Raw genomic sequence first — 115,343 nt, forward strand, 5'->3', positions numbered from 1 at the left:
ACATTCACCACGGCACGGTCGAGCCAACTGTCCCGTCGCAGCGCTGCGACCGTGCCCAGCCACAACGCGAGCGGCACCGACACAGCCAACACGACAAGCAGCAGCGCGAGCGTGTTCGACAACCACCCGCCGACGGTCGTCGTCACCGGCACGGACGTGTCGAGCGACTTGCCGAAGTCGAACCGCACCGCGTCGGCAAGCCAACGCCCGTAACGCACAAGCAGCCCGTCATCGAGACCGAGTCGGTGGTGCAGTTTCGCGATTTCCTCAGGGCGCGCGTCGGGACCGAGGATCGTGCGTGCGGGATCCGACGGCAGCGCCACCGTCGCGGCGAACACGATCAGCGAAACCACCCAAATCGCGACAACGCCAGCGAGCGCGCGACGCAGCAACCACGCGGTCACTGGCGCAACCACAACTTGTCGAACCGCCACGTCGGGAACATCGACTTCTCTTCGACAACCCCACCGACGCGCGAGGCGACCGCGTCAACGGAATCGATATAGCCCCAAATGATTTCGCCACCCTTGTCGTGGAAAATCTGTTCCATTTCCGCGACAAGCGGCTTGCGCTTTTCCGTGTCGGGCTGACGAACGACCTGCTCATAGAGTTCGGTGAAGCGCGGATTGTCGAAGTGCGTGGGGTTCACCGGGGCGTTCGGGGTGTAGTAGCGGGCGCGGCTCGCGAACGGGTTCTCCGGTGCTGAGGTGGGGATCGACGCAACCCACTGGTCGCGTTGCGGACCGTTGAACGTGGCCGAATCCACTTGATTGATAGTCACTTTCACGCCCGCCTTGCGTGCCTGCTCGGCGACGATCGCGGCCGTGGCCGACGCGTTGGCGACCGGGCCGACGGTCAGTTCGAACGACAGGTTTTGCGCACCCGCTTCGGCGAGCAGGGCTTTCGCACGCGTGATGTCTTGTTTGCGCTGGGCGATGCCGGTGGGGAACGTCGGATCATTCGGCGAGAACACGTCATTGGCGACGCGACCTCGTCCGCCGAGCGCGCGGGCGACGAGTTCGTCGCGGTCGAGGATAAGCCGAACGGCTTCAACAACTTTGGGATTATTGAACGGTTCTTTCGCGAGGTTGAGGTTGATGCTCGCGGCGTTACCGGTCTGGTTGGCGACAATGCTGACGCGCTTATCACCTTCGAGCACCCGCAACTGCTCGGAGCTGATGCGGTCGGCGGTGTCGATCTGGCCCGCTTGCAGCGCGGCGACCCGGCCCGCGTCGTCTTTGAAGTCGATGATCTCCAGCTCGTCCGGGTAGGGCGTGCCGGGGCGGAAGTAGTTGTTGAACCGGGTGAAGAGCGACCGCTGTCCGGGCGTGTAGTCGACGAGCTTGTACGGGCCCGCGCCAACCGGATTGGTGACCGGGTCGAAATCGGTGGGGATCACGCCGCCGAAGTTGACGAAGACAGCGGGGAAGGGCAGGTAACCACGGCCCCCGACGAAGCGGACTTCGACGGTGCGGTCATCGACTTTGCGTAGCGCGTCGGCGTCGACGAACGGATCACGCACGGCCGAACCGGTTTTCGGGTCTTGGATGCGGCGGATGGTGTGGATGAGGTCGTCGGCGGTGACGGTTTTGCCGTGATGGAATTCCAGGCCCTGGCGCAGGCGGATGGTCCACACCGAGGCGTCGGCGTTCGGTTCGGCGAATTCGGCTAAGGCGAGCTGCGGCTGCATCGTCGGGCCCCACTCCCACGGCTTGGCATACAGCGCGAAACCGCGCACAATGCTGCCGAATCCGATGGCGATGTGGGGGTCGAGGTTGCCCTTTTGGTTGCCGTCGAGCACGCCCATCCGCAGTCGACCGCCACGCACCGGGGTATCACCGCCAACGGTTGCGGTGTCGCCGCCGGGGGCGCACGCGGTGAGGGCGCCGCCTACGGCAAGTCCGGAGGCGAGCGCGGCCGATCCCCAGAGGAATCGGCGACGAGAAACGGTGGGGCTCACAGCAATCACGATTCGCAGCGTAAGTCGACGCTGCCCACGAAACCATGACCACTTTTTCGCAGATCGGAAAGATTGACAGCGAATCTCCGGTGCGATATCGCCCGAGGTTCGGTGCGTTTACCGCATAGTGGAATAGGTGCGAGTGAGCGGGCGCGGGGAGGCGGGTAATTGCGATCACGCGCGTCAGTAATTCGCTAGCAGCGAAGAAATGCCCGGCTGCCGGGGCGTGCCGTCCCGACCGTGACCCGACGGTGGTAGGAAAGGGGGCGTGTCGGCAACTGGCGAACAAACGCAGTCAAAGAAGCGCTCACGTGCGGAAGAAGAAGTTGTTGAGCTGGTCAGCAAGCTGATCCAGTTCGACACGTCCAACACCGGCGAACTCGCGACGACCAAGGGCGAAAAAGCCTGTGCGGAGTGGGTCGCGGAAAAACTGCACGAGGTTGGGTACGAAACCGAATACGTCGAATCGGGTGCGCCCGGACGCGGCAACGTGTTCGCGCGGCTGCGCGGTGCCGATCCCGAACGTGGCGCGCTGATGATTCACGGCCACCTCGACGTGGTACCCGCCGAAGCGGCCGACTGGAGTGTCCACCCGTTCTCAGGCGCCATTCAAGACGGATACGTGTGGGGCCGCGGCGCGATCGACATGAAAGACATGGTCGGCATGGCGTTGGCGTTGGCCCGCCAGTTCAAAGCCGAAGGGACCGTTCCGCCAAGGGATTTGGTTTTCGCGTTCCTCGCCGATGAGGAGAACGGCGGCAAGTGGGGGTCGCAGTGGCTTGTCGAGCATCGTCCCGACCTGTTCGACGGGATCACCGAAGCCGTTGGTGAGGTCGGCGGGTTCTCACTCACCGTCCCGCGCCCTGACGGCACCGAAAAGCGTCTCTACCTGGTCGAAACCGCCGAAAAGGGGCTCGGGTGGATGCGGTTGCGCGCCAAAGCGCGTGCCGGGCACGGGTCGTTCCTGCATGACGACAACGCCGTGACGATCCTCGCCGAAGCGGTCGCGCGGCTGGGTCGCCACACCTTCCCGGTTGTGCTTTCGGATTCGGTTGCCGAATTCCTCGCCGCCGTCACCGAGGAAACGGGGTTGCAGTTCGATCCGGAAAGCCCCGATATCGAAGGTCAACTCGCGAAACTGGGCACCATTTCGCGGATCATCGGCGCGACCCTGCGCGACACCGCCAACCCGACGATGCTGCAAGCGGGCTACAAAGCCAACGTGATCCCGCAAACCGCCGAAGCCGTCGTCGACTGCCGGGTTGTCCCCGGTCGCCAGGCCGCGTTCGAACGGGAAGTCGACGAGCTCATTGGCCCGGACGTGGAACGCGAGTGGATCACCAAACTCGACTCGTATGAAACAACATTCGACGGTCACCTCGTCGACGCGATGAACGACGCGGTACTCGCCAACGACCCCAACGGTCGCACCGTGCCCTATATGCTTTCCGGTGGCACCGACGCGAAAGCGTTCGCCCGCTTAGGGATTCGCTGCTTCGGGTTCGCGCCACTGCAACTGCCGCCCGACCTCGACTTCACCGCGCTCTTCCACGGTGTTGATGAACGCGTTCCGGTCGCGTCGCTGGAATTCGGCACGCGAGTGTTGGAACATTTCCTGCTGAACAGCTGAGCCCAGTCAACCGAATCGGAGTGATATGAGCCGTCACGATCCGTACGCACCGTTGCCGTCGGTGCCCACCTTCACCGTCACCTCAACCGACATCGTCGCTAACGCCCCGCTCAACAACGCCCAGGTTTCGGGCGTGCTCGGTGCTGGCGGCGAAGATGTGTCGCCGGAACTGAGCTGGTCGGGCTACCCGGTCGAGACCAAAAGTTTCGCGGTGACCTGTTTCGACCCAGACGCACCGACCGCATCGGGGTTCTGGCACTGGGCGGTTGGCAATATCCCGCCGTCGGTCACGTCGCTGCCCGCGGGCGCGGGGTCCAAGGGTGGAAAGCTGCCCGACGGTGCGGTGAGCTTGCGCAACGACGCGGGCTTCCCCGGGTTCGTCGGTGCCGCACCACCGAAAGGTCATGGGGCGCACCGGTATTACGTTGTTGTCCACGCCGTTGACGTCGCCGAACTCGACATTAACGCCGAGACAACCCCGGCAGTGCTCGGGTTCAACCTGTTCTTCCACACCCTCGCTCGCGCGACCCTGATCGGGACCTACGAAGTGGAGTGAAAAGGCAATGGCCCCAGACAATCTGGGGCCGTTCGCTGTCTATTTGGCTTCCACCACGTGGGCCGGGGGAGTGCTCGCGTACAGGTCGCCGATCACGCTGGCGTACTTCGTTGCGATCGGCACCCGCTTGAGCGACATCTTCGGCGTCAGCTCGTCACCGCCTGGCTCCCACAGGGTTTCGACGATGGTGAAGCGTTTGATCTGTTCGACGCGCGACAGTTTGCGGTTGCCCGCGACGATCGCGGCCTTGACCTCGTCGATGATTTCCTGCCGTCGAGTGAGTTCGGCGTGGGTGAGTTCGGTCGCGTCAAAGTCTTTGGCGCGCAACGCGACTACGTCGGGGTCGAGCATAATCAGCGCGGTGATGTACGGGCGCGCCTCACCAATGGCGACAGCTTGACCGATGATCGACGACGCCGCCTTGGCTGCGTTTTCGATATTCGACGGGGCGATGTTTTTGCCTGCCTCGCTGATGATGAGTTCTTTTTTGCGGTCGATGATGCTCAGGTAACCGTCGGCGTCGATGGTGCCGACGTCGCCGGTGTGCAGCCACCCGTCCGCGTCGATCGCCTCGGCGGTCTTGTCGGGCATGTTGCGGTAGCCGCCGGTCACAATGGGGCCGCGAATGAGGACTTCGCCGTCGGCGTCAAGGCGCAGTTCGCAGCCGTCGATGACGCGCCCGACTGTGCCGGGGCGCGGTTTGTCGAGCTCGGTGTAGGTGCCGACGCCGGAGGTTTCCGACATGCCCCACACCTCGCTGACCGCGAAACCGAGGCCGAGGAAGTACTCCAGAGTTTCCGGCGGGATCGGCGCCGCGCCTGACGAGGCGACACGCAACTGCGAAAGACCAAGCGCCGCACGCAACTTCGACAGGACAAGCGCGTCAGCGATCTTGTGCTGCACGGCAAGGACTGGCGAGATGGACTTGCCTGCGAGGTTCGCGCGTGCGCGGGCGACACCGGTGTCGATGGCCCAGTTCGCGAGCGCTTTCTTCACCGGACTCGGCTCAGCGGCGAGTTTGTTCTCAATGCCCGCCTTGATTTTCTGCCACACGCGCGGCACACCGAAGAACACCGTTGGTTGCGCGTCGGGCAGCGCGGCGGCGATCTCGCGCGGATCGGGCACAGTGGTGATTTGGATGCCGGTGAGCAGGCTCATCGCGTGCGCGGAAATGCGATCGGCGACGTGCGCGGCGGGCAAGTAGGACACCGCGCGGTCGGAACCGTCGACCGGCAGCGGCCCGCTGACCAGGCCCGACACCTGCGCGAGGACATTGGCGTGGGTGAGTTCGACACCCTTGGACGGGCCAGTGGTGCCCGAGGTGTAGATCAGCGTGGCCAGGTCGGTCGGTTTGACCGAACGCCACGCGGCGTCGAAATCGAAGCCTTCGGCCGGGTCGTTCTCAAGCTGGTCGAGGGTGATCGCGCCTTCGGCGGTGCCGTCGACGACAACGAGGTGCGGGATTTTCGCGCCGGATTCGGCGATCACGCCAAGGAACGCCTGTTCGGTGATGACTACCTGGTTGCCGGCGTTGGCGAAAACGTGGGCGATCTGCTCGGGGGAGCTGGTGTTGTACACCGAGAACGGGGTGGCACCCAGGTGCAGGGCCGCGGTGTCGACGAGGTTGAACTCGGGCCGGTTGGTGAGCATGATCCCCACCGAATCACCGTGGGCGACACCGAGTTTCGCTAGTCCGGCGGCGAGGGCACGCACGCGGGTTGCGTATTCGTCCCAGGTGATTTGTTGTGTGCCGCCGACCGTGCGGAGCGCGACCTCGTTAGGCCGCTGAGCTGCGGTCTGCTGGAAAGCGGCGGGCACGGTGTGGACCGTGACCCCGGAGGCGTGCGCGAACTCGATGTCTGTCATGTAACCCTGTCCTGAAAGTGTGGCGCGGCTCACTTCAGCTTAACCGGACAAACAGGATTTGTGGCACAGGTTACACATTACTGACGGTGTTCGGCCCCTACCGCTTCGCTCAGCGACTTGTAGCCGTTCTCGCGCAGCTTCTTCGCCAAATGGCGGTGAATGCGCGTGGTCCAGAACGCGCCACCGTAAATGAAGCCGGTGTAGCCCTGCAGCAGCGTCGCGCCCGCGAGCACCCGCTCCCACGCCTGTTCGGGGGTTTCGATGCCACCGACCGAGATCAGGACCAGCTTGTCGCCGACGCGCGCGTACAGGCGACGCAGCACTTCTAGGGACCGGTCAGCCACCGGCGCACCCGACAGGCCGCCCGCGCCGATCGCGTCGACCTCCGCGGTGGGGGTATTCAGGCCAGCGCGGCTGATCGTGGTGTTGGTCGCGACAATGCCCGCCAAGCCCAGTTCGACGGCCAAGTCGGCGACGGCGTCGATGTCGTTGTCGGCGAGATCGGGGGCGATCTTGACCAACACCGGCACCGAAACGCTGTCTTGCACCGCGCGCAAGATCGGGCGCAGCGACTCAACGGCTTGCAAATCGCGCAGGCCGGGAGTGTTCGGCGACGACACGTTCACGACGACGAAGTCGGCGAGCGGACCAAGCAGCCGCGCGCTCGTCGCGTAATCGGCGGCGGCAGCGTCGGGTTCAACGATCTTGGTCTTGCCGATGTTCGCGCCGATCGGGACCGTCGGGGTCGCGGCGTGTAGTCGTGACGCGGCTGCGGCGGCACCGTGGTTGTTGAAACCCATGCGGTTGATGAGCGCGTGGTCGGCGGGCAGCCGGAACAGGCGCGGTGCCGGGTTGCCTGGCTGGGCCTGTGCGGTGACGGTGCCGATCTCGGCGAACCCGAAACCCAGTGGGCCCCATACGTTTACGCCGTCGGCGTTCTTGTCGAAACCGGCGGCAAGCCCGACCGGGGCGGGGAAGTCGACCCCGAACGCCGTCGTCGCCAAGATCGGGTCGTTGACGTTGGTGAGCTTGCGCGCGAGCCACCGCGTCGGGGGGAACAAGGTCGCCGCGCGCAACGCCGAGAACACCACGTGGTGGGCGCGCTCAGGCGGCAGCAGAAACATCAGACGTAGCAGAAGGGCATACATACGCGGCTCACAATCGGGGTTCGGGCGCGGGCAGAAGGGGATTTTTGCGGCGACGCAGCAACACTCGGCGACTGCCGTCGGTGTAGGCACGCACCCGCGACAACTCCCACCCACCGAACTCCGCTTGAATCGCCAACCGCATCGACGCGGACACCCGGGTCACTTCCCGAGGCAACCGCAGTCGCACATAGTCGTACTCGTGATCGCTGTCGCTGGTATCCCAGCTCGCAGGTGCTGATCGCGTCATCGGGGGCCCCTTCCCGTGCTGATCCGCTGCACCCCGTCACCGACGGCCGAAACGACCACCAGCTCACCGGTGCGGCTGTCAACGGTGATGGCGTCGGGCTGACGCACCGTCGGGAACCGGGCCACTTCGACGCCGATTCCCGTCGACAGATCGAATCCGACAACCTCATTGCTCTCGGTGGCGCTCACCCAGACCGTGTCCGAACGCGGGTCGTAGGCGAGGCCGTAAGGCGATGATGCTACCGGGAAACGTTGACGTAGGACGAGTGGACCGGCCGTGTAAACGAGCAGTTCGCCGCCCACGGGGTCGGAAACGATGATCCGGCCGAAGGGGTCGGTGATGGCGTTGGCGGCGCCGTCGCCCGCGCGGAGCATGAGGCCGAGGTGGTCGTCGGAGATGGCGACGATGGCGGTTTGGCGACGATCAAGCACGCTGATGTTGGTGCCGGTGAGGGCGATGACGTCGGCGGAAACCAGGCCGCTGACGGTGCGTGCGACGGTGCCGTCGGGGTTGACTTCGATGACCTTGCCGACGGCGGTGCCGACAATCAGGGAGCCGTCGGGGCGGATCGCGGCGCTGCGGGCGTCGCCGTCGATCGGGGTTTCTTTGGTGCTGCCGGTCGTCGCGTCGACGGTGATGACCTTGCCGGGCGCTGGAACGAGGATTGTTCCCGGTGCGCCTTGAGCGAGGGAGGCGCCGGGGCTGGGCAGTTTCAGCTCTTTTTTGCCGAGCAGTGTCAGCGTGGTGCCCACGGTGTCGAGAACGGCGACGGTCCCGGTTGCTGCTTCGGCCAAGACGGCTTTGCTCGCGCTGATCGGGGTGACCTGGCCAGCGGGCGCTGTCGTTGTCGGGGGAGAGACGGCGGCCGTCGCGGCGGGGCGGGTGGGGACGTCGGGGGAACCGTCGCGGTCACCGCATCCGACGATGAGCAGCGCGACTGAACTCAACAGCGCGCCAACGACTAAGCCGCGAGAGCGCATGTACCGGACTCCTTGTCCTCAAGACGACACCATTTCCACCATCTGACCATGCTGACCCACCAGTAGCTTCGACCGGGTCGGCCCAGGTTTGCCAGGTAGTGACGCGGGTTACTGTTGACATGACAGCAACTGATGTCAACAAACTCGACGAGGAGAACGCCGATGACCGAGGCCACCCCAAGGCGGTTCGGCATCGACGACGTGACCGTCGGGCCCTTCGCACACGGTTTCGGCACCACCGACGACGGCCGCGCGTTCGCTTTCCGCACCCGTCGCTCCACGCTGACCGTCCAGATTTACCGCGCTGACCTGGGCGAAACCGTGCCAACCACCGCCGACGTTGTCGCTGAGGCCACCGGCAGCATCGTCGATATCGACACCAGCGACGAACGCAGCATCAGCGCCTACGTCGCCGACCTCGTCGCACGCGCGACCCCGGTCGCACCCTCTACTCCCCGTGATCTGACCTCGGTGAAAGGACTCCTGGTCCGAATCAGTGCCGTCATTGATGGTATGTAGATGGTGATGTCTTCCACATTTGCCGCCCGCGCCCTACTGGTCGCCGCGAGCCTCTCAGCTGTCCTGCTCGCTTCGTCGTGCGCGAACTCTTCCGACGAGGCGAGCGTTGACGCCGCCCGTTCGTCGGCGAACGCGTCACTGTCGACGTCGGTCTCCATCTCCTCAAGCAAGGCGCACGCCCCGCTGCCGAACGCCACCGAACTCGACGCCCAGATCAAAAAGGCGCTCGACCCGAACCTGCCCGACAGCGAACGCACCAACCTCATCGAAGACGGCGCCGCGTTCTCCGACGCCATCCCCGACATGTACAAGGCGCTGCGCGACAACCCGCACGCTGTCTATGGCGTTGTCGACCCGGTTTTCGACAACCGCGACGGCACCCTGACCGCGACCATGCGCCTCGACAAGGATGGTTCGGGCACCAATATCCGCACCACGATCGTGCATTTCGTGCTGCTCGACGGCAGGTGGAAGATTTCGCGCACCGACCTGTGCGGCATCCTGCGCTCGGCTGATTACCGAACTGCTGCCTGCGGCTGACATGGCTGAACCGCGCTCGATGCGGTGGGGCCGGTTCGTTTACCGCCACCGCTTCCTAGTTCTTGCTGTCTGTGTTTTCGCTGTCGCCCTTTCGGGGTGGTTTGGGCGCGACCTCGCTGGTCGCTACACCCAAGAAGGCTGGTTCGACGAGTCGAGCGAGTCGGTTGCCGCCTCACAAATTGCCGACGACATTTTCGGTCGCGACACCGACGGCGACCTCATCGTCATTTACACCGCGCCGCCGGGCAAAACCGTGGACGACCCGGAAGTGCGCGGTCCGGTCACCGCCGCTCTCGCCGATTTGAATCGGCAGTACGGGCAGCACATTCACAAGATCGACAGTTATTGGGACAGCCCGTTTTCCGCCGAGGCCGCCGATAAGACAAAGAGGCACGCCTTCGCGAGTATCGGTCTCGCCGGTGGCGGTGGCACCGCGACGGTGAACAACTATCTCGCGTTGAAGCCGCACCTCGACGCCGGCGTCGACGGTGGTGGTCCAGGCGGGACGACGGTGCAGCTCGCCGGGCTGCAACCTGTTGTCGAAGGCATCAATATCGGGATGCAGCACGACATTCGGCGCGCGGAATTGATCGCGTTGCCGATCGTGGCGATTCTGCTGTACTTCGTTTTCGGTGGGGTGATCGGCGCGCTGTTGCCGGTTCTCATTGGCGCGATGACGGTGCTTGGCACGTCGGGAATTCTGCGCGGGCTGATTACCCACATCGACATCAACGTGTTCGCTAGTGCGGTGATGACATTGGTGAGTCTCGGACTCGCGATCGACTATGGGCTTTTCACGGTGACGCGGTTCCGGGAGGAATTAGCCGCCGGCCACGATGTGGAAACCGCGACCGCGCGCACGGTCGCGACGGCGGGGCGCACGGTGATTTTCTCGGCGGCGATTATCGCGCTGAGCTTGGCCGCCCTGTTCATTTTCCCGAATGGGGTGCTGCGGTCGGTGCCTTACGGTGGTATTTCGGCGGTGATGTTGGCCGCGGTGTTGTCGGTGACGGCGTTGCCTGCCGCACTCAGCATCGTCGGGCGACAGATCGACTGGCTTGGCTGGAAACGGTTCTCCCGCACCAAGACTGAGGAACAGATCGACGCGGCGTTCTTCTCCCGACTGGCGCAATGGGCGATGAAACGGCCGTGGGCGGTGGTGATTCCGATCGTCGCTGGGCTGTTGTTGCTGAGCATCCCGTTGCGGGCGATCGAATTTGGTGGGATTAGCGAGAAATATCTCGCCACTGATAATCCTGCGCGCGTGGCGCAACAGGATTTCGATCGACTTTTCCCGGGCTTCCGCACCGAGCCGCTGAAACTTGTTGTGGTCGGCGCGAATTCGAGTCAGCTGTCCGATATTCGGTATGAGGCGAACCAAATACCGGGGCTCACTGGACGATTCGAGCCCGCTTCGGTGACCAAGGACAATGTGAACGTTCTTGCCGCCGGGTTGACCGATAAACGCGACGCTGACCAGGTGATTAACGCGTTGCGCAGTTTGCCGGAACCGCCGGGCGTGCAGATCATGGTCGCCGGTATTCCCGCGTTGGAACGTGACTCGATTAACGGGCTGATCAACGGGTTGCCGCTGCTGTTGGCGATTTTGGTTATCGCGGCGTTGGCGATGATGATCCTGGCGTTCCGGTCAGTGATTTTGGCGGTGAAAGCTGTTGCGATGAGCGCGCTGAGCCTCGTCTCAACGCTGGGCGTGCTCACGTGGATCTTCGTCCAAGGTCACGGCAGTGAGGTGTTCGCGTTTACGCCGGGGCCGTTGATGTTCGCCGTCGTCGCGTTGATCGTGACGGTGATCTTCGGGTTGTCGACTGACTACGAGGTGTTTTTGCTGTCGCGCATCGCCGAAAAGCGGGCGTCGGGTGCGGATGCGACCGAGTCGATCCGCTACGGCGTAGCCCACACCGGCAGCGTGATCACCTCAGCGGCGGCGATCCTCATCGTCGTCACTGGCGCGTTCGGTTTCTCGGATTTGGTGCTGATGAAATACATCGCCTACGGGATGATCGTCGCGCTACTCATCGACGCGACGGTCATCCGCATGGTTTTGACCCCTGCACTGCTGAAGATCATTTGGCGTTAGCGTTTGTCGCGACCGGGCAGCACTAGTTGTAGGCCGGTTTCGGGGTGGTCGAAGACGTCGACCGGGTGGCGGTAGACGCGGGTCAGGAGGGCGGGCTCGAGGACGTCGCGTGGCGGGCCGTCCGCGACTACGCGGCCGCTGTCCAGCACTGTCACCCGGTCGGCGTACGCGGCCGCGACCCCGAGGTCGTGGACTACGACGACTACCGCGATTCCGGCGGCAGCCCGGTCGACGGCCAATTTCAGCACCTGTTCCTGGTGGCCGAGGTCGAGGGCTGCGGTGGGCTCGTCCAGCAGTAGGGTCGCGGTGTGTTGGGCCAGTACCCGTGCGAGGGCGACGCGGGCGCGTTCGCCGCCGGACAGCGCGGGGAACGGGCGGGCGGCTAGATGGGTGACGTCGGTCGCGGTCATCGCGGTGGTGATGAGCTCGTCGTCTTGGTCGGCGGCGGGGGTGTTTGCCCACGGTGCGCGGCCCATCGCGACTACCTCGCGTGCGGTGAAGGGGAAGCCGACGGAATGGGTTTGGGGGAGCACCGCGCGACGCAAGGCCATGTCGGCGGCCGACCAGCGGGCTAGTGCGCGGTCGTTGAGGGTGACTTCGCCTGCGGTGACGGCTAATTCGCCAGCTAACGCGGCGAGCAGGCTCGACTTGCCCGCGCCGTTCGGACCGACCAGCGCCACCACTTCGCCTGCTGCGACAGTGAAATCGACTTCGCGCAGCACTGTGGATGTGCCGCGTTGCGCGGTGACGCTGGTCGCGCGCAACGTGACGTCGCCGGGCGATGGGGTCGGCGGGATGTCGCGTCGTCGCGACCACAGGCCGGTGAAGGTGCTCATCGCAGTCTCCCGTCCACGGCGTGCGAGGTTCGTCGCGCCGCCGACACCGCGTTCGAGAACGCCGGAGCGCGATGTGGCGTTCTGTGCTGGCCGGACGGTGCGTTCATCCCCATCCTCCCGCCCGCGCGCGCGTTTTGCGGAGCAGCACGAAGAAGATGGGGGCGCCGATCAGCGACGTCAGCATGCCTAGTGGCAGGTCGGCGTTCGGGACCAAGGTGCGGGCGACCACGTCGGCGCCCAACAGCACGACCGCGCCGATGATCGCGCTCAACGGGACGAGCACACGGTGACCTGGGCCGACGAGCATGCGCACCAAATGCGGCACGATCAGCCCGACGAACAGGATGATGCCGCTGAACGCGACGCCGGCGGCGGTGAGGATCGCGACGATGACAATCACGTTGCGGCGCAAGCGTTCCACGTCGACACCGACGTGTCGCGCGGCGGAATCGCCGAGGGCGAGCAGGTCAAGGCGCGGGGCAATCAGGACCGCCGCCGTAATGCCGATCGCCGCGAGTATCGCGACAACGCCAACGGCCTGCCAGGTCGCACCGTTCAAACTGCCTAATTGCCAGAAAACGATTTGATCGCGTGCGGCCGGGGTCGCAACGAAGAGCAGCAGCGCGATGAGTCCGCCCGCGAACGCGTTGATCGCGACGCCAGTCAAAATCAGGGTGACGACCTCGGTGCGGCCCGCCGCCCTGGACAGGAAGTACACGAGCGCGGTGGTGAACAGCCCAGCGAGGAACGCGGCACCAGCGACCGACCAGGCCGCGACAAACACGCCGCCGATGACGATCGCGGTCCCCGCCCCAACCGCCGCGCCCGCTGACACGCCGATAATCCCCGGCTCAGCGAGTGGATTGGCGAAGACGCCCTGCAACAACGCGCCCGCAGTTGCTAGCGCGGCACCGACGAGCATCGCCAGCACGACGCGCGGAAACCGCACCTCCCACAATGTCACCTGACCGGCGGGGTGCGCGGGCAGCGGCCCAACATCGAGCCCGATGCGATGCGCGACGCTGCCAAGGACTTCCACCGCGGTTGTCGGGACCTGACCGAGTACGGCGGAAAGCAACGCCAACGCGATGAGCGCGGCGATCGACACCGCGAACACGAGCGTGACCCTGCGTGTTCGATGGTCGACGGCCGGTTGAGCGACGTCGGGCGCGGTCATGCGCACACCACCGTGAGCGCGTTCGATGAAACAGGCGTCACCCTGCGCGCCCGACGGTCGACCGCAGCCTCAGTGGCGACCGAATAGCGATCAACGCGCGGGACGCGGCGCATCAGTGAAGCGACCTCCAGTGCGGCATCCACTCTCATGCGTTCGGGCCGTACACAGTCGTCGACAGCGCGCTGATCACTCGCCCCGTGTTAGGCCCGAAGCTCAGCAATGCCGCATCCGACATGTCGACGACGCGGTGGTTTTTCCCAGCCGGGGTTTGCGCGATGCCGGGCACCTTCGCCAACCCGTCGACACCACCGACCGATTTCAACCCGTCCGACATCACCAACAGCACGTCCGGTGCTGCGGTGATCATCGCTTCGCTCGTGATCGTCACGAACGGTTCTTTCACCCCGGCTGCCGTGCCAGCGTCGATGCCGCCGATCGCGGTGATCAGCGAGTCCGCGCCAGAACCTGGGCCGGCGATCATGGTGATCGCGGCCGTCCGCAGGTACAGGAACGCGATCTTCGGTTTGGGATCGTGCGGCGGAACCGCGGCCGTAGCAGCGGCGATCTCGGCTTGGGTGCGTTGGCCGAGTTCAGCACCGGCGTTGGGAACGCCGAGGGCGGCGGCGACGGCGTTGATCTGCGGTACGACGCCGTCCATCGTGCGGTTCGGGTCGAAATACACCACCGTCACTCCGGCGGCTTTGAGTTGGTCGCGCACCGCCGGACCCGCGCTTGTCGTGTCGGTCAGGAACACCGACGGCCGCAACGCGAGCACCGCTTCCACGCTCAAACTCCCGTTGCCGCCAGCCACGTTCGGCACATGGGCGACGGCGGGAAACGATGCGGACGTGCTGCGACCCACCAAATTCGCGCCCAAGCCGAGCGCGTAAACGGTTTGGGCGAGCGTGCCGTAACGGTCGACGGCGATGATGCGCGACGAGTCGGTGACGGTGACATCGCCGCCGTCGAAACTCCGCACGGTCGCGGGCAGGACCGGAGTGGGTGACGGCGTCAGCGGGACCGGGTTTGTGTCCGCAAGCACGGCGGTGCGCGGGCCGTTCTCCACGGCAGGAGCTGTCCCACCGTCCACGCCCTGCGCACAACCACCAACGCCGACCGCGACGGTCACCGCGACCAACGCCGTCACCACTCCACGCAACTTCATGCAGGTAAGGCTAGCCATCATTCCGAACGGGCGCTCACATCGTCTAGGGCCGCGGCGATCGCACGCGGCAATTCGAGGGTCTCAGCGGCTAAAACCCCGGTCAACTGACCGATATCGCGGGCACCGACGATCATGCTCGCGATGCCTGGTCGGTCGCGGATCCACGCTAGCGCGACGGCCAGCGGGGAGGTGCCGAGCCCGTCGGCGGCGGTGACGAGGGCGTCAACGACGCGCGACGCGCGGTCATCGTCGAGGCGGCGACGAATTTCGGCGGCCGTCGCCTCATCAGCACCACGCGAATCGGCGGGTACCCCGTCGCGGTACTTGCCGGTCAAGATCCCGCCCGCGAGCGGCGCGGACGCGATGACCCCGACCCCGTGATGACGTGCCGCGGGAATCACGTCATTCTCCACTCCACGCGCGAGCAGCGAATACGGCGATTGTGCCGCGGTAATCGGCGCGGACGCCGCCATGCTCGCCAACTGCCATGCCGAAAACCCGCGCACCCCCGCATATCGGGCGCGACCGGACGAAATGACCGTCTCCAAGGTCGCGAAAACCTCATCCGATGGGGTGAACGGGTCCCACGCGGCAACGCTGAAAATGTCGAGGTGGTCGGTGCCCAACCGCGCCAATGTCGCGTCGAGCTGGGCCAATAACGTGCGACGGGACGCGTCAACGACCGGGCCAACCGCAGCGGGCGCGGGCACCGAATCACCAACGCCACCACCGGGTGCGTGCGTGACGACCCCGGCACATCCGCTCAACACCAATTCGTCTCGTGACACCAGATCGCCAAGTAAGTCGGCCAGAATCTGTTGCGCTGCCCCATCCCCATACGCCGGTGACGTGTCAACAAGCGTGCCGCCGGCCTCGGTGAACGCCGCCAACTGCACCGACGCTTCGTCGGCATCGGTATGGGTGCCCCACGTGTGCGTCGCCAACCCAATGCGCGACACCCGCAACCCGCTTCGCCCCACCGTCCGCTGTTCCATCACCGCACCCGCGATTTCGTCACGCCGCCCACCCTAACGGGCAACATCCCCGCGACCTTGGCGGCGACTCGCGGTCAGCGCGCCACCTCACAGCTTCGCGGGGTAGGGTCGCTGCCGTTATCGGCGAATACCCGCCCCAGCGAGGCGTTCTCGCGTGGCGGACCAGTGAGCAGGAGGATCTCCGGTGGGCGAGTCAATGACCTGGATTCAGGCATTAGTACTCGGACTCGTGCAAGGACTCACCGAGTTCCTGCCCGTCTCCTCCTCAGCGCACCTGCGCATCGTTTCCGGCGTGTTCTTCGGCGACGACGCCGGCGCGTCCTTCACTGCCGTCACCCAACTCGGCACCGAACTCGCGGTTCTGATCTACTTCGCCAAAGACATCGCGCGCATCGTTGTCGCGTGGTTCACCACCATCGGATTGCGGTGGCAGGCCCGCTCCCAAGCCGCGGTCGCTGTCGCGGACCGGGTCACCACCAAACTGCCGGTGATGGACCGATCGGTCCGTGAGCAGTACGAACGCGACGAGCAACGCGAACTCGATTACCGCATTGGCTGGTATGTCATCCTCGCGACCATCCCGATCGGCGTGCTCGGCTACCTGTTCAAAGACGAGATCCGCACCGGGGCGCGCAACCTGTGGCTGATCTCGTTCAACCTGATCTTCTTCGCCCTCATCATCGCCGCCGGTGAGTACTACGGCCGCAAAAACCGCACCTTCGACCAAATCACCACCCGCGACGGCATCATCATGGGCTTCGCGCAGTGCTTGGCGCTGATTCCCGGCGTTTCCCGCTCGGGTGCGACATCGACGGCTGGCCTTTTCCTCGGCCTCGACCGGGAAGCCGCCTACCGGTTCTCGTTCCTGCTCGCCATCCCCGCCGTCACCGCGTCGGGCCTGTTCAGCCTGCCTGACGCGTTCGCGCCCGCAGGCGAAGGACTCAACGCGAGCGGCGCTCAACTCATCGTCGCGACCCTGGTTTCCTTCATCGTCGGGTACGCGTCGGTGGCGTGGCTGCTCAAGTTCGTCAGCGGCCACTCCCAGTACTGGTTCGTCGGTTACCGCGTCATCCTCGGCCTGGTGATGATGGGGCTGCTCGCCGCGGGCGTCGTCTCGGCGACCTGAGCGGAACCGCCCAACATGGCTAGGCTGGAACAATGACGGTGATCCTGCTGCGCCACGGTGTGTCGACATCCAACACCGCTGGCACCCTCGCAGGTCGCAGCCCGGGCGTCGAACTCACCGAACGCGGCATCGAACAAGCCGCCGCCGTCGCCGAACGCCTCGCGACCCTGCCCATCGAACACATCGCGACCTCACCGCTGCTGCGTTGCCAACGCACCGTCGCCCCGCTCGCCGACAAACTCGGGATCGAACCAACCCCCGACGAACGGCTCATCGAAGTCGATTACGGCACGTGGACGGGCCGTCCCATCAAGGAACTCGTCAGCGAACCGCTGTGGAAAACCGTCCAAGCACACGCGTCGGGGGCGGTTTTCCCCAACGGCGAAGGGCTCGCCGCGGTGTCGCATCGCGCGATCAACGCCATCCGCGACATCGACAAAAACCTGCGCGACAATGCGGACGGACGTGATGTCCTCTGGGTTGGATGCGCCCACGGTGACATCATCAAAGCCATCCTCGCCGACGCCCTCGGCCTCCATCTCGACGCTTTTCAACGCATCGCCGTCGAACCCGCATCGGTCAGCGTCGTCCGATACGGCCCACACGGGCCGCAAGTGTGGAAGTTCAACGACACCGGCACCGACCTGTCCGCCCTCGCCGCGAGCCCTAAAACAGCACACGCGACACCCGGTGGGGAAGTGCCAACGACCGCGGCAACCGATAATGGGAATGCGACCGACCGCGATTCCGCTTAGCAGACAGTGATCTTCGCGCATAGTGGCGAAGGTCCGTCAGTACCAGGAGGTGCAGGTGTCACGCGCAATCCATGTTTTTCGCACCCCCGATCGATTCGTCGCGGGCACCGTCGGCGAACCCGGCGACCGCTCGTTCTACCTGCAAGCCGTGCAGGAACCGCGCGTCGTGAGCGTGCTGTTGGAAAAGCAGCAGGTCAAAGTGCTCGCCGATCGGATGGGGTTGTTGCTCGACGAAGTCGCGCGACGATTCGGCGCGTCGGTCCCACCCGAGGGCGAAGACGTGCGTGATGTCGCGCCGCTCGTCACCCCGATTGACACCGAATTTCGGGTCGGCACGATGGGCCTCGGCTGGGACGCCGACGCGGGCGCTGTCGTTGTCGAACTGCTCGCCATCACCGAAACCGAAGTCGACGAATCGGTCGTGCTCGACGACACCGACGAAGGCCCCGACGCGGTCCGGGTGTTCCTCACCCCGATTCAGGCGCGCGAATTCGCGTTGCGGTCCGCACGTGTGATCGCGGCAGGTCGACCACCGTGCCCGCTGTGCGGGGAACCGCTGTCGGCGCGCGGACACATGTGCGTGCGCACCAACGGCTACAAACGTGGCGAGATTTTCGGGGCGGCAGAACTGGACGAGGAATGAGCGCCTTTTCCGAAGGCGACCTCGGCGTGCTTGGGCGCGTCGGGGTCGCGTCGAACCTCACCCTCGTCTGCGAAATCGACGCGCCCAACCCCGACGGCACGCCGTTGCGGGTGGTCTACAAGCCGGTGCAGGGGGAGCGACCGCTGTGGGACTTCCCCGACGGCACGCTCGCGGGCCGAGAAGTTGCCTCCTACTTGATCTCTCAACATCTTGGCTGGGGTGTGATCCCGGAAACGATTCTGCGCGACGGGCCCTACGGGGTCGGGATGGTGCAGCGGTGGGTGTCGTCGGTCGACAACCACGCTGAGCTACGACACCGGCGCGACCTTGTCGACCTGTGCACGCCCGGCGATGTCCCCGAAGGATTTTGCGAAGTGCTGCGCGCCTACGACGGCGAAGGCAACGAGGTCAGCCTCATCCACGCCGACGACCCACGCCTGCAACGCATGGCGGTACTCGACGTGTTGCTCAACAACGCCGACCGCAAAGGCGGTCACGCGCTCGAAGGGGTCGACGGGCAGGTCTACGGTGTCGACCACGGCATCTGCCTCCACAGCGAACCCAAACTGCGGACTGTGCTGTGGGGGTGGGCTGGTACGCCCGTGCATGAATCGTTGATCGACGACATCACCACCTTCGCTACGAATTTGGCTGGGCCCGTTGCCGATTCGCTGGCGCCGCACATCACCGACGCCGAAATCGACGCCCTGTCCGCACGCACCCAAGCGTTGCTCGCCGACCCGGTGATGCCGCTGCCCGATTCCGAACGACCCATTCCCTGGCCCGCGTTCTAAACAGGCAACAACCGGGCAGAACCAAACCCTTGACCACCGCGGCCGACCACGTTTGTGTGCAGGTAGCGGGCGCGTCACATCGATGCGCAACGCTCGCAGTGTTGGGCCGCGAACATCGTCACCGCACACGCCAACTACCCTTGACCACCATGCAGTCCTGGTCCGATATCACCGTCCCCACCGTGCCCGGAGCAGGACCGCCGTTGCGGTTGTATGACACCGCTGACCGTCAGATCCGCCCGGTGACCGTCGGCGACACCGCGAAAATGTATGTCTGCGGCATCACCCCCTATGACGCGACCCACCTCGGCCACGCCGCGACCTACCTGACCTTCGACCTGGTCAACCGACTGTGGCGCGACGCTGGCCACGACGTGCATTACGTGCAAAACGTCACCGACGTCGACGACCCGTTGTTCGAACGCGCCGACCGCGACGGCATCGACTGGCGCGACCTCGGCACCCGCGAAATCAACCTGTTCCGTGAAGACATGACCGAACTGCGCGTCGTGCCGCCCCGCGACTACATCGGCGCGATCGAATCCGTCGACGAAGTCGTTGAACTGGTCGACAAACTGCTCACCCTCGGCGCCGCCTACACCGTCGACGACGCGCAGTACCCCGACATCTACTTCCGCACCGACGCCACCGCGGCCTTCGGGTATGAATCCGGTTACGACCGCGACACCATGGCCGCCCTGTTCGCCGAACGTGGTGGCGACCCCGATCGGCCAGGCAAAGTCGACCCGCTCGACGCGCTGCTGTGGCGGGCCGCGCGTCCTGGCGAACCGTCGTGGCCCGCACCGTTCGGTGCTGGTCGGCCCGGCTGGCACATCGAGTGTGCGGCGATCGCGCTCAACCGCATCGGCACCGAATTCGACGTCCAAGGTGGCGGCTCGGACCTGATGTACCCGCACCACGAATACTCCGCCGCCCACGCCGAAGCGATTACCGGCGCACGCCGGTTCGCCCGGCATTACGTCCACGCTGGCCTGATCGGGCTTGATGGCGAGAAAATGTCGAAGTCGCGCGGCAACCTGGTTTTGGTGTCGAAGCTGCGTCACGCGGGTGTCGACCCGGCCGCGATCCGCCTCGGCCTTTTCGCCGGGCATTACCGCGCCGACCGGATGTGGACCGACGAAGTCCTCACCGCCGCCCAGACCCGCCTCGCCCGCTGGCGTGAGGCGATCGCGTTGCCGACGGGCCCGTCAGCTGAGGCGACCGTCTCGCGGGTCCGCCAACATTTGGCCGACGACCTCGACACCCCCAAGGCGCTCGACGCGCTCGACAACTGGGCAACCCAGGCACTCAACTACGGCGGCACCGACCCGGCCGCCCCCGCCTTGATCGGCACCACGATCGACGCCCTCCTCGGCATCCCGGCACACCCCGCGCCCTAGTCGCCGCACCTGACGCGAATTCTGTCGGCAAACAGCAGGGCGACCTCTACACCGGAGGCTCGGCGCTCCCGAATCGCGGTTCATGACGCGCAGCGGACGAATTCTGGCCGCTGCGAACCAGGTCGGCGTGATCATGCGGCACGCGTGCGGACGTGAGACCCCCGCACTGTCGATGACACGCACGTGTCGAAGCGTCGCTGTGATCTGCGCGCGGTAGCGTCGCGCGCAGGTGTGGCGCTCGCCGCAGGTCGCGCGCGAGAACCGCGATGACTGGGCGAAGGGGCCGCGGGCATGCATTCGACCGACACGCACTCCGACAACAACGCCAGCGCCGATCACGGTGCCCATGACCACATGCACATGAGCACCGACGACATGGCTCGCAACATGCGCAACCGGTTCCTCGTCGCCCTCGTTTTCTCGTCGCTGGTGATGCTGTGGTCACCGCTGGCGACCAACACCTTCCACCTGCACCTTGGTGTCCCGTTTGGGCTGCGGCCTGACGTGTGGATGCTCATTTTGAGTTTGCCGGTGATCTGCTACTCGTCAACGGTGTTCTTCACCGGCGCGATCGCCGCACTGAAACGCCACACCCTCGACATGATGGTGCTCGTCACCGTCGGTATCGGCACCGGCTGGCTGTACTCGCTTTACATCACCCTGACCGGCGGGCACGGCGAAGTGTTCTACGAAGCGTCAACCATGTTGGCGACGTTCGTGCTGCTCGGGCACTGGTTCGAGATGCGGGCGCGGGGCAGTGCGAGCAACGCCGTGACGTCACTGTTGAAGCTGTCGCCACCGCACGCGGTCCTCGTCCACGCTGACGGCACCACCGCCGAAGTCCCCACCGACCAGCTCAAAGTCGGCGACATCGTGCTCGTCCGCCCGGGCGCGAAAATCCCCGTCGACGGCGTTGTCATCGCGGGCACCAGTGACGTTGACGAGTCGATGGTGACCGGCGAATCGGTGCCCGTCACCAAACACCCCGGCAGCCACGTCATCGGCGCGACCCTCAACACCACCGGCGCGCTGCGCGTGAAAGCGACCAAGGTTGGTTCGCAAACCACGCTCGCCCAGATCGTGAAACTCGTTCGCGCCGCCCAAGCGTCGAAAGCACCTGGTCAACGCCTCGCCGACCGTGCCGCGTTCTGGCTGACGTTGGTCGCGCTCGTCGGCAGCGTCAGCACGCTGATCGTGTGGTTGCTGCTTGGCGCGTCGACGAGTCGCGCGATTCTGTATGCGATCAGCGTTGTCGTCGTCACCTGCCCCGACGCACTCGGCCTCGCGACACCGACGGCGATCATGGTCGGCACCAGCCTCGGCGCGAAACGCGGTGTGCTGTTCAAAAACGCGACCGCGCTGGAAACCGCCGCGCACATCGACACCGTCGTCATGGACAAAACCGGCACCCTCACCGAAGGCAAACCGGCCGTCACCGACATTTCGGTCGTCAAGGGCGCGGATAAGGACACCGTCGTCGCGCTCGCCGCCGCGCTGGAAACCGAATCAGAACAGCCCCTCGCCAAAGCGATCGTCGCCTACGCCCACCAACAACACCTCAAGCTGTGCAATGCGACCGCTTTCGCGGGCGAACCAGGCCGGGGCGTGCGCGGCCAGGTCGACGGCAAATCGGTGCTCGTCGGCAACGACCTGCTGCTGCGCCAACATCACATCGACTACCACGACCTCGCCGCCACCCGCGACCACCTGGCCAAGGCCGGACACTCGACCGTCTTCGTCGCCGTCGACGGCAAAGCGCTCGCCGTGATCGCCCTCGCCGACGCCCCACGCCCCACCTCGAAAGCCACCGTCACCGCACTCCACGAGATGGGCATGCAGGTCGTGATGCTCACCGGCGACAACGAAGGCACCGCCGACCGTGTCGCCAAAGACCTTGGCATCGACGAAGTCTTCGCCCAAGTCCTGCCCGGCGACAAAGCTCATCGCATCGCCGAACTGCAAAAACGCGGCCGCAAAGTCGCGATGGTCGGCGACGGCGTGAACGACGCGCCCGCCCTCGCCCAAGCCGACCTTGGCATCGCAATTGGCGCGGGCACCGACGTCGCGATCGAAACCGCCGACGTCGTCCTCATGCGTTCGGATCCGTGGGGCGTGCCGACCGCGCTGCGGATCGGGCACGGCACCGTCCGCAAGGAACACCAAAACCTCGCCTGGGCCGTCGGCTACAACGGGCTCGCGCTCCCCGTCGCCGCCGGCGTGCTGACGCCGTGGGGGATTGTGATGCGACCCGAGGTCGCGGCGATGCTGATGTCAGGGTCGTCGGTGATTGTCGCGCTCAACGCGCTCGCGCTCAAACGCCTTCCGCTACCAGAACCGCCGAAAACATAAGCGGTTTGCTGGAAATGCGCCCGCCTATACTGTGACCACCACGGCCAGCTCACGTCCGCCCATGATCGGAGCGCGTCGCATGCGGCATTACCAGGCCATTCTGATCGGCACCGATGGGTCACCCGCCGCCGAATCCGCTGTCGTTGTCGGCGGCGACATCGCTTCCCGCCTGAACCTGCCGATCACCGTGCTCACCGCCTACAAAGAGGGCACCTTCCTGCCGGGCACCGACGACCAATGGGCCTTGAGCGTCGGCGATTCGGCGGTCGCGGTCCTGGCGGAACGCGGTGTCGAGACGCCCATCACCCGTATCGCCGAAGCGGGCAACGCCGCGACCGCCCTACTCGCGGCCGCCGAAGCTACCCCCGACACGCTGCTGGTCGTCGGCGGCGAGGGCCTCGCCTCATCGAAAGCGCGCCTGACCGCGTCGACCGCGAACCAAATCTCGCATCACAGCCTCGGCGACGTCGTCTTCACCCGCAAAGTCCCCAAACGCTGGACCACCATCGGCCTGGCCACCGACGGTTCGGAAAGCTCGATGATCGCGGTACGGCACGGCTACGACCTCGCCGTGGCGCTCGGGGTGAAACCGTTCCTCGTGATCGCCGCGAAAACCGTTGACGACGGCGCGAACACCCTCATCGACGTCGAAGGCCACCTCAACGTCACCGACCCTGACCTGTTCGGCCACGACGTCATCACCGGTGTCCCCGCCGCCGAAGCGCTGTGCAACGCGGCATGGAAATACGACCTCGTCGTCATCGGCAACCGTGGCATGAGCGGCCCAGCGCGGCTGCTCGGTTCGGTCGCCAACAAGGTCACCCACGACATCGAAACCAACCTGCTGCTCGTCAACACCACCCACACAGCCGACGAGACCTAAGGTTGCCCGAATTTAACCAAACCTCACATATCATCGAATCCACGCGCGATATTCGGAAACACGACGGAGTGGACGCCGAATGAATGCTGGAATCGAGGCGGCCGGCTTCTTCGGCCGAGTGGATTGGGAGCACACAACCGGGCTAAGCAAGTTTTGGGTCGACATGATCTCGATCCCTATCTTCTCCGCGTTGGCTGGGCTGCTCACCAACTACACCGGCGTCATCATGCTGTTCGCACCCGTGCGCTTCACCGGCTTCTACGTGCCAGGCTTGAAGACCATTTTCCCGTTTCTGCCGCGCAAAGTGCAGATCCTGCCCACGTTCGCCCCCGGCGGCATGCTCGGTTTCCAAGGATTCATCCCGGCCCGTTCGGAAAAGATGGCAAGCCTGATGGTCGACAACGCCGTCGCGAAAATCGGCACCGCCAAAGACTTCTTCGACCAAATGGACCCCCGCAAAATCTCAGCGCAAGTCGCCCGCGTCGCGTTGCCGAACGTGCGGGCGATGGTCGATTCGATCATGACCAAAGAACACCCCCAGCTGTGGGCGGATATGCCGCCACGCGCACGCGAGGTCATCTATTCGCGCGTCGAAGCCGAATTGCCCGCGATCACCGACCGCGCGTTCGACTTCATCGGCGCCAACATCGACCAACTCCTCGATGTGAAACTGATGGTCGTCGGATATTTGCGACGTCGCCCTGAGCTGCTCAAAGACGTCATTTACGGGCTCGGCGCGCCCGAATTGCGGTTCATGACCCGCAGCGGACTCCTCGGTTTCCCGTTCGGCGTGATCGTCGCGCTGTGGCTGTCGCTGCTCTGGTACACCCGCCCCCACGACGGGCGCGAAGCCAACATCACGCTGCCGTCCTGGCTCGACGCCGTTATCCATTTCGTACCCGCGTGGTTGTGGGTGCTCATCGGCGGCGCGGTGGTCGGGGTGCTCGTCAATATCATCGCCATCAAAGTGGTTTTCGAACCCGCGACGCCGGGTCCGCGCTGGAAATACCCGTGGGGCGTCGCGAAATTCGCCAAACGCCAACACCAAGCCGCGGCCGACCTCGGCCACGCCATCGGCTACCAAATCGTCACCCTCGACGTCGTCACCGAACAATTACTCGAAGGTCCATCCGGCGACAAAACTCGCGCGGTGATCGCCCACTTCCTCAAAGTCGAAATCGACCGCATCCTCGGCCCGATGCGGTCGGTCACCCGACTTGCCGTGGGCCCACGCCGTTTCGACGCCATTCAAGCGACAGCGGGCGCGAGTTTGGCGACGGAAATGAAACCGTGGCTCGTCGACGACGTCGCGTTCTCCCAATCCACCGCCGCCAGCGTCGACCGGCTCGCCACCGAAAAACTCCGCGAACTGCCACCGGGCGAATTCGTCGAAATGCTCTACACCTCCATCGAACAAGACGCGTGGCTGCTGTATCTGCACGGCGGTGTGCTCGGTGCGGCGATCGGTGCCCTTCACCTCGTGATCTTTGGGGTGTGAGATGCCAACCGACCAGCCTGACGACATCACCCCGGTCCGCCGCACCGCCGAATCGGTCACCCCAACCGACCTGGTAGGGCTCGCCCGCGTCGCCGGCCTTTCGCTGCGCCAAATCGCGACGGGCCTCACGCGCGGCGCGTTCCACACCGCAACCGACCTCATCGACGACGTCCGTTCCGGCGACCCACTGTCGACCATCATCGACACCCGCGTCGACAGCTTGCGCCGCACCGCACTGTCGGTGCTCGGCCTCACCTCAACCCCGACGGGCATGTACGGCCCAACCCACCCGCACGACATCGTCGCCGACGACCTGCGCCACATCGGCGGCGCGATGATCACCGAAGGCTGGGACAGCGCCCAACAACCGTCCAACCTGCACCCGTCGTTCGTGCCGATCCTGCATGACCTCACCCCCGACGAAGCCCGCATCCTCCGATTCCTCGCCGTCGCTGGCCCGCAACCAGCCATCGACATTCGCACGAAAACCCCGTTCGGCATCGGTTCGCAACGCATCGCCGACGGCATCACGATGATCGCGAACATGGCAGGCTGCGCGATGCCCGACCGCGACCACCACTACCTCGGCAACCTCAATCGCCTTGGGCTAGTACGGTTTTCGACCGAACCCGTCGCTGATTTCCGCCGTTACGCGTTCCTCGAAGCCCAACCAGCGGCCCAAACCGCTTACAAATCGGTGAAAATGCACGCGATCAGCCACTACCGCAGCATCTACCTGTCGGTGTTCGGCACCCAGTTCTGTGAAGCGTGTTTCGACCTCACCGACTACACCGGCGGTGGTTGGGCATCCGACGACCGAGGCGACATTTACCTGGGCAAGGGCCCCCGGCTGCCCTAACCTTTCAGCGCCGCGATCACATCGGCATACATCACCGATTTGATCGCCGTCATCGTCGCCGGATCCTTGCGCTTGCGTTCGGCGAGGAAACCAGCGGTGAACGGGATCAGATCGTGCGCCTTAGCTGTCGCGTCGATGACGTCGTACTCGATCGCGCGGTCGGCGTTGAGCTGCGACGCCATCACCATCATCCACGTCGCCGCCTTCGGGGTGACCTTGGCTTGAATCAGCGCCGCCATCGCATTAGTGAAGGGCACCTTGGTGTCGGCTTCGGTGAAACCAATACGGCCGTGGTTGTCCATCACCCGCAGATCAGCGGCGAGCGCGAGTAGTGCCCCCGCACCGGTCGCGCGTCCGTTGATCGCCGCCAGCGTCGGCATCGACAACGTCAACACCCGACCCAACAGGGTGTGCACCGACTGCACGTAACTGGCAGCGCGATCCCGGTTGACGTTGAGCCACTCCACATCAAGCCCAGCCGAGAAGTAGTTGCCCGACCCGGTGATGATCAGCGCGCGGTCGTTGCGCTCGACCGCTTCGCTGAGGTGCTCGTGGACGTCGATGATGAAGTCATGGGAGAAAACGTTGCGCCCGTCGCCCAGATCGAGCACCCCAACATCGCCGTACGAACGCAAACTAGGCACGAACCGGTCCTTTCCACCACATGGTCAGCGGCGACCATTCGCCACAATCGCCTCAACCGCGACCCGCAGCTGGGTGCGCGCGGCCGCGTCGTCGGTCCGCGCCAACACGATCGTCGCGGGCAAACCGACCAGACATAGTGTGACGGTGGCGATCGCGTACCGGTCGGCCCGCCCCCACAACGCCCGCGCCACCGACGCGACCAACCGCGACCACGCCCGCATCGCCCGCGCGACAGCCGCGGCGACGTCGACGGGCAGCGGCGCACTCAACTCAGCAAGCTCGGTGACACCGACGGCGGCCAGAAACCGCGCGCTGTCGGGAAAACGCTCGCCGAGAACCACAATCGCTAACGCACCATCGGCGACATGCGCACCGGTGGCGACGGTGCGCGCGACCGGTTCCGCCGCGATCGTCACGTACCGTTCCATCGCCCGTAACCAGGTGTGCGCCAACAGCTCCGCGCGGGATTCGAAACTGTGATAGAGCGCCCCGTTCGACGCGCCAGCTTCGGTCGCGACCGCCCGCATCGTGACCGTGGCGACCCCGTCGCGGGCGGCGAGCCGTTCGGTCGCGTCGAGCATGGTCTCGATGTCGTGGATTCTGGGCCGAGCCATGAACAATACTTTACAGAGCGTTTGCTCTGAAACGCTAAAGCTTGCGCCAGCTGACCGTCTGATCACCAATAATGTTGGCGCACTAGGTAATTCGCGGCCTCACCGCTCAGATGGGATGATCGGACAACTAGATAACGGCCAAGCGGATCATCGTTACGATGGGGTACTGTTCGCATCCTCCACCCCCGCCCGCACGCACAGATCGGCATCGCGATGTCCCGAGTGGTCACCAAGGAGCAGTACTACGACACCGCCGTGACGGTGCTCGCCGAATTCGGCTTCAAGGGGCTCAACATCGGTGTGCTGTGTCGTCGGCTCGGCGTCACAAGTGGGTCGTTTTACCACCACTTCGGCAGCTGGCAAGGCTTCGTCGACACCCTGCTCGAACACTGGGAAACCCGCCAACTCGACGAGCTAGCCACCCTCGACGTCGGCAGTGACCCAGCCGCCGACGTCGTCGCCTTCTCCACCCTCGCCAAGGGCCTCGAACACGGCGCTGAAGCCGCACTGCGCGCCTGGGCGGCCAACGACGAATCAGTCCACGTCACCATCAAGCGCGTCGACGCGTCCCGTCGCGAAACCGTGCACCGCGTCATCGACCGCGTCGTCGCCGACTCATCAACGGCCGCTGTCGTCACCGAATTCGGCCTCGCGATGCTCATCGGCTACCAACAACTCGCCGCCGCGGGCGAAGCAACCCAACTCGACCCGCTGCTCGCCCAATACGCGCGACTGATCGAGTCGCACCGCAACTAACCAAGCAGCTCGTCGACGTAGCACCACCGCCACACCTCACCGGGCTCGACGCTGCGCATCACCGGATGCGCGCTCGCCCGGAAGTGTTTGTTGGCGTGGTTGCCAATCGACGACTCGCAACACCCAATGTGGCCGCACGCGGTGCACATCCGCAGATGCACCCAGGGCAACCCTTCCGCGATACACGTCGCGCACACCAATTCGCCGGTCGGTTCAGCGACAAGCGGGGCACACCGCAGATGCGCGCACCCTTCTTCGAGCCCTGCCGCCGCGGACAGTTCCCGCCGCTCTTCGACTTCGTCATCCTCGTCGAAACGGTCGATCATCGATTCCTCAAGATCGAGCCGGGACAAAACATGTTGCAGCACTTCATAATCGGCGCCACCGGCGTCACGGACCGCGAGCACGACGTCGCGTTCGGCGGCGAGCATCGCCAACCGCAACCGCCGATACTCGGCCGTCGGGGTTTCCACTTCGGCCTCCGGTCGACCGAGCCGCTCCCACGCCGCATACGAACGCCACACCAGGCGTTGCCGCAACGATTCGATGACCGGCTCCGGTGTCGATGGGCGGATCTGGCGATCCAACTCGGCCAACCCGGCCGTCGCCGCCTGCTGCAACAGATCCGCTTTCGCCAACGCGTCCTCAGCGCGACTCGGCCCGTGCAACTTGAGCAGCCGCACTAACCACGGCAGCGACGTGCCCTGCACCAGCAACGTTCCGCCGACGACAACCAGCGCGAGCAGTTCAAGGACTTGCAGTTGCGGGGTGGTGTTGGGCAGCAACAACACTGCGGCGAGGGTGACCACCCCGCGCATGCCCGCCCACGACACCACCGCCAGCACCCGCAGCGGCACCGTCTGCCGTCCGGTCAACCGGGCGAACAACGTCGGCGCGCACACCCAAATCGGGCGCGCGACCATGACCGCGGCCAACACCGCGATCGCTGTCCACACCAGCAGCGAATGCGACAACCCCGAGTGCCACGCGCCTTCGACGATCCAGCGCACCTGCAACCCGATCACGAGGAAAACCGTTGATTCGAGGACGAATTGGATCGTGCGCCAGTTCGTTGTTTCGGCGACCCGCGACGCCGCGCTCTGCCAGCGTTGCGCACCGTGGCCCAGGATCATCGCGCATGTCACCACCGCGATCACCCCGGACGCGTGGACACGTTCGGCGGGCAGATACGCGATGAACGGTGCGAGGAACGACACGGCGGTGTCGAGCACGGGGTCGGTGATGCGGCGGCGCAGCAGTATCAACATCAGCGCGACCAGCCCGCCGATCGCCGCGCCGCCGCCTGCGGCCAGGAGGAAGTCGCCACCGAGGTCCCACACGGTGACCGCCCCGGCCATCGCCGCGATCGCCCCACGCAACGCGACAAGCGCGGTCGCGTCGTTGAACAGCGACTCATCTTCGAGCACGGTCACGATGCGACGTGGCATGCCGGTGCGCCGCGCCACCGCCGTCGCCGCGACCGCATCCGGTGGCGCGACGACGGCGCCCAACGCGACGGCCGCCGCGAATGGCACCGGCAACAGCAACCAAACAACAAGGGCGACAACGAAAGTGGTGAAAAGCACCAGCCCGACCGACAGGGACACGATTGTTCTGACATTGGCGCGGAAATCGACAAGCGACGTTCGCAGTGCGGCCGTGTAGAGCAGGGGCGGCAACAGACCGAGCAGCACCACCTCAGGTTCCAAGTGCACCTGCGGAACCATCGGCACATACGACGCGGCCACCCCGGCGACGGTCAAGACGAGCGGTTCAGAAATTCCGAAGCGTCGCGCGAACGCCGCTAACGCGACCGCCGCCCCGACAAGCACAACCAACCCGATCGCCACATGCACGGCTCAGATTGTCGCAGAAAGTCGTTAACCAGCAGCTTCAACGAAGTCCGCGTCCTTGCCTTCGGCGAGGTGATCAGCCGACCCCCACACCCGAAGCGCCAACCGGTTCCCTTCGCGCCGCCACTGCGACACCGACGCCGTCGGCACCGAAACCAAATCCGGGGTCGCACCGAAGCCGTCGATGACGTACCGCAACGCCGACAGCACCGCGTCATGGGTCACCAACAGCACCTGCTCACCGGGCGCGACCGCATCAAGCTCGGTGAGGAAGCTGCGCACCCGCATCGCCACATCGGCAATCGACTCGCCGCCGGGTGGGCGATACCACCAATCACCGAGCCGTTCGCGGCGGGCGGCTTCGCTGGGGGAGGCCCGCCGGATCGCCGGTTGCGGGAACAGGTCGAAAATCCCCATCTCGCGGTCGCGGATACGTTCGTCAACGACGGTGCGGATCGGCCGCAGATGCCGGTTGCGTTCGGTCGCTGTCGCCGCCATCAACGCCCAGGTGAGCCGGGTGCGTAAGTAAGGCGAGCACACAACAAGATCGGGGCGTTGCACGCTACCCAACCCGGCAAGCCATTGCCCGAGTTTGCGTGCTTCCCACCGGCCAACGTCGGTCAACTCGACGTCGGCGTCGGTGGTGCGCATGTGCCGGATGTTCGTTGTCGGGTCGGCGAACCACACATTGGCCTCGCTTTGCCCGTGCCGCACCGCCCACAATCCGCCGATCGTATGCGGGATTGTCAACCCTTGCGGCACCGAAACCCAACCCCTGCCGCGCTGTTCGAACCCCATCAACCCTCTAACAACATCGAAAACTGGGAATAGCGAACCACGCCCGCGGCGTTCCCATCCACACGCGTGTCCACTTCAAGAGTTTGGCCCCAAGGAGGCGGCTGTGCCCACTCAAGTTGAGATCTGGACCGACATCAACTGCCCGTTCTGTTACCTCGGCAAAGCCCGCTTCGAAGAAGCGTTGAAGGCGTTTCCGCACCGTGACGACGTGCAAGTCGTGCATAAGTCCTTCGAACTCGACCCGACGATCGCACCCGACCACACCGGTCCCGTCGTCGACCACATCGCCGAAAAGTACGGCATCTCCACCGACCAAGCCGCCGCCAACGAACGCTCCATCGGCGAACAAGCCGCCGAGCTTGGGTTGCCGTATCAGATCAGCGGCCGCGACTTCGGCAACAGCTTCGACATGCACCGACTCCTGCACTTCGCCCTTGAACAGGGCAAACAAGATCAACTACTCGACGCGCTGTACGCGGCGAACTTCGCCGACGACAAACCCGCGTTCGGCGACACCGCCCGCCTCGCCGACATCGCCGCCGACGCTGGCCTGGATAAAGCCGCCGCCGAAGCCGTCCTCGCCGACCCAACCGCTTACGCCGACGCTGTCCGCGCCGACGAAGCCGAAGCCGCCGCACTCGGGGTGAACGGGGTGCCGTTCTTCGTTTTCGACGGCAAATACGCGGTGTCAGGGGCGCAACCGGTGCCGGTGTTCACGCGCGCACTCGAAACCGCCTACAACGACGCGCCGCGCCCGCAGCTGCTCGTCGACCAAGAAACCGACGCAACCTGCGGGCCCGACGGGTGCGCGCTGCCGGAGAACTGACCTACTTCTGCAGGTCGATGACGACCTTGATGTCGTCGTGCGGAACGGTGATATCGAACGCCTCCAGGGCCCGCGACAACGGCAGCCGCCGCGTAATCAGCCCCGAAAGCCACTTTTTATCGGCTTTGGCTAGCGCGGCGGCAGCCTGCTCGTAATGGTGCCGGTTCGCATTCACCGATCCGAAGACCACCCCGTTGCCGAGCACCATGTTGCGGTTGAGCGCGCCCACGTCGACAGGTGAACTGCTGCCCGGCGAAGACACCCCGGTCAAGCACACGATCTCGCAGGGAATATCGAGCTGCATGGCCTGCACCACCACAGCGGGCGCGCCGGTTGCTTCGATCACGATGTCGGGGTTGACCGCTTTGGCCGCGTCAGCGACCGAACCGGTGTGATACGTCGCGCCGAGTTCTTCCACCAGTCTCGGTTTCACGCCTGAGGTCGCGCGGTCAAGCACATGCACATCTAGACCCTTGAGTTTGCCAATCATGGCCGCCAGCAACCCAATTGGGCCCGCACCGGTGACGAGCACCCGCGTCGGATCGAACCACGCGCGTTTGTCGATGTTGTCGATCTGGTCCCACGCCTTGGCGACGACGGTCGTCGGCTCCATCAGCACCCCAACCTCACCCAGGCTCGGGTCCAGTTTCACCGCGTAATCAGCCAACACCGTCCACCCGGTCGACCCGTACCCGTCGACCTCCTTGATCCCGCGTTCCACGTAAAGCCCGTTGCGGCACATGTCGAACTCGCCGCGCGCACACGCACCACACGGCACCGGGTCGGGGCGGCGCACAATCCCGACGATGATGTCGCCTTCGGCGAACCCGCTGTCCTTCGGCGCGGCCTTCACCCGACCAAGCGACTCGTGGCCCAAGATCAGCTGCTGCTTGCCAGGGGGAGCCCACCCATACAGTCCCGACGCGATCTCGCGGTCAGTGCCGCAAATGCCCAGCGAGATCCCTTCGACAAGCAGTTCGTTGAGCCCGACAACCGGGTCTTCCACCTCTTGGACCTGCAATGACCCGGGCTGATGCGGGATAACTGTCAGCGCACGCATTCGGCTCTCCTTCTCGCAAGCGACCAAACCTCAGGACCGGGCAACTCTTGAGCGAACCCGCCGCACGCGCGGATTACCTGCATCAACGGTACTCGAATTCGCGACAAGGGTGACCTGTGACACTGCCGCACCGGACGTGACCGGGCGGCGATCGGTTACCGTGGCGGACGTCATCGCCGGAAAGCTCGTTGCTGTTGTGGAGGCACCATGCGGATCGCTGTCGCGGTCATCACCCTGTTCGCCGCCCTACTGACCTGTGCGCCCGCGTCGGCGACGCCAGCGCTCAACGCGACGACATCGACGGTGATCAACGACCTCATCGCCACCCGCGCCGCGGCCGGTCCGGTAGCGAAAGGTGAACTGATCGAACGCCTTTCGGGGCGACTGCTCGGCACGCCCTACCGCGCGAACATGCTCATCGGCTCAGCGAGCGAGCCCGAACAGCTCGTCATCGACCTGAGCGCCGTTGACTGCTTCACCTTCCTTGACTACGTCAACGCCGCGACGACCGCGACCAACCCCGACACCTTCACCACCGCGCTCATCGCCACCCGCTACCGCGACAGTCGCGTCGAATTCGCTTCGCGCAAGCACTTTTTCACCGACTGGGCAACCGGAACCGCACCGCTGGCCGACGACATCACCGCCACGCTGAGCGCGGACGCGACCACCGTCGCCAAGACGCTCAACGCCAAGGGCGACGGCTCGCTGTACCTTCCCGGTTTGCCGACGGTCGACCGGGCGATCACGTACCTGCCCAGTTCGGCCGTCGACGCCGCGGTGACCGGTGGGTTGCGCACCGGCGACTACCTCGGCGCGTACACCCCGACCGCCGGACTGGACGTCACCCACGTCGGCATCCTCATCAACACCCCAGCGGGCCCGATGTTCCGCAACGCGTCCTCGCTGGTCGCCAACAACAGGGTCGTCGACCAGCCGTTGAGCGATTACCTCGCGACTGTGCCCGGTGTCGTCGTCCTCCGACCTCGATAACCCGCGAGTAGGCTGACTGCCATGCCTGGCGACCGCATCACCTGGACCAACTTCGCTCCCCGGCAACCAACCGATGCCGACCGAGCCGCCCTCCACACCGATCTGGCCGACCGCGCCCGCCTCGTCCGCACCGAAGGCTGGGCTGCCCACCGCGACACCTGGCCAGCCGGCGTGGTCGCCGCCGTCGCGGCCGTGTTGAACGACGCTGAGGTGCTCAAAGAACTCGACGAAACCGAAGCCCAGGTGTTGACCCGCTACGCCGCCGACCTCTACGGCTTCACTGACAGCCGCAAAGACATCGCCAAAGGGCTTCCCAACACCCAAGCGTGGTTCGACAGTGTCCGCAAAGCCGCTGGCCTGGCCTAGTTCGGGCGGTTTTTGTCACACCCTTGCGGCACTATGGTCGGCATGAGTATCGCTGCTGCCGATAGCCACGATCTGATCCGCGTCACCGGCGCGCGAGTCAATAACTTGCGCGACGTGAGCGTAGAAATCCCCAAGCGCCGCCTCACCGTGTTCACCGGCGTATCCGGGTCGGGTAAATCGTCGCTCGTGTTCGGCACCATCGCCGCCGAATCGCAGCGCCTCATCAACGAAACCTACAGCGCGTTCGTCCAAGGTTTCATGCCAAGCCAGGCCCGCCCTGATGTCGACGTCCTCGACGGGCTCACCACCGCGATCCTCGTCGACCAGTCCCGCCTCGGTGCCGACCCGCGCTCCACCGTCGGCACCGCAACCGACGTCAACGCCATGCTGCGCATCCTGTTCTCCCGCCTCGGCACCCCGCACATTGGTTCAGCGCAAGCATTTTCGTTCAACGTCGCCTCCATCAGCGGTGCGGGCGCGGTCGAAGTGGAAAAGAACGGCGTCACGGTGAAGGAACGCCGCAGCTTCGCCATCACCGGCGGCATGTGTCCCACCTGTGAGGGCAAAGGCACCGTCAACGACATCGACCTCACCGCCCTCTACGACGAAAACCTGTCACTCGACGAAGGCGCGCTCACCATCCCCGGCTACAGCATGGACGGGTGGATGGGCCGAATCTTCAAGGGCTCCGGCTTCTTTGACCCCGCCAAGCCGATCAAGAAGTACACCAAAAAGCAGCTCGCCGACCTGCTGTACAAGGAACCAACCAAGATTAAGGTCGAAGGCATCAACCTCACCTACGAGGGGTTGATCCCCAAGATCCGAAAGTCGATGCTGTCCAAAGACATTGACTCGCTGCAACCGCATGTGCGCGCGTTCGTCGAGCGGGCCGTCACGTTCGGGGTGTGCCCGGATTGCGATGGCACCCGCCTCAACGAGACCGCGCGGTCATCGAAAATCGCGGGCAAGTCCATCGCCGATGTGTCGGCCATGCAGATCACCGACGTTGCCGAATGGGTCAAAACCATCGACGACCCCTCAGTCGCGCCGCTGCTCGAATCGTTGCGTTCCACCCTCGACTCGTTCGTCGAAATCGGTCTCGGGTACCTGTCGCTGTCGCGGCCATCAGGCACGTTGTCCGGGGGAGAGGCACAGCGCGTCAAAATGATTCGCCACCTCGGGTCGTCACTCACCGACGTCACCTACGTATTCGACGAACCGACCGCCGGCCTGCACCCGCATGACATTCAACGGATGAACGGGCTGTTGCTGAGGTTGCGCGATAAGGGCAACACGGTGTTGGTTGTCGAACACAAACCCGAAACCATCGCCATCGCCGACCACATCGTCGACCTCGGGCCTGCCGCCGGTTCCGGTGGCGGCACGATCTGTTTCGAAGGGACCGTCGACGGGCTGCGCTCGAGCGACACCGTCACCGGTCGCCACTTCGACGACCGCGCCACCGTCAAGAAGGCGGTGCGTAAACCCAAGGGCGCGTTGAAGATTCGCGGTGCCACGGCCAACAACCTCAACAAGGTCGACGTCGACATTCCGCTTGGCGTGCTCGTCGCGGTCACCGGCGTCGCAGGCTCCGGCAAGAGCTCGCTCGTACACGGGTCAATTCCCATCGACGAGGGCGTCATCTCCGTCGACCAAGCCCCCATCAAAGGTTCGCGCCGGTCCAACCCCGCCACCTACACCGGTCTGCTCGACCACATCCGCAAAGCGTTCGCCAAAGCAACCGGCGCGAAACCCGCCCTGTTCAGCGCCAATTCCGAAGGCGCATGCCCCAATTGCAACGGCGCGGGCGTGGTCTACACCGACCTCGCGATGATGGCGGGCGTGTCCACCCCGTGCGAGGTGTGCGAAGGCAAACGCTTCCAGGCCGAAGTGCTCGAACTCACCTTCGCGGGCAAGAACATCAGCGAAGTACTTTCCATGCCCGTCGACGAGGCACTCGCCTTCTTCAGCGAGGGGGAGGCCCGCACCCCCGCGGCCGCGAAGATCCTCACCCACCTGTCCGACGTCGGCCTCGGCTACGTGACCATCGGCCAACCCCTCACCACCCTGTCCGGCGGTGAACGTCAACGCCTGAAATTGGCAACACACATGTCCGACAAGGGCGGCACCTACATCCTCGACGAACCAACAACCGGCCTGCACCTCGCCGACGTCGAACAACTCCTCGGCCTCCTCGACCGCCTCGTCGACGCCGGCAAATCGGTGATCGTCGTCGAACACCACCAGGCCGTCATGGCCCACGCCGACTGGATCATCGACCTCGGCCCCGGCGCGGGCCACGACGGCGGCAACATCGTCTTCGAAGGCACCCCCGCCGACCTCGTCGCCGCCCGCAACACCCTCACCGCCGAACACCTCGCCGACTACGTGGGCGCATAACCACCCGTTGGGGCTCGTCCGGGCCGGGAAATCACCCGGTTCGGATGAGCAACCCAACCCCCAACGTCGGACACGATGGGCTCACCCGACCGCGCTCGACGACGGAGGACCCATGACCGTGTTGTCCGATGACCTCAGCACTCTCAGTTACGAGGCGTACGTCTACCTGTACTCCCTGGTCACCATGGACATCACCCGGGAACAGCAAACCAACTCCCCGGTCGGGTCAACGCCCGCGTTCGGGCCGCCCAACGAGTTCCACCACATGCTCACGCTGCCCGACGTCGACTTCCGTGCCGTCGTGCGCCCCAACTTCGACACCCTCTACTCGTCGGCATGGCTCGACCTGTCGAACGGGCCGATCAAGCTCCACATCCCCAACAGCAACGACCGTTTCTACATGATGCCGATGCTCGACGCATGGACCGACGCCTTCGCCTCTCCCGGCAAACGCACCACCGGCACCGACGAACAGGACTACGTGATCGTCGGCCCCGAATACATCGGTGAACTGCCCGAAGGCATCCCGGTCATCACCGCGCCAACCCCGATCGTGTGGATCATCGGCCGCACCCAAACCGACGGCCCCGACGACTACCCGGCCGTCAACGAGTTCCAACACGGGCTACGCCTCGAAGTCCTTGGCGACCCGCCCCCGTTCAAGCCCGACCCGAAAAAGGTGAGCACGGTCGAACCGTTGCGCCAAGTCGCCGACATGCCCGCGCTCGACTTCTTCGCCCGCGGTGCCGACATCCTCAAAACCATCCCACCCCACCTGACCGACTACGCGATCCTCGCGCGCATCGCGCTGCTCGGCATCGTGCCCGGCGACGACTTCGACGGCACCCGGTTTTCCGCCGACGAACAACAGGCGATCTCCGAAGGTGTCGCGAAAGCACGCGCCGACCTGCTCGCCGCCCGCCAAACAATGATCCCGCCGCTCGACGGCTGGATGAGCATCCTCTACAGCATCGGCGTGTACGGCAACGACTACTTCCGCCGCTCAGCGGTGACCCTGATCGGCCTCGGCGCCAATAGCGCCGAAGACGCCGTCTACCCGCTGCTTGTCGCCGACGCTGACGGCAACCCGCTCCTCGGCGACAACAATTACGTGATCCACTTCGCTAAAGGCAAGCTCCCGCCAGCCGCCGCGTTCTGGTCGGTCACCATGTATGACCTTGAGGGCTACCAGGTCCCGAACGAACTCAACCGCTACGCCATCGGCGACCGCGACAACCTGAAATACAACCCCGACGGCTCCCTCGACATCTACGTCTCCCACACCAACCCGGGCCCAGAACGCGAATCCAATTGGCTCCCAGCACAACTCGGCCCGATGGGCATCACCTTGCGCCTCTACGCCCCCGACGCCGAAGCACTAGACGGCAGCTGGACCCCACCGCCGGTGCGGCGCGTTTAGTTATGACTAACGGGCCGGGCGGGTTCACTCACCGCCAACTCGCCACTCTCGGCGCTGCCATGCTCGGCTTCTTCGTCGTCGGCCTCGACGCCCAAATCGTCAACGTCGCGCTCCCCGACATTGGCAAAGCGCTCGGCGGCGGACTCTCAGCACTGCAATGGATCATCACCGGGTACACCCTCACCTTCTCGGCACTGATCCTCTTCGCGGGCACCCTGTCGGACCGCATCGGCGCCCGCCACACCTACATGCTCGGCATGGTCCTCTTCGTTGTCGCATCAACAGCCTGTGGGCTCGCACCCAACCTCGGCGTGCTCGTCGCCGCCCGCCTCGTCCAGGGCGCGGGCGCGGCACTGGTGACCCCAACGTCGCTCGCCCTCATCCGCGAAGGATTCACCAAAGAAGCCCAACGCACCCGCGCGATCGGACTGTGGGCCGTCGGCGGTTCCGTCGCCGCCGCCGCGGGCCCGATCGTCGGCGGCGCGCTCACCATCATCGACTGGCGCTTCATTTTCTGGGTCAACATCCCCGTCGTCGCGTTCGCCCTGCTGTGCGCGACCCGAACCGTCGTTTCCCCGCGCCGCAAAGTGCCCTTCGACGTCGTCGGCCAACTCTGTGCGATCGTCGCGCTCGGCAGCTTCACCTTCGCCGTGATCGAAGGGGAAAAACTCCGCTGGACCAGCCCGATCATCATCGGCCTGTTCATTGTCACCGTCTTCGCCGGCGCGGGATTCCTCGCCGCACAGCACTGGGGCGCCCACCCGATGGTCCCGCTCCGACTCTTCACCGACAAGCAGCTCTGCATCGTGCTGGTCGTCGCGTTCACCACGATGGCCGCGTTCTACGGCGTCGTCTTCGTCCAAAGCCTGTACTTCCAAAACCAACGCCACGAAAGCGCGCTGATGACCGGCGTGCTGTTCCTCCCGATGACCGCGCTCGTCACCATCCTGAGCGCCAAAGCGGCCACCCTCATCGACCGATTTGGTCGCCGCGCGCTCATCACCTGCGGCGTCACCCTGCAAGCGGCCGGTTTGCTCGTGATCGCGTTCCTCCCCGAATCCGTGTCGATCTGGACGGTGTCGGCGGCGATGATTCTCGTCGGCGGTGGGGGAGCGCTCACCGTTCCGCCGCTCACGTCGATCGTGCTCGACCACGCACCCATCGAACTCGCGGGCACCGCGTCCGGTGTGCTCAACACCTTCCGCCAGGTCGGCGGCTCGCTCGGTGTGGCAGGCATCGGCGCGGTGATCGCCGCGCATACGGCCTTCATGTCAGGTATGCGCATCGGCTTGGTCGCGACCGTCATCGTCCTGCTCGTGACGGCGGTATTGAGTCTCGGCCTCGACGGACGTAAGCGGTCGCACGCGTGATCGGTCAAGTTACCCCAGCACCAGGCTGAGGGCGAGCGCCGCCATCACCACCGCGATAGCCCCATCAAGCACCCGCCACGCCACCGGTCGTTGAAAGAGCGGCGCGAGCCGTCGCGCGCCGAACCCAATCCCCGCGAACCACACCACGCTGGCGATCATCGCGCCGAGCGCGATCATCCATTTGTGCGCGTGCGCGTTGGCGTACCCGCCGAGCAACACGACTGTGTCGAGGTAAACATGCGGATTCAGCCAGGTCAGTGCGAGGCAGGTCAGCATGGTCGCGCCGAGCGCTGTCGAAGCCCCCGCGGTGTCGGCGATCAACGCTGACGAACGGAAGGCACGGCGCGCGGCGAGTACCGCGTACCCAAACAGGAACGCGGCTCCGGCGTAGCGGACCACCGTGACGAGCATGGGCGCGGCTTCGATGACCGCACCGAAACCCCCAACACCCGCCGCGATCAGCGCGATGTCGGACCCCGCGCAGATCGCGACCACCGGCAACACATGCTCCCCACGAATCCCTTGCCGCAACACAAACGCGTTCTGCGCGCCGATAGCCACGATGAGCGAAAGTCCGAACCCGAACCCGGTGAGTGCGGCGGCCAAAGATGAGGGAATCACGGTCCCACGTTAGTGTCCGCGCCTGGCGGTAGTTCAGCAGTGGAGGGGTTTGGCGCGAATTGTTTTGTCACAGTGACGAATTCACGTTGATAACCGGGAACGGGCTGCCGTAGCCGATCTACCGATTTAATGTCACGTGACGTAAAACGAGGGAGTGGTTCCCGGATTCCTCGGCTGGAACCCGAAACTCTTCCGCCGCGCGTCACCGGTGCGCTCAGGGTTTACCGGCCATCGCTACGGTTACGACACCGCCTTGAACGCACGCGCGAACGCACCGAAAACCCCTCTCGCCGAACCGGTTTCGCGCGCCGATAATGCACATTATGTCAAGTAGACGCTAACTCCCGCCCCCGCTCAGCAAGAAATGGAGCCTCCCAGCGAACTGTCCAGCCGCACCCCGAGGACCCTCGTGAGTTCACCGACGCTGTCGGCACTCGGCTTGACCACATCGCGCTCCCACCGGCTGATCTGGTCGCCGTTCTTGATGCCGATCCAGTCCGCCAACTCCGCCTGCGTAAACCCGGAGGCCATCCGTGCCGCTCGAATGGTTTTACCGATCGTGGACATGGTCTCCCCTCTCTGTCGATGCCCTCGGCGCGAACGCTGTGAAGCGGTCTCGCGCAACCACATTCGAACGATAAAGCGCATCGAGTCGGTACGGGAGGCTGTGCGTGCACTGCCCATGACTGTGCACGCACAGACGTACGCGCACAGCAGGTAGTCAGCTAGGGCTTCGAAGTGATGCCGTCGCAACGGCGCCAGTCGCGCGGGGTGATCCCGAATGCCGCACGAAAGCGTCGGGCGAAGTGCGCCGCGTCACGGAAACCGACCGCACCAGCCACCGCCGCGATGGATCGATGCGCGTAACCCTTGTCGATCAACATGTCTCGGGCACGAACCAGGCGCTGCTCGATGATCCACTGCTCAAGGCTGATATCCGAGTTCGCGCACACCTTGTATAGGTGGCGTACCGAAATATTGTTGGCCGCGGCTATGCCCGCGACCCTGAGCGTCGGATCTGACAAGTTCGCGCGCACATAGCCAAGGATCTGCTCGATCAGCAGCTGTTCGGGTATCGCAGCGCCGTCACCAGGTCCACGCCCCGCCGCCGAAATCAACAGCGCCCGAACCATTTCCAAACACGCCTCGCCCACTGACGGTGCGGCCGGGTCGTTTTCGAGGTCGTCGGCGATCCGAACGAGGTGTTGAATCTGGGCAGTGACCATCGTGTAGAGCGGCGATGCCGCCAGCCGCCCGTGCGCGGAGACAACAGTCTCTTCCGAAATGCCAAGACGCTCCCGCGAGAACTGCAGACACAGAGTGCCACCGAGACCATGCCAGCCGGAGGCGAAAGCGGTTGACAGGTCGATCACCTCGCACGCGCCGGGCTCGATCAAGGTCTGCGACCCGAATTGCTCATGCTGGCGCACCTGCCCGTTCTGCACGGTCACCGTGAGCGTGTCACTCGGCGCGATACGCTCGTGCCTGCGCGTGCGGCACACCTGGTGACCTGACACCTCCGATCGGGTCAGCGCGACGGGCCCTAACAGCCACGCCTGGTGCCTGCTCACAACCTGATCCGGAGCGTCCCACAGTCGTAAGTTCGCGCCGATGTCGGCTTCCTGCAGGATCGCGGTAACCGCTTCGGGTCGCTCGGCGGGTGTGAAAGCGTCAGAGTCGATCAGCACTGCCATCGGTGGTCTCCACTTCGGAAGTTCGCCGACGGGGGCCGCTCCCCTTCGCCGGCCGCTGCGCACAGGCCGACCCGAGCACAACTACTCACTCGGGGCCTATAGACGGCGATGCTATCGCGCGGCAACGCTCCGTGAGCCCGATTCGTCAGGGTTGGCCACTAATTTCCCCACGCGCACGGCCGGTTGCGCTGTCTCCGTTGGCCGTAACGCTAGGATCCTCTGCTCGGCTGCCGAGGCCGTCGCGGTCCATTCCGGTCGGACCGCCGCATACGTGCACACGTCGCGCCACTGTCCCTGAGTTTGATAAAGCTGCCGCAGCCGAGCCTCCCGCACCAAACCGACGCCGGCCATCACGGTGTCCATCACCGGATGGTCGTGGCGATGCCCAGCCCAAACCCGGTGAATCCGAAGCGGTCCGAACGCGAACGCGGCCATCATTCGTCCTGCTTCGATGCCACCCGCGCGTAGCGCCCCGCCGGGGAGAACGACGAGTCCGCCGATCATCGCGTTGCTGCCGAACTCTTCAACTAGCAGAGAAATCGTGCCGACCATGGTGTTGTCGTCTGGCGCGGTGATCGCCAGTGGGTACTTGCGCCGCTGATGGTCCAGCCGCGAGACGAGCGCGCGGTCGAACGCGGCGGTGGCAGTCGGGATATCCATGGCGTCGGTGCCCATGTATCGCGTGAGCCGAGGGTCGGTGAAGATCCGTTGATACACGGCCAGGTCGTCGGCGTTCAGGTCGCGTAGGCGCAGTCGGGCACCGACGATGTTGACATCACGCAGATCGACCCTCACCGGATAACCTCAAGCAAGCGAGCCGATTTCGCGCCAATGAGTTCATCGAGGTCGATATAGGTGCGACCTGACACGACCGCTTCGCCAAGCAGAATGCGCCGTGCCGTGTCGGTGAGCACCGCGCCGCCCAGCATCACCCCCGAGGCCAACTGCGGCCAACTCGACAGCGACGTGCCGATCGCGCCGATGGCGTCACGCATCGCCTGACTCAATCCTCGCTCATCGACCATACTGAGCAGTGTTGACCGTTGCTCCTGCTCGCTCATCTGTGCGACGTCAGCCGAAGTAAGCGCGCCAACGTGCCCGTGCAACAGCGGCCGCAGCGGTTCGATATCGAACCGCTCCACATCGAGCATGCCGCGATCATTGGTGTCCATCAGCACCGGAATGCCTCGGCGGCGAGCGAATTCGCGCGCGGCGAGCTTCACCCACACGGTGTCGCATTCCTCTACCAGTAGGTCGAGCGGTGCGTCGCCGTTGACCCCGTCGAAGAACGCCGCGATGGATTGGCTAGTCACCCCATCGGGGCACACTTCTATCTCGAGGTACGGGTCGATCTCGTACATCTGGCGTGCCGCGAGTACCGCCTTTGATGCCCCGAGATCGGTGACCGCGGCGCGCAGCCGGTTCAGGTTCGACAACCCGACGGTGTCGAAATCGGCAAGGCGAAAGGATCCGCCGACGCCCTCCATCGCCAAAGTCAACGCCGCGCTATTGCCGACCGAAAGTCCGATCACGCCAATTCTGCGCTCGCGCAACCGTTCTTGGCTTGGTTGATCGAGTTTGCCGCGATTGCGGTCGGTGCGGACGCGGTGAAAACTGGTGCGGGGCAACACATGTGCCAGCTCACCACGCCACGGATAGAATACCCAGGTCCCCCACCGCCACGCTGGGGTGTCACCCAGGATCCGCTGTCGCGCTTCCGCGAGTGATGTCGTCGAGTGATCAACGGATGGGTTCGCGCAGCTGATGAGCTCATTGAGTTGATCGTCGATCGTGTCGTATACCGCGTTGACTTTCGATGACGCGATCAGTGCGCGTAGTTCGCTGAGCCCTTCCTCGCTACTCGCATCGAACAGCATCGGGCGAAACCGTGCTGTCGCTGTGCCGGAAGCGAGTTCCGGCGGACGCGCGACCGAGTGATGCCCAACCATGTGCGCACAACCTCCTCAAGAGACGAACGATCGTCGTACTTGTCTGTTGCTCGTACGCACCAACCTACCCGCAGCACACTTTCAGCTAACTATTCATCGATTCCTCGGCATGGCGTCAACTTCACTGGCGCACTGGCGACTTGGCTGACGGTCGTGGCGGCTACTGCCGCGGTTGATTTGGCAGCTCCGGTTGTGGGGTCGCCAGCGACGCGGGTGAAGTCGGCGACGCGAAGCTCGGTATCCACCGCGCGATTGCTTCGGTGACCGTGTCGGGACGCTTCAACCATGCGGTATGGCCCGCGGGTTCTCCGAAGTGCACGCGCGTCGGTGCGGCACCCTCGAACAACCGCGCAAGGGCGTCGACGGATGACGCTGGCGCGAGTGTGTCGCCGTCGAACGAGATCGCGAGCAGCGGGAAATCTCGATTCAACGCCAACCGAGGCTCCCTCGACCACCATCCCGTCCTAGTCATCCGCGCCCAGTCGCCGATCAGCTTCGCCGACTGTCGCCCGAAGCCAAACCGGCGGCCGTCGAAAACTCCCTGCACGCGCGCCACTCCGGCGAACACGGTCGGCAGCACCAGCGGCACCATGCGTGCGCGCCCGTTGAAGGCCCGCCAATGCGGTGTTCCTGCCGCGACGAGGACAAGTCCGTCGAACTGCCCCGGCGTCAGCGACTCCAGTCCGGCCGTCAACTGTCCGCCGAGGCTGTGCCCGACCAGGATCAGCGGCCCGGTTTCGCGCTCGCGCACCCATGCGATGGCCTCGGTCAGGTCGCCGGTGATGAGATCGGCGTACCCGAATCGCGTCGCGCGCGAGAGGGCAAGCGGGCTGTCACCCTGCCCTCGATAGTCGAGGGTCAGCACATGAAATCCCTGTGCTTGCGCGACTTCGGCGAAGCGTTGATAGTAGCGCGCGTCCACCCCGAGTGCGGGCAACACCACCAGCGTGGCCGCTCCGGGCTTTCCCGAAAACCAGTGGGCGACAGCACTATTGGGCAAGGTGATCATCGGGTCGCCCCCTGAATTTTGCGGAGCAGCCGAGCCGGTGCTCGTCGTGCGATTTCAGCCACCCCCGTGGTGCGCTGCGGTCGCCGAACCAGCTCCCCCGCACAGTTCGGGCAAACCCCGTGGGCGGACGCGCAGCCTGCACAGTAGGTGCACTCGTAACTGCAGATGAACGCTTCGCCGTCGTCGCGCAACGGCGCGGAACAGGTTTCGCAAGTCGACTTCATCTTCAACATGGCGGGCACTCCCTCGCTCTCACATACAAAATGTATGTCACATACAATGTGTACGTCATCGAACGAGAGAAGGCAAGATGTCAACGGTTCGCGAAGCAGCCGCAGCACGGACTCGGGCGACGCTGATCGAGGTCGGCACCGCGTTGTTCGCCAAAAAGGGCTTCGCTGAGGTGACGACCGCGCAGGTATGCGAAGCCGCAGGGGTCACTCGAGGGGCGCTGTACCACCACTTCGGCAGCATGGTCGGGTTGATGGAAGCCTGTTTCGCCGCCGTCGACCACGGGGTTGTCGACACGTTGTCGGCGCACACGGTCACCGGAACCTCAGCCGAACGGTTGCGCGCGGTGAGCCACGCTTTCGTCGATCAGCTCGCCGACGAAACCATCCGTCAGATCCTTTTCGTCGAAGCTCCCGCCGCCCTGGGCTGGGCACGCTGGCGCGAAATCGACGGCGGCCGATCACTTGGCCTGGTCAAAAGCCTGCTCGTCGCCGCACACGACGAGGGCGATCTGCTCCCCCGGCACAATCCGAAAGTGCTCGCCCACCTGCTGTTGGGCGGACTGAACGAGCTCGCGATGTTCGTCGCCGCATCACGCTCGCGCGAGAAGGCGTTGGCGGACGCCCACACCGAGCTGAGTGCGGTGCTCGACGGCATCTTCACGCAACCTGTGTGACGGTTCAGCGCGGTGTCAGCGTGATCCCGCCGATTTCCACGTCACCGAAATACGCAGGCCCCGAGTACCCGCCGTTCCCGTCGCTGTTGAGCACGACGCGGTGCCCGGGAAACAGGTCGATATAGCCGCCGGTGGGCGTCGGATGGATGGGATAACGCCCGATCAAGACCAGCTCCCCACCCTCAACCCGCGCATCGCGTTGCAGGAGCACGACCCCCGCCGACAAAGTCGTTGACGTGTAGTTGCCGGGCTCAACATCGGCAGCCGCTTGCCCAACCCCGCCAAGGAACACGGCAGCCCCCACGACCCCCACAACCGCGGCACCCCGAACAATCACAGCCCTGAACTGGGTAAACATCGCCAACTCCTGTCGCCTGAGGAGCCTAATTTTACTCCCGCCCGCCTCGATTGAACCGGCTGAATTTCGCGCCTGCGGCCTGTCAGGCCCCCACGAGGTAATCGCTGCCGCCAACAAACACCGTCCGGGCACCCACTCCCGTCCGGACGACCTCGTCGGCAATGGCTTCCGCGAATTCCTCGACCGTCGGCAGCGGGACGACGTCGCGACGGGAATTCACCGCGTCCGGATCGCGTCGGGTAAGCAGTCGCACGATCATCGTCCCTTCGATCATGTCGCCGGAAACCACCGACAGTCCAACCCCCGCCGCCGCCAGTTCAGGTTCGCGGGCACGAATTGCGTTCTCGCCCAACCGTTTACTGCGTGCGACCGGCCCATAGTCGCCGGGCACACCGTGGCTGTCAACGAAATGCGCCTGGTGGCTCGTCACGAAAACCACTCGCGACCCGCGACGCAAATGCGGCAACACGGCATCGAGCACCCGCAACTGCGCGTCGACATTGATCCTCGTTGCATAATCGGCATCCGCGCCGCGCTCAAGTCCGCCAGACGCGTTCAACACCAACCCGTCGAGGCCGCCTGAATCCGCGAGGATGCGCGAAACCATCTCGGCGACCTCCAGATCCACGGTTAGATCGGCCCCGAAGGCGACCGCCGAACCGCCCATGCCCTCAATTTCCGCGACCAATCCCTCAGCGCGCCTTCGCTTTTCGCGGTAGTTCACCACGACCCGATGCCCCCGTGCCGCGAGCACCCGCGCGGCGTCCGCGCCAATCCCCCGCGACGACCCGGTCACCAAGATGCTCTTCTGCTCAGCCACAGCGCACCCCTTCTCATTCAGAAGCACTTCTGATTTCGAAGCACGAGTATGCTAGTTCGAAATGAGAAGCGCAACCACTGATCCCGACGAACCAGGTTCGGAGACAGCCCTTTACGCCGCGATGGAACTCCTCGGCCAACGCTGGGTGCTGCGCGTTGTCTGGGAACTCGAACCCGGTCCCCTCGGTTTCCTTGAGTTGCGTCGACGCATGGGGAACTGCTCATCAAGCATGCTCGCCGAACGGCTGGCGACGCTGACGCAAGTCGGCATCCTCGAAAAACACCCCGACAAGTCGTACTCGCTAACCCCTCACCGCGGCGCGACACTGGGCGAAGCGCTGGAACCGCTGTGGCAGTGGGCTGACAAGCACTCTGACACCCTCACGAAAGCCACGCGGACTCGCCCCGATGCAGGTCAGAACGCGCGCAAGCGCGGCTAGGTGGGTTTGCCGTTCCATCCCGGCGCATGCCCACGCCACCACCAGACCAGCACAACAATGCCGGTCGCGCCCAGTGCGACCGTGGTGAGCAACCGCAAGCCAAGCGGAAATACGGTGATGGTCAGGTCGTTGATGATGTGGGCAACCACGATCGGCCACACCAGTTTCACCCTCGTGTACACGTAAAACAGCAATGCCATCCACACCAGGCACTCCGCGATCACCGCTGGGCCCTGGTAGAGGTGGAACGGGATTCGCAGGCCGGTCAGGACGAGGATTTGCGCCCACAACGGCATGCGCAGGCGGTGCATGATGGCCAGCGGCAACGCCAGCAGCATCGTCTCCTCGACCACCCCCATCCGCACGCTCCACTCCACGGCCTGCCAAACGCTGACGGGGGTGTCGCTGGGCGCTGTGCCGGGCCATCCCGGCACGATTCCCGTGATCAGTTTCGCGACCCACTGCGCCGCGAACGCCGCCGCGACCACCCCGGCAAACCCCCAGCGCACCGGCAGCGGTTGACGCAGCCCCAACTCGGACGGGCTGAGGCGCAGCCAACGCCATGCGACGAAGAAAGTCAGCGCCGCGACCGGCCACATCAACCATTGCGACCACTGATACAGGCTCGACAGCGTCCCGTCGGTGTGTGGGATGCGACGGGTCACCAACGCCACAACGGCAACCACAATCGCCGACCCAAACGCGCAGACATACCCGATGAGCTGCACACTCCACGCCCGAACCGCCCACCCCGTGGGAACGACGCCGGTCACCGGAACCGACTCGCAGCAGACGTTCCTAGCAACGTGGCTCCGATCGTGACGGGCGTCCAGACTCAGGGGACATGAGCAGTTACTACGGAGTTATATCGAATAGCGGGCGCGATACGCGGGACGCACCACAGCCCGCGCCGAATGAACACCGGCGAAACGCACCCGACCAGGGCTAAATTCATTCGCATGTCCATCAAACGGTTTGATCATGTCGGCGTCACCGTCTCCGACCTCGATTCCGCCATCGCCTTCTTCGAAAAGCTTGGGCTGGAACCCACCGGCCCGCGCGTGACCATCGAGGGCGAGTTCATCGACACCGTCACCGGCATCCCCAATGCCCGGTCGGAAATCGTCATGCTCGCCGCGCCCGGCGGCGAAACCACCGTCGAATTGTCGAGCTTCCACCACCCTGACCACACCCCAGGGTCAACCCAAGCGCTGGCCAATGAGATCGGGCTCAGAAGTATCGCGTTCGAAGTCGACGACATCGACGCGGCCGTGAATCAGCTTGCCGCCGACGGCTATTCGCTCGTCGGCGGCATCGGCCAATATGAGAACGCGTGGCGCATGGCCTACGTTCGCGGGCCCGACGGCATCACCGTGGCCCTGGCCCAACAGCTTTAGCGGAACCGCAGTTCGCTCGTCGCGAGGCCGAAGATCTTGCGACCACCCGACTTCGCAACGATCGCGATCACGGCGGTGCGCGCCTCGGCGTCAAGCGACTTCACTCGACCGGTGTACTCGATCTCGCCGCCAGCGACCGCGTCGACAACAACGGTGTTCGACAACCGCACGCCGTAGCGGCGCACCGCACCCGGGTCGCCCGACCATGCCGACAGGAAACCGGCGCCAAGGCCCATTGTCAGCATGCCGTGCGCGATCACGTCCGGCAGACCGGCCAGCCGGGCGACCGCGTCGTTCCAGTGGATCGGGTTGCCGTCACCGGATACCCCGGCGTAGTTGACCAAATCGCCACGTGACAGTCGAGCCGCGCGCAAGGGCAGTTCGTCGCCAACGGTGAGCTCGTCGAACGACAGCGTGGTCGCCGAAGGCGCACCGGACGCCAAGACCAGCTGGCCTTCGGGCCGCAACGGCACCTCGGCGTCGACGTCGTCGGTAGCGGTCCCACCGAACACGTTGACCCCGTGCATCATGGTGTTCGCGACGGCGTCGGTGATCGCCGGATCAACCTCATCGCCGCTGATCCCGACGACGGTGGTGTGCATGACATGCACCGTCTCGCCGGCCTCATCACGGAACGTGTTGGTGACGGTGATCAGATCCTTGCCCGCGATGCGCCGCACCGACGACAACTCGACGTCGGTGATCAGCCGATCACCCGCGACGATCGCGCGGTGCTGTTCGAAAACCTGCTCGGTCTGCACGAACATGTCGTAGCCGACGACGACGGATTCGAAGAGCGTGCGGTTGGCCGCCATCGCCGGGATCGACACGAAGGTCAGCGGCGCGAGCAGGCCCGAGTAGCCGAGTTCGGCGGCGGCACTTTCTTCCCAGTGGGCAGGGTGGTAGTCCTGCACCGCGCGCGCGTACTCGCGGATTTTCTCGCGGCCGACATCGTATGTGCCTTCCACCTGGTAGTAATGCCCAACTTTCGACGCGACATCGGGAGCATCGAGCGTGGAAGTCACCGCGGTTCACCTTTGTTCGAGGGGATAACTCTCGGCAGGGTAGTCGAGTGCGGCGACTCGCGCGGCACGTTGAACCAGTTCCCGTACCAGATACAACGAAACCCTTGCCGCACTAATCTGGAATCACTACACTCTTGGATTGTGTCCAACACGTTGGATTTCGAGCATCGCCTCCGCACGGCGAACCTCCGGGTCACCGCGCCCCGCCTCGCTGTGCTCGTCGCCGTCGACGCGCAACCGCACGCCGACACCGACACCATCATCACCGAGGTCCGACGCTCCCTCGGCAGCGTCAGCCAACAGGCGGTCTATGACGTGCTGCGCGCACTGACCACCGCTGGCCTACTCCGTCGAATCCAACCCATGGGCTCCGTTGCCCGCTACGAAACCCGCGTCGGTGACAACCATCATCACCTGGTTTGCCGATCCTGTGGCGCGATCGCCGACGTGGAATGCCAAACCGGCGCAGCGCCCTGCCTGACCACTTCCGATGACCAAGGGTTCGTTGTGGACGAGGCCGAAGTCATTTACTGGGGCTACTGCCCCGACTGCACGACAACACGATCACCTCGCTGAAAGGAACAATCGTGCCCGACGAGAATCCCCTGGTTGCCGAACCGATCGCCGACAGCGGCGTCAACGCGTGCCCGTTCTCCTCACCCGACAGTCGGGGCGCCAACCAGGACTGGTGGCCCAACCAGCTCAATCTCTCGCTGCTGCAAAAGAATCCGGCCGAATCGAACCCGCTTGGCGCTGACTTCGACTACCCGGCCGCCTTCGCCACCCTCGACCTCGCCGAGGTAAAACGCGACATCGAAGCCGTCATCACCGACTCCAAGTCGTGGTGGCCCGCCGACTACGGCCACTACGGCCCCCTGTTCATCCGCATGGCATGGCACTCGGCGGGCACCTACCGCGTCGGCGACGGTCGCGGTGGCGCGGGCAGCGGCATGCAGCGCTTCGCCCCGCTCAACAGCTGGCCCGACAACGTGAGCCTCGACAAGGCGCGTCGCCTGCTGTGGCCGGTGAAGAAGAAGTACGGCAAGAAACTGTCGTGGGCTGACTTGATGATCTTCACGGGCAACGTCGCGCTGGAATCGATGGGCTTCAAAACCTACGGCTTCGGCGGCGGACGCGTCGACGCGTGGGAGCCCGACGACGAGGTGTACTGGGGCCCCGAGCACACCTGGCTCGGCGACGAACGCTACAGCGGCAACCGTCAGCTCGAAAAGCCGCTTGCCGCAGTGCAAATGGGCCTGATCTACGTGAATCCCGAAGGGCCGAACAGCAATCCGGACCCGCTCGCCGCCGCCGCTGACATTCGCGAGACGTTCGGGCGCATGGCGATGAACGACGAGGAAACCGCCGCGCTCATCGCCGGTGGCCACTCGTTCGGCAAGACCCACGGTGCCGCCCCTGCCGACCACGTCGCCGCCGCCCCCGAAGGCGCACCCCTCGAAGAGCAGGGTTTGGGCTGGCGCAACAACTTTGGCACCGGCGTCGGCCCCGACGCGATCACCTCCGGTCTCGAAGGCGCATGGAAGTCCAACCCGATCAAGTGGGACAACGGCTTCATCGAGAACCTCTACGCCTACGAATGGGAACTCACCAAGAGCCCCGCCGGCGCGCACCAGTGGATCCCGAAGAACGGCGGCGGCGCCGACACCGTGCCCGACGCGTTCGACCCGAACAAAAAGCACCAGCCGGTCATGCTCACCACCGACCTCGCGCTGCGCGCCGACCCGGCATACGAGCGCATCACCCGTCGCTGGCTTGACCACCCCGATGAGTTCGCGCAGGCCTTCGCCAAGGCCTGGTACAAGCTCACCCACCGCGACCTCGGCCCGATCACCCGCTACCTCGGCCCACTCGTGCCGAAGGAGCCGGAACTGTGGCAAGACCCGGTCCCCGCGCACACCGGCAAACTGATCGACGCCGACGACATCTCCGCGCTCAAGAGCCGCATTCAGGCATCCGGGCTGTCGATCGCACAGCTCGTTTCGACCGCGTGGGCGGCGGCATCGTCGTTCCGTGGCAGCGACAAGCGTGGCGGCGCCAACGGCGGCCGGATCCGGTTGGAACCGCAGCGCAGCTGGCAGGTCAACGAACCCGACGAGCTCGCGAAAGTCATTCGCGCGCTTGAGGAAATCCAAACGGCGTTCAACGCACAGGGCGGCGCGCAGGTGTCGTTCGCTGACCTCGTCGTGCTCGGCGGTTCGGTCGGTATCGAGCAGGCAGCGCAGGCAGCCGGGTACGAGGTCACGGTGCCGTTCGCGCCGGGCCGCACCGACGCAACCCAGGAACAGACCGACATCGAGTCGTTCTCGGTGCTTGAACCCATCGCCGACGGGTTCCGCAACTACCTGGCCAAGGACGCGCGTCTGCCAGCGGAGTATCTGCTTGTCGACAAGGCGAACCTGCTCACCCTCACCGCACCCGAACTCACCGTGCTGCTCGGCGGTTTGCGTGTGCTCGGCGTGAACTACAAGGGCAGCAAGGCAGGCGTGTTCACCGACAAGCCGCACACCCTCACGAACGATTTCTTCGTGAACCTGCTCGACATGGACATCGAATGGAAGCCTGTCGACAGCGACGAGAACCTCTACGAGGGTCGCGATCGGGAAACCGGCAAGGTTGTCTGGACGGGAAGCCGCGTCGACCTGGTCTTCGGTTCCAACGCGCAGCTGCGTGCTGTCGCTGAGGTGTACGCGACCGATGACGACAAGCAGAAGTTCGTCGTCGACTTCGTCGCGACGTGGACGAAGGTCATGAACGCCGACCGGTTCGATCTGGTCTAGCTCAACCAAAAGCGGCCCCCGCGAAGCACTTTCGCGGGGGCCGCTTTGTGCGACTTACTTGGTGAACAGGCTCGCAAGGCGGTCGACCGACGCTTGCAGCTTGTCGGCGGTCGTCGCCTTCGCCCGCACCTGACGACGCTCGTCGTGCAGGTTCGTCCAGTCGTAGGTGTGGGTGACGCGCGTTGTGTTGTCGTCGATCGGCTCAAGCTCCCAGCGCCACAGATGCCCCGGCGGGGTCTTGCCCGGCTCGGCGGGCGTCCACGCGATGACCTTGCCCTCAACGAACTCGACAACGTGATTCTCGCGCACGACGTCGCCGGTGAGCGTGGTGGTGAACACCGCGCCAGCCTCGGTGACACGCTGGCCGGGCGCGGCCTCAGCGAGATTGTCGTTGCCGTCGAAACTTGGCTGCTTGGCCGGGTCGGCGATGAGGTCGAACAGAACAGCCGCGTTCGCGGGAATCTCGCGTGACGCGTGCACGATGCGGGGGACGGTGGTTTCGGTCATCGGGCGATGAAACCAGCCCATCGCACCAGCGGGCAACGATTCAGCTCACGCCTGTTGCTAATTCACGCGGTCGATCGCGAAAACGGGAATCACGCGCGACGTCTTGTCGCGGTACTCGGCGAAGCCGGGAAGTTGCTCGACCATCCGGTCATACAGGCGGGTGCGTTCCGGTTCGTCGACGAGGACAGCTTTGCTGCTGAACGTGCCCGTCGGCAGTTCGACGACAACCTCCGGGTTCGCGATCAGGTTGTAGTACCACGCCGGGTGCTTGTCGGCGCCGCCGTTGGACGCGATCAGCACGATGCGGTCACCGTCGGGCAGGTAGACAAGCGGATTCGTGATCGCGCGCCCTGTCTTCGCGCCGGTCGTCGTGATCACGATCATGTGCTCGTTGCCTTCGAACGGCCCACCGACCTTGCCGCCGTTGGCGCGGAACTCCGCGATCACCTGATCATTGAACGAATTAGTCATGCCCTTGCTAACCCCGCGCCGCCGTGTCGCATTCCGTGCGCGTGCTGGGGATATGCGTGATCTTGGTTCGCTCGTCTAACGTGCTGGGGTGCTTGGACATTCACACGCGACATCGGGCGCGCTTGCGTGGGCGGCGACTGCCGCGGCGCTCCCGCTCACGGTCGCCGCGTTTCCCTTATTTGATAGTGAGAACACCCGATTCGGCATCGCCGAGTTGATCATGGGCACTTTCCTGACCGCGGGCGCGGCGTTGCTGCCCGATGCCGACCACCCGCACGGCACCATTTCGCATGTGCTTGGGCCGGTGTCGCATGCGATGTGTCGACTGATCTCCTTCCTGTCCGGCGGGCATCGGCACGGGACACATTCGCTGCTGTTTGTTGTTGTCGCGGTGGCGGCGACGTGGGCGGGCGAGCATTACCTCGGCAGGCCATTCACACTTGGCCTGGTGTTTTTCCTGCTCGCGCTCGCGGTGCGGTCACTGAATTTGTGTCCGCCTGGCAAAAGCCTCCGTACCTACGGGACCGTGATCGTCCTCGCGGTCGCAGGTACTTTCGTTGTAGACCAGTGGATCGTCGACCGACCGGCGTGGCTGCCGATCTGCGTCGGCCTCGGCTGCCTCGCCCACCTCATCGGTGACTGCCTCACTGAACGCGGCTGCCGCCTACTGTGGCCACTCCCCTTCCGCACCCGGGTGCCGGTGATCGAACGAACGGGCAATCGCGTCGAAACCTGGGTCCTTTCACCACTTTTCGTGCTCGGCGCACTCGGTGCGCTGTGGTACACGATCACCCATCACGTGTAGTCAGCCTTTAGCCGTTTTTCTTTCGCCTGCGCGTGGTCGGCGAGTTGGCCACCCGTTGAGGCGGAATCGCGACAGATGCGCATATCGCTATACAGGGATGTTTTGTAGTGGGCGTAGGCTTGAGGAGTCGGGGGCACTTCGCGCGAAGCCATCCGTGGTCTCGCCGTCACCCGGCGCGTCACAGGGCCCGCTGCGCGGTCCCGGTCAGGAGCGTCATGACGACGCCACAGCACGCGGCCGACCACGGCCTCGGGAACTTCAGCGCCACCCCGGGCGGCGGTCAGCCGTTCGACACCCCCACCCGCACCCCACGTTTGCTCCTGCGCGAACGCGACGACGCCCACGTCGACCTGGACGGCGTGTGGTGGCCGCGCACCGGCAATCTCACCGCTGAGCTGCACAATCTCGTGACCGCACTCACCGGCCGACTGGGCGAAACCACCCGCATCACATTCGACTGGAACTCGCTGAGCCGCTGGCAACGCCGCATCGACGGACCCGACGGCATCGAGGTAACCAACCCCCTCCCCCACCAACCCCTGCACGTGATGTTCATCTACGGCACCGGTGACGAACCGCTTCGACTGCTCGTGATCGAGCCAAACACCGGGCGGGCGCAAGCGGAAGCGACGATTCGCAGCACCATTCACCCCAACTGATCTTCGTACCCCCTTCTAACTTATAGCGCGGATGGGGGCTTGCGGCAAGCCCCCATCTTTGCTGCACAATCTCTCTCGCAAAGCGGTGACCTGCGAATATTGGGAGATTCATGATCGACGTGACGATTGCCGGAGCAGGACCGACCGGGCTGATGTTGGCGAGCGAACTGCGACTGCATGGGGTCGACGTGACCGTCATCGAGCGCGACGCCGAACCGACGAAGATCGTGCGCGCGCTCGGCATGCACGCGCGGTCGCTCGAGGTGCTTAAGCAGCGCGGCATGCTGAAACCGTTCATCGACGCGGGTGTCACGCACCCCGTCGGCGGATTCTTCGCGGGCATTCCGAAGCAAGCACCCGAACTCGACACCACCCTCCCCTACGTCCTCGGGCTGCGCCAACCCGTCATCGACAGCCTGCTCGCCGACCACGCGGCGGCAGCGGGTGCACGCATCGAACGGGGCACCGAACTCGTTGACCTCGCCCAGGACGCGACGGGCGTGACCGTCCGGCTTGCTGACGGGCGCGAACTGCGGTCGCGTTACCTCGTCGGTTGCGATGGTGGGCGCAGCACGGTCCGCAAGCTCGTCGGCATCGACTTCCCCGGCGAAGCTGCCCGCGTCGAGACACTGATTGGCGAGATGGCGCTGGACGTGAGTGCCGATGAACTCATGCGGGTCATGACACAGGTGCGCAAGACCCAAATCCGTTTTGGCGCAATGCCATTAGGCGACGGGTACTACCGCGTCATCGTGCCCGCGGCCGGTGTCACCGAAGACCGCGCGTGGACGCCGACGCTCGACGATGTGAAAGCCCAGCTCATCGCGACCGCTGGCACCGATTTCGGCGCGCACTCTCCGCGCTGGCTTTCGCGTTTCGGTGACGCGACGCGGCAGGCAGAGCGGTACCGTGACGGTCGTGTGCTGCTCGCAGGCGATGCCGCCCACATCCACCCGCCGATGGGCGGCCAGGGCCTCAACCTCGGCGTGCAGGACGCGATGAACCTTGGTTGGAAGCTCGCCGCCGCCGTAAAGGGTTGGGCACCAACGGATTTGCTTGACACCTATGAAGCTGAACGCCACCCCGTCGGCGCTGCCGTGCTCGACAACACACGCGCGCAAATGCACCTCGCGTCGCTCGACCCAGGCGCACAGGCCGTGCGGAGGTTGCTCACCGAGCTGATCGACATCGACGAGGTGAACAAGCTGCTGACCAACAAAATCACCGCACTCGATCTGCGCTACGACTTCGGCAGCGGCGACGACCTCGTTGGGCGGCGCCTGCGCGACATCGCGTTGTCGGCGGGCAGCCTGTACGGGCACATGCACACTGGTCGAGGCATTTTGCTTGACCAGAAGGGCGAGCTGTCGGTTGGCGGTTACGCCGACCGAGTCGACCATGTCGTTGACGTCAGCCCGGAACTCGACGCCCCGGCGGTACTGATCCGCCCGGATGGGCATGTGGTGTGGGCGGGATCGGACGAGGTCGCACTAGACGCGGCGTTGCGCCGATGGTTCGGCGACGCTACGTCGCGATAGGCGGCCCGACCTGCCGCGTCTCCTGCGCCCAGGTCGCGAGTAGTCGCAGTGCGGTGTGCGACGGCGATCCTTCTTCGACGGTGTGCGCGATGAGCGCCTGGTCGGGATCGTCGGGGAGCCGGAGGGTTTCAAAACCGAGGTCCACTTCGCCAACCACCGGATGCCGGTAGCGATAGCGGCCGTGGGTTTTGTCCTGCAGGTGGTGCTCGGCCCACGCTGTCCGAAACTCGGGGCTGTGCTGGGAAAGGTCGTCGAGCAGCGCGGTCGTTGCCGGGTCGTCGGGGTGACGTGCCGCGTCGAGGCGCAAGTACGCCGCCACATCACGCACCTTCTGTGGCCAGTCGGCGTAGAGCGCGCGCATCCCTTCGTCGAGGACGACCAGCCGGGCTAGGTTGCGTTGGGCGGGTGCGAGCGCCCCGAAATCGGTGATGAGCGCGGCAGCGAGCGGGTTCCAGGCCAGCACATCGGTGTTGCGGCCGACGATGTAGGCGGGCACGTCGCCGACTGAGTCAAGCAGCCGTTGCAGCCCTGCCCTGACCTGCTGCGGCGCCACCGCGCGTTCGCTTGTCGGCCACGGCCGGGCGAGGCGGTAAAAGTGTTGCCGCTCAACGTCATTGAGCCGCAACGTGCGCGCGACCGCGTCGAGCACTTCTTCGGAGAAGTGCAGGGTGCGTCCCTGTTCGAGGCGAACGTAGTGATCGACGCTGACGCCGGCGAGCTGGGCGAGTTCCTCACGGCGCAACCCGGGAACGCGGCGCCGACCGCCATAGCTCGGCAGCCCCAGTTCCTCAGGCTGCAAGCGGGCTCGCCGCGATCGCAGAAATTCGCCTAGCTCGGCCCGCCTATCTAGTGCCATAAGGCAACTATGCCAACCATTTCCGACGCTAAGCAAGTCATGCGGTGCCCAGGCTCAGGCTGGCACTGGGTAGCGCGTCACGCGGCGGCGAAAGTAGTGGCGTAAGCAAAACCAACACGAGAAACGAGTACCGCGAAATGAGCAACCTCACCACTACCGCACTCGGCACCACGGGCATGAACATCACCCGACTTGGCTTCGGATCGTGGGCCGTATCCGGCGCGGGCTGGAAGTTCAGCTGGGGCGCGACCGACGACGCCGAGTCGGTCACCGCTATCCGCCACGCACTGGATGCGGGCGTGAACTGGATCGACACCGCCGCGGTGTACGGGCTTGGACATTCGGAAGAGCTGGTAGGCAAAGCGATCGCCGACTTGCCTGCCAGCGACCGGCCCTACGTTTTCACCAAGGTCGGCCTCGTCTGGGATCCCGCTGACCCGGCGGCCTCGCCGCGCCGCATCATGAAGCCGGAAAGTGTGCGCCGCGAGGTCGAAGACTCGCTGCGTCGACTCGGCGTCGACCACATCGACCTCTACCAGGTGCACTACCCCGACACGGGCGAATCCTTGGAGTACGCGGGCGGTGGGTTCGGTGAGGTCTCGCCGAACGCCACGCCGCTGTCGGAGTACTGGCAGGTCATGGCCGATTTGAAGGCCGAAGGCAAGGTTCGTGCCATCGGACTGTCCAATCACACGCCCGACCTGCTGGAAGAGGCCGAGCAGATCGCCCACGTCGACGTGATCCAGCCGCCGTTCTCGGCGATCAACCGGTCGGCCGCGGCCGAAATCGCGTGGGCCCGCACACACGACACCGGCGTGATCGTCTACTCGCCGCTGCAATCGGGCCTGCTCACCGGCACGTTTTCCGCTGAGCGCGTTGCCAACCTGCCCGCTGAGGATTGGCGCGCGGCCCACCACGACTTCACCGACGGCCTTGCCGCCAATCTGGCGTTGGCGGAGGCGTTGCGACCCATCGCGGCACGGCACAACGCGACCGTTGCCGAGGTGGCCATCGCGTGGGCGCTGGCATGGCCCGGCATCACCGGAACCATCGTCGGCGCGCGCAAAACTGCCCAGGTTGACGGCTGGATCGGTGCGGACAAGGTGACGCTGACACCTGAGGACCTCCTCGCGATCTCGGCCGCGATCACCGCTTCGGGCGCGGGCGCTGGCCCCGCCCAGCCCTAACAGGAGCAGACGATGTCGTTAACCGTTGTCGCGGAATGCCTGGCGGCACCAGGGTATGAGGACCGGCTGCGCACCGCGTTGGAGGCGATGATCGAGCCTTCGATGGAAGAACCCGGTTGCCTGTCCTACCGCCCATACGCCGATCTGAATCAGCTGGGCAGGATGGTGATCGTTGAGGAATGGACCGACGCGGACGCCTTGGCCGCGCACTTCGCTACCGCGCACTTCGCGCATGTGGAACAGGTGCTCAGTTTCGTTCTCGCTGAGCCGATGACGGTCCGCAAGCTGGTTGCCGCCTGCGTCGTTGGCTCGCCACCCCATCCGGGTGGCGAGCCAACAGCGTGTGTGTTGGTTGGTTTACCCCCGCCGCGCAACATGCGTAGATGCGCATATCTCGGTAAGTTGATGTTTTCTTACAGCGAGACAAGCACCCGGCCGTGACCGCTCATCAATCTCGCACCTAACCCTCCCCATTTCAGTGAACAGTTGTACTCTCAATCCGTGACGCAGCAGCTCCCCCAATCGCAAGCCGAAGTGCAGGCACTGACCCGCCTCGCGGGCGATGAGTTTGTGAGCGCGGTCGACGGCATCGCCGACATCCACCGCGCCATCTCCGACCGCGTCTTCGCCACCCTCCGCCTCGGCCTCGGCCCCGCTGCTGACCCGGTGAAAATCGTGCATGACGCGATCACCGATGGCGTTTACGCGATCGTCAGCGGTAGCGGGTCCGTGGTCGGTGAGGTGGCGAGCGCGGTCGCGGTGCCCGGGGTGCCAGCGCCGTCACGCACGGTGTGGGGCGCGGGCGTGCTCGCCGCCGTACAGGGCCTGATCGGCGACACTCTCGCCGACAACGCGCCAATCTTGTCTACTCCCATGACTTTTCGCGTCGACGGCGCCCCGATTCGCCCGGACGTTCTCGCCGCCTACTCCCCCACCCCGACGGCGAAACTCGTGGTCAGCGTGCACGGCCTCGTCGAAACCGAGCACGCGTGGCGGCTCGGCGGCGAAGCAACTTACGGCGACCGCCTCGCCACTGACCTCGGTTACACGCCACTGTTCCTTCGCTACAACAGTGGCCTGCACATCTCCGAAAACGGTGCCCAGCTCAGCGAACTGCTCGCCGACGTCGTCGCGCACTGGCCCGTTCCCGTCGAGGAAATCTGCCTGATCGGGCATTCGATGGGCGGGCTCGTCGCGCGTAGCGCGTGTCATCAGGCGGCCGAAGCGGGTGCGGACTGGGTGTCGTGGGTACGCCAGATCATCTGCCTCGGTTCGCCGCATCTCGGCGCGCCGCTTGAGCAGGCGGTGCATTACGCGGCGGCGGCGCTCGACCACTTCCCCGAAACCCGACCACTGTCCCGGTTGCTCAAACGTCGCAGCGCGGGCATTCGCGACCTTCGGCGTGGTTCGCTCGTTGATGAGGACTGGGCCGACCTCGACGCTGACGCCCTCCGCACCCGGGTGGCCGCCGAAGTTCCGCTCCTCCCGTCGATCGACCACTATTTCGTGACAGCGACGGTCACCCGCAGCCCACGCCACCCGCTTGGCAGGCTCATCGGCGACGGGCTCGTGCTGTCGGGCAGCGGTTCGGGCCGTGGCGACGCGCGGCGCATGGGCTTGGGCGAGGTGAACGGCATGCATGTGCCTGGTGCGCACCACTTCGGGCTGCTCAACCATGATTCGGTGTATCAAGCACTCCGTAGCTGGCTGTCGCTACCCTAAGTTCATGACTCTCGACCACGGCGACCCCGGCGACGCACCCGCGATTCCCCTGCCCACCGCACCGCTGGCCAACGAGGCGCGCCCCTCCGCCGCGGAGGAAGCGCGCACCATCGCCGCTTCGACAACGACGGGCACCCTGGCCACGTTGAGCGCTGATGGTGGCCCGTGGGCGTCGTTCGTCACCTATGGATTGCTCGATGGCGCACCGGTTTTGAGTGTGTCGCGGTTGGCTGAGCATGGTCGCAATCTGGCTCGTGACCCGCGCGCGAGTATCGCGATCGTGTCGCCCGACATGCCCGCCGACCCGCTCGCTGGCGGCCGCATCACATTGTCGGGCGTGGTTGAGCGCCCCGAGGGCGCGGAGCTCGCCGCCGCACGCGAGGCGCATCTGCTAGCGGTGCCGGGCGCGAAGTACTACATCGATTACAGCGATTTCACCCTGTGGGTGTTGCGGGTTGAGCGGGTGCGCTGGGTCGGCGGTTACGGTCGGATGGATTCGGCTTCGGCGGCGGATTACCTTGCGGCGCAAGCTGATCCGGTCACGGCGTCGGCGGCACCCGGCGTCGCGCACCTCAACGCCGACCACGCCGACGCCCTAGCCGACATGGCCCGCGCCCTCGGCGGCTTCCCAGACGCGACAGCGGCGAGCTGCGAACGCGCCGACCGCTACGGCCTTGACCTGCGCGTCGAAACCCCGCGCGGGGTGGCACGCACCCGCGTTGGCTACGCCGAACCGCTCAACGACATCACCGGATTGCGCGCGGCGACAGTCGAATTGGCGAAACGCGCGCGAACAATAAGCGCGCAAGCGAACTGAGATCCCAGTTTTAGTGCCAGAGTGCGGCGACGAACACGTTGGCGATGGCCAACACGCCCGCTACGTTGGTCATCCAGGTGATCTGCTTGCCGCGCTTGGCGTCGGCGTGACCGATTTCGCACAGGGCGACGACGATCAGCGCGATCACCAGTTTCACGGCGAGTTTGGCGGTGTCGGGGTCCTTGTGCAGGGAGTCGATGCCCGATGCCATGCCTGCGAGCACGATGCCGGTGATGATCTGGGCTCGCGCGCCCCACAGCATCAGGTTCGAAATGGCTGGGCGGGATGCGACGAAGCCGCCGACGACAGCGGCCATGCCGAGTAGGTGGGCGACAACGACGAGGTTGTACACGAATTCCATGAAGGGAAAGCGTAGTTCACAACCAAGCGGCCACCCCCGTAAGGAGTGGCCGCTTCGGCAGAATTTTCCTTAGCCCTGCACTGCCGCGTAGTTCGGGTAGCTGCCGTGCACTGCCCGGTCGATGACGTGGGAGTCCTTGCGCACCCCGAATGAGGTGATGATTTCCATGATGCCGATCACGATGAGGAAGATGCCGGCGACGAGCATCAGGGTGGTGATCGACGCGATCGGCCACACGATCAAGATCACGCCCGCGATGGCGCTGATGATGCCGTAGAAGATCTGCCAGCCGCGTCCTGGAACACCCTGGTCCGAGGCGGCCGAGAACAGGACGGCGATGCCGCGGAAGAGCCAGATGATGCCAATCCACAAGGCGAGCAACACAATTGAGGTGACATCGTCGCGGAAGCAGAACACGCCGATGATCAGCGACAGGATGCCGCTGATGAAGGAGAGCACGCGGAAGCTGGTGCTCGGCAAATGGGTGAAGGCGGCAACGAGTTGGAAAATACCGCTGACGACCATGTAGATGCCGAAGAGCACGCCCGCCACCAACAGTGACGGACCGGGCCACACGAGCACGATGATGCCCAAAATCACCGCGAGCAGACCGGTGACCAGAATGGTTTGCCAGGTTTTCTTGGCAAGAGCCGCGAGCGGGCTCTCCAACACGGTATTTGTGGTCATGACGCGATGTTATGCCCGGACGGTCCGGTTTCCTCGATATTAGCTGGAGCTGTGACCGTGTCGGAATCACCGGAAAATCCCCCAACTCCTTCGACTTGGCAACGTTTGATCCCGCTGTGCTCGGGTAAGTCGTTGTGGTGTCGGTTGTCCTGGTTTTGCAAGCTCGGGGCCTCGGTGAGTTGCTCGCCGCGGTGCCCGCTTTGCGTGCGTTGCGCCGGGCCTACCCGCGTCATCGGATCGTGTTGGCCGCACCCGCCCGGCTTGAGCAGGTAGTTGATCTCACCGGTGCTGTCGATGAGTTGGTGCCTACCGCCGATCCGGCGGCGCTGTTGTGGGATCGGACGTCGCCGGAATTGGCGGTCAACCTGCACGGCAACGATGTGGCCAGTGCGCGCGCGTTGGCGGATACGCAGCCTGGCCGGGTCATCGGGTTCCGCACGAAAGGCTGGCCGAAGCCGTCAGGGCCGCGCTGGGACCCGGAATGCCACATTGTCGACCGGTGGTGCGGGCTGCTCGAAGCCGAAGGCATCGCGGCGGATCGGCGGAACCTGGGGTTGGTGCCGCCGGTCGCGTCGATCAGTCGACGCGATTGCGTGGTTGTGCATATCGGCGCGGGCGCGCCAGCGCGTCGCTGGCCAGCCGAACGGTTCGCCGCCGTGATCCGACACCTCCTTGTCCTTGATCGGTCCGTGGTGGTCACTGGCGACGCGTTTGAGCGCGATATCGCCATGCAGGTCGCCAAGCAGGCAGGGCTGCCCGACGACCGGGTGCTCGCCGGACGCCAAACCCTCAGCGACCTGGCCGCCACCGTCGCCGAGGCCGCCCTCGTCATCAGCGGCGATACCGGGGTCGCGCACTTGGCTACCGCGTTCGGCACCCGCACGGTCCTGCTATTCGGGCCTACTCCCCCACGTCTCGGCGGGCCGCCAACGCACCTGCTTGGCCGCCACGCGGTGTTGTGGACGGGCCAGACCGGCGATCCCGACGGGCTCACGCCAGACGAAGGGCTGCTGCGCATCGGCGCGCGTGAGGTCATCGCGGCCACCGACGCGCAGTTGAGCAAGCACGAAGGGGCCGAATCGACGCGGTCGCGTTACCGCAGGGTCGGCTGAGGTCCGGTCGGCGGAGTCGGATGCTGGTCGACCTCGGCGGCGGCAGCGCGAAGTGCGGCGGCATGAGCGGCCAGCGCGCTCGGCCAGAACTGTTCGAGGTAGTCGCGGGCGTCGGAAAGACCGCGTGGGTCGAGTGAGTAGTAGTGCCGGTTGCCGTCGCGGCGCATGGTCACCAGATGCGCTTCGCGCAGGATGCGCAGGTGTTGCGACACCGCCGAACTAGTCACCTGGGCGGCGGCGGCGAGGTCAGCGACTGAGCGCGGGCCTTGGGGCAGTAGCTCGAAGATGGCGCGTCGGGTGGGGTCCGATAACGCGGTTATCGCGCGAACTCCGTTAGTGTCCACTGAACAAGTGTGCTGGAAATTCGCTGGTCAGGCAATGATCATGAACGTTCGGCATTTCGCCCGGTCGGCTTTCGGAAATCGGATCGTCAAGAGTCCGTCACGCAAGATCAACTGGCCTTATAGCGATCCGTGATGACCCCCACAGGATTCGCCGCGTCCGTCATCGTTTCGATACGTTCGAGACATGTTCGTGACCAACCCGTTATCCGCCCGCATCTCCGACGCCCTCGCTGGCCGTCGGAGCGGTGTTGTCGCGGGTGCGGTGGCCGTGGCCGCGCTTGTCGGCACCTCCGTCGCCACCTTTGGTGGCACGCCCACCCACCCCACTGCCGACACCGTCATTTCCGCTAGTGCCGCCGAAGCCGTTCCCGGCTCCGAGGCCGCCTACCGTTTCAGCGCCTTCCAGCCTGCTCCGGGTGCCCAGGCTACGCCTGCCCCTGACAGCAACCAGGTCGCGTGGGAAGACCACCGCGAAGCTGTTGGCCTGAACCTGCCCTTCGTCGCCCCTGAGCGCCCGAAGACCGTTCGTCCGGTCAACGGCCGCCTCACCTCCTACTTCGGTCCCCGCTGGGGCGTCGCCCACAACGGCATCGACTTCGGCGACCCGATCGGCGCCCCGGTCTTCGCCGTCACCGACGGCACCGTCATCGAGACCGGCCCCGCGACCGGCTTCGGCCTGTGGGTCCGTGTCCAGCAGGACGACGGCACCATCGGCGTGTTCGGCCACGTCAACGAGATCATGGTCGAGACCGGCCAGCACGTGAACGCGGGCGACGTCATCGCGACTGTCGGTAACCGTGGCAACTCGACCGGCCCCCACCTGCACTACGAAGTGCACGTGCCCGACGGCAGCCTCTACGGCGAGCCGATCGACCCGCACCCGTGGCTGTCGGCGCGCGGCATCAACGTCGGTATCGCGCAGGACTAATTGCTCGACAATCGGCTCGCACCTGAGGTGCGGGCCGATTTCGTGTTTCACCCCTCCGGAGTATGAGCTCCCCTACCCGGGAGCTAGCACCGGAACCGCTCCGCAGGACGAGGCGGGCGCCGACCCGGCGTTTCTACCGTCGGTTTATGACACTTCCTCTCGCGAAAAACCCGAAAAACCGTTGGCACGCACCGCTTTTAGTCAACAGCGCGCTCATGCTCGGCCTCGTTGTTGTCTCGTTGATCGGCATGGTTGTCGACGACCGTGCACTGCTCGGCGAATCCGTGTGGCTCAAACCCGCGAAATTCGGGTTCGCCTTCGCCACCTACGGGGTCACGCTCGCATGGCTGCTGCGGTTGCCGCATCGTGGCGCGCGCGTGACCTGGTGGTTCGGCACGATCTTCGCCATCACCGGCGTCGTCGACGTCGGGTTCATCGCGTTGCAAGCAGCGCGCGGCACGTTTAGCCATTTCAATACCGAAACCGATTCGGTCAACAGCATCGGCCAGCTGGTCTTTATGTCCGGGGTGCCCGGGCTGTTCCTCGCGAATCTTGTTATCGCCCTGATCATTTCGTGGCAGCGTGTCGCCGATCGGCCGACGCTCGTCGCGTTGCGCGCGGGGATATGGACCGCGGTGGTCGGGATGGCGCTCGGGTATTTGATGGGTTTCACCGGGGCGCAACTGGTTCGGAAAGCCGACGGCACCGTGGTCGGGCTGGTTGCCGGGCATACCGTGCAACCGGGCGCGCCCGTCGACGCCGCGCGCGACGGGGTCACCACGATGCCGCTCACGCACTGGTCGACCTCAGGCGGTGATCTGCGCATCCCGCATTTCGTTGGGCTGCACGGTATTCAGGTGCTGTTGCTGCTCGCGTTCGCCCTCGCGGTGTTGGCGCGTCGCTACCACTGGCTCCACGCGGCGAGCACCCGAGCGGCGTTGGTTGGTGTCGCCGCCCTCACCTATGCCGGGCTGCTCACGCTCGTGTTGTGGCAGGCGTTGCGCGGCCAGTCGCTCATCCACCCGGACACGGCAACCGCGACAGCGGGCGCGGCGCTGCTCGCGTTCCTCGCCGCGGGCGTGAGTGCGGTGTATCTGCGCGCACGCGACGACGAACCGGTCAGCGCAACCGTTCGGCTTCCCGCGTCAGCTGCACCAGAGCCACACTGAGCTCAGCTAATTCCCCCGGATCGGCACCCTCGGCGATCGCGGTCGCCACATCTTCGGCCGCGCAGCGGGCGGCGAACCACCGATCAGCCAGATCGGTGGCCTCCTGCGCGGTCAGCACAACCGCGTCTTCGGCGATCCCGGTGCCCTTGAGGTTCGTGCGGTGCTCGTAAGCACGCTGACGACACGACTGACGGCAATAACGACGGCGGCGGCCGGACTCGGAGTCAACGATCTCCCGTCCGCACCACGTGCAAGACAGCAAGCGGCTGCGCGACATGCTGCGAAACCCTAGCGGGCGCACGGCGAGTCCGCCGGTTCAGGTCTCGCTGAGTGGGCAAATCTGTTAGTAGCAGCCACGGGTCTCATCAACGTCACCAAGCCGGGCACTACAATGGAACAGTTCAGACTTCCCGTGCGTTGCCATCAGGACCACTGCGGTTCCCGGCCCCGCCTGGATTGCCGACCACGGCGCCAGCCGCCCAACAACACAGGAGCACACCCATGGCAGATCGCGTACTCCGGGGCAGTCGGCTCGGAGCGGTGAGCTACGAGACCGATCGCGACCACGACCTGGCTCCGCGCCGGATCGCCCGCTACCGCACCGACAATGGCGAAGAGTTCGATGTGCCCTTCGCTGACGATGCCGAAATTCCGCCCACCTGGCTGTGCCGCAACGGCCAGGAAGGTCAGTTGATGGAAGGCACGACGGTCGAGACCAAGAAGGTCAAGCCGCCGCGCACCCACTGGGACATGCTGCTTGAGCGTCGCAGCAAGGAAGAGCTCGAAGAGCTGCTCAAGGAGCGTCTCGACCTGCTGAAGACGCGTCGGCGCGGCTAAGAACCCCACCGATGCCATGGCGAAGGCCGCCTCCCCACTTTCGGGAGGCGGCCTTCGCCATGTTCGGGGCTGTTAGTGGCTTGCCACCTTGCGGTACTGCAACAACGCGGCGGGCATCGCGAGCGCGAGGATCACGACCGAACAGATCACCGCGTACTCGACGCAATGCTCAGCGGGCCACCCGGTTGCCGGGGCGAAGGTGGGCGGCGACCCGTTCTCAAACAGCTTGCGACCGGCCGCCGAGACCGCGGTAATGGGATTCCATTCGGCGATCGTGCGCAGCGGGCCAGGCAGGGTTTGCGCGGAAATGAACGCCGAGGAGATGAACGACAGTGGGAACATCCAGATCAGGCCCGCGCTTTGCGCCACTTCGACGGTCGGGGAAATGAGCCCGGTGAGCGCGCCAACCCACGACATCGCGAACGCGAAAAGCAGGATGATCGCGAACGCCAACGCCGCGTCAGCGATGCTGCCGTTGATGCGCCACCCGACGACGTAACCGCAGATCGCCATCACAACCAGGCTCAAAATGTTGACAACCAGGTCAGACAACGTGCGGCCCATGAGAACAGCGAGCCGCGACATCGGCAGCGTCCGCATCCGGTCGATGATGCCCTTCTGCAAGTCGCCCGCCAGACCCACGGTGGTGAACGCGGCGTTGAACGCCACGGTTTGGGTGAAAATGCCGGCAAGCAGGAATTCGCGGTACTGGTCACCACCGAGCGACGCACCGAAAATGTAGGCGAAAAGGAAAACGAACATCAACGGCTGCACAGTCGCGGTGACAAGCAGTGTCGGCACCCGCAGGATCGTGAGCAGGTTGCGGTAAGCCACGATCGCGCTGTCGCGGATGAACCGGAAACGCGGCGCCGACTCCACCGGTGCGGTGGGACGGGGGGTTGTCGGTTGGATCGGCAGTTCGCGGGTCGCGTAGTCGTCGGTTGCGGGCGAAACTTCGGGGGCCATGCTCACGACAGCACCTCCTCTTGCACGTCGTCGATTGCCGGTTCGGCGGCGGGAGCAGCCGGGGTGCCGGTGAGGGAAAGGAAAACGTCGTCGAGCGTGGGACGAACAACGACAGCGTCGACAATGTGGACGCCCGCGTCGTCGAGTCGGCGCAGCGCTTCGACCATCGTGCGCGACCCGTTGCCGACGACCACCGAAACGGTGTCGGTGCCCGGCTCGTGCACCGGTTCACCCACCCCGACCTGGGCGAGCACCGACACCGCGGGCCACGCGCTTTGCCCCGTCGCGAGCGTCACGGTGAGGCGGTCACCGCCGATCGAGGTTTTCAGTTCGTCGGCCGATCCGCGCGCGATCACACCGCCCTTGTCGATCACAGTGATGCGGTCGGCAAGCAGGTCAGCCTCTTCGAGGTACTGGGTAGTGAGCAGCACGGTTGTCCCGTCATTGACGAGGTCGCCGATCACCTGCCACATCTCCAACCGACCACGCGGATCAAGCCCGGTCGTCGGCTCGTCAAGAACAACAACCGGCGGCCGCGCGACAAGCGAGCCCGCGAGGTCGAGTCGGCGGGCCATACCGCCGGAGTACGTGCCAGCCCGACGACCAGCCGCATGCGTGAGGCCAAGCGCCGACAGCAGTTCATCAGCACGCGCGACGGCCTGTTTGCGCGACATCCCATACAGTCGCGCGACCATCCGCAGGTTTTCATACCCGGTGAGGTTGGCGTCGACGGCCGCGTATTGACCCGACAGCCCAAGCCGCGTGCGTGCGGTTGCCGGGTCGGCGAGCACGTCAACACCGGCGACGCGCACCGAACCCGCGTCGGGTCGCAGCAGCGTGGTGACGATTCGGACGGTGGTTGTTTTGCCCGCACCGTTGGGTCCGAGCAGTCCCAACACCGTGCCGGACGGGATCTCTAAATCGATCTCTTTGAGTACCCGAACCTTGCCGTAACTTTTGGCAAGGCCGCGTACTTCGACGGCGAGACTCACGGACGCATCTCCTTCGGGCCGCTGCCGCACGCCGTGATCTCAGGAACCGCGTCGAGGTGGCGATGCAGCACAGGGCCGATCACCGCGAGCGATTCGGGCGAGGTCATACCGGAGTGACGGCAGGGCAGATCGTTGTTGTGGATGGTGCCGGTGACGAACGGTTGCCACGCCTGGGCGTTGCGGTCGGGGTCAGCGGCGTTGATCTCGTCGGCGGTCGCGGTGAAGAACAGCAGGTCGCCGTCGAAAACGCGAGGACGGAAATGGTTGGCCATGACCGTGCCGTCGGCATAGCCGGTGTAGAGGTGACGCAGGTTGTCCAGCGACAGCGCCGCGAACGGGCCGGGCTGGCTACGCAACAGTTCGGCTGCTTCGGACAGGTCGAGATCGGCGGGCAGGGTTGCCCCGTCGAGCAAGTCGGCACCGAACTCGCCGATGATGTCGGCGACGCTGGGCATCGCGGTGTCGAGCCAGCGGTCACCAAGTTGGTAGCTGTCGAGCATGGCGAGCACCGCGACCTCGTGGCCAGCGTCTTGGAGCTGGACCGCGATTTCCTGGGCGATCAACCCGCCGAGCGACCACCCGAGCAGGTGGTACGGCCCGGTCGGCTGGATCGACCGAATGTGGTCGATGTAGGCCGCCGCCGCTTCGGGAATCGTCGCGAACCCAACCCCGCCCGACACGTGCGGTGCCTGCAACCCGTACACCGGGCGTTCCGGTGCGAGGTGGGCGAGCAGTCCGGCGTAGCACCACGACAACCCGATCGCCGGGTGCACGCAGAACAATGGTTTCGCGAGTGGGTCGTTGGTGGCGCGGATCGGCAATACCGGTGCCAACGCCGCCGCCATGACCGCGCCCGCGTCGGTGCCGTCGAGCTTGGTCGCGATGGCGCTGGGTGTCGCGTCACCGAACATCACCTGCACCGGCATCTCGATGCCCTGATCACGAAGGGCCGCAACAACTTTCGTCGCGAGCAGCGAGTTGCCACCCAGTTCGAAGAAGCCGTCGTCAGCACCGACCCGCTCGACCCCGAGCACCTCGGAGAACGCCGCGCACAACGCCATTTCGGTTGGTGTGACGGGCGCGCGGTACCCACCCGTCGAAGCGAAGACCGGTTCGGGCAGGCGGGCCCGGTCGAGTTTGCCGACCGGGGTCAACGGGACGTCATCGAGCAGCATCACCGCTTGCGGGACCATGTAATTGGGCACGTGGCCGCTCACATGGTCGAGCAGTTCCGCGACGGTAACCGCCGAACCCGCGCGCGGTTTCACATACGACACCAACGCGGTGACACCCGCCGCGGTGTGGTGGCCGATCGTGAGCGCGAATTCCACGTCGGTGTGCCTGCCGAACGCGGCGTCGATCTCGCCGAGTTCGATGCGGAACCCACGCACCTTCACCTGATGGTCAGTGCGACCAACGTATTCGACGTCGAGCGCCGACTTCGCGCCGTCGCGCCAGCGCACGAGGTCGCCGGTCCGGTACATCCGTTCGCCGGGCGCACCGTAGGGGTTGGCGACGAACCGCTGCGCCGTAAGACCAGGCCGGTTGAGATAGCCACGCGCCAATGCCGAACCCGCCAACTGCAATTCGCCGGTGACCCCGATCGGGGTCGGGTGCAGGCGTTTGTCGAGGACGGTCGCCGCGACATCCCGGATCGGTCCACCGATCGTGATGGGCGCGTTCGGGGCCATCGCCTGCGGCATCAACGTGACGATGGTGGTTTCGGTCGGCCCGTACACGTTGTAGAAATTGCGGCCCGGCGCCCACCGTTCCAGCAGGTCCGGCGGCAACGCCTCACCGCCGACGAGGATGTGCGCGAGCGAATGCACGCCAGCCGGGTCGACCGTGCCGAGCGCGGCGGTGGTGATGAACGCGTGGGTGATGCGTTCGGTAATGAACACCTCACGCAGTTCTTCGCCACCGACGACGCCCTGCGGCGAGATGACCAGCGTTGCCCCTCCGCCGAGCGCGAACAGGATGTCGAGCAGGGCAGCGTCGAAGCTAGGCGTCGCGAAATGCAGGATGCGACTGCCCGGCCGCACATCGAACCGCTCGGCCGTTTCCGCCGCGAAGTTCGACAACCCGCCGTGCGTCACGACAACACCCTTCGGCGTGCCGGTCGACCCGGACGTGTAAATCACGTACGCCGGGTTGTCGATCCGCAGCGGCCGCACCCGTTCGGCGTCGGTGATCGGCGCGTCATCGGTGCCCAACACCATCGCCCGGGTGCGCGGCTCGTCGAGGACAAGCCAGTGCGTGTCGCCGGGCAGGCGCGGGTGGTGTTCGAGCAGCGTGAGACCCAGTTCCGCACCCGAATCGGCGAGCATGTGACTGATGCGCTGCGGCGGGTAGTTCGGGTCGACCGGGACGAACGCCGCACCTGCCTTCGCGACGGCGAGCATCGTCGCCACCGATTCGACCGAGCGCGGAACACCAAGGGCGACAAGGCTTTCCGGTCCGATGCCGCGTCCGATGAGCACACGGGCGAGCCGGTTGGTCCAGCGGTCGAGCGCGTCATAGGTGACGACGGTGTCGCCCGAACTCAACGCGACCCCGTCGCGGGACCGTACGACCGCGGCACGGAACACCTCGGGGAAACTCACCGGCCTATCCGCGCGCGCACCACGGACTGGGGCGAGCGCGGTCCACTCGACCGCGTCGAGCAGCGCGAGGTCGCCGACAGCGGTGTTGGGGTCGGCGGCCACCGCGGTGAGCAGTCGACCGAGGCGGTCGCCGAGGCGGCGGGCGGTCACCTCGTCGAACAGGTCTGCCGCGTAATTCACCGACAACTCGATGCCGTCGGGTACCCGGTCAGCGGTGTGGTTTTCGGTGAAGGTGAACTGCAGGTCGAACTTGGCGATCCCCGCGTCGTGCTCGACCGCTTCAATCCGCAACCCGGGCAGTTCCAGCATCCGCACCGGCGCACTGCGCACCGACAACATCACCTGGAACAGCGGGTGATGCGCTTGCGAACGGGCCGGGTTGAGCACCTCGACGAGGCGTTCGAACGGCACGTCGGCGTTGGCGAACGCGTCGAGGTCATGGTCGCGAACCCCGCGCAGCAGTTCCATGAACGCGACCTCGTCGGTGACCTCGGTCCGCAGCACGAGAGTGTTGACGAACATGCCGATCATCGCGTCCAACGCCGGATGCCCACGTCCCGCCGTCGCCGTGCCGACAGCGATGTCGTCGACCCCGGTGACCCGATGCAGCAGCACAGCGAGCGCGGCGTGCAACACCATGAACATGCTGACGTTGTTGGCGGTAGCGATGGTGTGCAGCGCGCGATGGGTTGCCGCGTCGACGAGGTTGTCGACCGTGCCGCCGCGATAGGACGGCACCGGTGGACGTGGCCGGTCGGCGGGCACCGCGAGCAGTTCGGGCAATCCGTCGAGCGCGGTCTGCCAATGCGAAAGCTGTTTGGCCGCGACCGAATCGGGGTCGTCTTCGGTGCCGAGCAGGTCGCGTTGCCACAACGTGTAATCGGCGTACTGAATCTCGGGAATGTGCTCGTCGAGCGACTCCCCCGCCCGCAGCGCGCGGTAGGCCATCGCGAACTCGCCAGCGAGCGGTTCGAGCGACCACCCGTCCATCGCGGCGTGATGCACGACAAGCACAAGGACGTGCTCAGTCGAACCAGCGACGGCGTACTTCGCCCGCATCGCCACCGGCATCGTCGCGGTGTTGTCGACGGTGATCAGCGCCGCCCGCATGGGCACGGTCGCCGCCAAATCGAAGCCGGGTGCGGCGAATCGAGCGACGGCCGCGTCGACTTCCTGGGGCCGCGCGCTCGCGTGGAACAACGTGATCGCGGCGATGTCGGGGTCGAGGATGAGCTGTTCGGGTTCGCCGTCGCTGTCGGGGAACACCGTGCGCAGCGTTTCGTGCCTGCGCTGCACCGTGTGCAAGGCCGCGATCAGCGCCGACAGGTCGATCGCCCCGTGCAGACGCAACACGACGGGAATGTTGTACGCGCCCGCCGACGCGGTGTCGCCTTCGTTGAACCGGTTCAGGAACAGCAGTCGACGTTGCGCCGCCGACAGCGGAATACGTTCTGGGCGAAGCTGTTTCACGAGTTCGGGCCGTGCGTCGACGCCCGACGGCCCGCTGTCGATGAGGCTGGCGAGTTCTTCGACGGTCGGCGAGGCGAACACCGTGCGCACTTCCAGTCGCACATTGCTCGCGGCAGCAAGTCGCGCGACAAGTTGCGTGGCGAGCAGCGAGTTGCCACCGATATCGAAGAAGCTGTCGGTTGCCGAAATACCCTGTGTCCCAACAAGTTCCGATATCACGCGCGCGACAAGTCGCTCCGACGCCGTGCCCGGCACCCGCCCCACCGCCGATGCCGCGAACTCCGGTTCGGGCAGTGCGGTGCGGTCAAGCTTGCCGACCGGGGTCAGTGGCACCTCGTCAAGGATCGTGAACGACGCGGGCACCATGTGGCCAGCCAAGTGCGCGGCCGCATGGTCACGGACCGAAGCCAGTTCCGTTGTGTCGGTGGCAAGTTGCACCCACGCGACGATGCGGTCATCGCCGGCGAAGCGTCGCACCTCAGTGTGGGCGAACCGGACGAGCGGATGCGCGCCGAGCACAGCGGTGATTTCGCCGAGTTCGATGCGGAAACCACGCACCTTCACCTGGTGGTCGCTGCGGCCGAGATATTCGAGCTGACCGTCGCGGGTCCACCGCACCACGTCGCCGGTGCGATATATCCGTGCCCCAGCGGGCCCGCACGGGTCGGCGATGAATCGCGCCGCCGTGAGCCCGAACTGCTGGTGGTACCCCTGCGCGACGCTGGGGCCGCCGAGGTACAGCTCACCGGGCACCCCGGTGACGACAGGCCGGAGCTGGTCGTCGAGAACGAGTGCCCGCGCGCCACGCACCGGCGTGCCGATGGCGACGGGTTCGCCCACGTCAACGCGTGCCATGACCGCGAGCACGGTGAATTCCGTTGGGCCATACACATTCATGAACCGACGACCGGGTGCCCAGTTGGCAACCAGATCCGGTGGTACGGCTTCGCCGCCCGCCATCAGGCCACGCAGATGCGGCAGCGGCCAGCGTTCGGTGTCGATCGACGCGAGCACAGCCGGGGTGAGGAACGTGTGGGTGATCTGCTCCTTGTCGAGCAGCGCGCCCAGTTCGTCGCCGCCGTAGACGTCGATGGGGCCGACGACCATTTCCGCACCCGAGTACACCGCGAGCATCATGTCGAGTACGGATGCGTCGAAGCTCGGCGTCGAGAAGAACAGGGTTTTGGCGAACCGGTCGACTCCCAGCCGTTCATGCATGTCCAGCGCGAGACTGGCTAAACCAGTGTGGGTGACGCACACGCCCTTGGGCAGGCCGGTCGACCCGGACGTGTAGATCTGGTACGCCACGTCAGCGGGTCGGATGGGTCGCAGCCGCTCGCTATCGGTGACTGGGTCGCCGCTGTAAGTGGCGAGTTCGGCGTGCAGTTCGGGGTCGTCGGTGAGCAACCAGCGAGCGTCAAGGTTGGCTGAGGCGGCACGCAACCCGTCGACGTCGGCGCGCGACGTGATCACCGCGACGGCCCGCGAATCGGTGAGCATGTGCCGGACGCGGTCGGCTGGGTAACGCGGGTCGACAGGCACGAACGCCGCACCGCTTGCCGCCACACCGAAGATCGCGAGCGCGCAATCGAGCGAGCGGGTGAGCCCCACCGCGACCAAGTCGCCGGTCCCGATGCCCCGCTCGATCAGCGCCCGCCCAAGCCGGTTCGCCCGATCCGCCACCGCGGCGTAGTCGAGTTCGCCAACCTCGCCCGCGACACTGCCGCCAGCGAACCACCGCAACGCTGGACGGGTCGGGAACCGATCCGCCGCGCGCGCGATGATGTCCGCGAGCACAACCGGGCTCAGCGCGGCAGGCCCTTGCGCGGGCACAAGCGCGCGACGTTCCGGCACGGTGAGCAGGTCGAGGTCGCGAATGCGTTGCCGTGGGTCGGCGGTGATGGTGGTGAGCAGCCGCACGAACCTGGTCGAGAGCGTCTCGATGGTTTCCACATCGAAAAGCTCTGCGCTGTAAATGAATTCGTAGCGTCGCCCCTGCGCGGCGGGAGCCACCCGCAGTTCCAAGTCGAACTTGGCGAGCGCGATATCGAGTTCTTCGGCGGCGAGCCGCAACCCCGGCAGTTCAAGGACCGGTGTGGCGTCGTCTTGCATGCTCAACGCCACCTGGAACAGCGGGTGCCGGTTTGCATTTCCTCGGTCACGGCCGAGCGCGTCGACGACCCGTTCGAACGGGATGTCGGCGTTGGCGAGTGCGGCGAGTTCGGTGTCGCGGTCGACGTGGATCAGGTCGATGAAGGGCTGGTCAGGGTCGACATCCGAGCGCAGCACCAGGGTGTTGACGAACATGCCGACAAGGTCATCGAGCTTGATATCGGTGCGCCCCGCGACCGGTGTCCCGATCGGGATATCGCGGCCACCGGTGACCCCGCGCAGCAGTACGGCGAGCGCCGACCGGAGCACCATGAACAGGCTCACGCCGGCTTCGTGTGCCAGTTCGTCGAGCGCGTGCTGCAGCGGCATCGACACCGCGCACACCACCGTGCCCGCTTCGCCGGTTGGTTCGGCGACGCGCGGCCGGTCGAACGGCAACGGCAGTTCGTCGGGCAGGTCAGCCAACACCGAACGCCAGTGCGCGAGTTGGGTTGCGGCGATCGAATCGGGGTCGTCTTCGGAACCGAGCACCGCGCGCTGCCACAGGCTGAAATCGGCGTACTGCACCGGCAACGCGGGTCGCGCGGGGACGATGCCGCCGCACCGCGCGACATACGACAGCGCGAGGTCGCGGGTGAGCGGTCCAAGCGACCACCCGTCGGCGGCGATGTGATGCACGACGACACCGAGCAGGTATTCGTTCCGCGCGGTGCGCAGCAACCGGACGCGGAGCGGGGTTTCGCGGGTGAGGTCGAAACCCTGGCGTGCGAGCCCGACCAGGTCGGCGTGCGCGTTGTCGGCGTCGGTATCGACCACGGTGATGTCGAGCGGCGCACGGTCGAGCGGCATCACCACCTGCTGCGGCCCCGAAAGGTCTTCGGGGAACACCGTCCGCAACACTTCATGCCGTTCAACGAGGTCGACCAACGCCGCCCGCAACGCGGTGATGTTCAGATCTCCGCCGATTCGCAAGACGAACGCGATGTTGTAGGCACTGGATTCGGGGGACAATCGATTCAGGAACCACAGCCGTTGCTGCGGCAGCGACAGTGGTATGCGTCCCGGGCGTGGGGTGTGTACCGCCAGCGCCACCCGATGCGTCCGGGGCGCTTCCGTAATCAGCCGGGCAATGCCCGCCACCGTTGGCGCGTCGAAAATCTGCCGCACCGGCAGGTCGACATCGAAATCGGCGTGCAGTGCCGCCGCGAGCCGGGTGGCGAGCAGCGAGTTGCCGCCGATGTCGAAGAAGCTGTCTTCGGCACCGGGCACCGGCTTGCCAAGCACATCGGTGAACACGGCGGCGACCCGCAACTCCAGGTGTGTGCGCGGCGCGCGCGACCCACCGACGGGCGCGAATTCCGGTGCGGGAAGGGCTTTTCGGTCGACCTTGCCCGCTGGCGTGACCGGCAACGCGTCGAGCACGGTGACCGCCGCCGGGACCATGTACCCGGGCAGTCGACCGCGCGCGGTCGCGATCACCTCAGCCGGGTCAACGGGCCCGCTCGCGGTGACATACGACGCCAACCGCTGCTGACCGTGGCTGTCGATGTGCACGATCGTCAAAGCCGTTGCGACACTGGGGTGTTCACGCAGAACGTGGTCGATTTCACGCAGTTCAATGCGGAAACCACGAATCTTGACCTGATCATCAGCGCGACCAAGGAACCGCAGTCGCCCGTGCGCGTCGGCGACGACGAGGTCGCCGGTGCGGTACATCCGTTCGCCGGTGCGGCCATGCGGGTTGGCGACGAACCGTTGCGCGGTGAGGTCGGCTTTGCCGAGGTAACCGCGCGCGAGCCCGGGCCCCGACACATACAGCTCGCCCGGCGTTCCGGGTGACACCGGCCGCATCCGCGCGTCAAGCGCGAACAACCGCATGCCGCGCACCGGTCCACCGAGGGGCACTGGTTCGCCCGGTGTCATGGCTGCGCTCGCGGTGACCGCGACCGTCGCTTCCGACGGCCCGTACATGTTGTGCATGCGCTGCTTGACCGCCCACGCTGCGACAAGTTCGTCCGGGCACGCTTCGCCACCGACGATGACGGTGCCCAGGTCGGGGAATTCGCCGACGGGCACGGTCGCGAGCGCGGCCGGGGTGATGAACGCGTGCGTGATGCGCTCTGAGCGCAGGAACGCCGCCAACTCCGCGCCGCCATAGAGGTCGGCGGGCGCGACGACAACCGTTGCGCCAGCGGCAAATCCGAGCAGCAACTCAAGAACAGACGCGTCGAAACTGGGCGATGAGAAGTGCATCGTGCGCGCGGCATCGGTGACACGGAACAGCTGCGTTTGCTCGCTGGCCAGCGACGCGATGCCCGCGTGCGTGACGACGACAGCCTTCGGCTTGCCCGTCGAACCGGAGGTGTAGATGAGGTAAGCGGGCTGACTGGCCCGCATCGGTGCCCGCCGATCGGCGTCGGCGAGCGGCGACGCTGAGTTGGCGGCGCATTCGGATTCGAACTCGGCGGTGCCGAAAACCAACCACTCCGGTGTGGCGCGGTGGCGGCCCGTCGCGTGATCGGGCAGGGCGGCGACGTGCTCGGGCTGCGTAAGCCCAAGCGACGCACGGGAATCGGCGATCATGTGCTCGATGCGGTCGCTCGGGTAAGCCGGGTCGACCGGCACGTACGCGGCACCGGTTTTCGCGACCGCCCAAATCGCCACGATCGACTCAACACTGCGCGGCAACGCCACCGCGACCACCGTTTCCGGCGCTGCCCCGTGCGCAATGAGCATGCGTGCCAAGCGGTTTGACCGCTCGTCGAGTTCCCGGTAAGTGGTGTCGAAACCGAGGTAGCGCACCGCGACCCCGTCCGGCATCCGCTGAGCCGTGTCGGAAAGCAGACGCGCGAGCGTGGCGGCAGGCTCGGCCGGTGCGCCAGCGATCGGGACAAATCTAGCGATTTCCCGTCGGTCGAGCAGCTCGTGATCGCCCACGGGCGTTTCCGGCGACAGCACGGCCGCACCCAGCAGCGCGGTGAATCGGCGAGCGAGCGCTTCGACGGTGGTGCGATCGAAAACGTCGGTGGCGAACCCGAATTCGGCATGCAGTGGGCCGTCGCCGGTGGCGTCGCTGACCTCAAGTTGGAGGTCGAACTTGGCGACACCAGCCGTGATCGGCACCAATTCGGCTGTCACACCGGGTAATTCGACTTTCAGTTCCGGTGTGTGGTCGTAAGACAGCATCACCTGGAACAAGGGGTGCCTGCTTGTGGTGCGGTCGGGGTTGACTAGTTCAACGAGCCGTTCGAAGGGCACGTCCGGGTTGGCGAACGCGTCGAGGTCGGCTTCGCGCGTGACGTCGAGCATGCGGTCGAAGCCCGCGCCCAGGTCGACCTGGGTGCGCAGGACAAGCGTGTTGACGAACATGCCGACGAGGTCATCGAGTGCGGGGTCGGAACGACCAGCGATCGGGGTGCCGATCGTGATGTCGCTTGCCCCGCAGACGCGGGCGAGCAACGTGGCGAGCGCCGCGTGCAACACCATGAACATGCTGACCCCACGCGCGGCAGCGAGTTCGCTTGCCGCCCTGCGGATGTCGGGAGCGATGGTGAACGCGACGGTGTCGCCACCCGCGTCGCGGCGCAGCGGACGCGGGCGGTCGAAGGGCAGGTCAAGCTGGTCGGGCAGCCCCGCGAGCGCACCAGCCCAGTGACTGAGCTGCTTGCTGACCGGCGATTCGGGATCGGTTTCGGAGCCGAGGATTTCGCGCTGCCACAGAGCGAAATCGGCGTACTGCACCGGCAACGGCACCCACTCGGGCGCGGCGTCTTCGGCGCGGGCGGCGACGGCGACCATCAGGTCGCGTGCGAGCGGCGCGACCGACCAGCCGTCGCCGCTGATGTGGTGCAAAACGACGAGCAGCAGGTGGTCGTTGTGGCCAACCCGGTACAGCACCACCCGCAAGGGCGTTTCGGTCCGCAAATCAAAACCGCGACCCGCCACTTCGGCGGCGAGCACGGGGATGTCGGCGGCGATCACGTCGACCGCGTCAAGGGTGAGGTCGACCGCGTCGGTGGGGTGAATCAGCTGGTACGGGCCGTCGTCGGCTTCGGGGAAGCTGGTGCGCAGGCTCTCATGCCGGTCAAGCACGTCACGCAAACCGGCACGCAACGCGACCGGGTCGAGTCGACCGGTCAACCGCAAACCGAGCGGCATGTTGTAGGCGGCGGCATGCTCGGCGAACCGGTTGAGGATCCACAGCCGCTGCTGAGCGAGTGACAGCGGAATCCGCGCGGGCCGTACCGCGGGCACCAATTTGGCGGTCGTCGCATCGGGGCGACGCGTGCCCATCGTCGCGGCGAGTTCGGCGATGGTCGGCGCTTCGAACAGGTCGCGGATGGTGAGCGCGGTTTCGAAGGTGGCGTTCACTCGCGCGATCGCCCGCGCCGCGATGAGCGAGTTACCGCCAAGGTCAAAGAAGCTGTCGTCGATGCCGATCGCGGTGTCGCCGAGGGCGAGCACGTCGGTCATGATCTCGGCCAACACACGTTCGGTCTCGGTTGTCGGCTTCGTCGCGCCGACCGAACCGGTCTGGAACTCCTCTGGCGCGGGCAGGGCCTTCCGATCGACCTTGCCGTTCGCGCTGAGCGGCAATTCGTCAAGGATCACCAACGCCGACGGCACCATGTACGACGGCAACGCGCGACGCAGCCCGGCCATCAGCGTGGCGAGGTCGGGTGTTGCCGCACCCGGCGCGGCGACAACATAGGCGACCAACTCGTCGTCGCCGGTACGGCCAGCGCGCGCGACACACACCGCCCGTGCGAGCCCAGGATCGGCAAGCAACGCGGCTTCGATTTCGCCCAGTTCGATGCGCAACCCGCGGATCTTGACCTGAAAGTCGGTGCGGCCCAGGTATTCCAGGGCCGCGCCGTCGAGCTGCCAGCGGGCGAGGTCGCCAGTGCGGTACATCCGCTCGCCCGGGCTGAACGGGTTCGCGACAAACCGGTCGGCGGTGAGGTCGGGGCGACCCAGGTAGCCGCGTGCCAACTGCACCCCCGCCAAATACAGCTCACCCGTGACACCGGGCGCGGCGGGACGCAGATGGGCGTCGAGAACGTAGGTCTGGGTGTTCCACACCGGCGACCCGATCGGCACGGTCGTAGCATCCGGCGGGCACGGCCAGTACGTGACGTCGACAGCGGCTTCGGTCGGGCCATACAGGTTGTGCAGTTCAGGCCCCACACCATCGACGTGCAGCGCGGCATAGAAATCGGTGACCGTCGCGCCTGGCAGCGCCTCACCACTGCAGAACACGCGCCGCAACCGCGCTCCCCCGGCAACACGCGGATCAGTAACGAACAGCGACAGCATCGACGGCACGAAATGCGCTGTGGTGATGGCTTTTTCGGTGATGATGCGCGCGAGGTACGCGGGATCGCGATGCCCATCGGGCGCGGCGACAACCAGGCGCGCGCCAACTTGCAACGGCCAGAAGAACTCCCACACCGACACGTCGAAGGTGGCCGGGGTTTTCTGCAACACCGCGTCGGTGTGATCGAGCGGGTATTCGGCCTGCATCCAACGCAACCGGTTGATGATCGCGGCGTGGGTGATGCCGACACCCTTGGGTTTGCCGGTGGAGCCGGAGGTGAAGATGACGTAAGCGAGCTGACTCGGCAGCAACGGAGACAACCGATCAGCGTCGGTGATCGGGCTGCTGGCGTGGCCGGTGACGTCGAGCAGGTCGAGTTCGACCCGCGCCACCCCATCGGGCAGCCGCACCGCGTCGCGCGCCGCGGTGAGCACACACACCGGTTTCGCTTGGGACACAACGGCTTCGATGCGGTCAGCGGGGTGTTCGGGATCAAGTGGCAGGTACGCCGCGCCCGCAGCCAAGATCGCGTACATGCCGATGACCATCTCGGTGCTGCGATGCAGGCACAGCCCAACCGTGGTTTCGGGCCCAACGCCACGCGAAATGAGTTCGCGTGCAAGCTGATTCACCCGGTCACTGAGTTCGGTGTAGCCGACAGCGAGGTTGCCGAATTCCAGCGCGACCGCGTGCGGACTGCGCCGCACCTGATCTTCGAACGCCGAAACCAGCGTCGCGGGCGCGACAGCAGTCTCGGTCGCGTTCCATTCGCGCAGCACACGCTGCTGTTCGGCATCGGTGGCGGCGATGAGTTCGCTTGCGGGCGTTGCCGCGTCGGCGGCGAGGAAGCGCGCGAGGAAGTCGAGGTAGCGCTCGTGATGGGCCGTGACTTCCGCTTCGGCGTAAAGCTTCGGGTTGGCTTCGAAGTCGAGCTGAACGCGACCGCCGTCGCCGTTGTAGATGTTGATCGACAGATCTTCGACGGGACCCGTCGCGAGCACGTGCATCTGGCCCGCGATGTCGTCGAAGCGCAACTCGTCGTGGAACAGCATGATGTTGACCATCGGCCCGAAGAACCCGCGCGCGTCGCGGGAGTATCCGCAGTCGCGACGGATGTCGTCGGAGCGGTAGCGCTGGTGCCGCAGCGCGCCGGTGATCGCGAGCTCAACCTGTCGAATGACATCGCCGACGCTGGTGTGGTCGCTAAACCGCACGCGCAGCGGCACCACATTCGAGACAACGCCCGCCGAGCGACGCAGCGCCATCGTGGTGCGCGCCGACACCGGCAGGCTCAGGACCACATCGGCGTCGCCAGTAATCGAGCGCACATATGCCGCGAGCGCGGCGACGATGAGCGCGGAATTGGCGGAATTGTGTGCGCTGATCGCGTCGGCGAGCAGCGTGTCGACCTCGTCGCTGAGCACCGCGGTTGCCCGATACCGCTCGGCGGTGTGGGTATCGCCCGGCGCGGTGACCGACGACAGCGTCATCGGCTCGCCAACGCCAGCGAGCTGTTCGGTCCAATACTTTTGGTCGGCAAGCATGCGGCTCGACTCGGCGTAACGCGACTGCTCGGCATACAGGTCGACGAGCGCGGCCGCGCGCGACGCCGACGGCTCACGCTGTTCGCCAATGGCGGTGTAGATCTCGGCGGTGCGGGTGAGCGCGTTCATCGCCCCGTAGCCGTCGATGATGATGTGGTGACCGCGCTGGTACCAGTACCATTCGCGGTCACCGACCCGCAGCACCACGTTGATGGTGAGCGAATCGTTTTCCATGTCGATGGGGCTGCTGGCGTGGCTGTTCATCCACGCGAGCGCCGCGGCACGCGGGTCGGTTTCGGCACGCAGGTCCATGCGCGCCCAGCCAGGCCGGTGGCTCATGTCGACGCGCTGGTAGGGCTGCCCGTCGATCTCCAGCAGTCGCACATGCCCGACTTGCGATTCGGCACCGTAGCGCTCGTTCGCATACAGCAGGCGACCAACATCGAGATCACCATGCAGTTCCACGTAGTGGGCGATGGTGAGCGGGATGTCAGGGCGAATGCGTTGGGCGTACCACAGAGCCGTCTGCCCGGGGGAAAGGGCGAACGGTTGGCCGGAATCCGGGTCGGTGACGCATGAGCCGACGCGGTCGGTGGCCACTGAACTCATCAAGCACTCCGTTCTGCCTTTGTGTCACAAGTTCGCCGAGCTTTGCCCGGACACAGAAAGGCCCAGGGCGTGGATATCCACGCCCCTTGATTCGGAGTGATACGACGGCTGGATTGCCGTTGGGATGGAATTATTCCTAAAGAACTTTCCCCCGGAGTAAAACAAACCTCTTATTCAGAAACGCGGCCCGACAACGCATTTGGCGACTGTTTGCGAGCTAGGGCGTAGCGGCGGTATCCCACTAATCCCAGCCCGAGCGCGGTCAGGATAACGGACGCGATCTCGGGTCCAGCGCCCATTCGCGTCGCGACGGTCGTCGTGTCGCGCAACGGTAGCTGAGCGACCAGCGCGGCGGGCACAACCTGTTGCGATTGCTGCGCTACCTCGCCATTCGCGGTGATGATCGCACTGACGCCGGTGGTTGCCGCGACAACGAGCGCACGGCCATGTTCGACGGCACGCACCCGCGACATCGCCAACTGCTGGTAGGTCATCTCGCTTTCGCCAAAGGTCGCGTTATTGGTCGGGACCGTCAGCAATTGCGCGCCAGCGGCAAGCGAATCACGGAATGCCCGATCAAACGCCACCTCATAACACGTGGCGACGCCGATGCGGACGCCCGCCGCGGTGACCGTGCCATCGCCATCGCCGGGAACGAAATACCCCGCGCGGTCGGCGTAAGAAGAGAACAAACGGAAGAAACCACGCATCGGCAGGTATTCGCCGAAGGGTTGAATGATTTTCTTGTTGTGCCGGTCGCCGGGTCCGTGCGTGCCGTCCCACACGATCACCGAATTGGTGGTCGTGCGGTCACCATTCACCAGGACAGCGCCGACGAGGATCGGCGCGCCGATGCGAACCGAGGCTTGCGTGATCTCGGCGCGGGCATCAGCGTTGCGCAGTGGATCTATATCGGAGGAGTTTTCCGGCCAGATCACCACGTCTGGCTTGGCCACCTGACCGCGCTTGACGGCGTCGGCGAGCTCCTCGGTGCGCCGAACATGGTTGTCCAGCACCGCGCGACGCTGGGCGTTGAAATCAAGCCCCAGTCGCGGCACGCTGCCCTGGATCGCGGCGACCGTGATCGACCGGTAGCCGTTTTCCGAGGTGGGCAACGTCGTCCGGAGGATCGCTCCGGCGATGGGCATGATAGCCACAGTTACCAGTGCTAAGGCAAGTCCGGTTCGGATATGTGTGAAGTCGCGAGTGCGCGTCCACGTGCGTAATTGGGACACCAGCGCGACCAGGCCGGCGCCCGTCAGGGCGACGGCGAACCCGATCAGCGGTGCGCCGCCGTAGGCAGCGAGCGACAAATACCAGCCGTCGGCTTGGCCGAAAGCGATTCTGCCCCAAGGGAATCCACCGAAGGGGAAGGTGGAGCGCGCCCATTCGGTCGCCGTCCATGCGAGCGCGACCCACACCGGCCAGCCAGGCAGGGTGCTCAGGAGGCGAGTGAGGACACCCCAGAGTCCGAAAAAGACCGCACACGCGGTGGACAACGCTAGCCACGGCGTCGGCCCGACGTAGATACCGGTCCACGGCAGCAGCGGAAGAAAGAACGCAAGGCCGCCGAGCATGCCGTAGCCGAAACTCGCACGCGTTTTCGCCGTTCCGCGCACAGCGACGATGAGCAGCGCGACGGCGATCGGCGCGAGGAACCAGAAGGGGCGAGGGGGGAAGCTGGCGAACAGCAGGAGCCCGCCGACGACCGCGCAGAACGTGCGCACCGCCCAACCGGGGAGCGCGAACGCACCGTCGGTCGCGTCAATAGCGCCGGACCGGTCGGCGCGCGCAGCACCTTCGGATCCGCGCTTTGTCGGCGCACTACCGTCGGTAGATTCGGCTGTCCTGCCCGCAGTTGTGGCGTTCTCGCTCGGAGCGTGGTCGGCGGTGACGCGCGCGTCCGCGTCGGCATTGGGCCCACGCTTCGGCAGGGTGTCAGCGTCGGTGGGGTCTGCGGGAGCGTTGTCCGGCGCGGGGTCAATCATGGTGTCCTGCTCTGTGATTCGAAGCGATTACGCGCGGCAGATCGTGACGCCGTCGCGCACGGTGCGCAGTGCGGTCGGGAGTTTCGCGCCAGGGTCAAGCACGGGCAGGCCGGGCACGCGCGAACGCGGGTCGGTCGACCACCGCTGCACGGTGTCGGCGGCGGCAGCGACGACGAGGTCGCCCGCGTCCCACACCGTGTACGAGGCGGGAGCACCGGGGACGAGGGTGCCCGCGAGGCCGTCACGCACGCCGCCCGCACGCCACGCCCCGCGCGTCGCCGCGGCGAACGCGGCACGCGGTGACAACCCGTGCCCCGACGTGCGGTGGTGAACGGCGGCCTGGATCGCGGCCCACGGGTCAAGCGAGGTAACCGGTGCGTCCGAGCCGATCGCCAGCGAAACGCCAGCGGCGGCCATCGCGGCGAACGGGTTCAACGTCGCGGCCCGTTCGGTGCCGAGTCGCGCGGCGTACATCCCGTCGCCGCCACCCCATTCGGCGTCGAAACCGGGCTGGACCGAGGCGATTACCCCGAGGCGCGCGAAGGTGTCGATCGCGTTTTGATCGACCATTTCGGCGTGCTCGACGCGGTGTCCGAGTGACGCGACGGCAGGTCCGCCGAGTTCGTCGGCGACGCGCGTGAACGCGGCGACGACCCGGTCGATGGCAGCGTCGCCGATCGCGTGGAAGCCCGCCTGAATCCCAGCTTGGGTGCAGGCGCGCAGGTGGTCGGTGATGGCGTCGACGTCGAGGTAGCTGGTGCCGGTGGTCGCGGCGTCGACGTAGGGGTCGCGCAGCAGCGCGGTGTGTGAGCCGAGCGAACCGTCGACAAACAGGTCGCCGCCGAGGGCGTCAACGCCGAGTTCCGCGATCAGCGCGCGGGCTTCGTCGGCGGTGCGAACCGCCTGACCCCAGTACGTGCGCACCGCGACGCCGTGGTCGAACGCGAGCAATTCCGCGAGATCGGCGCGGCCAGAAATGTCGGGGCCCGCGTTCTCATGAACGGCGACAATGCCTTTCGACGCCGCGTGATCGAGAGCGGCGGTGCGCGCGGTTGCCCGCTGAGCGGGGGTGAGGGAATCCAGGGCGACGCGACGGACGCGGTGGTGTGCGTCGGCGGTGACCGGACCGGACGTTCCCGCGACGCCCGCAGCAGCAAGCAGCGCACTCGACGCCACCGCCGAGTGGGCGTCCACGCGCGCGAGGTAAACAAGTCGACCTGGGCCAGCCGCTTCGTCGAGTTCAGCAACCGTCGGCGGCCGGTGTTCGGGCCACCGCGTGTTGTCCCAGCCTTCGCCGATAATCACCCCGTCGGGGTGCGTGCTCGCGTAGGCCCGCAGCGCGGCGAGCGCGTCGGCGAGTGAGGCGCTGTCGGTGAGGTCGAGCCCGGTCAACCGCAGCCCAAGCGCGGTGACATGCACGTGCGGGTCGACGAATGCCGGTGCGACGAACGCACCGTCGAGGTCGATGATCTCCGCGTCTGGGTGCATGGCCCGACCAGGCGCTTCAGCACCAAGAAAGACCACGGTGCCGTCGGTGACGGCCATCGCGGTCGCGTCTGGGGAGCTGGAACTGTAGAAACGGCCACCGATCAGCAACTGGGTACTCACGATGGCCCAGTCTGCCGTATCGGCAACCGATCAGGTCGGCAGGGACAGCGCGGCGCGCACCTCGCTGTCGACCACACCGCGATGCCCGCCGATTTCGGCGGCGATGAGTTCGAGTCGCCACGCGGCGACGGTGAATTCCGACAGGGTTTGGCCGGCGGCGGTACTTGCCCTGCGTACCGCGTCAGCCAATTCAGCGCTCACCGTGACGGTGATCTGCTCGGTGACCATCGGGCCACCGTACCCCTTTTCTCAGGCAGGGCCGATCGCGCGTCGACCAGGGGTGTGCCCGTCGTCATACCACTGACCGACAACCGCGCCGTCGACAACGTCGCCACTGTCGGCGTCGACGACCATCCCCCGATACGGCGACGGCGCGAACGACGGCAGCGGACCGAAGCGTCGCGTCGCGATTTTCTCCAAAAGCGGCCGCATCAGCGCACGAGTGGGCGGGAACAACGCGAGCAACCCGAGCACGCCAGTGACCAGACCAGGGACGAAAAGCAGGACCGATCCAGTGGCGACAATCACGCCGTCAGCGAGCGCGCTTTCGGCGGTGACTTCCCCGCGCGACGCGCGCCGGAACCGGTCGAACACGCGCCGACCCTGCCGCCCAAGCAGCACAAGTCCCACGCCGGAAATGGCGACGAGGATGAGCAGCGCCCACCCGATGCCGGTGAGTTGGGCGAGCCCGATGAGCGCGAGGAGTTCAACGACGAGGTAGGTGACAAACAGGGCGGCGGGCATGGCGGGGTCCTTTCCGAACGATCCACTTGCGCAACGAACGGGCGGCCGAATTTTCTCCCGACTGGCACTTTTGTCGTGATCTTGGTTGCCTGACGGGGTGGAATTGGGCGATTGGGCGGTGCTATTGGTCGCCGCGGGTGCGGCAGGGTGGGTCGACGCGGTGGTCGGCGGTGGCGGGCTCATCATCTTGCCGACACTGTTTCTCGTCGCGCCCGGCATCGCGCCGCAGACGGCGTTGGGCACCAACAAGTTGGCCGCCCTAGCTGGCACCGCGACGGCCGCGGCCACCTTCGCCCGCAAGCTGAAGATGCGGTGGAAGGTGCTGGTTCCGGGCGCGGTGATCGCCGCGATCACCTCCGGGTTCGGTGCGGCGGCGGTGTCGTTGATCGACCGGGCGCTGTTCATTCCGCTGATCATGGTGGTGCTTGTCGCGGTGGCGCTGTTCGTCACGCTGCGCCCGTCCATTGGGATGACGGCGGCAAAGCATCCGCCGACGCGACGGAAAACGATCCTTGTCGTCGCGCTGGCATCCGGCCTGATCGGGCTCTACGACGGACTCCTCGGCCCCGGCACTGGCACGTTTTTGATCATCAGCTTCGCCACCCTGCTTGGCACCGAATTCGTACGGGCGGCGGGCATGGCGAAGGTGATCAACTGCGGATCGAACCTGGGCGCGCTCGTGTATTTGGGCGCGACCGGCCACATCCTGTGGGCGCTCGGGTTGACGATGGCGGTCGCCAATATTGGTGGTGCCCTTGTTGGTTCGCGGATGGCGCTGGCCAAGGGCGCGGGGTTCGTGCGAATTGTGTTGCTGGTGGTGGTTATTGGGATGGTGATTCGATTGGGATTCCAACAGTTCGGTTGATGTCGGTGCCAGCGGCTAGCGTGGTCACGGTGAGCACATCCCGGGTTGTCGACGAACAATTCCGCGCGCTGCCGTTGCGCGCGTTGTCCGATGCCGCCCTGGCGGCGGCCCAAGCGGCAGGGGCCGAGCACGCCGACCTACGGGTGCACCGGCTGGTCACCCAGTCCATTCGCCTGCGCGACGGGCGCGTTGAAGCCGTCACCGACAGCGTTGAGCTGGGCCTGGCGGTGCGTGTCGTCGTCGATGGCACGTGGGGGTTCGCCTCGCATGCCGAACTCACCCCCGCGACTGCCGCTGAGGTAGCGCGGCGGGCGGTTGAGGTCGCGCGGGCGTTGCGGTCGTTGAATCGCGAGCGCGTTGAGTTGGCACCCGAGCCCGTCTACGCCGACCTGTCGTGGGTGTCTGAGTACGACGTCGACCCGTTCACGGTCGCGACCAGCGACAAAGTGGCGCTGCTGCAAGACTATTCGGATCGCCTGGCTGCGGCCGACGGCGTCGACCACGTCAGCGCGTCGGTGTTGCAGGTCAAAGAGCAAACCTTTTACGCCGACACCGCGGGGTCGCGCATCACGCAACAGCGGGTGCGTCTGCATCCACAACTGGAAGCGACCACCGTCGACGCGTCGGCTGGCGAGTTCGAAACCATGCGCACCCTCGCCGCGCCCGCCGGCCGGGGCTGGGAGTACGTCACCGGCGCCGACGGGGTGTGGGACTGGTCGGATGAACTCGCCCGGATCCCAGAGTGGTTGGCGGAGAAGGTTAAAGCGCCCACCGTCGTCGCTGGCCCAACCGATCTCGTGATCGACCCGACGAACCTGTGGCTCACCATTCACGAGTCCATCGGCCACGCCACCGAGTACGACCGGGCCATCGGTTATGAATCCGCTTACGCGGGAACGTCTTTCGCAACCCCCGACCAGTTGGGCACGTTGCGGTACGGCACGCCGATCATGCACGTCACCGGCGACCGCACCCAACGCAACGGCCTCGCCAGCGTCGGTTACGACGACGAAGGCGTCGCCGGTCAGCGGTGGGACCTCATCCGCGACGGCGTGCTCGTCGGCTACCAACTTGACCGCGTTTTCGCGCCGCGCCTGGGCCTTGAGCGGTCCAACGGTTGCTCGTATGCCGACTCGCCGCATCACGTGCCGATCCAGCGGATGGCGAATGTGTCGCTGCAACCCGACCCCGACCGCGACACCAGCACGGCCGAACTCATCAGTCGCGTGGAGAACGGGCTCTACATCGTCGGGGACAAGTCGTGGTCGATTGACATGCAGCGCTACAACTTTCAGTTCACCGGGCAACGCTTCTTCCAGATTCGCAACGGGGAGCTGGTCGGGCAGGTGCGCGATGTGGCATATCAGGCAACGACCACCGATTTCTGGGGGTCGATGGAAGCCGTTGGCGGACAAAGTACTTGGCAGCTCGGCGGCGCGTTCAACTGTGGTAAAGCCCAGCCGGGGCAGGTCGCTGCGGTCAGCCACGGGAGCCCGTCGGTGCTTGTGCGCGGCGTCAATGTTCTCAACACCCGATCGGAGGCCGGGCAGTGAGCGTTTTCCCAGCAGGCGCGGTCGTTGAACGCGCGTTGGCGGCGTCACGCGCCGACGAGGCCATCGTTATCGTCACCGACGCGCATGATGCGTCGTTGCGGTGGGCGGGCAATTCCATGACAACCAACGGGTCGTCGGTGTCACGGTCGTGGTCGGTGGTGTCGATTTTCCGCGACGCCACCGGTGCGGCGCGGGTCGGCAGTATCAGTTCCACCAGTGTCGACCCCGCCGATATTGAGAGCGTCGTCCGGGCGAGTGAGGAAGCCGCGCGCACCGCGACGCCCGCGCGCGACGCGATAGATTTGCCGTTGCCCGACTCGCCTTCCGCGCCGGACTGGGATGCCGCGCCGATCAGCACCGGGATCGAGGTGTTCGCCGACTTCGCGCGCGACCTCTCGGTGGGATTCGACGGGTCCGACCAGCTTTACGGTTTCGCCGAGCATCAGGCGCACACCACCTGGCTTGGCACGTCGACCGGGGTTCGTCGCCGGTTCGGGCAGCCGACGGGGTCGGTGGAAATCAACGGAAAGCGCGGTGCGGGAAGCGATCTCGCGAGCGCGTGGGTTGGCGTTGGCACCGCCGACTTCACCGACGTCGACGCGCCGGGCCTGCTCGCGGAGCTATCGCGTCGGCTTGATTGGTCGAAGCGGCGCGTCGACCTGCCTGCTGGGCGGTACGAAACGTTGCTGCCGCCGTCGGCGGTGGCGGATCTGATGATTTACCTTGCCTGGTCGATGGAGGGGCGTGGCGCGCACGAGGGTCACAACGCGCTGTCGCGTGCTGGCGGAACGCGGGTGGGTGAGCGTCTCACCGAGCTGCCGCTCACGCTGTATTCCGACCCGACCGCCGCCGGACTCGCCTACCAGCCGTTCGTCGGCACCGCGTCGTCGTCGGAGTCGCTTTCGGTCTTCGACAACGGGCTGTCGGCCTCGCGCGTTGACTGGATCTCGTCCGGGGTCATCAACTCGCTGGTCTACCCGCGCGCGACCGCCGCCGAATTCGGCACTGCCGCAACGGTTCCCGGCGACAACCTCCTGCTAGAAGGCGGTTCCGGCGCGTCACTGGACGAGATGATCGCCAGCACCGAACGCGGTTTGCTACTCACGTGCCTGTGGTACATCCGCGAGGTGGATTCGGCAACGCTGCTTCTGACCGGCCTGACCCGCGACGGGGTTTACCTGGTCGAGGACGGCCAGGTGACGGGCGCGGTCAACAACTTCCGCTTCAACGAAAGCCCCCTCGACCTAGTGCGCCGCGCATCGGAAGTTGGCGCGACAGAAATCACCCTGCCACGCGAATGGAAGGATTGGTTCACCCGAACGGCCATGCCCCCAATCCGCATCCCGGACTTCCACATGTCGTCGGTGAGCAAGGCGACGTAAGCGGCCGGTTTGTCGGCGGCTGGCTGTGACAGCATGGGCCGGTGACCAGGATTCGGATGTTCGCCACTGATCTCGACGGCACCCTGTTGCGGTCCGACGGCACCATTTCGCCGCGCACCGCTGCCGCGATGGCGGCGGCGCGGGAAGCTGGGGTTGAGGTCGTGTGGGCGACGGCCCGTGCTCGGCATTCGGTGCGTGCGCTTGCGGCGACCTGCGGGTTTCGGGGGAAAGCGGTGTGCGCGAACGGTGCTGTCATCGTCGACCTCGCCACCGGGGAACCCGAGATTGTCGAGACAGTCACCATCGACGCCGACCACGCGCGCACGGCAATGGCTCATCTGCGCGAGCTTGTGCCTGGGGTAGCGTTCGCCAATGTTGGGGCAACCGAGTTCGTCGCCGAAGCCGAGTATGTGGCGATGTGCGACTTCACCGACCATCACCGGCACCCGCACGACATGACCGTGTCGACGGTGCTGCCCGTCGCCAATCACCCCCTTGTGAAAATCGTCGCCCGGCACGCCGATGTGCCGAGCGCCGACCTGTTCACGCTGGTGTCGGGGGCCGGAATCGCGGGCGTTGAGGTCACCCACTCCGGCGCGCCCTACGTGGAGATGGCGGCGGCGGGGGTCTCGAAAGCTAGTGCGCTGGAACGGGTTTGCCAGCGACTCGGCATTGATGCGACGGAGGTCGCCGCGGCGGGCGACGCGTTCAACGACGTCGCGATGCTTACCTGGGCGGGCACGGCGGTTGTCCCGGCCAACGCTCGCCCGGAGGTGCGCGCGCTCGCCGCCCTCGTCATCCCCGCCAATGACGAGGACGGCGTCGCACAGTATTTGGAGCAACTCATCGCGGAGCAGGCCGCGTCACGGACGTAAGCGCGGCGGCCCTACGCGCTCACACGCGCTCAAGCACCGCCGATGCGCCGATGCCGCCTGCCGCGCAAATGCCAAGCAGCGCAGTCTCTTTGCCGGTGCGCGCCAACTCGTTGGCCATGGTCGTGACCATGCGCGCGCCCGTCGCACCGAACGGGTGGCCCAACGAAATCGAGCCGCCATGCACGTTCAACCGGTCGATATCCACGCTGCCAACCGCATCGGTTCGGTCGAGGCGTTCCTTCGCCCAGGTCGGGCTTTCCAACATGCGCAGCACCGAAAGGGTTTGGGCGGCAAAGGCTTCGTGAATGTCGACCAGGTCGATGTCGGCCAGCGACATGCCCGCCTTGTCGAGTGCGCGCGGCATCGAGATCGCCGGGCCAAGCAGCACCTGGTCGGCGGGGTCGACGCTCACGAAACTCCACGAACGGAACGCGGCGAGCGGCGTGAAACCGAGCGCGCGCGCCTTCTCCTCGCTCATCAGCAACACCGCCGACGCGCCGTCAGTGAGCGGGCTGGCGTTGCCTGCCGTGACGGTGCCGTCAGCGGCGAAGACCGGCTTCAACGTCGCGAGTTTCTCAACGCTCGTCGTCGCACGGACCAGCCCGTCGGTGGTGATCTCACGACCGTCAGCCGTGCGGACCGGCACCACCTCGTCATCGAAGCGACCCGACGCGATCGCCGCGGCCGCGCGATGATGCGATCGAGCGGCGAAGACGTCCTGGTCTTCGCGCGAAATACCGTTGATCCGCGCCATCTTCTCAGCCGACTCCCCCATCACCTCACCGGTGGTGCGCTCGGCGATCTTCGGCTGACGCGGCAGCACATCGGTGAACGGGGCAAGCTGACGGATGACACCCAAATAATCACGGGCAGAAGGTTTTCCGAGTGCGACGGGCGCGAGCGCGTGCACCACACTTTGCGGGAGCTTGATCTCGGCATTGCTTGTCGAGTCGCTACCGCCGGCGATCATGATGTCGTATTCGCCGCGCTCAATCGCCGCCGCCGCCGAGGTCACGGCCTGCAACCCCGACGCGCACGCCCGCGTGACCGTGTACCCCTCGCACCCGAAATCGAGGCCCACATCGAGGGCGACTTCCCGCGCGATATTCGGCGCGTGACTGGGCAACACAACCCCACCCCAGACGATCGATTCGATCGCCTTCGGGTCGATATCGGTGCGCGCGAGCAGCCCACGAACGGCGCTACCAGCGAGCGCGATGCTGTCGAGCTGCGTGAAATCAGTGAACGCGCGAACGAACGGCGTGCGGACGCCAGCGACGATGACGGCGCGATTACGAGAATTAGCCATACCCGACTGTATCCGGTACTTGGCGTATCAGGTACTGGAAGTCGGAAGTAATCGTGTCGCCAACCAATCGCGATAGCGCGTCGCGCCGACACGCTCCGCCGCAGGCGACGTCAACACATCACCCGCCGCTAAGGCGAACGGCCCCGCACTGTCATCGATGCGAATCGGCCGGGTGTCGCGGCGCGCGATCGAGGTAATGCGGCCAATTTCGTCGAGGCCGAGCACCTCAGGTCCGACGACATCGATCGTGCCACCCAACGGCGATCCGGTCGCGATATCGGCGATGAACGACGCGGCATCGTCAGCAGCGATCGGCCGGAGTCGCGTTGACGGCAACCGCACCACATCGGAATCGCTTGTCCACGCAAGGATTTCGTCAACGTATTCGAAGAACTGCGTTGCGCGCACGATCGAGAACGGGACCGGTGCGGACTCGAACAGTTTCTCCTGCACCGTTTTCGCCTGGTAATAACCAAGATTCGGCACCTGGTCGACCCCCACGATCGACAACAACACCAGGTGGCCAACGCCCGCTTCCAACGCTGCGGCGTGCAGATTCGACGCCGTCGTCTGGAAGAAGTTCGCGGCGGAAAAGTCCGGCACGGGCGCCTGCGTTGCGTCGATCGCCACATCGACGCCGATCAGCGCTTCGGCGAGACCGACACCGGTCATCAGGTCGACGCCGGTAGCGCGGGCGTGTGGGCGGGCGTCGTGGCCCGCAGCCCGAAGCTCAGCGGTGATGTGTTGGCCGATGAGCCCGGTGCCGCCGAAAACGGCGATCCGAAGAGGTTGAGTGAGCATGATGCAGTCCTTACGGTCGGATTCCACGGTCAGCCGAAGATGGCGATGGGGTCGCCGGTGAGCCAGGTGTTGTCGATACGCATCCGGTGGATACGCCACGCCTCGCCGTCGCGGTGAAGTTCGACGGTGTAGGGGTTTTTCAGGAGCGCGTGCACGGCCGGATCGGCGATAAGCACATGCTGAGCTTCCACCAGTGCGGTCAGGTGGGCGACGTCGCCGTCAATGCTGATCCGCGGATTAGTCACCTGGTGTGTGGTGTCCACGCGGCCCGTGAACAGGGCAAGGATGGTCGTCACGATGGTGTCGCGGCCGCTCATCACGGGTGGGGTCGCACCCCAGCGGGCGGCAGCTGGCCGGAAGTCCACTTCGGCGTCAGCGGTGAACGCCGAGGCGAACAGCTCGCTGTCTTTGGTGTCTTGCCCGAGCGCGAACCGGTACAGCGCGTCGACGATCTCGGCGCGGTCGCGCAGTTCGGCTACCACCGCGTCGGTATCGGTCGCGGTCAATGCTTGGTAAGCGGTGCTCACGGAAACTCCTGTGGATCTCGGGTGGGGTGCTAAATCCACTGTGGCGCGCTGCGAATTCGCGAACAACGGTCGAATCCGCCACGATCGTTACGTCAGACTTAACGATGGGAGCGGGCGTGATCGACCGACTTGAAGTGGAAACCGTGCTGACGCTGGCCGAAGAACTCCACTTCGGCCGGACCGCTGAGCGCCTGCATGTTTCGACCGCGCGCGTCAGCCAGACCATTCGAGCGCTGGAACGCCGAGTCGGCACGCCGCTGTTCGAGCGCACAAGTAGGCGAGTCGCGCTCACACCGATCGGGACGCAGTTTGTCGAACGACTACGCCCGGCCTGGCACGACGTTCAGGCCGCAGTCCGTCACGCGGTCGACGCTGGCCGGGGACTAACCGGGACGCTGCGCGTTGGCTTCGTTGGGCCAGCCGCCGCGCAAGTGCTCATCCGCGCCACCGAACAGTTCCGGCACGCGGTGCCCGGCTGCGAAGTGCAGATCCGCGAAGCGCAGCTCGCCGAGGTGCCCGAACTGCTGAGCGCGGGCACGGTCGAGGTGTGCCTGTGCCCGTTCAGCGACGCACTCCCCGCCACCCTCGCGCGCGGGCCCGTGCTGGTCCGCGAGGCGTTCCTGCTCGCGGTTCCGACGACGCACCCTTGGGCCGACCTGCGCGAACTGTCGGTCAGCGACATCGGTGACACCCCCACTATCCAGCTCGCCGGAGCGGTCAACCCCGTCGCGAACCCGGCGGCGGGACCGGCGGCAGCGACCCTGCACGAAGCGCTGACGCTCGTCGGCGTCGGCCGGGGCGTGCTGCCGATCGGCGCGCACGCGCAGCGCTACCACGCCCGACCCGACATCACCTACGTGATCCTGCGCGACACCCCGATGCTGGAATGGGGACTGGTGTGGCCAACCGAACGCAGCAACGCCCGCATTCGTGCGTTCGCTGAGGCGACCGTCGGGTCGGGCGTGCCATCGCCATACTTGTCGCATGGGAATTCGTAGTCGGACGGCTCAAGCGTGGAGCCACGTGCGCGGTCATCTTCGGGTTCGAACTCTGCTGCGCATGGGTGCCGTCGCGGTGAGCGTTGCCGCGATCGTCGGACTGGGCGCTATCGTCTGGATCCGCTTCGCCGCGAGCGACCACGCCTACTCACTCGCGACCGTGCCAGCGTCGGAGGTCGCGATTGTGCCTGGGGCGCAGGTTTATACCAACGGGCAACCGTCGCCGTACTTGGCCGCGCGCCTCGACCTGGGCCGTCAACTGCTCGAAGCGGGCAAAGTCAAAGCGCTGCTCCTCACCGGCGACAACGGGCGCGCCACCTACGACGAGCCAACCGCGATGCGCGACTACCTCATTCGCAAAGGCGTCCCGGCGAACAAGATCGCACTCGACTACGCCGGATTCAGCACCTACGAATCGTGCGCGCGAGCAAACAAGATCTTCGGGGTGAAACACGCGATCGTCGTGACCCAGGACTTCAGCCTGCCACGCACCATCGCGCTCTGCCGAGACGCGGGAATCGACGCCACCGGCATCGCCGACGACACCCAACCGCACAACGGTGTTTACCAAAAGTGTTGGCTGCGAGACCAACTCGCCGCGACCAAGGCGGTGTACGAGATCGTCGTCGACCCGACACCCACGTTCCTGGGGCGTGAGGAGACGACAGTGCGCGACGCGATCAACGCGCACTAGCCGCGCAACAACGCGGCGCGATTAGTCGAGGGTGATCTCGATGCCCGTCGTTCCGTCCTTGCCACGACGGATCCGACTGGCCAGGATCAACAGTGGGCCAAGCAACCAATACTTGCGTTGCAATGCCTTGCGGACGGTTTCGGTTTCGGCGGAATCAAGGATGCGGGCCGTGCCGGGGACCGCCGTTGTTCCCTCGGTCAGCGCGCCGCGCGCGTTGCACGGTTGCAGTGTCACTGCCGGGTTGCGGCGGATGCGTTTCACCTTCCACGACTCAGCTTCGGTCCAGACGAAGAGTTTGCCGTCGCGGGCCACGGCCCACACCGGCGTGGCCACCGGCGTTCCGTCCTTGCGGAAAGTGGTGAGCTGCACGTAATTAGCGTCGGCCAGGGCGCCCAAGTCAGTCATGTGAGCAAGCGTAGTCGCGACACCTGGTCGGCCACATCGGGGAAATTCCCGATAGACAGGCGACTCATCGGCGCGATTCGGGTCAGTCCGCGCACAAGTCTTACGGCCTAGTCGACGACCTGGTTGACTCGAACGCTCGACACCATCAGCGAGACCACATCGCGATTATCGTTCCAATAGAACAGGATTCAGTAATGCCATCCGCACCGGAATGGGCCCAACAACGCGAGTACGGGCTCCGGGTCGACTGGGGACGAGCGGGTGCCAACGCCATCAGCCACGGCGTCGCCTGCCTTGTCGTGATCGACGTGCTGTCGTTCACCACCACCGTCGGCATCGCGACCTCACGCGGAACGACGGTGTACCCGTATCCGTGGCGCGACGCGTCCGCGCGCGACTTCGCCGCCGCCAACAACGCCCAGCTCGCGGTCGGGCGACGGGAAGTGACCGAAGACAATCCGTGGTCGCTTTCGCCCGCCGCAATCAAGAGCGCACCGGCCGTCGAACGGCTCGTGCTGCCGTCTCCGAACGGGTCGGCTATCGCGGCGAGCGTGCGCGGAACTCCGGTGGCAGCCAGTGCATTACGCAATGTGAGCGCCGTCGCCGACTGGCTTATCAAGCACCAGCTCGGCACTCGTGAAGCACCAATCGCGATCATCGCGGCGGGCGAGCACTGGCCCAACGGCGACGGATTACGACCCGCGATCGAAGACTGGCTGGGCGCGGGGTTGCTCGCCGCTGCCCTCGCGGATAGTGGGCGCACGGACCTGTCACCCGAGGCGCACGCTGCCGCCGCTACTGCCCGGGCGACGCCGAATATCACTGCCGCAGTGCGGGATTGTGCATCCGGACGTGAATTGCGTGCGGGCGGTTTCGCCGACGACGTCGCCCTCGCGATCGAGATCGACGCGGACCTCACGGTTCCGGTTTTGGTAGATGGGGCGTTCCGGGCAGCGGCCGGTGCGGGGCGCGCGATCACGCCCCGCCCCGTTACCTCCTACTGATTAGCGCCGATGATCCCGCCGATCACCGCGCCGATTACACAGCCCGGGATCGCGGAAACGAACAGGAAGATCAACCCGATCAACGCGCCGATCACGCAGCCGATCGCGATCCCGGCGACGATGTTGCCTGTCGAGTCAATCTGTTGCAGCGCAACAGGATTGAGTGCGGGCGTGCCGATCGGGGTGAGCGTCAACGTGGTCGCCGCCGCGTCGATACGAGGCACAACTTGGGCGACCGGACCCGCCACCGACGGCACCGTCGTGGGGATGAACCCAATACGAGTTCCGTTGGGCGACAACACCGCGACGCCGCTGTCGGGCGTGAGTTCGAACGTGCCTGCGACCAGTCGCACGGTCGCGGCCGACCCATCCGCGGCCACTCCCGCCTTGTACTCCACCCCCTGGTCGATGCCCGCGATGGTCGGTCCCGCGGCTGGCGCGCCGTAGGCCGTCGCGGCGGTGATTCCCGTGGCCGCGACGGTGAGCGCACCGACGGCGAGCAACTTGTTGAACCTCATGTGAGTTTTCCCTCCGAAGTGCCAGCCCCGACTAGCCCGAGACCAGCGTGACCTCACCATGATGCGCCATAGCTATGATCAATAACTAAGTTTTCACCGGATTCCTGGGAGACACAACAGCTTTCAGCGATTATCGATTAAGATTGCCCATGTCAATGGCGATTTGGGTGCCGGTAATCTTGCTGGCCTCGTCCGAACACAACCATGCGACCGTCGCCGCGATCTCCTCGGCCTCAATGATGTAGTCGGGCAACGAGTTCATGAAAATCGGGGCGAGCGTTGACCCGTATTTTTCGAACAGCGGACCCATTTCGGTGATCACCATGCCCGTCGCGACGCCCGCCGGATGCACCGTGTTCACCCGAATACGGTGTGCGCCAAGCTCATTCGCCATCGTCTTCGCCAAGCCCGTCACGCCGTGCTTCGACGCGACGTAATGCGCGGTGAACGGCGTGCCTTTAAGCCCGGCCACCGAACTCGTGAACACCATCGCCCCGCCGGTGCCCTGTTCGATCAGGTGCGGAATCGCGGCCTTGGCGGTGTTGAACACCCCGGTCAGGTTCACGTCGATGGTCTCGCGCCACTGTTCGGCGGTGATCTCCCACGACATCGCCGCCGAACACACTCCCGCGTTCGCGACAACCGCGTCGAGACGACCAAACACCGAGACTCCCGCTGCCAACGCGCCCGCGACGCCGTCGAAGTCGCGCACGTCCACCTGCGAAGCCACGATCCGGCCGCCCGCTTCTTCGACCAGTTTCACCGTTTCGGCAAGATCGTCGAGTGTCGCGCCCGGGTACGAGGTGCTCGCGAAGTCGACGCACGCGTCGATCGCGATCACGTCAGCGCCCTCACTCGCGAAACGCACCGCCTCGGCACGGCCCTGCCCGCGCGCCGCACCGGTGATGAACACGACCTTATTTTCGAACCGTCGCATGGTTGCCTCCTGATCTCACCGCCCATGGCATCACCGACGATCGCCCGCGCGCGGTGAACCTCCCGCTCACCGGGACAAACGTTTCCGCCCGCGCGCACCCACCACGGTGTTATCAATGGAACACGTGCCTGTTCGACAGCTGGGAGGGCAGATGGCGACGACGCCAAGCGCCGGACTTGAGCGCGCCGCGCTGCTCATCGACGCGTTCGATGGACCCGGCAGGCTCACGCTCGCCGACATCGTCCGCCGCACCGGGCTGCCCCGCTCGTCAGCGCATCGCATGCTCGACCAACTCGTGCAGTTGCGCTGGCTGCGCCGCGACGGCCGCGACTACGAACTCGGGCTGCGCCTCGTTGAGCTGGGTTCGCTTGCGGTGCACCAGGATCGGTTACATCGCGCCGCGCTGCCCTACCTGCGCGAACTGCATCGCGCCACCGGTTTCGTCGTGCACTTGGCCGTCCTCGACGGCGATGACGTGGTGTACCTCGACAAGGTCGGCGGTGAATGGAACACGGCGGTGCCGAGTCGCGTCGGCGGTCGACGTCCCGCGCACACCACCGCGCTCGGCAAAGCACTGCTCGCCGCGAACGACGCCCACCCGCGTGCCATCGCCGACGAACTCGCGAAGGTCCACGCACACGGTTACGCGGTGGAACGCGGGTTGGCGGGCATTGGTTGCGTCGCCGCGGCGATCGGCGACCCCGTCGCCCCGATCGCGGCCGTTTCGGTATGCGGGCCGGCCGACCGCATGCACCTCGACCACCGCCTAGCCGCACCGGTCCGCACCACGGCCCTCAACATTTGGCGGCACATGAACGCCGACCGCGTGCACCCGACGTTGCAGCAGTCGCGCCCACTGCCCGCCCGCGCCGAACCGACCTACGCCTAACCCCCGCAGCAGTCGCGGCCCTACCTGAACTCGCTCACCGCCGGTTAACCGAGTCCTCCGACTCATACGTCAACGTCACGTCATGGGTAACCTCACCGCGCGTGACCCGCACCTGGCTCGCCACCGGCGGATACCCCCGCGCCACGATCGTGTACTCCCCTTCGGGCAGGTCAGGCACCAAATAGCGGCCCGTTTCGTCCGTCCGCGCGGTCGCGGCAGGGTCGCCGCCCGCATCCAGCACGGTGATCTCCACATCGGGAACGAGCCGGTCGCCGTCGACGCGCGCCGAGCCAACCAGCATCGCCATCGGCTCAAGGTCAACGTCACGACGCAGGGAACCGGTATCAGGAACGGTCAAGGTGACCGCGGTCGGGCGCATGTGGTCGGCCACCGCGACGAGGGTGTACGTGCCGGTCACCACGTCGCGGCACACGTATCCACCGTCGTGGGCGGTGATCGACGCGCCAACTACGTCGCCCACCGAATCAGTGAGCGTGACCGTCGCGCCCGCGATCGGATCACCCCGCCGCGCTGACCGCACGATGCCGGTGAGTTCGCCCGCACCGACGAGCGTGAGGTCGACATGCAACGCCCGCTCCCCCATCGACACGCTCATCGCCTCCGGCTGATGCCCTGGCGCGGCGGCGATGAGCACGTAGTTGCCGGGGCGCGGCGCTTCGATCGAATACGCGCCGTCGGCGTCGCCGTTGCCGCGCGCGACCTGATGACCGAACCCGTCGATGAGCGTCAACGTCGCGGCGGGCACCGGCCGCGCGTCTTCGCGACGCAGCAATCCGGCGATCACGCGCGGACTGCCCGGGTGCAGTTGGTCGGCCATTTCGTGCGCGTCATGCAAGCTCACGTCACGCAGTACCGATGACGCGTCGTCGTCTTCGATTACCGACTTAACCGGCGAATCATCGCGCAGCGGAAGCTCTTTCATGAAAACGAGCACCAAACACGCGACGAGCGCGAGGTCGGCGGCAAGCAGGAAAACGCCGCCCATCGCGTCGGTGAAACCGGCGAGAATCGGGATGCGCACCGCGTCGGGCAATGTGGCGATCCCACTCGTATCCTGCTGCAGCGCCTCAAGGTGGCTCGCATCGAAACCGGGGGGAAGCGTGCCGCCGAAGGCGTCGGTGATCGAACCGGGCAGCAGATCGAACAGCACGGTCAGGAACACCGCGACGCCGAGCGTCCCGCCGAGCTGACGGAAGAATGTCGCCGACGCGGTCGACACCCCCATTTCCGTGCGCGGCACCGCGTTTTGGGCGGCGATCACGAGCGTTTGCATGCAGCCACCGAGGCCGAACCCCATGACCGCGCTATACAGTAGCGGCTGCCACAGCGGCCCTTCGTAACTGACGCGGGCGAACAGCGCGCAACCGATGGCGAGGATCATCGCGCCCAACACCGGCAACACCTTGTACCGGCCGGTCGCTTTGGTGATGAGCCCCGACAGCTGCGAACCGACCATGATGCCCGCGACAAGCGGGAGCATCAGCAACCCTGCCTTGGTCGGCGAAAAACCGCGCACCACCTGCAAATACTGCGGAACCATCGTGATCGCGCCAAACATCGCGACACCAACGACGAAACCGCCGAGGATCGAAATGCTGAACGTCGAATTGCGAAACAGGCGCAGCGGCAACAACGCCGACGCGCCCATCATCAGTTCGACAATCAAAAAGAGCGCGAGGCCACCGGCACTAATGCCGTAGCAGGCCAACGCTTTTGGTGCGGTCCAGCCCCAGAGCCGCCCCTGTTCCGCGACGATCAACAGCGGCACAACCGCCACGATGAGCGTGGCCGCGCCTAGCCAGTCGATCCGGCTAGCGCGCCTCGGCACCGACACGTTGAGCACCCGCGCGACCACCGCGAACGCGATCACCCCCACGGGCACGTTCACGAGAAATACCCACCGCCACCCGTCGACGCCAGCGAGTTGCTCGAAGCCGGAAAGGAATCCGCCGACGACGGGACCGAGGACGGTCGCGATGCCGAACACCATGAGGAAGTACCCCTGGTACCGCACCCGTTCGCGCGCGGGCACAAGATCACCAACGATGGTGAAGGCCAACGACATCAGGCCACCCGCACCCAATCCCTGGAACGCGCGGCACGCGGCGAGCTCATACATCGTCGACGCGAACGCGCACGCGGCAGAGCCAACAACGAAGAGGCCGATGGCCAGCAGGTAGAACGGTTTGCGGCCGTAAATGTCGGCGAGTTTGCCGTAGAGCGGGGTGGTGACCGTCGCGGTGATGAGATACGCCGTTGTCGCCCATGCTTGCTCGTCAAAACCATCGAGACTGTTGGCAATCCGCACAATCGCGACACTCACGATGTTTTGGTCTAGCGCCGCTAGAAACACCCCTAGCAACAGACCGGACAAAATGGTCATCGTGCGGCGATGGGTGAGGCGCGGTTCGACAGCGACAGTATCGGTCATGGAAATGCCCTGGTTCTGATCGGCTGGCAGATGGGTGACGATCATTCGACCCACGCAAGGGCCGACAACCCCGCCACGGGCGGGTTGAACTCTTGTTGCACTGGTCCGGCGAGCTTACCCACTCCGAATTCCGCACCGACAACGAGGGATCAAGTTACTGGCGATTCGCCCGAGATTCGTTGCCGCCGAACGACCGCGACCAGCACAAGCGACCGACGAATCGAGCGAGGGAGTTGCGAGCGGTCCGCGCGCGGCGCGATGATGGCGGCCATGTCAGATTCTGATGCCGCCGACGCCGACTCCGACGGCGGCCGGGCGGCACTCACCGCCGCCGTCGACGCGACAGTGGTCGGCGTGCGCCGCATGTATTACACGCACGGCGACACCGTCGACCGCACCGAAGGTCCCATCGAATTCACCTTCGCCGACGGGTCGACGTTGCTGCTCGACGCCGGGGTCGACGGTGCCGAACTGCGCATCGGCGCGCGACCGTGGCGCGACCCCTTCGAACCGCTCGTCGACCCGGTCAACATCGAATACGTCGCTGCCTCAGGCAAATACACGGCGTTCGACGTGACCAACGACCTGCCGTATCGACTGCTCCGAGGCGCGTGCGTCGACGCGGTGTCGGTGGTTCCGCTGCCCGACGGTCGCCCGCAAGCCGCGACGCTCTATCTCGGCGCGCATTCGGTGAAGGCCGAGTCGATCGCCGACGAGCTGATCGTGACGCTGACGGCGGGTTAACCCGTTGTCTTGGCGAAGTGTTCCGACATCGCGTCGATCACCGCGCCGCTGATCTGCGCGTGCGGGTTGGCCAGCGCGGTGGTGGTGCAGATGCCGAACGCGCCCTGAGCGTCATACAGCACGGCTGAGCCTGCCGCGATGCCGTCGTCGCTAAAGTGGTTGTCGGCTTCCAAACCCATCTCGGTGCCAATCGGCAAGCGCGAGAACGTGATTGACACGTCGGTGTTGATGAAGCCGATTCCTTCGGTGCCCCAGTTGGTGACCAGGCTCGTCTGTTCGCCGGTCATCGCCGCGAAGGAGAACGGCGTGCCCGGTTCGCCAGCGACGACGGGAATATTGCGCACCCACTTGCGTTTCCGCGTGGTGTTTTCGTGGTCAGACATCGTCGTCGACCAGCCTTGGCCGTCGCTGCCGAACAGGTGCGTGCCTTCCCCGACCAGCGCGAGCACATTCGGCGGTGGCAGCGGGCGGTCGTGGTTGGCCTGCCACAGCTCGCCGGGCGGCTGGGTCGAGCGCTTGAGCAGCAGCGCGCTCCCCCGCGCGATCACGGCACCGTCGGCGCGGAGTTCGACCTCCACCGCGCGCACCCGCTTGCCGTCGCGCACGACCGTGCTGTGGACGGTCATCGGGACAGCGGGCACCGCGCGGTGCAGGTCGACGGTGAAGCGCGCGGGCGCGAAGCCGTCGGTGAAGTAGCGCGTTTCGATCTCGCGCGCCATCAGCCCACACACCGGCGGCCCGGACAGCGTCGCGGGCGCCCACAGGCTCTGCGCGAACTGTGTTGGCTCGAAGGTGCCCGCTTCGGTGGTGAAGTACGCCGGGGTCATCGCGGCCGCCTTTCTTATTTCATTGCTACTCAAGCTCGCCCTCGGTTTCGAGGTAGATCTCGCGAAGGCGGTCGAGGGTGGCCTGCTCGGGGTGCTCCCACAGTTCGCGCTGGGCCGCTTCCAACAGACGCTCGGCGATGCCGTGCAGGGCCCACGGGTTCGACTGGGTCATGAACTTGCGGTTCTCGTCGTCGAAAACGTAACTCTCCGCGAGCTTTTCATACATCCAGTCGGCGACGACGTTGGTTGTCGCGTCGTAGCCGAACAGGTAATCGACGGTCGCTGCCATCTCGAACGCGCCCTTGTACCCGTGGCGACGCATCGCTTCAAGCCACCGCGGGTTCACCACGCGCGCACGGAACACGCGGGCGGTTTCCTCCGACAGGCTGCGCGTGCGGACAGCGTCGGGCCGGGTCGAGTCGCCGATGTAGGCGTCGGGATTCTTGCCAGTCAGCGCGCGAACAGTGGCGACCATGCCGCCGTGGTACTGGAAGTAATCGTCGGAATCGGCGATGTCGTGTTCGCGGGTGTCGGTGTTTTTCGCCGCGACCGCGATGCGCTTGTAGGCGGTGCGCATGTCGTCGGCGGCGGGAATGCCGTCGAGGTCGCGACCGTAGGCGTAGCCGCCCCACGTGGTGTACACCTGCGCGAGGTCGTCGTCGGTGCGCCAACTCTTCGAATCGATGAGTTGCAGCAGACCAGCGCCGTAGGTACCAGGCTTGGAACCGAAGATGCGGGTGGTCGCGCGGCGTTCGTCACCATGCTCTTGCAGGTCTGCTTTGGCATGGGCCGCAACGTAATTGGATTCGGCGGGCTCGTCGAGGTTCGCGACGAGGCGCACCGCGTCATCGAGCAGGGCGAGCACGTGCGGGAACGCGTCGCGGAAGAAACCGGAAATGCGCACGGTCACGTCGATGCGGGGGCGCGCGAGTTCGTCGAGGGAAATCACCTCAAGCGAGGTGACGCGACGGCTCGCCTCATCCCAGATCGGCCGAACACCAAGCAGCGCAAAGACTTCGGCGATGTCGTCGCCGGAGGTGCGCATCGCGGAGGTGCCCCACACCGACAGCCCCACCGACTTCGGGTACTCGCCGTGGTCAGCGAGGTAGCGGGCGACAAGCGATTCGGCCATCGCCTGCCCGGTCTCCCACGCCAGCCGCGACGGAACGGCTTTCGGATCGACGGAGTAGAAGTTGCGGCCCGTCGGCAGCACGTTGATCAAGCCGCGCAGGGGGGAACCGCTGGGCCCGGCGGGGATGAAGCCGCCGTTGAGGGCGTGGAGGACGCGCTCGATTTCGATGTTGGTCTGCCGAAGTCGGGGGACGACTTCGGCGGCGGCGAAGCGCAGGACGGTTTTGACGGCGGTGAGCTGGGCGGACGTGGTGGGGACCGCCCCGACGGCGGCAGCGGCGGCGGCCATGTCGCCAGGGTTTGCTGTCCTGGCGGCGGTCTCAGAGGTCTCCGCGACCGTGGGCGCCGTGGGAACGGGCGCGCCGTCGGCTTGCGCGATCCCGGGGACGGTGGCCGTCAGGTGCGCAGTCTCCGCGACGGTGGGCACCGTGGGAACGGGCGCGCTGCCAGCTTGCGCGGTCCCGGTGGTCGTCGGGTGCGCGTCGAGGGAGCCCTCGTCGGCGGTGGTGTCGGGAGCGGCTGGCGATCCTGAGGTGGCCACCTCGGAGAGCAGCGTCGCGGCGTAGGTGTCGACCACCTCGTCGACCGCGTCGACGGCCCAATCGCGGGCCTGCAATGCGGCGAGGAGGTCGCGGGCGCGCGCTTCGACGGTGTCAACGCGGTCGCGTGACTCGTCGCCAGCTTCGCTGAGCCCCAACGCTTCTCGCAGCCCCGGCACGTTCTGCTCGCCGCCCCACAGCTGGCGCGCGCGCAACATGGCAAGCACCAGGTCGAGTTCGGTGTCCCCTTCCGGGGCCTGGCCGAGGATGTGGAGGCCGTCGCGGATCTGGACGTCCTTAATCTCGCACAGCCACCCGTCGACGTGCAGGAGCATGTCGTCGAAGACGTCTTCCTCGGGGCGTTCGGCGAGGCCGAGGTCGTGGTCCATCTTCGCCGCGCGCATCAGCGTCCAGATTTGCTGACGGATCGCGGGCAGTTTGCTCGGGTCGAGCGCGGAGATGTTGGCGTGCTCGTCAAGCAGCTGCTCAAGGCGGGAAATGTCGCCGTAGGACTCGGCACGGGCCATCGGCGGAATCAGGTGATCCACGAGAGTGGCGTGCGCGCGACGCTTCGCCTGCGTACCCTCACCCGGGTCATTGACGAGGAACGGGTAGATCAGCGGCAGGTCACCGAGGGCGGCATCAGTGCCACACGCCGACGACATGCCCAGCGTCTTGCCCGGCAACCATTCCAGGTTGCCGTGCTTGCCAAGGTGGACCATCGCGTCGGCGGCGAACCCGTCGGTGGCAGCGAGCCAGCGGTAAGCGGCGAGGTAGTGGTGGCTTGGCGGCAGATCGGGGTCGTGGTAGATCGCGACGGGGTTCTCGCCGAACCCGCGAGGCGGCTGCACCATCAGCACCACATTGCCGAAACGCAGTGCGGCGATGACGATTTCGCCCGCCGGGTCAGCGGACCGGTCGACATACAGTTCGCCCGGCGGCGGCCCCCACGACTCGATAACCGCCTCGCGCAATTCCTCCGGCAGCGACTCAAACCAGCGCGTGTAGGTGGCCGCGCCGAGCCGAATGGGGTTGCCCTCCAACTGTTCCGCGCTCAGCCAGTCGGGGTCTTGCCCGCCCGCGGCGATGAGCGCATGGATGAGCGCGTCGCCGTCTTCGGCATCGAGACCGGGCACTTCGGCCGAGTCGCCGAGATCGTAACCGGCACTGCGCAATTCGGAGAGCAGGCGAATCGCGGAAGCCGGGGTGTCGAGACCGACAGCGTTGCCGATGCGCGCGTGCTTGGTCGGGTACGCGGAAAGCATGATGGCCAACCGCTTTTCGGCATTCGGGATGTGGCGCAGCTTCGCGTGCCGCACCGCGATGCCAGCAACCCGCGCGGCGCGCTCAGGGTCGGCGACGTAGGTCGACAGGCCGTCGGCGTCAAATTCCTTGAACGAGAACGGAACAGTGATGATGCGGCCGTCGAACTCGGGCACCGCGACCTGCGTCGCGACATCAAGCGGGGACAGTCCGTCGTCGTTGGCGACCCACTGCTCACGGCCGCTGGTCAGGCAAAGTCCTTGCAGGATAGGCACATCCAGCGCGGCGAGCGCGGCGACATCCCACGCTTCGTCGTCGCCACCGGCCGACGCGGTCGCTGGCTTGCTGCCGCCAGCCGCGAGCACCGTCACCACGAGCGCGTCGGCGCGACCGAGCACGTCGAGCAGTTCGGGTTCGGCGGTGCGCAGCGACGCGCAATACACCGGCAGCGCACGCGCGCCCTTCGCTTCGATCGCGGTGCACAGCGCGTCGACGTAACCGGTGTTGCCCGCGAGATGCTGGGCGCGGTAGTAAACGACCGCGACGGTCGGCGCGCCGGGCTCCAAAAGACGTGCGGTGCGGGTCAGTTCGCCCCACGACGGCAACTGCACGGGCGGCTCGAAACCTTCGCCGGTCAGCAGGACGGTGTCGGAGAGGAAGTTGTGCAGCTGCGCGAGGTTGTCCGCGCCGCCTGCGGCGAGATAGTTATGCGCGTCCGTCGCGACACCAAGCGGGACCGTTGAGCATTCCATCAGCTCGGCGTCAGGGGCGAGTTCGCCGCCCAGCGCGACAACCGGTTTGCCCGATGCGATGAGCGCCGCGAGTCCTTCTTCCCACGCGCGTTTGCCACCGAGGATGCGCACGATCACCAGGTCGACGCCGTCGAGCAGCGCGGGCAGGTCGTCGACAAGCAGGCGAGCCGGATTCGCCAACCGGTAGTCGGCGCCGGACGCGCGGGCACTGAGCAGGTCGGTGTCGGAGGTAGATAGCAGCAGAATCACGAGGTGAGACCTTCCTGGGGTGACGCGCCCATCGGGTTGGCGGGTGCTCGCCGGAGAGGGTCTGGCTGTTCACAGTGGCGCGACCGCACCGGATTCCCACCGGTTTCCTCGACGCCCGCCGAGCAAGACGATGCTACTGGGCGCCTCCGGCAGGCAACTTTCCAGCCCGTACCGATTGCTGGACAGTTGATCAGCACCGAGTGGTCGCCTGCTGATCTTGGTGTTGAACGCGCACCCCTGACCATGTGCGGCGACGGCAGCGGCGGCCCGACACCGGGCAGCGCCCCTGCTTAGCTTCGGGGTTCGAGTGACGGCTCGGTGCCCACATCAACCATCTCCGGGGTGCCCGTCCCCAGGTTGCGGTACACGTTGGCGATCACGAGGTGGCCGAGGGCGTTGTTGCCGACGCCGCCGATCACCGCGCCAATTCCGGCTGGGATCAGGGTGCCGAACAGGAGTAGCCCACGTTTGACCAGGTAGTTCACGATGAAACGCTTGGCAGGGGAGTCAGGCATCGACGATAAGACAGGGATGTGGTCGGTGACGACGGAAAGCCACTTGCCGGTCTTGTGGCCGGCGGTCTCGTCAAGCAGTTCCGTGCCCGCTTCGCCGAGCACCACTTTCGACACCAAATGTGCTTGGCGCGGGTCATCAGGATCAAGCCCGTACGCGGCGGCCGCGCCGACCGACAGCACCGAAGACGCTTCGAGGAACACGAGCGTGTCGACGCCGGTCGCGGCCAGCCCGATCAACGTGCCGACGCCGGGGACCGCCGCGGTCAGGCCAACCGTCACGCCGCTGGCGGTGACAACAACGAGGTACTGCCGCGATAACCGCTGCACGATTTCGACCGGGGCATCGTCGGGATGCCTGCTGCTGAGCCAGTCGACGTACCGGTCAACCACCGGCGCCTGCGCTTTCGCGACCCGGTCGAGCGCGGGAACTACTCGCTTGTCAACGAACTTGCGCAACATAGGCGTCTCCTTAGGTCCGTGCTAAGCCAGCGAAGCCCTCACCCTAAGCGACTACCCGCGAACTGGGCAGACATGCACGTTGCGCTGGTCACGTCCCGATGCGGGGCCATCTGCCCGCTAACAATGCAGACGTGCCCGTCGTGCAATGCGCGCCCCGACAGACCACAAGAGGGGCCGCGACCAGGAATCGTCCGTCCGACGGGCACCGCGCTGTCGCCGCCAAGTTCAGCCGCACGGCCATACTGCGAGCGGGCAGGGACTGGTCGATGTCTCCGCCGGGCGAGCGCGTGACGTCGGCGTTGACCCGGGACCGCGACCGCCCATCCCGCCCACGGACCCAGCGACGAGTTGGCCGTACAGGCAACCGTCGACGTGCGCACGCACTCTTGGTGAACGCCCCTATTAGGGTTGTTGCATGACCAGGCGTTCCCCCGATTCGTGCCCGGGCGTCCTGCGGCTGCATGAGGCCGCCGATGGGCCGCTCGCGCGCATTCGCGTACCGGGCGGTCGGCTTGAACCGGCGCAGTTGCAGGCGCTCGCCGATGCAGCACGTGACGTTGGCGACGGCAATCTTGAACTCACCTCACGCGGAAATATTCAGCTACGGCAGGTGCGCGACGCCGACGAACTCGCCGCTCGCCTCGATGCGGTGGGGCTGCTGCCGAGTCGGTCGCATGAGCGGGTGCGCAATATCGTCGCGTCGCCGCTTTCGGGGCGTGTCGGCGGTTGGGCCGACGTGACCGGCCTTGCCTCGCATTTGGACGAGCGACTGCAAGCCGATCCCGCGTTGGCGGAGTTGCCCGGTCGGGTCCTGTTCACCCTGGACGATGGGCGCGGCGACGTCACCACGTTGCGTGGCGACATCGGTATTCACGCCGTCGCCGACGATGAGTTCGCGCTCGTGCTCGCCGGAGTAGATACCGGTGTGCGGGTGAACGCTTCCGAAGCGGTCGACGTGATGCTCGCGGCCGCGCACGGGTTTCTCGACCTGCGCGGCGACGACGCCGCAGGGCAATGGCGACTGCATGAGATCGACGGCGCGGTCGAGTCGATTATCGAGACACTCGAACACTCCCCCGTCACCGAACCGCTGAAATTCGGTGCGACACACCAGATTCCGATCGGCTGGCTCGACCAGGACAACGGCCTGGTGAGCTTAGGCGCGGGCGTCCCCCTCGGCACGCTCCCCGCGCGCACGGCGGAATTCCTCGCCGCGATCGACCGCCCGATCTTCCTCACCCCGTGGCGCAGCATCGTCATCACCGACCTCGACGAAGGCCCAGCCGAAACGGTTGTGCGCGTATTGGCCCCGATGGGCATGGTTTTCGATGCGAATTCGCCGTGGCTGGAGGTGAGCGCGTGCGCAGGTCAGCCGGGGTGCGCGAAAGCGTTGAGCGACGTGCGCGGCGAAGCGGACGCGGCAGTGGAGAGCGGTCGCGTGCAGGTTGGTGCGCCCAAATCCGTTGCGGGAGAAGACATTCCAGCCGATGAAGTTGAGGTTGCGGGCCGCCAGCATTGGTCAGGCTGTGAACGACGATGCGGCCGCCCACCGGGCCCGGTAACGGATGTCATCGCCACGGGCCCCTCCACCTACCGGGTTGACCCTCCAACTACGTGAACCCCGCCGCGAGCTTCACCGTGCCGGGTGGCATTTTCGTGCACGTTCGCGGGCATTCGACCGAAATCGGCGGGCCGACGCACCAACATGCACGAAAATGCCACGAGTGTGGCAACCGGATGGTTGCTCACGCAGACGCTTCCCGATTGCTCCCCCGCTGCCGGGTGCGCGTCGCCGAAATTGGGTCGATGACGGGCATTGACCACTCCGCCGACAACGCCAAACTCGGTTCGCGACCTGAGCGCACGTGGCCGTACGCGATTTCGGCCGCCGCATCCGGGTCGTTAGCCGCGATCGCCGCGTACAGCGCTTCGTGTTCGTCGCATTGAGTGCCCGGGTCGCGCTCCTTCGTCAGGTGGAACAACCACCGAACGCGCGATTCCAGCGGACGCAGGAGCGATTGCAGCAGCGGGTTGCCCGAGATTTCCACGATCACCGAGTGGAACCGCGCGTTAGCGGCGGCGATCGCGGACTGGTCGGCGCGCGCGGTGGCGCTACGGGCGGCGGTGAGTTGTTCGCGCAGGGCGGCGAGGTCGGCCGGTTCGGCGCGTTCCGCCGCTAGTCGCGCGGCAAGCACCTCGAGGCTTTCGCGCACGTCGAACAGGTCGCGCACGTCGGCGACGGTGAACGGCGCGACGATCGCGCCCTGGCGAGGGACGATCACGACCAAACCTTCGCGTTCGAGCATCTGCAACGCCTCGCGTAAGGGAATGCGCGAGATAGCCAGTTCGGTGGCAAGATCGCGTTCTACGAGCCGTTGGCCCGGGCTTAACCGCAGGTCAATGATGCGGTCCCGCAGCTCTTCATACGCCTGATCCCGCAGCGACTTCTTCGCCGATTCCGCAGCCACTTCCCCATCCTTCGGCTCTGACACGCCCACCACGGTAGCCCGCGCGCGGGACGCGACCGTTTCTTACGTTTCGGTAATCCGCCGGTCATCAACGACCATCACGCTCACACTTAACGGTATACCGCTAAGTGAGCGGTTCGTTCGACCAAGGAGTACCCCGTGCACAAGTCCACTCGGCGCGCGATCGCCGTCAGCTCGGCCTTACTGGCCGCCTCTGCCCTGCTGTCGGCCTGCGGTTCCACGGAAACCTCGGCGGCTGGCGGAAAACTCAAAGTTGGCGTGTTCTTCCCCGGCTCGCTGTCCGACACCGGCTTCATGCAATCGGGATACCTTGGCTACCAACGCATCGCCGACAAACTCGGTGACAAAGTGGAGCTCAGCAAGGTCGAACAGGTGCCAGCCAGCGACTACCAGCAGGCCCTTGTTCGCTTCGCCTCCGCCAATGACCTGGTGATTTCCCTCGGCGGTCAGACCGACGCCGACGTCCGCAAAGTGGCACCCCAGTTCCCGAACGTGAAGTTCGTCGAAATCGGCGGCCCCGCCGACGCCAAGCCGTTGGCGAACCTCGCCTACTACGACCCGCAGCAGGCCGAAGCCGAATTCCTCAGCGGCGCGGTGTCGGCGGCGGGCTCGAAGTCAGGCGCTGTCGCGTTCATCGGCGGCGTTGAGCTGCCCGCGATTGTCAACGCCGCCAAGGCGTTTGGCAACGGAGCACGCTTCGTCAAGCCGGACGCGAATGTGCTCACTCCGCAGTATCTGGGCGACTTCAACGACCCCGCCAAGGCCAAGCAGGCCGCACTCGCGGACTACGGCGCTGGCGCTGGCGCACTCGGTCAGATCGTGAACCTCGGCAAGGCGGGCATCGAACAGGCCGCCACTCAGGTTGGTGCCGCCCTGGTTGGCGGCCCGATCCCCGGCGACTGCACCAACCCCGTCTACCTCGGCTACGTCCACACCGACATTGGCGCCGAAGTGGAGTTCGCGGTCAACGCCGCGCTGGACAAGTCGTGGAAGGCTGAGAACGTGCGCTTCGGGCTCACCTCGCCCAACCACGGCACCGATTTCGTGTTGTGCAGCAAGGACGCTGGCGTCGCCGACGCGCTCGCGAAGGCCAAGACCGCCCTGTCCACCGGCGCGATCAAGCCGTACTGACGATCATGAGCACTCCCGCGTTGACCCTGCACGGGGTCGGTAAACGCTTCGGTGACGTGCGGGCGCTCCACGATGTTGATGTCGTCGTGGAGGCTGGCACGGTCCATTGCGTGCTCGGCGAGAACGGCGCTGGCAAGTCCACGCTGTGCAATCTGGTGTTCGGCAGCTACCGACCCGACACCGGGACAATGTCGTTGGGCGGCAACGACTTTCGACCCGAATCACCCGCCGCCGCGATGCGTGCGGGCGTAGCGATGGTGCACCAGCACTTCAGCCTCGTCACCACCATGACCGTCGCGGAGAACCTGCTGTTGACCCAGCAGGGTTTGCGGATGCGCCGCAAAGACCTCACCGATCGACTCGACGACATCGCGCGACGCTACCGGCTACACGTTGACCCAGACAGCAACGTCGCATCGATGCCGGTCGGCGCGCGGCAAAAGGTCGAAATCGTGAAGGCGCTGCTGCGCGACCCGTCGCTGATCCTGCTCGACGAACCAACGGGAGTGCTCGATCCCGCCGAGATCGACGCGCTGATCGACACCTGCCGCGCCATCGCCGCCGACGGCAAAGCGGTGGTGCTGGTCACGCATAAGCTCGGCGAAGTCGCCAGGGTCGCTGATGCGGCGACGGTGTTGCGTCGCGGGACGGTGGCAGGCGGTGGCCGGATGTCCGAGACGAACGTCGCCGAGTTACTGACGGCGATGGTGGGTCGCACCGCCGCTGACCTCAATCCGACCGTTGCCGCGACCATCGGATTAGCGCCAGCGACACCGTCAGACATCGCCCGGCCGACGCGCGAAACAGCTTCGCACGCACCAGTTCTCACCGTTGATCGCGTCACGGTTCGTCGCGCCGACGGGAGCGCCGCGCTCGACAACGCGCACCTGGTGGTGCGGCCCGGCGAGATCGTTGGCATCGCGGGCGTGGAAGGCAATGGGCAAAGCGAACTGGTCGCGGTGCTCGCGGGCAGCACCCCCGTCGACGCTGGCACTGTGACGCTCGACGGCGTCGACATCACCACCGCGCGACCAGCGCAACGCACCGAACGTGGCCTCGGCATCGTGCCCGAGGACCGTCACCGTGACGGCATGGTCGCGGACATGACCTTGGCCGAGAACCTGTTTCTGGGCCAGCTCAACCGCTTTCGCCGCTTCGGTCTCCTCGACAAACGAGCGATCGGTCGTGCGGCGCAGGTCGAACTCGACCGGTTCGACGTGCGCGCGGCGGGGCCCTGGGTGCGGATGGGTTCGCTGTCGGGCGGGAACCAGCAGAAGGTGGTGCTCGCGCGGGAGTTGTCGGCGGCGAACTTGCGGTGCATTGTCGCCGCGCAGCCCACACGCGGATTAGACATTGGCGCGGTCGATTTCGTGCTCACCCAACTACGCGATGCCGCCGCGCGCGGCTGCGGGGTGCTTGTGGTGTCGAGCGAAGTGCCCGAGTTGCTTGCCGTGTGTGACCGCGTGGTTGTCGCCTATCGCGGCACGATGAGCGGTCCAGTCGCGGTCGCCAATCCCGATGCGCAACAACAGATTAGCGAACTCATGATGGGAGTTTCGGCATGACCGATCAGGCCCCGGTGTCGGTGGCCAGCGCGCCGGATAGCCACCGGGCAGACGGGCGCAGGCACCTGCTCACCGTCCCCAGCACGCGCCTCGGGTTCGGGCAGGTGGCCCACCATCCCCTCGCGGTCGCCGTCGCGGCTGTGGTCGCCGCCGGCTCGGTCGGGCTGATCTTGGCCGCGGCGGCAGGCGCTGCTCCTGGCGCGACCATCACCGCGCTGTGGGAAGGAATGTTCGGCGGCAACTACGCGATCGGCGCCTCCCTCAATGTCGCGGCCACGCTGATGCTGGTCGCGACGGGCTTCACCATCGCGCATCGCGCTGGGCTGGTCAATGTGGGTGGTGAAGGTCAGATTTGCGCGGGCGCGATCGCCGCGACCACGATCGGAACCACCCTGACCGGCGCGCCAGCCGCGATCACGTTGCCAGCGGTGTTGATCGGCGCGGCGGCAGCGGGCTGGTTGTGGGCCGCGATCGCCGCGTACCTGCGGGTGACGCGCGGCACGAGCGAGATCATCACCACCCTGTTGCTCAACTTCGTCGGCCTGGCGATGGTGCTGTTGGTCGTGCATGAACCCGCACTGCTGCGTCAACCGGTGACCTCGTCGGAGACGCTCCCACAATCCGAACCTCTCACTGCCGCAGCACATTTGCCGCTCCTAGGTATCGAACGGTCCCCCGCGACGATCGCCCTATGGATCGCGGTGATCGCCGCCATCGGAACCGCGATTCTGCTCCGGCACACCGCACTTGGCACCCGACTGCGCGCGGTCGGCCTCAACCCCGACGCGGCCAGCCGACTCGGACTGTCGGTCGGTCGACTGCGCTTCCTGAGCTTGTCTAGCGCGGGTGCGTTCGCGGGCGTTGCGGGTGGATTACTCGTTGCGACAGCACCTTTCGTGCTCGCCGAAGGACTGTCGTCGGGCTACGGGTTCTCCGGGCTCGTGGTCGGCCTGCTCGCGCGAGGCTCGCTGTCGGCCGTCGTCGCGGTGTCGCTGCTGCTCGGGTTCCTCGTTTCGGGCGGCATCAACCTGCAGTTGGCGGCGAATGTGCCCGCGTCGACCATCGCGGTCGTTGAGTCGCTGATGATCGTCTTCATCGCGGGGGCGGCCATCTGGACAAGAAGTGTGCGCAGATCCAAGCCTGACACCACCGAACTCGCGGGAGCACAACGATGAGTCTCGACACGGTCACCGACATCGCAACCAGCGGAATCGGTTTCACCCTGCCCATCCTCGTTGCCGCGAGTGGCGAACTGGTGAGCGAACGCGCTGGCGTGCTCAATCTGAGCCTAGAGGCGATGATGCTGACCGGTGCCTTCGCCGGGGTGCTCGGCACCGTGAGCACCGGCTCACCAGTGATCGGCACCGTCACCGCCGTCGTTGCCGCGCTGATTTTCGGTGCGCTGCAAGCGATCTGGAGTATTCGGCTGCGAGCCGACCAGATCGTTGTCGGCATCGCGAGCAACGCGCTTGCGTTAGGGGCAACCACGTACGGTGCACGGCTGTTGCTGTCAGATGGCAAGGGGCACAGCGTGACTGGCTTCGACCCGCTGAAAATCCCGCTTCTGCACGACATTCCCGTCATCGGACCCGCGCTGTTCGGGCAGACCGCGCTCGGGTATCTGTGCATCGCCGTGGTCGCCGTCTTGGCCGTGACGTTCTCGCGCCGCACCAAACTAGGCCTGATCATCGATGCGATCGGCGAAGACGCCGTCGCCGCCGACCGCACCGGCCTTCCCGTGCGCGCCGTGCGCTACGGCTGCGTGCTGCTTGCCGCGTTCGCGGCGGGACTGGGCGGCGCGCAACTGGCCCTGTCCGAGGTGCATTCGTTCAGCGACAACATGACTGGCGGCATCGGCTACCTCGCCGTGGTCGCGGTGATCGCGGGTCGCTGGCGCGCGCTCGGCGTGATCTGGGCGTCGGTGTTTTTCGGCCTCGCGCAGGCGCTGCAGTTCGCGCTGCCCGCCCTTGGCGTGGACGTGCCGTTCGCGCTGCTGGTGATGCTGCCGTATGTGATCGCGATCATCGCCGTCAGCGGGTTGGTCGGCAACAGCCGATCCCCGCGCGACCTCACCGTCGCCTTCGCCCGAACTTCCTGACCTGTCACTGCTTTTGAGGAGTCACCGTTGACGCTGATTTTGTCGCACTCTGATGTGGGTGCCCTGCTTGACCGCGCCGAGGTGCTCGCCGCCGTCGAACGCGCGCACGCCGAATTGGCAGCGGGCACCGCGTTCGTGCCAGCGCCGCCAGCCGTGGCGTTGGGTGGCGCGGCGTTCATCCCGATGGTCGCCGCGGCTGAGTCCGCGGGTGCTGTCGCGGTGAAGTTGCTCGCCGACCTGCCCGCCAACCAGGCCCGGGGCCTGCCGGTGCAGCGGT

At 65.8% G+C, this 115,343-nt stretch carries 103 protein-coding genes and 1 riboswitch (2 of these 104 running past the window's edge); of the genes, 52 read left to right on the plus strand and 51 right to left on the minus strand.

Annotated features, from left to right (window positions below; all coding sequences use genetic code 11):
* Together IEX78_RS02440 and IEX78_RS02445 are read right to left on the minus strand one after the other, a co-directional pair.
* A protein-coding gene (locus IEX78_RS02440) for an ABC transporter permease (protein WP_188827043.1) crosses the window boundary here: on the minus strand, positions 1 to 404 show its 5' end (the start). Its footprint begins 565 nt before the window's first position; 404 of the gene's 969 nt are visible here — the first part of the coding sequence; the start codon lies at positions 402 to 404; the stop codon falls past the left edge of the window.
* Positions 401 to 1,969 carry an ABC transporter substrate-binding protein gene (locus IEX78_RS02445; RefSeq protein ID WP_229683665.1) on the minus strand — a complete coding sequence of 523 codons (1,569 nt, stop codon included), beginning with the start codon at positions 1,967 to 1,969 and terminating at the stop codon, positions 401 to 403. The genes IEX78_RS02440 and IEX78_RS02445 overlap by 4 nt, the downstream gene beginning before the upstream one ends.
* Positions 1,970 to 2,228: 259 nt before the next feature.
* On the opposite strand from IEX78_RS02445, the gene IEX78_RS02450 reads away from it, so the two are divergent.
* Positions 2,229 to 3,590, plus strand: a complete 1,362-nt coding sequence (locus tag IEX78_RS02450; protein ID WP_188827044.1) for a M20/M25/M40 family metallo-hydrolase — start codon at positions 2,229 to 2,231, stop codon at positions 3,588 to 3,590.
* 25 nt (positions 3,591 to 3,615) lie between these two features.
* Positions 3,616 to 4,146 carry a YbhB/YbcL family Raf kinase inhibitor-like protein gene (locus IEX78_RS02455; RefSeq protein WP_188827045.1) on the plus strand — a complete coding sequence of 177 codons (531 nt, stop codon included), beginning with the start codon at positions 3,616 to 3,618 and terminating at the stop codon, positions 4,144 to 4,146.
* A gap of 39 nt (positions 4,147 to 4,185) precedes the next feature.
* Here IEX78_RS02455 and IEX78_RS02460 read toward each other — a convergent pair whose 3' ends face one another.
* The 4 genes from IEX78_RS02460 to IEX78_RS02475 form a co-directional block, all read right to left on the minus strand.
* Positions 4,186 to 6,012 (minus strand): AMP-dependent synthetase/ligase, encoded by a 1,827-nt coding sequence (locus IEX78_RS02460; RefSeq protein ID WP_188827046.1) that lies wholly within the window; start codon positions 6,010 to 6,012, stop codon positions 4,186 to 4,188.
* A 77-nt stretch (positions 6,013 to 6,089) separates the two neighbouring features.
* Positions 6,090 to 7,160, minus strand: coding sequence for a quinone-dependent dihydroorotate dehydrogenase (locus tag IEX78_RS02465; RefSeq protein ID WP_188827047.1), 1,071 nt, complete (start codon positions 7,158 to 7,160; stop codon positions 6,090 to 6,092).
* A gap of 7 nt (positions 7,161 to 7,167) precedes the next feature.
* Positions 7,168 to 7,407, minus strand: a complete 240-nt coding sequence (locus IEX78_RS02470) for a DUF5703 family protein (protein ID WP_188827048.1) — start codon at positions 7,405 to 7,407, stop codon at positions 7,168 to 7,170.
* Complete coding sequence (locus IEX78_RS02475; protein ID WP_188827049.1) at positions 7,404 to 8,387, minus strand: YncE family protein; 984 nt, start codon at positions 8,385 to 8,387, stop codon at positions 7,404 to 7,406. Before IEX78_RS02475 ends, IEX78_RS02470 begins: the two co-directional genes overlap by 4 nt.
* Before the next feature lie 162 nt (positions 8,388 to 8,549).
* Between IEX78_RS02475 and IEX78_RS02480 the strand changes: the two genes are divergently transcribed.
* From IEX78_RS02480 to IEX78_RS02490, 3 genes are read left to right on the plus strand one after another with little or no spacing between them, the layout of a single operon-like run.
* A complete protein-coding gene (locus tag IEX78_RS02480; RefSeq protein WP_188827050.1) occupies positions 8,550 to 8,906 on the plus strand; it encodes a hypothetical protein in 357 nt (118 codons plus the stop codon).
* Between the two features lie 6 nt (positions 8,907 to 8,912).
* A complete protein-coding gene (locus tag IEX78_RS02485) occupies positions 8,913 to 9,446 on the plus strand; it encodes a WKL family lipoprotein (RefSeq protein WP_229683666.1) in 534 nt (177 codons plus the stop codon).
* A 1-nt stretch (position 9,447) separates the two neighbouring features.
* Positions 9,448 to 11,544: an MMPL family transporter gene (locus IEX78_RS02490; protein WP_188827052.1), complete on the plus strand. Its 2,097-nt coding sequence runs from the start codon at positions 9,448 to 9,450 to the stop codon at positions 11,542 to 11,544.
* Here IEX78_RS02490 and IEX78_RS02495 read toward each other — a convergent pair.
* From IEX78_RS02495 to IEX78_RS02510, 4 genes are all read right to left on the minus strand, one after another.
* The gene (locus IEX78_RS02495; RefSeq protein ID WP_188827053.1) at positions 11,541 to 12,380 is read right to left on the minus strand and encodes a heme ABC transporter ATP-binding protein; all 840 of its coding nucleotides are present in this window, start codon (positions 12,378 to 12,380) and stop codon (positions 11,541 to 11,543) included. The genes IEX78_RS02490 and IEX78_RS02495 overlap by 4 nt on opposite strands.
* A 103-nt stretch (positions 12,381 to 12,483) precedes the next feature.
* Positions 12,484 to 13,557, minus strand: coding sequence for a FecCD family ABC transporter permease (locus IEX78_RS02500; protein WP_188827054.1), 1,074 nt, complete (start codon positions 13,555 to 13,557; stop codon positions 12,484 to 12,486).
* Positions 13,558 to 13,702: 145 nt separating this feature from the next.
* Positions 13,703 to 14,722, minus strand: a complete 1,020-nt coding sequence (locus IEX78_RS02505) for a heme/hemin ABC transporter substrate-binding protein (protein ID WP_188827055.1) — start codon at positions 14,720 to 14,722, stop codon at positions 13,703 to 13,705.
* A 17-nt stretch (positions 14,723 to 14,739) separates the two neighbouring features.
* Complete coding sequence (locus IEX78_RS02510; RefSeq protein WP_188827056.1) at positions 14,740 to 15,717, minus strand: aldo/keto reductase; 978 nt, start codon at positions 15,715 to 15,717, stop codon at positions 14,740 to 14,742.
* A gap of 196 nt (positions 15,718 to 15,913) precedes the next feature.
* Between IEX78_RS02510 and IEX78_RS02515 the strand changes: the two genes are divergently transcribed.
* From IEX78_RS02515 to IEX78_RS02555, 9 genes are all read left to right on the plus strand, one after another.
* Positions 15,914 to 16,843: an undecaprenyl-diphosphate phosphatase gene (locus IEX78_RS02515; protein WP_373291533.1), complete on the plus strand. Its 930-nt coding sequence runs from the start codon at positions 15,914 to 15,916 to the stop codon at positions 16,841 to 16,843.
* Positions 16,844 to 16,875: 32 nt separating this feature from the next.
* A complete protein-coding gene (locus IEX78_RS02520; protein ID WP_188827058.1) occupies positions 16,876 to 17,598 on the plus strand; it encodes a histidine phosphatase family protein in 723 nt (240 codons plus the stop codon).
* A gap of 55 nt (positions 17,599 to 17,653) precedes the next feature.
* Complete coding sequence (locus IEX78_RS02525; RefSeq protein ID WP_188827059.1) at positions 17,654 to 18,241, plus strand: DUF3090 domain-containing protein; 588 nt, start codon at positions 17,654 to 17,656, stop codon at positions 18,239 to 18,241.
* Entirely contained in the window at positions 18,238 to 19,035 is a 798-nt protein-coding gene (locus IEX78_RS02530; protein WP_188827060.1) for an SCO1664 family protein, read from the plus strand. The genes IEX78_RS02525 and IEX78_RS02530 overlap by 4 nt, the downstream gene beginning before the upstream one ends.
* 149 nt (positions 19,036 to 19,184) lie before the next feature.
* The gene (gene mshC / locus IEX78_RS02535; protein WP_188827061.1) at positions 19,185 to 20,435 is read left to right on the plus strand and encodes a cysteine--1-D-myo-inosityl 2-amino-2-deoxy-alpha-D-glucopyranoside ligase; all 1,251 of its coding nucleotides are present in this window, start codon (positions 19,185 to 19,187) and stop codon (positions 20,433 to 20,435) included.
* 291 nt (positions 20,436 to 20,726) lie between these two features.
* Positions 20,727 to 22,784 (plus strand): heavy metal translocating P-type ATPase, encoded by a 2,058-nt coding sequence (locus IEX78_RS02540; RefSeq protein ID WP_188827062.1) that lies wholly within the window; start codon positions 20,727 to 20,729, stop codon positions 22,782 to 22,784.
* Between the two features lie 61 nt (positions 22,785 to 22,845).
* The gene (locus tag IEX78_RS02545; protein ID WP_188827063.1) at positions 22,846 to 23,667 is read left to right on the plus strand and encodes a universal stress protein; all 822 of its coding nucleotides are present in this window, start codon (positions 22,846 to 22,848) and stop codon (positions 23,665 to 23,667) included.
* A 79-nt stretch (positions 23,668 to 23,746) separates the two neighbouring features.
* Positions 23,747 to 25,165, plus strand: coding sequence for a DUF445 domain-containing protein (locus tag IEX78_RS02550; RefSeq protein ID WP_188827064.1), 1,419 nt, complete (start codon positions 23,747 to 23,749; stop codon positions 25,163 to 25,165).
* A 1-nt stretch (position 25,166) separates the two neighbouring features.
* Entirely contained in the window at positions 25,167 to 26,024 is an 858-nt protein-coding gene (locus IEX78_RS02555; RefSeq protein ID WP_188827065.1) for an Abi-alpha family protein, read from the plus strand.
* Here the strand turns inward: IEX78_RS02555 and IEX78_RS02560 are convergent.
* Positions 26,021 to 26,668 (minus strand): enoyl-CoA hydratase/isomerase family protein, encoded by a 648-nt coding sequence (locus IEX78_RS02560; RefSeq protein WP_188827066.1) that lies wholly within the window; start codon positions 26,666 to 26,668, stop codon positions 26,021 to 26,023. The genes IEX78_RS02555 and IEX78_RS02560 overlap by 4 nt on opposite strands.
* 24 nt (positions 26,669 to 26,692) lie before the next feature.
* Positions 26,693 to 27,283 carry a TetR/AcrR family transcriptional regulator gene (locus IEX78_RS02565; protein WP_229683667.1) on the minus strand — a complete coding sequence of 197 codons (591 nt, stop codon included), beginning with the start codon at positions 27,281 to 27,283 and terminating at the stop codon, positions 26,693 to 26,695.
* Between the two features lie 213 nt (positions 27,284 to 27,496).
* On the opposite strand from IEX78_RS02565, the gene IEX78_RS02570 reads away from it, so the two are divergent.
* Positions 27,497 to 28,039: a TetR/AcrR family transcriptional regulator gene (locus IEX78_RS02570; protein WP_188827067.1), complete on the plus strand. Its 543-nt coding sequence runs from the start codon at positions 27,497 to 27,499 to the stop codon at positions 28,037 to 28,039.
* On the opposite strand, the gene IEX78_RS02575 is transcribed toward IEX78_RS02570, so the two are convergent.
* On the minus strand, positions 28,036 to 29,895 hold the full coding sequence (locus IEX78_RS02575) for a Na+/H+ antiporter (RefSeq protein ID WP_188827068.1): 1,860 nt from the start codon (positions 29,893 to 29,895) through the stop codon (positions 28,036 to 28,038). The two genes, IEX78_RS02570 and IEX78_RS02575, sit on opposite strands and share 4 nt — an antisense overlap.
* A gap of 24 nt (positions 29,896 to 29,919) precedes the next feature.
* Positions 29,920 to 30,690 carry a histidine phosphatase family protein gene (locus tag IEX78_RS02580; protein ID WP_188827069.1) on the minus strand — a complete coding sequence of 257 codons (771 nt, stop codon included), beginning with the start codon at positions 30,688 to 30,690 and terminating at the stop codon, positions 29,920 to 29,922.
* 103 nt (positions 30,691 to 30,793) lie between these two features.
* On the opposite strand from IEX78_RS02580, the gene IEX78_RS02585 reads away from it, so the two are divergent.
* Positions 30,794 to 31,516, plus strand: coding sequence for a DsbA family oxidoreductase (locus IEX78_RS02585; RefSeq protein WP_188828325.1), 723 nt, complete (start codon positions 30,794 to 30,796; stop codon positions 31,514 to 31,516).
* Position 31,517: 1 nt separating this feature from the next.
* Here IEX78_RS02585 and IEX78_RS02590 read toward each other — a convergent pair whose 3' ends face one another.
* Positions 31,518 to 32,576 (minus strand): glucose 1-dehydrogenase, encoded by a 1,059-nt coding sequence (locus IEX78_RS02590; RefSeq protein ID WP_188827070.1) that lies wholly within the window; start codon positions 32,574 to 32,576, stop codon positions 31,518 to 31,520.
* Positions 32,577 to 32,783: 207 nt separating this feature from the next.
* Here IEX78_RS02590 and IEX78_RS02595 point away from each other — a divergent pair, with 207 nt between their 5' ends.
* From IEX78_RS02595 to IEX78_RS02615, 5 genes are all read left to right on the plus strand, one after another.
* On the plus strand, positions 32,784 to 33,569 hold the full coding sequence (locus tag IEX78_RS02595) for an N-acetylmuramoyl-L-alanine amidase-like domain-containing protein (protein ID WP_188827071.1): 786 nt from the start codon (positions 32,784 to 32,786) through the stop codon (positions 33,567 to 33,569).
* A gap of 21 nt (positions 33,570 to 33,590) precedes the next feature.
* Positions 33,591 to 33,935, plus strand: coding sequence for a hypothetical protein (locus IEX78_RS02600; RefSeq protein WP_188827072.1), 345 nt, complete (start codon positions 33,591 to 33,593; stop codon positions 33,933 to 33,935).
* Positions 33,936 to 33,977: 42 nt separating this feature from the next.
* Complete coding sequence (locus IEX78_RS02605; RefSeq protein WP_229683668.1) at positions 33,978 to 36,335, plus strand: ATP-binding cassette domain-containing protein; 2,358 nt, start codon at positions 33,978 to 33,980, stop codon at positions 36,333 to 36,335.
* A 112-nt stretch (positions 36,336 to 36,447) separates the two neighbouring features.
* On the plus strand, positions 36,448 to 37,755 hold the full coding sequence (locus IEX78_RS02610) for a DUF1254 domain-containing protein (protein WP_188827074.1): 1,308 nt from the start codon (positions 36,448 to 36,450) through the stop codon (positions 37,753 to 37,755).
* 2 nt (positions 37,756 to 37,757) lie between these two features.
* The gene (locus IEX78_RS02615) at positions 37,758 to 39,125 is read left to right on the plus strand and encodes an MFS transporter (RefSeq protein WP_188827075.1); all 1,368 of its coding nucleotides are present in this window, start codon (positions 37,758 to 37,760) and stop codon (positions 39,123 to 39,125) included.
* A 9-nt stretch (positions 39,126 to 39,134) separates the two neighbouring features.
* Here the strand turns inward: IEX78_RS02615 and IEX78_RS02620 are convergent, their stop codons facing one another.
* From IEX78_RS02620 to IEX78_RS02650, 7 genes are all read right to left on the minus strand, one after another.
* On the minus strand, positions 39,135 to 39,743 hold the full coding sequence (locus IEX78_RS02620; RefSeq protein WP_188828197.1) for a LysE/ArgO family amino acid transporter: 609 nt from the start codon (positions 39,741 to 39,743) through the stop codon (positions 39,135 to 39,137).
* A gap of 357 nt (positions 39,744 to 40,100) precedes the next feature.
* Positions 40,101 to 40,313, minus strand: a complete 213-nt coding sequence (locus IEX78_RS02625) for a helix-turn-helix domain-containing protein (protein WP_188827076.1) — start codon at positions 40,311 to 40,313, stop codon at positions 40,101 to 40,103.
* A 158-nt stretch (positions 40,314 to 40,471) separates the two neighbouring features.
* Positions 40,472 to 41,440: a helix-turn-helix domain-containing protein gene (locus tag IEX78_RS02630; protein WP_188827077.1), complete on the minus strand. Its 969-nt coding sequence runs from the start codon at positions 41,438 to 41,440 to the stop codon at positions 40,472 to 40,474.
* A 111-nt stretch (positions 41,441 to 41,551) separates the two neighbouring features.
* Positions 41,552 to 42,235 (minus strand): GNAT family N-acetyltransferase, encoded by a 684-nt coding sequence (locus IEX78_RS02635; RefSeq protein ID WP_188827078.1) that lies wholly within the window; start codon positions 42,233 to 42,235, stop codon positions 41,552 to 41,554.
* The gene (locus IEX78_RS02640; protein ID WP_229683669.1) at positions 42,232 to 43,389 is read right to left on the minus strand and encodes a ThiF family adenylyltransferase; all 1,158 of its coding nucleotides are present in this window, start codon (positions 43,387 to 43,389) and stop codon (positions 42,232 to 42,234) included. The genes IEX78_RS02635 and IEX78_RS02640 overlap by 4 nt, the downstream gene beginning before the upstream one ends.
* 160 nt (positions 43,390 to 43,549) lie before the next feature.
* On the minus strand, positions 43,550 to 44,398 hold the full coding sequence (locus tag IEX78_RS02645) for an alpha/beta hydrolase family protein (protein WP_188827079.1): 849 nt from the start codon (positions 44,396 to 44,398) through the stop codon (positions 43,550 to 43,552).
* Positions 44,395 to 44,631, minus strand: coding sequence for a DUF1272 domain-containing protein (locus IEX78_RS02650; RefSeq protein ID WP_188827080.1), 237 nt, complete (start codon positions 44,629 to 44,631; stop codon positions 44,395 to 44,397). The genes IEX78_RS02645 and IEX78_RS02650 overlap by 4 nt, the downstream gene beginning before the upstream one ends.
* 77 nt (positions 44,632 to 44,708) lie before the next feature.
* Here IEX78_RS02650 and IEX78_RS02655 point away from each other — a divergent pair, with 77 nt between their 5' ends.
* A complete protein-coding gene (locus tag IEX78_RS02655) occupies positions 44,709 to 45,305 on the plus strand; it encodes a TetR/AcrR family transcriptional regulator (RefSeq protein ID WP_188827081.1) in 597 nt (198 codons plus the stop codon).
* 4 nt (positions 45,306 to 45,309) lie between these two features.
* On the opposite strand, the gene IEX78_RS02660 is transcribed toward IEX78_RS02655, so the two are convergent.
* Together IEX78_RS02660 and IEX78_RS02665 are read right to left on the minus strand one after the other, a co-directional pair.
* Positions 45,310 to 45,618: a hypothetical protein gene (locus IEX78_RS02660; RefSeq protein ID WP_308426509.1), complete on the minus strand. Its 309-nt coding sequence runs from the start codon at positions 45,616 to 45,618 to the stop codon at positions 45,310 to 45,312.
* A 127-nt stretch (positions 45,619 to 45,745) separates the two neighbouring features.
* A complete protein-coding gene (locus IEX78_RS02665; RefSeq protein WP_188827083.1) occupies positions 45,746 to 46,483 on the minus strand; it encodes an SDR family oxidoreductase in 738 nt (245 codons plus the stop codon).
* Positions 46,484 to 46,544: 61 nt separating this feature from the next.
* Here IEX78_RS02665 and IEX78_RS02670 point away from each other — a divergent pair, with 61 nt between their 5' ends.
* Positions 46,545 to 46,922: a winged helix-turn-helix transcriptional regulator gene (locus tag IEX78_RS02670; RefSeq protein WP_229683670.1), complete on the plus strand. Its 378-nt coding sequence runs from the start codon at positions 46,545 to 46,547 to the stop codon at positions 46,920 to 46,922.
* Here IEX78_RS02670 and IEX78_RS02675 read toward each other — a convergent pair.
* Positions 46,919 to 47,695: a CPBP family glutamic-type intramembrane protease gene (locus IEX78_RS02675; RefSeq protein ID WP_188827084.1), complete on the minus strand. Its 777-nt coding sequence runs from the start codon at positions 47,693 to 47,695 to the stop codon at positions 46,919 to 46,921. The genes IEX78_RS02670 and IEX78_RS02675 overlap by 4 nt on opposite strands.
* Positions 47,696 to 47,881: 186 nt before the next feature.
* Here IEX78_RS02675 and IEX78_RS02680 point away from each other — a divergent pair, with 186 nt between their 5' ends.
* A complete protein-coding gene (locus tag IEX78_RS02680; protein WP_188827085.1) occupies positions 47,882 to 48,319 on the plus strand; it encodes a VOC family protein in 438 nt (145 codons plus the stop codon).
* On the opposite strand, the gene IEX78_RS02685 is transcribed toward IEX78_RS02680, so the two are convergent.
* Complete coding sequence (locus tag IEX78_RS02685) at positions 48,316 to 49,344, minus strand: fused (3R)-hydroxyacyl-ACP dehydratase subunits HadA/HadB (protein WP_188827086.1); 1,029 nt, start codon at positions 49,342 to 49,344, stop codon at positions 48,316 to 48,318. The two genes, IEX78_RS02680 and IEX78_RS02685, sit on opposite strands and share 4 nt — an antisense overlap.
* 141 nt (positions 49,345 to 49,485) lie before the next feature.
* On the opposite strand from IEX78_RS02685, the gene IEX78_RS02690 reads away from it, so the two are divergent.
* Both IEX78_RS02690 and katG read left to right on the plus strand, forming a co-directional pair.
* The gene (locus tag IEX78_RS02690; protein WP_188827087.1) at positions 49,486 to 49,920 is read left to right on the plus strand and encodes a Fur family transcriptional regulator; all 435 of its coding nucleotides are present in this window, start codon (positions 49,486 to 49,488) and stop codon (positions 49,918 to 49,920) included.
* 11 nt (positions 49,921 to 49,931) lie between these two features.
* Positions 49,932 to 52,142 (plus strand): catalase/peroxidase HPI, encoded by a 2,211-nt coding sequence (gene katG / locus IEX78_RS02695; RefSeq protein WP_268240866.1) that lies wholly within the window; start codon positions 49,932 to 49,934, stop codon positions 52,140 to 52,142.
* Positions 52,143 to 52,196: 54 nt separating this feature from the next.
* Here the strand turns inward: katG and IEX78_RS02700 are convergent, their stop codons facing one another.
* Both IEX78_RS02700 and IEX78_RS02705 read right to left on the minus strand, forming a co-directional pair.
* Positions 52,197 to 52,649 (minus strand): SRPBCC family protein, encoded by a 453-nt coding sequence (locus tag IEX78_RS02700; RefSeq protein WP_188827088.1) that lies wholly within the window; start codon positions 52,647 to 52,649, stop codon positions 52,197 to 52,199.
* A 57-nt stretch (positions 52,650 to 52,706) separates the two neighbouring features.
* Positions 52,707 to 53,120: a nitroreductase family deazaflavin-dependent oxidoreductase gene (locus tag IEX78_RS02705; protein WP_188827089.1), complete on the minus strand. Its 414-nt coding sequence runs from the start codon at positions 53,118 to 53,120 to the stop codon at positions 52,707 to 52,709.
* Positions 53,121 to 53,208: 88 nt separating this feature from the next.
* On the opposite strand from IEX78_RS02705, the gene IEX78_RS02710 reads away from it, so the two are divergent.
* The 3 genes from IEX78_RS02710 (at position 53,209) to rox (ending at position 56,122) form a co-directional block, all read left to right on the plus strand.
* On the plus strand, positions 53,209 to 53,925 hold the full coding sequence (locus tag IEX78_RS02710; RefSeq protein ID WP_188827090.1) for a metal-dependent hydrolase: 717 nt from the start codon (positions 53,209 to 53,211) through the stop codon (positions 53,923 to 53,925).
* A gap of 215 nt (positions 53,926 to 54,140) precedes the next feature.
* A complete protein-coding gene (locus IEX78_RS02715; protein ID WP_188827091.1) occupies positions 54,141 to 54,584 on the plus strand; it encodes a DUF5994 family protein in 444 nt (147 codons plus the stop codon).
* 110 nt (positions 54,585 to 54,694) lie between these two features.
* Positions 54,695 to 56,122 carry a rifampin monooxygenase gene (gene rox, locus IEX78_RS02720; RefSeq protein ID WP_188827092.1) on the plus strand — a complete coding sequence of 476 codons (1,428 nt, stop codon included), beginning with the start codon at positions 54,695 to 54,697 and terminating at the stop codon, positions 56,120 to 56,122.
* On the opposite strand, the gene IEX78_RS02725 is transcribed toward rox, so the two are convergent.
* The gene (locus IEX78_RS02725; RefSeq protein ID WP_188827093.1) at positions 56,109 to 56,978 is read right to left on the minus strand and encodes a helix-turn-helix transcriptional regulator; all 870 of its coding nucleotides are present in this window, start codon (positions 56,976 to 56,978) and stop codon (positions 56,109 to 56,111) included. The genes rox and IEX78_RS02725 overlap by 14 nt on opposite strands.
* Before the next feature lie 137 nt (positions 56,979 to 57,115).
* On the opposite strand from IEX78_RS02725, the gene IEX78_RS02730 reads away from it, so the two are divergent.
* Genes IEX78_RS02730 through IEX78_RS02745 form a run of 4 tightly spaced genes read left to right on the plus strand, consistent with a single transcriptional unit; the run spans position 57,116 to position 60,704 of the window.
* Positions 57,116 to 58,165, plus strand: a complete 1,050-nt coding sequence (locus IEX78_RS02730; RefSeq protein ID WP_229683671.1) for an aldo/keto reductase — start codon at positions 57,116 to 57,118, stop codon at positions 58,163 to 58,165.
* A 12-nt stretch (positions 58,166 to 58,177) separates the two neighbouring features.
* The gene (locus IEX78_RS02735) at positions 58,178 to 58,606 is read left to right on the plus strand and encodes a putative quinol monooxygenase (RefSeq protein ID WP_188827094.1); all 429 of its coding nucleotides are present in this window, start codon (positions 58,178 to 58,180) and stop codon (positions 58,604 to 58,606) included.
* A gap of 60 nt (positions 58,607 to 58,666) precedes the next feature.
* Positions 58,667 to 59,887, plus strand: coding sequence for a lipase family alpha/beta hydrolase (locus IEX78_RS02740; protein ID WP_188827095.1), 1,221 nt, complete (start codon positions 58,667 to 58,669; stop codon positions 59,885 to 59,887).
* A 4-nt stretch (positions 59,888 to 59,891) separates the two neighbouring features.
* Positions 59,892 to 60,704, plus strand: coding sequence for a HugZ family pyridoxamine 5'-phosphate oxidase (locus tag IEX78_RS02745; protein WP_188827096.1), 813 nt, complete (start codon positions 59,892 to 59,894; stop codon positions 60,702 to 60,704).
* Between the two features lie 10 nt (positions 60,705 to 60,714).
* On the opposite strand, the gene IEX78_RS02750 is transcribed toward IEX78_RS02745, so the two are convergent.
* Both IEX78_RS02750 and IEX78_RS02755 read right to left on the minus strand, forming a co-directional pair.
* The gene (locus tag IEX78_RS02750) at positions 60,715 to 61,065 is read right to left on the minus strand and encodes a hypothetical protein (protein ID WP_188827097.1); all 351 of its coding nucleotides are present in this window, start codon (positions 61,063 to 61,065) and stop codon (positions 60,715 to 60,717) included.
* A gap of 69 nt (positions 61,066 to 61,134) precedes the next feature.
* Entirely contained in the window at positions 61,135 to 61,752 is a 618-nt protein-coding gene (locus IEX78_RS02755) for an HdeD family acid-resistance protein (protein ID WP_188827098.1), read from the minus strand.
* A gap of 137 nt (positions 61,753 to 61,889) precedes the next feature.
* Here IEX78_RS02755 and IEX78_RS02760 point away from each other — a divergent pair, with 137 nt between their 5' ends.
* Positions 61,890 to 62,864, plus strand: coding sequence for a glycosyltransferase family 9 protein (locus tag IEX78_RS02760; protein ID WP_188827099.1), 975 nt, complete (start codon positions 61,890 to 61,892; stop codon positions 62,862 to 62,864).
* On the opposite strand, the gene IEX78_RS02765 is transcribed toward IEX78_RS02760, so the two are convergent.
* Positions 62,846 to 63,208: an ArsR/SmtB family transcription factor gene (locus tag IEX78_RS02765; protein WP_188827100.1), complete on the minus strand. Its 363-nt coding sequence runs from the start codon at positions 63,206 to 63,208 to the stop codon at positions 62,846 to 62,848. The two genes, IEX78_RS02760 and IEX78_RS02765, sit on opposite strands and share 19 nt — an antisense overlap.
* Positions 63,209 to 63,392: 184 nt before the next feature.
* Between IEX78_RS02765 and IEX78_RS02770 the strand changes: the two genes are divergently transcribed.
* Both IEX78_RS02770 and IEX78_RS02775 read left to right on the plus strand, forming a co-directional pair.
* Positions 63,393 to 64,136, plus strand: coding sequence for a M23 family metallopeptidase (locus IEX78_RS02770; protein WP_188827101.1), 744 nt, complete (start codon positions 63,393 to 63,395; stop codon positions 64,134 to 64,136).
* Between the two features lie 146 nt (positions 64,137 to 64,282).
* Positions 64,283 to 65,305, plus strand: coding sequence for a hypothetical protein (locus IEX78_RS02775; RefSeq protein ID WP_188827102.1), 1,023 nt, complete (start codon positions 64,283 to 64,285; stop codon positions 65,303 to 65,305).
* On the opposite strand, the gene IEX78_RS02780 is transcribed toward IEX78_RS02775, so the two are convergent.
* Positions 65,256 to 65,582: a hypothetical protein gene (locus tag IEX78_RS02780; protein WP_188827103.1), complete on the minus strand. Its 327-nt coding sequence runs from the start codon at positions 65,580 to 65,582 to the stop codon at positions 65,256 to 65,258. The two genes, IEX78_RS02775 and IEX78_RS02780, sit on opposite strands and share 50 nt — an antisense overlap.
* A 224-nt stretch (positions 65,583 to 65,806) precedes the next feature.
* Between IEX78_RS02780 and IEX78_RS02785 the strand changes: the two genes are divergently transcribed.
* Positions 65,807 to 66,142, plus strand: coding sequence for an RNA polymerase-binding protein RbpA (locus IEX78_RS02785; protein WP_188827104.1), 336 nt, complete (start codon positions 65,807 to 65,809; stop codon positions 66,140 to 66,142).
* Positions 66,143 to 66,214: 72 nt separating this feature from the next.
* Here IEX78_RS02785 and IEX78_RS02790 read toward each other — a convergent pair whose 3' ends face one another.
* From IEX78_RS02790 to IEX78_RS02820, 7 genes are all read right to left on the minus strand, one after another.
* Positions 66,215 to 67,108, minus strand: a complete 894-nt coding sequence (locus IEX78_RS02790) for an ABC transporter permease (RefSeq protein WP_188828202.1) — start codon at positions 67,106 to 67,108, stop codon at positions 66,215 to 66,217.
* A 2-nt stretch (positions 67,109 to 67,110) separates the two neighbouring features.
* Entirely contained in the window at positions 67,111 to 68,100 is a 990-nt protein-coding gene (locus IEX78_RS02795; RefSeq protein WP_188827105.1) for an ATP-binding cassette domain-containing protein, read from the minus strand.
* The gene (locus tag IEX78_RS02800; RefSeq protein WP_188827106.1) at positions 68,097 to 81,755 is read right to left on the minus strand and encodes a non-ribosomal peptide synthetase; all 13,659 of its coding nucleotides are present in this window, start codon (positions 81,753 to 81,755) and stop codon (positions 68,097 to 68,099) included. The genes IEX78_RS02795 and IEX78_RS02800 overlap by 4 nt, the downstream gene beginning before the upstream one ends.
* Positions 81,756 to 81,925: 170 nt before the next feature.
* Positions 81,926 to 83,743: an apolipoprotein N-acyltransferase gene (lnt, locus tag IEX78_RS02805; RefSeq protein ID WP_229683673.1), complete on the minus strand. Its 1,818-nt coding sequence runs from the start codon at positions 83,741 to 83,743 to the stop codon at positions 81,926 to 81,928.
* A gap of 27 nt (positions 83,744 to 83,770) precedes the next feature.
* Positions 83,771 to 85,351, minus strand: coding sequence for an amidohydrolase (locus IEX78_RS02810; protein ID WP_188827107.1), 1,581 nt, complete (start codon positions 85,349 to 85,351; stop codon positions 83,771 to 83,773).
* 30 nt (positions 85,352 to 85,381) lie between these two features.
* Positions 85,382 to 85,579, minus strand: coding sequence for a hypothetical protein (locus IEX78_RS02815; RefSeq protein ID WP_188827108.1), 198 nt, complete (start codon positions 85,577 to 85,579; stop codon positions 85,382 to 85,384).
* 21 nt (positions 85,580 to 85,600) lie between these two features.
* The gene (locus IEX78_RS02820) at positions 85,601 to 86,095 is read right to left on the minus strand and encodes an FxsA family protein (RefSeq protein ID WP_188827109.1); all 495 of its coding nucleotides are present in this window, start codon (positions 86,093 to 86,095) and stop codon (positions 85,601 to 85,603) included.
* A gap of 97 nt (positions 86,096 to 86,192) precedes the next feature.
* Between IEX78_RS02820 and IEX78_RS02825 the strand changes: the two genes are divergently transcribed.
* The 4 genes from IEX78_RS02825 to IEX78_RS02840 are packed head-to-tail and all read left to right on the plus strand — an operon-like array spanning position 86,193 to position 90,770.
* Positions 86,193 to 86,960: a TSUP family transporter gene (locus tag IEX78_RS02825; protein WP_188827110.1), complete on the plus strand. Its 768-nt coding sequence runs from the start codon at positions 86,193 to 86,195 to the stop codon at positions 86,958 to 86,960.
* Positions 86,961 to 86,989: 29 nt separating this feature from the next.
* Entirely contained in the window at positions 86,990 to 88,513 is a 1,524-nt protein-coding gene (locus IEX78_RS02830; RefSeq protein WP_229683674.1) for a TldD/PmbA family protein, read from the plus strand.
* Entirely contained in the window at positions 88,510 to 89,895 is a 1,386-nt protein-coding gene (locus tag IEX78_RS02835; RefSeq protein WP_188827112.1) for a metallopeptidase TldD-related protein, read from the plus strand. The genes IEX78_RS02830 and IEX78_RS02835 overlap by 4 nt, the downstream gene beginning before the upstream one ends.
* Before the next feature lie 41 nt (positions 89,896 to 89,936).
* Positions 89,937 to 90,770 carry an HAD family hydrolase gene (locus IEX78_RS02840; protein WP_188827113.1) on the plus strand — a complete coding sequence of 278 codons (834 nt, stop codon included), beginning with the start codon at positions 89,937 to 89,939 and terminating at the stop codon, positions 90,768 to 90,770.
* Positions 90,771 to 90,789: 19 nt separating this feature from the next.
* Here IEX78_RS02840 and IEX78_RS02845 read toward each other — a convergent pair whose 3' ends face one another.
* Genes IEX78_RS02845 through IEX78_RS02855 form a run of 3 tightly spaced genes read right to left on the minus strand, consistent with a single transcriptional unit; the run spans position 90,790 to position 93,407 of the window.
* Positions 90,790 to 92,079, minus strand: coding sequence for an acetyl-CoA C-acyltransferase (locus IEX78_RS02845; protein WP_188827114.1), 1,290 nt, complete (start codon positions 92,077 to 92,079; stop codon positions 90,790 to 90,792).
* Between the two features lie 27 nt (positions 92,080 to 92,106).
* On the minus strand, positions 92,107 to 92,880 hold the full coding sequence (locus IEX78_RS02850) for an SDR family oxidoreductase (RefSeq protein WP_188827115.1): 774 nt from the start codon (positions 92,878 to 92,880) through the stop codon (positions 92,107 to 92,109).
* 29 nt (positions 92,881 to 92,909) lie between these two features.
* Complete coding sequence (locus IEX78_RS02855) at positions 92,910 to 93,407, minus strand: nuclear transport factor 2 family protein (protein WP_188827116.1); 498 nt, start codon at positions 93,405 to 93,407, stop codon at positions 92,910 to 92,912.
* A 116-nt stretch (positions 93,408 to 93,523) separates the two neighbouring features.
* Between IEX78_RS02855 and IEX78_RS02860 the strand changes: the two genes are divergently transcribed.
* Together IEX78_RS02860 and IEX78_RS02865 are read left to right on the plus strand one after the other, a co-directional pair.
* A complete protein-coding gene (locus IEX78_RS02860; RefSeq protein WP_188827117.1) occupies positions 93,524 to 94,405 on the plus strand; it encodes a LysR family transcriptional regulator in 882 nt (293 codons plus the stop codon).
* Entirely contained in the window at positions 94,392 to 95,099 is a 708-nt protein-coding gene (locus IEX78_RS02865) for a SanA/YdcF family protein (RefSeq protein ID WP_229683675.1), read from the plus strand. Before IEX78_RS02860 ends, IEX78_RS02865 begins: the two co-directional genes overlap by 14 nt.
* A gap of 21 nt (positions 95,100 to 95,120) precedes the next feature.
* Here the strand turns inward: IEX78_RS02865 and IEX78_RS02870 are convergent, their stop codons facing one another.
* Positions 95,121 to 95,504 carry a PPOX class F420-dependent oxidoreductase gene (locus tag IEX78_RS02870; RefSeq protein ID WP_188827118.1) on the minus strand — a complete coding sequence of 128 codons (384 nt, stop codon included), beginning with the start codon at positions 95,502 to 95,504 and terminating at the stop codon, positions 95,121 to 95,123.
* 194 nt (positions 95,505 to 95,698) lie between these two features.
* Here IEX78_RS02870 and IEX78_RS02875 point away from each other — a divergent pair, with 194 nt between their 5' ends.
* Entirely contained in the window at positions 95,699 to 96,508 is an 810-nt protein-coding gene (locus IEX78_RS02875; RefSeq protein ID WP_188827119.1) for a 2-phosphosulfolactate phosphatase, read from the plus strand.
* Here IEX78_RS02875 and IEX78_RS02880 read toward each other — a convergent pair.
* Together IEX78_RS02880 and IEX78_RS02885 are read right to left on the minus strand one after the other, a co-directional pair.
* Positions 96,502 to 97,026, minus strand: a complete 525-nt coding sequence (locus IEX78_RS02880) for a DUF8020 domain-containing protein (protein ID WP_188827120.1) — start codon at positions 97,024 to 97,026, stop codon at positions 96,502 to 96,504. The two genes, IEX78_RS02875 and IEX78_RS02880, sit on opposite strands and share 7 nt — an antisense overlap.
* Positions 97,027 to 97,156: 130 nt before the next feature.
* Complete coding sequence (locus tag IEX78_RS02885) at positions 97,157 to 97,963, minus strand: mycofactocin-coupled SDR family oxidoreductase (RefSeq protein ID WP_188827121.1); 807 nt, start codon at positions 97,961 to 97,963, stop codon at positions 97,157 to 97,159.
* 151 nt (positions 97,964 to 98,114) lie between these two features.
* Between IEX78_RS02885 and IEX78_RS02890 the strand changes: the two genes are divergently transcribed.
* On the plus strand, positions 98,115 to 98,852 hold the full coding sequence (locus IEX78_RS02890) for an IclR family transcriptional regulator (protein ID WP_188827122.1): 738 nt from the start codon (positions 98,115 to 98,117) through the stop codon (positions 98,850 to 98,852).
* A gap of 34 nt (positions 98,853 to 98,886) precedes the next feature.
* Here the strand turns inward: IEX78_RS02890 and IEX78_RS02895 are convergent, their stop codons facing one another.
* A complete protein-coding gene (locus IEX78_RS02895) occupies positions 98,887 to 101,304 on the minus strand; it encodes an MFS transporter (RefSeq protein ID WP_188828205.1) in 2,418 nt (805 codons plus the stop codon).
* Between the two features lie 270 nt (positions 101,305 to 101,574).
* Here IEX78_RS02895 and IEX78_RS02900 point away from each other — a divergent pair, with 270 nt between their 5' ends.
* Positions 101,575 to 102,048, plus strand: coding sequence for a hypothetical protein (locus tag IEX78_RS02900; RefSeq protein WP_188827123.1), 474 nt, complete (start codon positions 101,575 to 101,577; stop codon positions 102,046 to 102,048).
* Here the strand turns inward: IEX78_RS02900 and IEX78_RS02905 are convergent.
* From IEX78_RS02905 to IEX78_RS02915, 3 genes are all read right to left on the minus strand, one after another.
* Positions 102,045 to 102,875: an acyl-CoA thioesterase domain-containing protein gene (locus tag IEX78_RS02905; protein WP_188827124.1), complete on the minus strand. Its 831-nt coding sequence runs from the start codon at positions 102,873 to 102,875 to the stop codon at positions 102,045 to 102,047. The two genes, IEX78_RS02900 and IEX78_RS02905, sit on opposite strands and share 4 nt — an antisense overlap.
* Before the next feature lie 25 nt (positions 102,876 to 102,900).
* On the minus strand, positions 102,901 to 106,809 hold the full coding sequence (gene cobN / locus IEX78_RS02910; RefSeq protein ID WP_188827125.1) for a cobaltochelatase subunit CobN: 3,909 nt from the start codon (positions 106,807 to 106,809) through the stop codon (positions 102,901 to 102,903).
* Positions 106,810 to 106,844: 35 nt separating this feature from the next.
* Positions 106,845 to 106,975: riboswitch (cobalamin riboswitch) on the minus strand.
* 124 nt (positions 106,976 to 107,099) lie between these two features.
* The gene (locus IEX78_RS02915) at positions 107,100 to 107,783 is read right to left on the minus strand and encodes a hypothetical protein (protein ID WP_188827126.1); all 684 of its coding nucleotides are present in this window, start codon (positions 107,781 to 107,783) and stop codon (positions 107,100 to 107,102) included.
* A gap of 415 nt (positions 107,784 to 108,198) precedes the next feature.
* On the opposite strand from IEX78_RS02915, the gene cobG reads away from it, so the two are divergent.
* The gene (cobG, locus tag IEX78_RS02920; protein ID WP_188827127.1) at positions 108,199 to 109,401 is read left to right on the plus strand and encodes a precorrin-3B synthase; all 1,203 of its coding nucleotides are present in this window, start codon (positions 108,199 to 108,201) and stop codon (positions 109,399 to 109,401) included.
* A 127-nt stretch (positions 109,402 to 109,528) separates the two neighbouring features.
* On the opposite strand, the gene IEX78_RS02925 is transcribed toward cobG, so the two are convergent.
* On the minus strand, positions 109,529 to 110,275 hold the full coding sequence (locus tag IEX78_RS02925; protein WP_188827128.1) for a GntR family transcriptional regulator: 747 nt from the start codon (positions 110,273 to 110,275) through the stop codon (positions 109,529 to 109,531).
* Positions 110,276 to 110,410: 135 nt separating this feature from the next.
* Between IEX78_RS02925 and IEX78_RS02930 the strand changes: the two genes are divergently transcribed.
* The 5 genes in view from IEX78_RS02930 to IEX78_RS02950 are tightly spaced (at most 27 nt apart) and all read left to right on the plus strand, a layout consistent with a single transcriptional unit that may run on beyond the window.
* Positions 110,411 to 111,403: a BMP family protein gene (locus IEX78_RS02930; RefSeq protein WP_188827129.1), complete on the plus strand. Its 993-nt coding sequence runs from the start codon at positions 110,411 to 110,413 to the stop codon at positions 111,401 to 111,403.
* A 5-nt stretch (positions 111,404 to 111,408) separates the two neighbouring features.
* Positions 111,409 to 112,968 (plus strand): ABC transporter ATP-binding protein, encoded by a 1,560-nt coding sequence (locus IEX78_RS02935; RefSeq protein WP_188827130.1) that lies wholly within the window; start codon positions 111,409 to 111,411, stop codon positions 112,966 to 112,968.
* Positions 112,965 to 114,143, plus strand: a complete 1,179-nt coding sequence (locus IEX78_RS02940) for an ABC transporter permease (RefSeq protein WP_188827131.1) — start codon at positions 112,965 to 112,967, stop codon at positions 114,141 to 114,143. The genes IEX78_RS02935 and IEX78_RS02940 overlap by 4 nt, the downstream gene beginning before the upstream one ends.
* Positions 114,140 to 115,066 carry an ABC transporter permease gene (locus tag IEX78_RS02945; protein WP_188827132.1) on the plus strand — a complete coding sequence of 309 codons (927 nt, stop codon included), beginning with the start codon at positions 114,140 to 114,142 and terminating at the stop codon, positions 115,064 to 115,066. Before IEX78_RS02940 ends, IEX78_RS02945 begins: the two co-directional genes overlap by 4 nt.
* Positions 115,067 to 115,093: 27 nt before the next feature.
* Positions 115,094 to 115,343 carry the 5' end (the start) of an ornithine cyclodeaminase family protein gene (locus tag IEX78_RS02950; protein WP_188827133.1) on the plus strand. The gene runs 731 nt beyond the window's last position, so only the first 250 of its 981 coding nucleotides appear in the window; it begins with the start codon at positions 115,094 to 115,096; the stop codon falls past the right edge of the window.

The organism is Nocardia camponoti, assembly GCF_014646135.1.
In the GTDB taxonomy this organism is placed as follows: Bacteria; Actinomycetota; Actinomycetes; order Mycobacteriales; family Mycobacteriaceae; genus Nocardia; species Nocardia camponoti.

Excerpts from the sequence above, each read along its gene's own strand:
- IEX78_RS02455 (WP_188827045.1), top strand. The coding sequence starts at position 3,616 with ATGAGCCGTCACGATCCGTACGCACCGTTGCCGTCGGTGCCCACCTTC.
- IEX78_RS02460 (WP_188827046.1), bottom strand. The coding sequence starts at position 6,012 with ATGACAGACATCGAGTTCGCGCACGCCTCCGGGGTCACGGTCCACACC.
- IEX78_RS02465 (WP_188827047.1), bottom strand. The coding sequence starts at position 7,160 with ATGTATGCCCTTCTGCTACGTCTGATGTTTCTGCTGCCGCCTGAGCGC.
- IEX78_RS02470 (WP_188827048.1), bottom strand. The coding sequence starts at position 7,407 with ATGACGCGATCAGCACCTGCGAGCTGGGATACCAGCGACAGCGATCAC.
- IEX78_RS02475 (WP_188827049.1), bottom strand. The coding sequence starts at position 8,387 with ATGCGCTCTCGCGGCTTAGTCGTTGGCGCGCTGTTGAGTTCAGTCGCG.
- IEX78_RS02480 (WP_188827050.1), top strand. The coding sequence starts at position 8,550 with ATGACCGAGGCCACCCCAAGGCGGTTCGGCATCGACGACGTGACCGTC.
- IEX78_RS02485 (WP_229683666.1), top strand. The coding sequence starts at position 8,913 with ATGTCTTCCACATTTGCCGCCCGCGCCCTACTGGTCGCCGCGAGCCTC.
- IEX78_RS02490 (WP_188827052.1), top strand. The coding sequence starts at position 9,448 with ATGGCTGAACCGCGCTCGATGCGGTGGGGCCGGTTCGTTTACCGCCAC.
- IEX78_RS02495 (WP_188827053.1), bottom strand. The coding sequence starts at position 12,380 with ATGAGCACCTTCACCGGCCTGTGGTCGCGACGACGCGACATCCCGCCG.
- IEX78_RS02500 (WP_188827054.1), bottom strand. The coding sequence starts at position 13,557 with ATGACCGCGCCCGACGTCGCTCAACCGGCCGTCGACCATCGAACACGC.
- IEX78_RS02505 (WP_188827055.1), bottom strand. The coding sequence starts at position 14,722 with ATGAAGTTGCGTGGAGTGGTGACGGCGTTGGTCGCGGTGACCGTCGCG.
- IEX78_RS02510 (WP_188827056.1), bottom strand. The coding sequence starts at position 15,717 with ATGGAACAGCGGACGGTGGGGCGAAGCGGGTTGCGGGTGTCGCGCATT.
- IEX78_RS02515 (WP_373291533.1), top strand. The coding sequence starts at position 15,914 with ATGACCTGGATTCAGGCATTAGTACTCGGACTCGTGCAAGGACTCACC.
- IEX78_RS02520 (WP_188827058.1), top strand. The coding sequence starts at position 16,876 with ATGACGGTGATCCTGCTGCGCCACGGTGTGTCGACATCCAACACCGCT.
- IEX78_RS02530 (WP_188827060.1), top strand. The coding sequence starts at position 18,238 with ATGAGCGCCTTTTCCGAAGGCGACCTCGGCGTGCTTGGGCGCGTCGGG.
- mshC (WP_188827061.1), top strand. The coding sequence starts at position 19,185 with ATGCAGTCCTGGTCCGATATCACCGTCCCCACCGTGCCCGGAGCAGGA.
- IEX78_RS02540 (WP_188827062.1), top strand. The coding sequence starts at position 20,727 with ATGCATTCGACCGACACGCACTCCGACAACAACGCCAGCGCCGATCAC.
- IEX78_RS02545 (WP_188827063.1), top strand. The coding sequence starts at position 22,846 with ATGATCGGAGCGCGTCGCATGCGGCATTACCAGGCCATTCTGATCGGC.
- IEX78_RS02550 (WP_188827064.1), top strand. The coding sequence starts at position 23,747 with ATGAATGCTGGAATCGAGGCGGCCGGCTTCTTCGGCCGAGTGGATTGG.
- IEX78_RS02555 (WP_188827065.1), top strand. The coding sequence starts at position 25,167 with ATGCCAACCGACCAGCCTGACGACATCACCCCGGTCCGCCGCACCGCC.
- IEX78_RS02565 (WP_229683667.1), bottom strand. The coding sequence starts at position 27,283 with ATGGCTCGGCCCAGAATCCACGACATCGAGACCATGCTCGACGCGACC.
- IEX78_RS02570 (WP_188827067.1), top strand. The coding sequence starts at position 27,497 with ATGTCCCGAGTGGTCACCAAGGAGCAGTACTACGACACCGCCGTGACG.
- IEX78_RS02580 (WP_188827069.1), bottom strand. The coding sequence starts at position 30,690 with ATGGGGTTCGAACAGCGCGGCAGGGGTTGGGTTTCGGTGCCGCAAGGG.
- IEX78_RS02590 (WP_188827070.1), bottom strand. The coding sequence starts at position 32,576 with ATGCGTGCGCTGACAGTTATCCCGCATCAGCCCGGGTCATTGCAGGTC.
- IEX78_RS02595 (WP_188827071.1), top strand. The coding sequence starts at position 32,784 with ATGCGGATCGCTGTCGCGGTCATCACCCTGTTCGCCGCCCTACTGACC.
- IEX78_RS02600 (WP_188827072.1), top strand. The coding sequence starts at position 33,591 with ATGCCTGGCGACCGCATCACCTGGACCAACTTCGCTCCCCGGCAACCA.
- IEX78_RS02605 (WP_229683668.1), top strand. The coding sequence starts at position 33,978 with ATGAGTATCGCTGCTGCCGATAGCCACGATCTGATCCGCGTCACCGGC.
- IEX78_RS02610 (WP_188827074.1), top strand. The coding sequence starts at position 36,448 with ATGACCGTGTTGTCCGATGACCTCAGCACTCTCAGTTACGAGGCGTAC.
- IEX78_RS02615 (WP_188827075.1), top strand. The coding sequence starts at position 37,758 with ATGACTAACGGGCCGGGCGGGTTCACTCACCGCCAACTCGCCACTCTC.
- IEX78_RS02625 (WP_188827076.1), bottom strand. The coding sequence starts at position 40,313 with ATGTCCACGATCGGTAAAACCATTCGAGCGGCACGGATGGCCTCCGGG.
- IEX78_RS02630 (WP_188827077.1), bottom strand. The coding sequence starts at position 41,440 with ATGGCAGTGCTGATCGACTCTGACGCTTTCACACCCGCCGAGCGACCC.
- IEX78_RS02640 (WP_229683669.1), bottom strand. The coding sequence starts at position 43,389 with ATGGTTGGGCATCACTCGGTCGCGCGTCCGCCGGAACTCGCTTCCGGC.
- IEX78_RS02645 (WP_188827079.1), bottom strand. The coding sequence starts at position 44,398 with ATGATCACCTTGCCCAATAGTGCTGTCGCCCACTGGTTTTCGGGAAAG.
- IEX78_RS02650 (WP_188827080.1), bottom strand. The coding sequence starts at position 44,631 with ATGTTGAAGATGAAGTCGACTTGCGAAACCTGTTCCGCGCCGTTGCGC.
- IEX78_RS02655 (WP_188827081.1), top strand. The coding sequence starts at position 44,709 with ATGTCAACGGTTCGCGAAGCAGCCGCAGCACGGACTCGGGCGACGCTG.
- IEX78_RS02670 (WP_229683670.1), top strand. The coding sequence starts at position 46,545 with ATGAGAAGCGCAACCACTGATCCCGACGAACCAGGTTCGGAGACAGCC.
- IEX78_RS02680 (WP_188827085.1), top strand. The coding sequence starts at position 47,882 with ATGTCCATCAAACGGTTTGATCATGTCGGCGTCACCGTCTCCGACCTC.
- IEX78_RS02700 (WP_188827088.1), bottom strand. The coding sequence starts at position 52,649 with ATGACCGAAACCACCGTCCCCCGCATCGTGCACGCGTCACGCGAGATT.
- IEX78_RS02705 (WP_188827089.1), bottom strand. The coding sequence starts at position 53,120 with ATGACTAATTCGTTCAATGATCAGGTGATCGCGGAGTTCCGCGCCAAC.
- IEX78_RS02715 (WP_188827091.1), top strand. The coding sequence starts at position 54,141 with ATGACGACGCCACAGCACGCGGCCGACCACGGCCTCGGGAACTTCAGC.
- rox (WP_188827092.1), top strand. The coding sequence starts at position 54,695 with ATGATCGACGTGACGATTGCCGGAGCAGGACCGACCGGGCTGATGTTG.
- IEX78_RS02725 (WP_188827093.1), bottom strand. The coding sequence starts at position 56,978 with ATGGCACTAGATAGGCGGGCCGAGCTAGGCGAATTTCTGCGATCGCGG.
- IEX78_RS02730 (WP_229683671.1), top strand. The coding sequence starts at position 57,116 with ATGAGCAACCTCACCACTACCGCACTCGGCACCACGGGCATGAACATC.
- IEX78_RS02735 (WP_188827094.1), top strand. The coding sequence starts at position 58,178 with ATGTCGTTAACCGTTGTCGCGGAATGCCTGGCGGCACCAGGGTATGAG.
- IEX78_RS02745 (WP_188827096.1), top strand. The coding sequence starts at position 59,892 with ATGACTCTCGACCACGGCGACCCCGGCGACGCACCCGCGATTCCCCTG.
- IEX78_RS02750 (WP_188827097.1), bottom strand. The coding sequence starts at position 61,065 with ATGGAATTCGTGTACAACCTCGTCGTTGTCGCCCACCTACTCGGCATG.
- IEX78_RS02755 (WP_188827098.1), bottom strand. The coding sequence starts at position 61,752 with ATGACCACAAATACCGTGTTGGAGAGCCCGCTCGCGGCTCTTGCCAAG.
- IEX78_RS02770 (WP_188827101.1), top strand. The coding sequence starts at position 63,393 with ATGTTCGTGACCAACCCGTTATCCGCCCGCATCTCCGACGCCCTCGCT.
- IEX78_RS02775 (WP_188827102.1), top strand. The coding sequence starts at position 64,283 with ATGACACTTCCTCTCGCGAAAAACCCGAAAAACCGTTGGCACGCACCG.
- IEX78_RS02780 (WP_188827103.1), bottom strand. The coding sequence starts at position 65,582 with ATGTCGCGCAGCCGCTTGCTGTCTTGCACGTGGTGCGGACGGGAGATC.
- IEX78_RS02785 (WP_188827104.1), top strand. The coding sequence starts at position 65,807 with ATGGCAGATCGCGTACTCCGGGGCAGTCGGCTCGGAGCGGTGAGCTAC.
- IEX78_RS02790 (WP_188828202.1), bottom strand. The coding sequence starts at position 67,108 with ATGGCCCCCGAAGTTTCGCCCGCAACCGACGACTACGCGACCCGCGAA.
- IEX78_RS02800 (WP_188827106.1), bottom strand. The coding sequence starts at position 81,755 with ATGAGTTCAGTGGCCACCGACCGCGTCGGCTCATGCGTCACCGACCCG.
- lnt (WP_229683673.1), bottom strand. The coding sequence starts at position 83,743 with ATGATTGACCCCGCGCCGGACAACGCTCCCGCAGACCCCACCGACGCT.
- IEX78_RS02815 (WP_188827108.1), bottom strand. The coding sequence starts at position 85,579 with ATGGTCACCGAGCAGATCACCGTCACGGTGAGCGCTGAATTGGCTGAC.
- IEX78_RS02820 (WP_188827109.1), bottom strand. The coding sequence starts at position 86,095 with ATGCCCGCCGCCCTGTTTGTCACCTACCTCGTCGTTGAACTCCTCGCG.
- IEX78_RS02845 (WP_188827114.1), bottom strand. The coding sequence starts at position 92,079 with ATGGCTAATTCTCGTAATCGCGCCGTCATCGTCGCTGGCGTCCGCACG.
- IEX78_RS02850 (WP_188827115.1), bottom strand. The coding sequence starts at position 92,880 with ATGCTCACTCAACCTCTTCGGATCGCCGTTTTCGGCGGCACCGGGCTC.
- IEX78_RS02865 (WP_229683675.1), top strand. The coding sequence starts at position 94,392 with ATGGGAATTCGTAGTCGGACGGCTCAAGCGTGGAGCCACGTGCGCGGT.
- IEX78_RS02870 (WP_188827118.1), bottom strand. The coding sequence starts at position 95,504 with ATGACTGACTTGGGCGCCCTGGCCGACGCTAATTACGTGCAGCTCACC.
- IEX78_RS02875 (WP_188827119.1), top strand. The coding sequence starts at position 95,699 with ATGCCATCCGCACCGGAATGGGCCCAACAACGCGAGTACGGGCTCCGG.
- IEX78_RS02880 (WP_188827120.1), bottom strand. The coding sequence starts at position 97,026 with ATGAGGTTCAACAAGTTGCTCGCCGTCGGTGCGCTCACCGTCGCGGCC.
- IEX78_RS02885 (WP_188827121.1), bottom strand. The coding sequence starts at position 97,963 with ATGCGACGGTTCGAAAATAAGGTCGTGTTCATCACCGGTGCGGCGCGC.
- IEX78_RS02890 (WP_188827122.1), top strand. The coding sequence starts at position 98,115 with ATGGCGACGACGCCAAGCGCCGGACTTGAGCGCGCCGCGCTGCTCATC.
- IEX78_RS02895 (WP_188828205.1), bottom strand. The coding sequence starts at position 101,304 with ATGACCGATACTGTCGCTGTCGAACCGCGCCTCACCCATCGCCGCACG.
- IEX78_RS02900 (WP_188827123.1), top strand. The coding sequence starts at position 101,575 with ATGTCAGATTCTGATGCCGCCGACGCCGACTCCGACGGCGGCCGGGCG.
- IEX78_RS02905 (WP_188827124.1), bottom strand. The coding sequence starts at position 102,875 with ATGACCCCGGCGTACTTCACCACCGAAGCGGGCACCTTCGAGCCAACA.
- IEX78_RS02915 (WP_188827126.1), bottom strand. The coding sequence starts at position 107,783 with ATGTTGCGCAAGTTCGTTGACAAGCGAGTAGTTCCCGCGCTCGACCGG.
- cobG (WP_188827127.1), top strand. The coding sequence starts at position 108,199 with ATGACCAGGCGTTCCCCCGATTCGTGCCCGGGCGTCCTGCGGCTGCAT.
- IEX78_RS02935 (WP_188827130.1), top strand. The coding sequence starts at position 111,409 with ATGAGCACTCCCGCGTTGACCCTGCACGGGGTCGGTAAACGCTTCGGT.
- IEX78_RS02940 (WP_188827131.1), top strand. The coding sequence starts at position 112,965 with ATGACCGATCAGGCCCCGGTGTCGGTGGCCAGCGCGCCGGATAGCCAC.
- IEX78_RS02945 (WP_188827132.1), top strand. The coding sequence starts at position 114,140 with ATGAGTCTCGACACGGTCACCGACATCGCAACCAGCGGAATCGGTTTC.